At 71.1% G+C, this 115343-nt stretch carries 103 protein-coding genes (2 of these 103 cut by a window edge); 44 read left to right on the top strand and 59 right to left on the bottom strand.

Annotated elements, in window-relative coordinates; all coding sequences use genetic code 11:
* From BLW85_RS25110 to BLW85_RS25095, 4 genes are all read right to left on the bottom strand, one after another.
* On the bottom strand, window positions 1-312 hold the beginning of the coding sequence (locus BLW85_RS25110) for a hypothetical protein (protein WP_074993178.1). The gene continues 1914 nt to the left of window position 1, outside the view; only the first 312 of its 2226 coding nucleotides appear in the window; its start codon is at window positions 310-312; its stop codon lies off the left edge, out of view.
* Window positions 313-509: 197 nt separating this feature from the next.
* A complete protein-coding gene (locus tag BLW85_RS25105) occupies window positions 510-902 on the bottom strand; it encodes a DUF6113 family protein (RefSeq protein WP_070027010.1) in 393 nt (130 codons plus the stop codon).
* A gap of 32 nt (window positions 903-934) precedes the next feature.
* Window positions 935-1813 (bottom strand): N-acetyl-1-D-myo-inositol-2-amino-2-deoxy-alpha-D-glucopyranoside deacetylase, encoded by an 879-nt coding sequence (gene mshB / locus BLW85_RS25100; protein WP_070026929.1) that lies wholly within the window; start codon window positions 1811-1813, stop codon window positions 935-937.
* 131 nt (window positions 1814-1944) lie between these two features.
* Window positions 1945-2139, bottom strand: a complete 195-nt coding sequence (locus BLW85_RS25095) for a hypothetical protein (protein WP_070026930.1) — start codon at window positions 2137-2139, stop codon at window positions 1945-1947.
* A gap of 177 nt (window positions 2140-2316) precedes the next feature.
* Here BLW85_RS25095 and BLW85_RS25090 point away from each other — a divergent pair, with 177 nt between their 5' ends.
* Window positions 2317-4431, top strand: a complete 2115-nt coding sequence (locus BLW85_RS25090; protein WP_074993177.1) for a S9 family peptidase — start codon at window positions 2317-2319, stop codon at window positions 4429-4431.
* A gap of 113 nt (window positions 4432-4544) precedes the next feature.
* On the opposite strand, the gene BLW85_RS25085 is transcribed toward BLW85_RS25090, so the two are convergent.
* Genes BLW85_RS25085 through BLW85_RS25065 form a run of 5 tightly spaced genes read right to left on the bottom strand, consistent with a single transcriptional unit; the run spans window position 4545 to window position 10133 of the window.
* Complete coding sequence (locus tag BLW85_RS25085) at window positions 4545-5636, bottom strand: ABC transporter ATP-binding protein (RefSeq protein WP_074993176.1); 1092 nt, start codon at window positions 5634-5636, stop codon at window positions 4545-4547.
* Window positions 5620-6603, bottom strand: coding sequence for an ABC transporter ATP-binding protein (locus tag BLW85_RS25080; RefSeq protein ID WP_070026933.1), 984 nt, complete (start codon window positions 6601-6603; stop codon window positions 5620-5622). Before BLW85_RS25080 ends, BLW85_RS25085 begins: the two co-directional genes overlap by 17 nt.
* A gap of 8 nt (window positions 6604-6611) precedes the next feature.
* On the bottom strand, window positions 6612-7592 hold the full coding sequence (locus tag BLW85_RS25075; RefSeq protein WP_074993175.1) for an ABC transporter permease: 981 nt from the start codon (window positions 7590-7592) through the stop codon (window positions 6612-6614).
* Window positions 7585-8508 carry an ABC transporter permease gene (locus tag BLW85_RS25070; RefSeq protein WP_074993174.1) on the bottom strand — a complete coding sequence of 308 codons (924 nt, stop codon included), beginning with the start codon at window positions 8506-8508 and terminating at the stop codon, window positions 7585-7587. Before BLW85_RS25070 ends, BLW85_RS25075 begins: the two co-directional genes overlap by 8 nt.
* Before the next feature lie 5 nt (window positions 8509-8513).
* Window positions 8514-10133: a peptide ABC transporter substrate-binding protein gene (locus BLW85_RS25065; RefSeq protein ID WP_074993173.1), complete on the bottom strand. Its 1620-nt coding sequence runs from the start codon at window positions 10131-10133 to the stop codon at window positions 8514-8516.
* Between the two features lie 473 nt (window positions 10134-10606).
* On the opposite strand from BLW85_RS25065, the gene BLW85_RS25060 reads away from it, so the two are divergent.
* The 5 genes from BLW85_RS25060 (at window position 10607) to BLW85_RS25040 (ending at window position 16704) form a co-directional block, all read left to right on the top strand.
* The gene (locus BLW85_RS25060; protein WP_180329570.1) at window positions 10607-11635 is read left to right on the top strand and encodes an ABC transporter permease; all 1029 of its coding nucleotides are present in this window, start codon (window positions 10607-10609) and stop codon (window positions 11633-11635) included.
* Window positions 11636-11715: 80 nt separating this feature from the next.
* Window positions 11716-13473: an ABC transporter substrate-binding protein gene (locus BLW85_RS25055; protein ID WP_070026938.1), complete on the top strand. Its 1758-nt coding sequence runs from the start codon at window positions 11716-11718 to the stop codon at window positions 13471-13473.
* Window positions 13474-13568: 95 nt separating this feature from the next.
* Window positions 13569-14549, top strand: coding sequence for an ABC transporter permease (locus tag BLW85_RS25050; RefSeq protein ID WP_070026939.1), 981 nt, complete (start codon window positions 13569-13571; stop codon window positions 14547-14549).
* Window positions 14550-14596: 47 nt separating this feature from the next.
* Window positions 14597-15634: an ABC transporter ATP-binding protein gene (locus BLW85_RS25045; protein ID WP_070026940.1), complete on the top strand. Its 1038-nt coding sequence runs from the start codon at window positions 14597-14599 to the stop codon at window positions 15632-15634.
* Between the two features lie 26 nt (window positions 15635-15660).
* Window positions 15661-16704, top strand: coding sequence for an ABC transporter ATP-binding protein (locus BLW85_RS25040; protein ID WP_074993171.1), 1044 nt, complete (start codon window positions 15661-15663; stop codon window positions 16702-16704).
* Window positions 16705-16840: 136 nt separating this feature from the next.
* Here BLW85_RS25040 and BLW85_RS25035 read toward each other — a convergent pair whose 3' ends face one another.
* Window positions 16841-17224 (bottom strand): VOC family protein, encoded by a 384-nt coding sequence (locus BLW85_RS25035; protein ID WP_074993170.1) that lies wholly within the window; start codon window positions 17222-17224, stop codon window positions 16841-16843.
* 56 nt (window positions 17225-17280) lie between these two features.
* Between BLW85_RS25035 and BLW85_RS25030 the strand changes: the two genes are divergently transcribed.
* Entirely contained in the window at window positions 17281-18024 is a 744-nt protein-coding gene (locus BLW85_RS25030; RefSeq protein WP_074993169.1) for a class I SAM-dependent methyltransferase, read from the top strand.
* 13 nt (window positions 18025-18037) lie between these two features.
* On the opposite strand, the gene BLW85_RS25025 is transcribed toward BLW85_RS25030, so the two are convergent.
* The 7 genes from BLW85_RS25025 to BLW85_RS24995 all read right to left on the bottom strand — a co-directional run bounded on the left by BLW85_RS25025 (window position 18038) and on the right by BLW85_RS24995 (window position 28999).
* Window positions 18038-19174, bottom strand: coding sequence for an ABC transporter ATP-binding protein (locus tag BLW85_RS25025; RefSeq protein WP_074993168.1), 1137 nt, complete (start codon window positions 19172-19174; stop codon window positions 18038-18040).
* Window positions 19175-19186: 12 nt separating this feature from the next.
* Window positions 19187-20209, bottom strand: a complete 1023-nt coding sequence (locus BLW85_RS25020; protein ID WP_074993167.1) for an ABC transporter ATP-binding protein — start codon at window positions 20207-20209, stop codon at window positions 19187-19189.
* Window positions 20210-20221: 12 nt separating this feature from the next.
* The gene (locus BLW85_RS25015; protein WP_070026946.1) at window positions 20222-21202 is read right to left on the bottom strand and encodes an ABC transporter permease; all 981 of its coding nucleotides are present in this window, start codon (window positions 21200-21202) and stop codon (window positions 20222-20224) included.
* Between the two features lie 87 nt (window positions 21203-21289).
* Complete coding sequence (locus BLW85_RS25010) at window positions 21290-23098, bottom strand: ABC transporter substrate-binding protein (protein ID WP_074993166.1); 1809 nt, start codon at window positions 23096-23098, stop codon at window positions 21290-21292.
* Window positions 23099-23250: 152 nt separating this feature from the next.
* Window positions 23251-24285, bottom strand: a complete 1035-nt coding sequence (locus BLW85_RS25005) for an ABC transporter permease (RefSeq protein ID WP_070026948.1) — start codon at window positions 24283-24285, stop codon at window positions 23251-23253.
* Window positions 24286-24831: 546 nt separating this feature from the next.
* Window positions 24832-26739, bottom strand: a complete 1908-nt coding sequence (gene typA, locus BLW85_RS25000) for a translational GTPase TypA (RefSeq protein ID WP_074993165.1) — start codon at window positions 26737-26739, stop codon at window positions 24832-24834.
* Window positions 26740-26881: 142 nt separating this feature from the next.
* Entirely contained in the window at window positions 26882-28999 is a 2118-nt protein-coding gene (locus tag BLW85_RS24995) for an ABC transporter family substrate-binding protein (RefSeq protein ID WP_074993164.1), read from the bottom strand.
* Between the two features lie 287 nt (window positions 29000-29286).
* Here BLW85_RS24995 and BLW85_RS24990 point away from each other — a divergent pair, with 287 nt between their 5' ends.
* Genes BLW85_RS24990 through BLW85_RS24975 form a run of 4 tightly spaced genes read left to right on the top strand, consistent with a single transcriptional unit; the run spans window position 29287 to window position 33151 of the window.
* Window positions 29287-29577 (top strand): hypothetical protein, encoded by a 291-nt coding sequence (locus tag BLW85_RS24990; RefSeq protein ID WP_070026951.1) that lies wholly within the window; start codon window positions 29287-29289, stop codon window positions 29575-29577.
* Window positions 29578-29634: 57 nt separating this feature from the next.
* Window positions 29635-30456 (top strand): hypothetical protein, encoded by an 822-nt coding sequence (locus tag BLW85_RS24985; protein WP_070026952.1) that lies wholly within the window; start codon window positions 29635-29637, stop codon window positions 30454-30456.
* Window positions 30456-32384: a fumarate reductase/succinate dehydrogenase flavoprotein subunit gene (locus BLW85_RS24980; protein ID WP_074993163.1), complete on the top strand. Its 1929-nt coding sequence runs from the start codon at window positions 30456-30458 to the stop codon at window positions 32382-32384. The genes BLW85_RS24985 and BLW85_RS24980 overlap by 1 nt, the downstream gene beginning before the upstream one ends.
* Window positions 32381-33151, top strand: coding sequence for a succinate dehydrogenase/fumarate reductase iron-sulfur subunit (locus tag BLW85_RS24975; RefSeq protein WP_074993162.1), 771 nt, complete (start codon window positions 32381-32383; stop codon window positions 33149-33151). Before BLW85_RS24980 ends, BLW85_RS24975 begins: the two co-directional genes overlap by 4 nt.
* 13 nt (window positions 33152-33164) lie before the next feature.
* Here BLW85_RS24975 and BLW85_RS24970 read toward each other — a convergent pair whose 3' ends face one another.
* Window positions 33165-34259 (bottom strand): glycoside hydrolase family 18 protein, encoded by a 1095-nt coding sequence (locus BLW85_RS24970; protein WP_239697909.1) that lies wholly within the window; start codon window positions 34257-34259, stop codon window positions 33165-33167.
* 80 nt (window positions 34260-34339) lie between these two features.
* Here BLW85_RS24970 and BLW85_RS24965 point away from each other — a divergent pair, with 80 nt between their 5' ends.
* Window positions 34340-35926 carry a hypothetical protein gene (locus tag BLW85_RS24965; RefSeq protein ID WP_074993161.1) on the top strand — a complete coding sequence of 529 codons (1587 nt, stop codon included), beginning with the start codon at window positions 34340-34342 and terminating at the stop codon, window positions 35924-35926.
* A 10-nt stretch (window positions 35927-35936) separates the two neighbouring features.
* Here the strand turns inward: BLW85_RS24965 and BLW85_RS24960 are convergent, their stop codons facing one another.
* From BLW85_RS24960 to BLW85_RS24935, 5 genes are all read right to left on the bottom strand, one after another.
* Complete coding sequence (locus BLW85_RS24960) at window positions 35937-38525, bottom strand: SpoIIE family protein phosphatase (protein WP_070026957.1); 2589 nt, start codon at window positions 38523-38525, stop codon at window positions 35937-35939.
* 343 nt (window positions 38526-38868) lie between these two features.
* A complete protein-coding gene (locus BLW85_RS24950) occupies window positions 38869-39276 on the bottom strand; it encodes an ATP-binding protein (protein WP_374028571.1) in 408 nt (135 codons plus the stop codon).
* Between the two features lie 263 nt (window positions 39277-39539).
* The gene (locus BLW85_RS24945; protein WP_070026960.1) at window positions 39540-39959 is read right to left on the bottom strand and encodes a (deoxy)nucleoside triphosphate pyrophosphohydrolase; all 420 of its coding nucleotides are present in this window, start codon (window positions 39957-39959) and stop codon (window positions 39540-39542) included.
* 43 nt (window positions 39960-40002) lie between these two features.
* Window positions 40003-40194 carry an SPOR domain-containing protein gene (locus BLW85_RS24940; RefSeq protein ID WP_070027011.1) on the bottom strand — a complete coding sequence of 64 codons (192 nt, stop codon included), beginning with the start codon at window positions 40192-40194 and terminating at the stop codon, window positions 40003-40005.
* 426 nt (window positions 40195-40620) lie between these two features.
* A complete protein-coding gene (locus tag BLW85_RS24935) occupies window positions 40621-41373 on the bottom strand; it encodes a GntR family transcriptional regulator (protein WP_070026961.1) in 753 nt (250 codons plus the stop codon).
* 259 nt (window positions 41374-41632) lie between these two features.
* Between BLW85_RS24935 and BLW85_RS24930 the strand changes: the two genes are divergently transcribed.
* A complete protein-coding gene (locus BLW85_RS24930) occupies window positions 41633-42835 on the top strand; it encodes a serpin family protein (protein WP_074993159.1) in 1203 nt (400 codons plus the stop codon).
* 29 nt (window positions 42836-42864) lie between these two features.
* Here the strand turns inward: BLW85_RS24930 and BLW85_RS24925 are convergent, their stop codons facing one another.
* Window positions 42865-44205 carry a DUF1266 domain-containing protein gene (locus BLW85_RS24925; RefSeq protein WP_074993158.1) on the bottom strand — a complete coding sequence of 447 codons (1341 nt, stop codon included), beginning with the start codon at window positions 44203-44205 and terminating at the stop codon, window positions 42865-42867.
* 220 nt (window positions 44206-44425) lie between these two features.
* A complete protein-coding gene (locus BLW85_RS24920; RefSeq protein ID WP_167381433.1) occupies window positions 44426-45079 on the bottom strand; it encodes a GOLPH3/VPS74 family protein in 654 nt (217 codons plus the stop codon).
* 318 nt (window positions 45080-45397) lie between these two features.
* Here BLW85_RS24920 and BLW85_RS24915 point away from each other — a divergent pair, with 318 nt between their 5' ends.
* Complete coding sequence (locus BLW85_RS24915) at window positions 45398-46357, top strand: TrmB family transcriptional regulator sugar-binding domain-containing protein (RefSeq protein ID WP_079172415.1); 960 nt, start codon at window positions 45398-45400, stop codon at window positions 46355-46357.
* Here the strand turns inward: BLW85_RS24915 and BLW85_RS24910 are convergent.
* From BLW85_RS24910 to rfbA, 15 genes are all read right to left on the bottom strand, one after another.
* Window positions 46328-47413 carry a glycosyltransferase family 2 protein gene (locus tag BLW85_RS24910; protein WP_074993155.1) on the bottom strand — a complete coding sequence of 362 codons (1086 nt, stop codon included), beginning with the start codon at window positions 47411-47413 and terminating at the stop codon, window positions 46328-46330. The genes BLW85_RS24915 and BLW85_RS24910 overlap by 30 nt on opposite strands.
* Before the next feature lie 29 nt (window positions 47414-47442).
* Window positions 47443-49980: a class III lanthionine synthetase LanKC gene (gene lanKC, locus BLW85_RS24905; RefSeq protein ID WP_074993154.1), complete on the bottom strand. Its 2538-nt coding sequence runs from the start codon at window positions 49978-49980 to the stop codon at window positions 47443-47445.
* A gap of 110 nt (window positions 49981-50090) precedes the next feature.
* Complete coding sequence (gene mpaP / locus BLW85_RS24900) at window positions 50091-51755, bottom strand: daptide biosynthesis intramembrane metalloprotease (RefSeq protein ID WP_079172414.1); 1665 nt, start codon at window positions 51753-51755, stop codon at window positions 50091-50093.
* Window positions 51752-52495: an ABC transporter permease gene (locus tag BLW85_RS24895; protein WP_070026968.1), complete on the bottom strand. Its 744-nt coding sequence runs from the start codon at window positions 52493-52495 to the stop codon at window positions 51752-51754. Before BLW85_RS24895 ends, mpaP begins: the two co-directional genes overlap by 4 nt.
* Window positions 52488-53216 (bottom strand): ABC transporter ATP-binding protein, encoded by a 729-nt coding sequence (locus BLW85_RS24890; protein ID WP_070026969.1) that lies wholly within the window; start codon window positions 53214-53216, stop codon window positions 52488-52490. Before BLW85_RS24890 ends, BLW85_RS24895 begins: the two co-directional genes overlap by 8 nt.
* A 2-nt stretch (window positions 53217-53218) precedes the next feature.
* Window positions 53219-53416 carry a hypothetical protein gene (locus tag BLW85_RS24885; protein WP_070026970.1) on the bottom strand — a complete coding sequence of 66 codons (198 nt, stop codon included), beginning with the start codon at window positions 53414-53416 and terminating at the stop codon, window positions 53219-53221.
* Between the two features lie 111 nt (window positions 53417-53527).
* Complete coding sequence (locus tag BLW85_RS39495) at window positions 53528-53704, bottom strand: daptide-type RiPP (protein WP_167381432.1); 177 nt, start codon at window positions 53702-53704, stop codon at window positions 53528-53530.
* An 80-nt stretch (window positions 53705-53784) separates the two neighbouring features.
* Window positions 53785-53982, bottom strand: coding sequence for a daptide-type RiPP (locus BLW85_RS24880; RefSeq protein WP_070026971.1), 198 nt, complete (start codon window positions 53980-53982; stop codon window positions 53785-53787).
* Window positions 53983-54069: 87 nt separating this feature from the next.
* Window positions 54070-55284, bottom strand: a complete 1215-nt coding sequence (gene mpaC / locus BLW85_RS24875) for a daptide-type RiPP biosynthesis dehydogenase (RefSeq protein WP_074993153.1) — start codon at window positions 55282-55284, stop codon at window positions 54070-54072.
* A complete protein-coding gene (mpaD, locus tag BLW85_RS24870; protein ID WP_107409174.1) occupies window positions 55284-56564 on the bottom strand; it encodes a daptide-type RiPP biosynthesis aminotransferase in 1281 nt (426 codons plus the stop codon). Before mpaD ends, mpaC begins: the two co-directional genes overlap by 1 nt.
* Window positions 56561-57376 (bottom strand): daptide-type RiPP biosynthesis methyltransferase, encoded by an 816-nt coding sequence (gene mpaM, locus BLW85_RS24865; protein WP_070026974.1) that lies wholly within the window; start codon window positions 57374-57376, stop codon window positions 56561-56563. The genes mpaD and mpaM overlap by 4 nt, the downstream gene beginning before the upstream one ends.
* Window positions 57373-58452: a daptide biosynthesis RiPP recognition protein gene (gene mpaB / locus BLW85_RS24860; RefSeq protein WP_070026975.1), complete on the bottom strand. Its 1080-nt coding sequence runs from the start codon at window positions 58450-58452 to the stop codon at window positions 57373-57375. The genes mpaM and mpaB overlap by 4 nt, the downstream gene beginning before the upstream one ends.
* Window positions 58445-59425, bottom strand: coding sequence for an LLM class flavin-dependent oxidoreductase (locus BLW85_RS24855; protein ID WP_070026976.1), 981 nt, complete (start codon window positions 59423-59425; stop codon window positions 58445-58447). The genes mpaB and BLW85_RS24855 overlap by 8 nt, the downstream gene beginning before the upstream one ends.
* Before the next feature lie 110 nt (window positions 59426-59535).
* Window positions 59536-60165 carry a dTDP-4-dehydrorhamnose 3,5-epimerase family protein gene (locus BLW85_RS24850; protein WP_070026977.1) on the bottom strand — a complete coding sequence of 210 codons (630 nt, stop codon included), beginning with the start codon at window positions 60163-60165 and terminating at the stop codon, window positions 59536-59538.
* Window positions 60165-61046, bottom strand: a complete 882-nt coding sequence (gene rfbA / locus BLW85_RS24845) for a glucose-1-phosphate thymidylyltransferase RfbA (RefSeq protein ID WP_070026978.1) — start codon at window positions 61044-61046, stop codon at window positions 60165-60167. The genes BLW85_RS24850 and rfbA overlap by 1 nt, the downstream gene beginning before the upstream one ends.
* Window positions 61047-61210: 164 nt before the next feature.
* Between rfbA and rfbB the strand changes: the two genes are divergently transcribed.
* Both rfbB and rfbD read left to right on the top strand, forming a co-directional pair.
* On the top strand, window positions 61211-62200 hold the full coding sequence (rfbB, locus tag BLW85_RS24840; RefSeq protein WP_070026979.1) for a dTDP-glucose 4,6-dehydratase: 990 nt from the start codon (window positions 61211-61213) through the stop codon (window positions 62198-62200).
* A complete protein-coding gene (rfbD, locus tag BLW85_RS24835) occupies window positions 62197-63156 on the top strand; it encodes a dTDP-4-dehydrorhamnose reductase (protein WP_074993151.1) in 960 nt (319 codons plus the stop codon). Before rfbB ends, rfbD begins: the two co-directional genes overlap by 4 nt.
* A gap of 31 nt (window positions 63157-63187) precedes the next feature.
* Here rfbD and BLW85_RS24830 read toward each other — a convergent pair whose 3' ends face one another.
* On the bottom strand, window positions 63188-64072 hold the full coding sequence (locus tag BLW85_RS24830; RefSeq protein WP_074993150.1) for a DUF3152 domain-containing protein: 885 nt from the start codon (window positions 64070-64072) through the stop codon (window positions 63188-63190).
* Between the two features lie 207 nt (window positions 64073-64279).
* Here BLW85_RS24830 and BLW85_RS24825 point away from each other — a divergent pair, with 207 nt between their 5' ends.
* The 6 genes from BLW85_RS24825 (at window position 64280) to BLW85_RS39490 (ending at window position 69400) form a co-directional block, all read left to right on the top strand.
* Window positions 64280-64969 carry a response regulator transcription factor gene (locus BLW85_RS24825; protein ID WP_074993149.1) on the top strand — a complete coding sequence of 230 codons (690 nt, stop codon included), beginning with the start codon at window positions 64280-64282 and terminating at the stop codon, window positions 64967-64969.
* Between the two features lie 8 nt (window positions 64970-64977).
* On the top strand, window positions 64978-66579 hold the full coding sequence (locus BLW85_RS24820; protein ID WP_425275347.1) for a sensor histidine kinase: 1602 nt from the start codon (window positions 64978-64980) through the stop codon (window positions 66577-66579).
* Entirely contained in the window at window positions 66576-67154 is a 579-nt protein-coding gene (locus BLW85_RS24815) for a GerMN domain-containing protein (RefSeq protein ID WP_074993148.1), read from the top strand. The genes BLW85_RS24820 and BLW85_RS24815 overlap by 4 nt, the downstream gene beginning before the upstream one ends.
* A 66-nt stretch (window positions 67155-67220) precedes the next feature.
* A complete protein-coding gene (locus tag BLW85_RS24810) occupies window positions 67221-67694 on the top strand; it encodes a DUF7919 family protein (RefSeq protein WP_074996198.1) in 474 nt (157 codons plus the stop codon).
* Between the two features lie 341 nt (window positions 67695-68035).
* Window positions 68036-68767 carry a HEAT repeat domain-containing protein gene (locus BLW85_RS24805; protein WP_074993147.1) on the top strand — a complete coding sequence of 244 codons (732 nt, stop codon included), beginning with the start codon at window positions 68036-68038 and terminating at the stop codon, window positions 68765-68767.
* 3 nt (window positions 68768-68770) lie between these two features.
* Window positions 68771-69400 carry a DUF6000 family protein gene (locus BLW85_RS39490; protein ID WP_079172413.1) on the top strand — a complete coding sequence of 210 codons (630 nt, stop codon included), beginning with the start codon at window positions 68771-68773 and terminating at the stop codon, window positions 69398-69400.
* A gap of 32 nt (window positions 69401-69432) precedes the next feature.
* Here the strand turns inward: BLW85_RS39490 and BLW85_RS24795 are convergent, their stop codons facing one another.
* Window positions 69433-69786, bottom strand: coding sequence for a hypothetical protein (locus BLW85_RS24795; protein ID WP_074993146.1), 354 nt, complete (start codon window positions 69784-69786; stop codon window positions 69433-69435).
* Window positions 69787-70430: 644 nt separating this feature from the next.
* Between BLW85_RS24795 and BLW85_RS24790 the strand changes: the two genes are divergently transcribed.
* From BLW85_RS24790 to BLW85_RS24760, 7 genes are all read left to right on the top strand, one after another.
* On the top strand, window positions 70431-70697 hold the full coding sequence (locus BLW85_RS24790; protein ID WP_074993145.1) for a hypothetical protein: 267 nt from the start codon (window positions 70431-70433) through the stop codon (window positions 70695-70697).
* Window positions 70694-71086, top strand: a complete 393-nt coding sequence (locus BLW85_RS24785; RefSeq protein WP_074993144.1) for a PIN domain-containing protein — start codon at window positions 70694-70696, stop codon at window positions 71084-71086. Before BLW85_RS24790 ends, BLW85_RS24785 begins: the two co-directional genes overlap by 4 nt.
* Before the next feature lie 548 nt (window positions 71087-71634).
* Window positions 71635-73062, top strand: coding sequence for a hypothetical protein (locus tag BLW85_RS24780; protein WP_244174911.1), 1428 nt, complete (start codon window positions 71635-71637; stop codon window positions 73060-73062).
* Window positions 73040-73843: a hypothetical protein gene (locus BLW85_RS24775; RefSeq protein ID WP_074993142.1), complete on the top strand. Its 804-nt coding sequence runs from the start codon at window positions 73040-73042 to the stop codon at window positions 73841-73843. Before BLW85_RS24780 ends, BLW85_RS24775 begins: the two co-directional genes overlap by 23 nt.
* 10 nt (window positions 73844-73853) lie before the next feature.
* The gene (locus tag BLW85_RS24770) at window positions 73854-78335 is read left to right on the top strand and encodes a coiled-coil domain-containing protein (RefSeq protein WP_074993141.1); all 4482 of its coding nucleotides are present in this window, start codon (window positions 73854-73856) and stop codon (window positions 78333-78335) included.
* On the top strand, window positions 78307-79449 hold the full coding sequence (locus tag BLW85_RS24765) for a hypothetical protein (protein ID WP_079172412.1): 1143 nt from the start codon (window positions 78307-78309) through the stop codon (window positions 79447-79449). Before BLW85_RS24770 ends, BLW85_RS24765 begins: the two co-directional genes overlap by 29 nt.
* The gene (locus BLW85_RS24760; protein ID WP_167381431.1) at window positions 79446-81335 is read left to right on the top strand and encodes a tetratricopeptide repeat protein; all 1890 of its coding nucleotides are present in this window, start codon (window positions 79446-79448) and stop codon (window positions 81333-81335) included. Before BLW85_RS24765 ends, BLW85_RS24760 begins: the two co-directional genes overlap by 4 nt.
* Window positions 81336-81665: 330 nt before the next feature.
* Here BLW85_RS24760 and ychF read toward each other — a convergent pair whose 3' ends face one another.
* Window positions 81666-82754 (bottom strand): redox-regulated ATPase YchF, encoded by a 1089-nt coding sequence (gene ychF / locus BLW85_RS24755; RefSeq protein ID WP_074993138.1) that lies wholly within the window; start codon window positions 82752-82754, stop codon window positions 81666-81668.
* Between the two features lie 189 nt (window positions 82755-82943).
* On the opposite strand from ychF, the gene BLW85_RS24750 reads away from it, so the two are divergent.
* Window positions 82944-83483 carry a DUF6542 domain-containing protein gene (locus BLW85_RS24750; protein WP_177330117.1) on the top strand — a complete coding sequence of 180 codons (540 nt, stop codon included), beginning with the start codon at window positions 82944-82946 and terminating at the stop codon, window positions 83481-83483.
* Between the two features lie 14 nt (window positions 83484-83497).
* Here the strand turns inward: BLW85_RS24750 and ppgK are convergent, their stop codons facing one another.
* Window positions 83498-84247, bottom strand: coding sequence for a polyphosphate--glucose phosphotransferase (gene ppgK, locus BLW85_RS24745; protein ID WP_070029070.1), 750 nt, complete (start codon window positions 84245-84247; stop codon window positions 83498-83500).
* A gap of 49 nt (window positions 84248-84296) precedes the next feature.
* Window positions 84297-85304, bottom strand: coding sequence for a 4-hydroxy-3-methylbut-2-enyl diphosphate reductase (locus BLW85_RS24740; protein WP_074993137.1), 1008 nt, complete (start codon window positions 85302-85304; stop codon window positions 84297-84299).
* Window positions 85305-85404: 100 nt separating this feature from the next.
* Here BLW85_RS24740 and xseA point away from each other — a divergent pair, with 100 nt between their 5' ends.
* The 3 genes from xseA to BLW85_RS24725 all read left to right on the top strand — a co-directional run bounded on the left by xseA (window position 85405) and on the right by BLW85_RS24725 (window position 87559).
* The gene (gene xseA, locus BLW85_RS24735) at window positions 85405-86613 is read left to right on the top strand and encodes an exodeoxyribonuclease VII large subunit (RefSeq protein ID WP_070029074.1); all 1209 of its coding nucleotides are present in this window, start codon (window positions 85405-85407) and stop codon (window positions 86611-86613) included.
* Window positions 86610-86834: an exodeoxyribonuclease VII small subunit gene (locus BLW85_RS24730; RefSeq protein ID WP_070029076.1), complete on the top strand. Its 225-nt coding sequence runs from the start codon at window positions 86610-86612 to the stop codon at window positions 86832-86834. The genes xseA and BLW85_RS24730 overlap by 4 nt, the downstream gene beginning before the upstream one ends.
* 134 nt (window positions 86835-86968) lie before the next feature.
* Entirely contained in the window at window positions 86969-87559 is a 591-nt protein-coding gene (locus BLW85_RS24725; protein WP_070029079.1) for a malonic semialdehyde reductase, read from the top strand.
* Between the two features lie 103 nt (window positions 87560-87662).
* Here the strand turns inward: BLW85_RS24725 and BLW85_RS24720 are convergent, their stop codons facing one another.
* A complete protein-coding gene (locus tag BLW85_RS24720) occupies window positions 87663-88220 on the bottom strand; it encodes a DUF4245 domain-containing protein (protein ID WP_074993136.1) in 558 nt (185 codons plus the stop codon).
* A gap of 127 nt (window positions 88221-88347) precedes the next feature.
* Between BLW85_RS24720 and glpX the strand changes: the two genes are divergently transcribed.
* On the top strand, window positions 88348-89382 hold the full coding sequence (gene glpX / locus BLW85_RS24715) for a class II fructose-bisphosphatase (RefSeq protein ID WP_070029082.1): 1035 nt from the start codon (window positions 88348-88350) through the stop codon (window positions 89380-89382).
* A 183-nt stretch (window positions 89383-89565) separates the two neighbouring features.
* Here glpX and BLW85_RS24710 read toward each other — a convergent pair whose 3' ends face one another.
* The gene (locus tag BLW85_RS24710; protein ID WP_070029086.1) at window positions 89566-89943 is read right to left on the bottom strand and encodes a WhiB family transcriptional regulator; all 378 of its coding nucleotides are present in this window, start codon (window positions 89941-89943) and stop codon (window positions 89566-89568) included.
* Between the two features lie 175 nt (window positions 89944-90118).
* The gene (locus BLW85_RS24705; protein WP_074993135.1) at window positions 90119-90808 is read right to left on the bottom strand and encodes a DUF1707 SHOCT-like domain-containing protein; all 690 of its coding nucleotides are present in this window, start codon (window positions 90806-90808) and stop codon (window positions 90119-90121) included.
* Between the two features lie 156 nt (window positions 90809-90964).
* Here BLW85_RS24705 and BLW85_RS24700 point away from each other — a divergent pair, with 156 nt between their 5' ends.
* From BLW85_RS24700 to BLW85_RS24685, 4 genes are all read left to right on the top strand, one after another.
* On the top strand, window positions 90965-92635 hold the full coding sequence (locus BLW85_RS24700) for a fumarate hydratase (RefSeq protein ID WP_070029090.1): 1671 nt from the start codon (window positions 90965-90967) through the stop codon (window positions 92633-92635).
* A gap of 85 nt (window positions 92636-92720) precedes the next feature.
* Window positions 92721-94106: a class II fumarate hydratase gene (locus BLW85_RS24695; protein WP_070029092.1), complete on the top strand. Its 1386-nt coding sequence runs from the start codon at window positions 92721-92723 to the stop codon at window positions 94104-94106.
* Between the two features lie 83 nt (window positions 94107-94189).
* A complete protein-coding gene (gene fomD / locus BLW85_RS24690) occupies window positions 94190-94879 on the top strand; it encodes a cytidylyl-2-hydroxypropylphosphonate hydrolase (RefSeq protein WP_079172410.1) in 690 nt (229 codons plus the stop codon).
* Window positions 94880-95172: 293 nt separating this feature from the next.
* Complete coding sequence (locus BLW85_RS24685) at window positions 95173-97269, top strand: ATP-binding SpoIIE family protein phosphatase (protein WP_074993134.1); 2097 nt, start codon at window positions 95173-95175, stop codon at window positions 97267-97269.
* Window positions 97270-97326: 57 nt separating this feature from the next.
* Here the strand turns inward: BLW85_RS24685 and BLW85_RS24680 are convergent, their stop codons facing one another.
* Window positions 97327-99720, bottom strand: a complete 2394-nt coding sequence (locus BLW85_RS24680; RefSeq protein WP_074993133.1) for a transglycosylase domain-containing protein — start codon at window positions 99718-99720, stop codon at window positions 97327-97329.
* A 303-nt stretch (window positions 99721-100023) separates the two neighbouring features.
* Between BLW85_RS24680 and BLW85_RS24675 the strand changes: the two genes are divergently transcribed.
* The 3 genes from BLW85_RS24675 to BLW85_RS24665 are packed head-to-tail and all read left to right on the top strand — an operon-like array spanning window position 100024 to window position 103573.
* Window positions 100024-100548 (top strand): PadR family transcriptional regulator, encoded by a 525-nt coding sequence (locus tag BLW85_RS24675; RefSeq protein ID WP_070029103.1) that lies wholly within the window; start codon window positions 100024-100026, stop codon window positions 100546-100548.
* Window positions 100545-101234: an ABC transporter ATP-binding protein gene (locus tag BLW85_RS24670; RefSeq protein ID WP_070029104.1), complete on the top strand. Its 690-nt coding sequence runs from the start codon at window positions 100545-100547 to the stop codon at window positions 101232-101234. The genes BLW85_RS24675 and BLW85_RS24670 overlap by 4 nt, the downstream gene beginning before the upstream one ends.
* A complete protein-coding gene (locus BLW85_RS24665) occupies window positions 101231-103573 on the top strand; it encodes an FtsX-like permease family protein (protein WP_074993132.1) in 2343 nt (780 codons plus the stop codon). Before BLW85_RS24670 ends, BLW85_RS24665 begins: the two co-directional genes overlap by 4 nt.
* 43 nt (window positions 103574-103616) lie before the next feature.
* Here the strand turns inward: BLW85_RS24665 and BLW85_RS24660 are convergent, their stop codons facing one another.
* Complete coding sequence (locus BLW85_RS24660; protein WP_070029112.1) at window positions 103617-104561, bottom strand: LysR substrate-binding domain-containing protein; 945 nt, start codon at window positions 104559-104561, stop codon at window positions 103617-103619.
* 139 nt (window positions 104562-104700) lie between these two features.
* Between BLW85_RS24660 and BLW85_RS24655 the strand changes: the two genes are divergently transcribed.
* Together BLW85_RS24655 and BLW85_RS24650 are read left to right on the top strand one after the other, a co-directional pair.
* On the top strand, window positions 104701-105255 hold the full coding sequence (locus tag BLW85_RS24655) for a peroxiredoxin (protein WP_070029114.1): 555 nt from the start codon (window positions 104701-104703) through the stop codon (window positions 105253-105255).
* Window positions 105256-105258: 3 nt separating this feature from the next.
* Window positions 105259-105792: an alkyl hydroperoxide reductase gene (locus BLW85_RS24650; protein WP_070029116.1), complete on the top strand. Its 534-nt coding sequence runs from the start codon at window positions 105259-105261 to the stop codon at window positions 105790-105792.
* 25 nt (window positions 105793-105817) lie between these two features.
* On the opposite strand, the gene BLW85_RS24645 is transcribed toward BLW85_RS24650, so the two are convergent.
* The 6 genes from BLW85_RS24645 to BLW85_RS24620 form a co-directional block, all read right to left on the bottom strand.
* Window positions 105818-107233 carry an AI-2E family transporter gene (locus tag BLW85_RS24645; protein WP_074993131.1) on the bottom strand — a complete coding sequence of 472 codons (1416 nt, stop codon included), beginning with the start codon at window positions 107231-107233 and terminating at the stop codon, window positions 105818-105820.
* Between the two features lie 132 nt (window positions 107234-107365).
* Window positions 107366-108061, bottom strand: a complete 696-nt coding sequence (locus BLW85_RS24640; RefSeq protein WP_450584728.1) for an aggregation-promoting factor C-terminal-like domain-containing protein — start codon at window positions 108059-108061, stop codon at window positions 107366-107368.
* 394 nt (window positions 108062-108455) lie between these two features.
* The gene (gene phoH2 / locus BLW85_RS24635) at window positions 108456-109781 is read right to left on the bottom strand and encodes an RNA 5'-3' helicase PhoH2 (protein ID WP_070029122.1); all 1326 of its coding nucleotides are present in this window, start codon (window positions 109779-109781) and stop codon (window positions 108456-108458) included.
* A gap of 371 nt (window positions 109782-110152) precedes the next feature.
* Window positions 110153-110926: an isoprenyl transferase gene (locus tag BLW85_RS24630; RefSeq protein WP_070029124.1), complete on the bottom strand. Its 774-nt coding sequence runs from the start codon at window positions 110924-110926 to the stop codon at window positions 110153-110155.
* 659 nt (window positions 110927-111585) lie between these two features.
* Window positions 111586-112368, bottom strand: coding sequence for a class I SAM-dependent methyltransferase (locus BLW85_RS24625; RefSeq protein ID WP_070029170.1), 783 nt, complete (start codon window positions 112366-112368; stop codon window positions 111586-111588).
* Between the two features lie 48 nt (window positions 112369-112416).
* Window positions 112417-113286, bottom strand: coding sequence for an LLM class flavin-dependent oxidoreductase (locus BLW85_RS24620; protein ID WP_074993129.1), 870 nt, complete (start codon window positions 113284-113286; stop codon window positions 112417-112419).
* Between the two features lie 74 nt (window positions 113287-113360).
* Here BLW85_RS24620 and BLW85_RS24615 point away from each other — a divergent pair, with 74 nt between their 5' ends.
* The gene (locus tag BLW85_RS24615) at window positions 113361-113738 is read left to right on the top strand and encodes a DUF192 domain-containing protein (RefSeq protein ID WP_070029128.1); all 378 of its coding nucleotides are present in this window, start codon (window positions 113361-113363) and stop codon (window positions 113736-113738) included.
* A gap of 5 nt (window positions 113739-113743) precedes the next feature.
* Here BLW85_RS24615 and BLW85_RS24610 read toward each other — a convergent pair whose 3' ends face one another.
* The 3 genes in view from BLW85_RS24610 to BLW85_RS24600 are tightly spaced (at most 33 nt apart) and all read right to left on the bottom strand, a layout consistent with a single transcriptional unit that may run on beyond the window.
* Window positions 113744-114367: an OmpA family protein gene (locus BLW85_RS24610; RefSeq protein ID WP_079172409.1), complete on the bottom strand. Its 624-nt coding sequence runs from the start codon at window positions 114365-114367 to the stop codon at window positions 113744-113746.
* A 9-nt stretch (window positions 114368-114376) separates the two neighbouring features.
* Entirely contained in the window at window positions 114377-114952 is a 576-nt protein-coding gene (locus BLW85_RS24605) for a hypothetical protein (protein WP_074996195.1), read from the bottom strand.
* 33 nt (window positions 114953-114985) lie between these two features.
* A protein-coding gene (locus tag BLW85_RS24600) for a pilus assembly protein TadG-related protein (RefSeq protein WP_071828806.1) crosses the window boundary here: on the bottom strand, window positions 114986-115343 show its 3' portion. It continues 236 nt past the right edge of the window; only the last 358 of its 594 coding nucleotides appear in the window; its start codon lies beyond the right edge, outside the window; its stop codon occupies window positions 114986-114988.

The raw sequence follows: 115343 nt of genomic DNA, 5'->3' as shown, positions 1-115343 counted from the left end.
GGCGGGCGCCGCGGCGGCCGGGGTGCGCGCCTCGGCGGCCGGCCTCTCCTCGCGGGCGCCCTCGGCGGACTCACCGTCCCCGACGGGCTTGCGCACGACGACCGGCGGGATCGGCCGGGACCCGGGGATGTTGATCCGGATCCGGGTCGTCAGCGTGGTCTCGGTCTTGCGTTCCTCCGGCGCGCCCGAACGGGCCGCGTCCGTACCGTCGTCGGAAGCCATGGGGGTCCCGTACGGCGGGGTGCCGGAGGGGTACGCGGCTCCGCCGCGCCCGTTGGGCCCGGAGGACGGAGTGTCAGTTTCACGACTCAAGGCAGGTTCTCCCAGTTGGCTCCGCCGCCCGACACGACCTCACTGCTCTGGCGGTCCCCCCGGCTCGAACGAGGTCGGCAGCGTGGGGGAGGTTCGGCGGCGCGCACCACCATACTGGCCGCTTCCGGCGGGCATCCCCTGACCGCCGGGGAAACCCACACCCGACTCGCACGCGGGCGGCACCGGAAAGCGGTACGTCACTTCCCAAGTCGGGCGGAGCCGTCACGAGGTTGCCGCATCGCGCCAAGCGTGGCGCAGATCACAGCGAGCGCCATGCCACCGAAGAGGAAGAGGTAGGAACCGCCGCCCGCGCCGAAGAGGAAGTCGCCCTCGGGGCGCGAGGAGGTGAGCAGTATGACGGTGACGATCCAGCCCGCCGCCGGGGCCATCGCGCCGCCCCGGGACCGGGTGGCGTACGAGCCGCCGAGGAAGGTGCCGACCGCGGCGGCCAGGGCGAGCAGCAGCCCGCCGGGGAACCAGGCGGCCTGCACCAGCGCGCCGGCGACCGCGACGAGGGCGCCGAGCAGGAAGAGGCCGACGTACGCCGCGGCCCGCCCCGCGGACGGCGGCCGCAGCGGCTGGGCGAGCATCGAGCCCGGGGCGCCGTTGCCCGCTCCGCCGCTCACGAGGTCTCCTCGACGCCGAGGCCGGCGAACAGGTCGGTCTCGCCGGGGACGGCCGTGCCGCGCACCAACTCGTAGTACTCGGTGGTGAACAGGGGCTGGGCCAGCTCGTTGGAGAGTGCGAAGCAGGACCCGGCCACCTCGATCTGGGTGGCGTGGGCGCGCATCGCGGCGGCCTTGGCGGCGGCGTGTGCGGTGCCGTCGACGGCGGTGGTGATCCGCTCGTCGTCCACCACTCCGGGTACGTCGTCCAGGTCGGCGCTCTTGGTGAAGGGCAGCGTCGGCAGCTCGTCCTGGAGCCGGGCGAAGGCGGCCTCGGCCACGGAGCGCGGGGTGCGGTTCCAGTAGACCTTGTCGACGCGGTGGCCGCGCTCGGCCGCGAGGTCCACGGCGCGCATGGCGACGCGGTGGGCCTGGATGTGGTCCGGGTGGCCGTAGCCGCCGTTGTCGTCGTAGGTGACGAGGACCTGGGGCCGGGTCTCCAGGATCACCTCGACGAGGTGGCCGGCGGCCTCGTCCACGTCGGCCCGCCAGAAGCAGCCGGGGTCCTCGTTGTCCGCGGTGCCCATCATCCCGGAGTCGCCGTAGCGGCCCGCGCCGCCGAGCAGCCGGGCGTCGGTGACCCCCAGCGCGGCGAGGGCGGCGGCCAGCTCGCCGCGCCGGTGCGCGCCCAGGGCGGCCCCGGTCAGATGCCGCAGTCCGGGCGGGATGCACTCCCCCCGCTCCCCCAGGGTGCAGGTGACCAGCGTCACGTGCGCACCCTCGGCCACGTACTTGGCCATGGTGGCGCCGTTGTTGATCGACTCGTCGTCCGGGTGCGCATGCACCAGGAGCAGCCGCCGAGCGCCCCGCGACCCAAAGGAGGACAGTTCCGTCATGCCACCACCCTACGCAGGCCGACGGTGTACCCCGTGCCCCCGGGCCTCCCCGTCCCCCGGCTCCGGCGGTTTGCGGGCCGCGAGGGAGGGAACCCGCACGGCCGGACGGGACGGGCCGGCCGGGAGGCCGTTCAGAACTTGATGCTGCCGATCATGCTCGCCACGTTCGAGGTCAGCTGACTGATCGTGGGCGCGATGGTGGAGGAGGCGAGGTAGAAGCCGAGCAGGATGCAGACCACCGCGTGGCCGCCCTTGAGCCCGGACTTCTTCATCAGCAGGAAGACGATGATCGCCAGCAGCACCACCGCCGAAATCGAGAGTGCCACGGCGGCTCACCTCCAAAGTTCCCAGGGACGCGGCTGTTCGGAAAGATCGGTAGAGCAAGTCCATGCAGGCACCGGCAGGTTCATACCCACACAGCGGTAGTGATCATAACTATCCGTGCTCGCGCATCGCTCGGCGCACAGCCGCACAAGGGGGCGCATGGCCAATATGGTCGGGGTATGACGACCGAGTCCGACTCCTTCCCCCGTAGGCACGCCAGGACCCAGCGGTTCACCCTCGGCGCGCCGCGTGGATTCACCGTGGCGCCCGACGGCGCACGTGTCGCGTTCCTCCGATCGAGCTCCGGCACCGACCGGGCCAACTCCCTGTGGGTGCTGGACCTTCCGGACGGCACCGAGCGCCTCGTCGCCGACCCGGGTACCCTCCTGCGGGGCGCCTCCGAACAGCTGTCGCCCGAGGAGCGGGCGCGCCGCGAGCGCAGCCGCGAGGGCGGGGCCGGCATCGTCGGCCACGCCACCGACGCCGCCGTGGAGTTGGCGGCTTTCACCTTGTCAGGGCGGCTTTTCACGGCGCGTCTGACGACCGGCGAGACCCGTGAACTCGCCGTCCCGGCACCGGTGATCGACCCCCGTCCGGCCCCCGACGGCCGGCACGTCGCGTACGTCGCGCAGGGCGCCCTGCGCGTCGTGGGCGCCGACGGCGAGGGCGACCGCGCGCTCGCCGAGCCGGAGACGGAGAACGTCACCTACGGGCTCGCGGAGTTCATCGCGGCCGAGGAGATGGCACGCCACCGGGGCTTCTGGTGGGCGCCGGGGTCGGACCGGCTGCTGGTGGCCCGCGCGGACGACACGCCGGTGGCCCGCTGGTGGATCGCGGATCCGGCCCACCCCGAGAGTGAGCCACGTAACGTCGCCTACCCCGCCGCGGGCACCCCGAACGCGGACGTACGGCTGTTCGTGCTCGGCCTCGACGGTGCGCGCACCGAGGTGCTGTGGGACCGCGCCCGCTACCCGTATCTGGCCCGAGTGCACTGGTCAGAGGCGGGTGCGCCGCTGATCCTGGTGCAGGCCAGGGACCAGCGCAGCCAGCTGTTCCTGGCGGTGGACCCGGACACCGGGACGACCCGGATGGTGCACGCGGACGAGGACCCAGATTGGCTGGAACTGTTTGCCGGGGTGCCCTGCTGGAGCCCCTCCGGCCAGTTGGTCCGGATCGCGGACGAGGGCGGCGCACGCGTCCTGACCGTGGGCGAACGTCCGCTGACCAGCGGCCAGTTGCACATCCGCGCGGTGCTGGACGTGGGCGCGGACGACGTGCTCGTCTCGGCCTCCGCGGGTGCCGAGGCGGAGGCGCCGGAGACCGGTGAGATCCATGTCTACCGCGTGAACGAGCTGGGTGTGGAGCGCGTCTCCCAGGAGCCCGGCGTGCACTCGGCGGTACGCGCCGGGGGCGTGACCGTGCTGGTCTCCGCCACGCTCGACAGGCCGGGCGCCCGTGTCCAGGTGCTGCGTGACGGGAAACCGGCGGCCACTGTCCGGTCGTACGCCGAAGACCCCGGTTTGTCCCCCCGGGTCACCCTCACCGAGGGGGGCGCACGCCGAATTCCGTGCGCCGTGCTTATGCCACGGGACTACCCCGGTGACACTCCCCTGCCGGTTCTGCTGGACCCCTACGGCGGTCCGCACGGCCAGCGGGTGGTCGCCGCGCACAACGCGCATCTCACCTCCCAGTGGTTCGCCGACCAGGGCTTCGCCGTGATCGTGGCCGACGGCCGGGGCACCCCCGGGCGCTCGCCGGCCTGGGAGAAGGAGATCCGCGACGACGTGGCGGAACTCGTGCTCCAGGACCAGGTGGACGCGCTCCGGTCGCTCGCCGAGCGGTTCCCGCTGGACCTGGACCGGGTGGCGATCCGGGGCTGGTCCTTCGGCGGCTACCTCTCGGCGCTCGCGGTGCTGCGCCGCCCGGACGTCTTCCACGCGGCGGTGGTCGGCGCCCCCGTCACCGACCTGCGCCTCTACGACACCCACTACCAGGAGCGCTACCTGGGCGACCCGAACGAGCAGCCCGAGGTCTACCGCCGCAACTCGCTGATCGACGACGCCGGCCTGGTCGACCCGGCCGAGCCGCACCGCCCGATGATGATCATCCACGGTCTCGCGGACGACAACGTGGTGGTCGCCCACTCCCTGCGGCTGTCCTCCGCCCTGCTGGCCGCCGGCCGCCCGCACGAGGTGCTGCCGCTGTCCGGGGTCACCCACATGACCCCCCAGGAGACGGTCGCGGAGAACCTGCTCAGGCTCCAGCTGGACTTCCTGCGGCGCTCCCTGGGCTGAGCCCCGGCCGCGTTAACACGCGGGCAACGCGCCGGTAGCGGTACCGATATGCGGACACGGCAGGCTGCCGCGCATACGGCCGTGCGGGTGCCGTGAGCGGGCCGGGGTGCGTGTCACCCCGGCCCGTTGCCGTTCACCGTGGCCTGCGGCGCCTCGGGCCCTCCGGGGTCCTCCGGCGGCACCACCCGCCGCTCCTCGGCGAAGTGGCACGCCGAGTCGTGCGCGGCCGGTCCCCCGCCCCGCTCGAACACCGCGGGCACCGCGAGGGCCGGCACCTCCCGGGCGCACCGCTCCCGCGCCTTCCAGCACCGGGTGCGGAAGCGGCACCCGGAGGGGATGTCCGTGGGCGAGGGCACGTCGCCGCCGAGGATGATCCGCTCGCGGCGCTCGCGGGCCCCGGGGTCCGGGACCGGCACCGCCGACAGCAGCGCCTGGGTGTACGGGTGCGTCGGGTGGTCGTAGATCTCCGCGTCCCGTCCCGTCTCCACGATCCGGCCCAGGTACATCACCGCGACCCGGTCGGAGATGTGCCGCACGATCGACAGGTCGTGCGCGATGAACACGTAGGAGAGGTCGAACTCCGTCTGGAGCCGGGCCATCAGGTTGATCACCTGTGCCTGCACGGAGACGTCCAGGGCGGACACCGGTTCGTCGGCGACGATGACCTCCGGGCGCAGCGCGAGCCCCCGCGCGATGCCGATGCGCTGGCGCTGGCCGCCGGAGAACTGGTGCGGGTAGCGGTTGACGTAGTCCGGGTCGAGCCCCACCACGTCCAGCAGTTCCCGCACCCGCCGGCGCCGGTCCCCCTTGGGGGCGGCCTCGGGGTGGATCTCGTACGGCTCCCCCACGATGTCGCCCACCGTCATACGGGGGTTGAGCGAGGTGTAGGGGTCCTGGAAGACCATCTGGATGTTGCGGCGCACGGCCTTCAGGGCGCGGCCCGACAGCCGGGTGATGTCCTCGCCCTTGAACCGGATGGACCCGGCGGTGGGCCGCTCCAGGCTGCACAGCAGCCGGGCGACGGTCGACTTGCCGCAGCCCGACTCGCCGACGATGCCGAGGGTCTCGCCCCGGCCGAGGGCGAAGTCGACGCCGTCGACGGCGCGTACCGCCCCGATCTCCTTCTTGAACAGGATGCCCCGGGTCAGCGGGTAGTGCTTGACGAGTCCCTCCACCTCCAAGATCGGTTCACCGCTCGCCGTCATCGAGGCACTCCCTCCAGAAGTGGCAGGCGCTGCCCCGGGCCTCGGACACCTCGTACAGCGGGGGCACCTCGGTGCGGCAGACGTCCCGGGCCATCGGGCAGCGCGGGTGGAAGGCGCAGCCCGGGGGCACCCGGGTCAGGTTGGGCGGCAGGCCCTTGATGGCGTACAGCTCCCGCCCCTTGAGGTCCAGGCGGGGGATGGAGTCCAGCAGGCCCCGGGTGTACGGGTGGGCGGGCGCCCGGTAGATGTCGTGCACGGGCGCCGACTCCACGATCCGCCCGGCGTACATCACCGCGATCCGGTCGGCCACGTCCGCCACCACCCCGAGGTCGTGGGTGATGAGGACGAGCCCCATCCGGTACTCGCGCCGCAACTCCGCGAGCAGGTCCATGACCTGGGCCTGCACGGTGACGTCCAGGGCGGTGGTGGGCTCGTCGGCGATGACGAGGGCCGGCTCCAGGGCCAGCGCCATCGCGATCATGATGCGCTGGCGCATCCCGCCGGAGAACTGGTGCGGGTAGTCGCGCACCCGCTGGGCGGCGCCCGGGATGCGCACCCGGTCCATCAGTTCCACCGCCCGGGCCCGTGCCTCCCGCTTCGACGCCCCCCGGTGCACCACGAAGAGTTCGCCGAGCTGGTCGCCCACCGGGAGCACCGGGTTGAGGGCGGACAGCGCGTCCTGGAAGATCATCGCCATCTTCGCGCCGCGCAGCCCGCGCCGCTCCTCCTCCCCGAGCCCGAGCAGGTCCCGGCCCTGGAAGAGGATCTCGCCGCCGGTGATCCGGCCGGGCGGCGTGTCGAGGATGCCCATCACGGCCTGCGCGGTCACCGACTTGCCCGACCCGGACTCGCCGAGCACCGCCAGCGTCCGACCCGCGTCCACCGCGTACGACACCCCGTTGACCGCCCTGGCGACCCCGTCCCGGGTCCGGAACTCCACGTGCAGGTCGCGGACTTCGAGCAGCATGCGCGCGGTCACCTCAGCCGGGGGTCGAGGGCGTCGCGGACCGCGTCGCCGAGCATGATGAAGGCAAGGACGGTCACGGCGAGGGCGCCGGAGGGCCACAGCAGGGCGTGCGGGGCGTTGCGGACGTAGGGCGAGGCGGCGGAGATGTCGATGCCCCAGGAGACGCTGGGCGGTCTGAGGCCGACGCCGAGGTAGGACAGGGTGGCCTCCAGGGAGATGTAGGTGCCCAGCGCGATGGTCGCGACCACGATGACCGGGGCGACGGCGTTCGGGGCGATGTGGCGCAGCAGGATGCGGGAGTCGGAGGCGCCGAGCGCGCGGGCCGCCTGGACGTAGTCGTGCTGCCGGGCGGTGATGACCGAGCCGCGCGCGATGCGGGAGATCTGCGGCCAGCCGAGCAGCACCATGAAGCCGATCACCGGCCAGACCGTGTTGCTGGTGACCACGGACAGCAGCACCAGGCCGCCGAGGACGACGGGGATGGCGAAGAAGATGTCGGTGGTGCGGGACAGCAGCGCGTCCCACCAGCCGCCGTAATAGCCCGCCAGGCCGCCGAGCACGGACCCGAGGAGGGCGACCCCCAGGGTGGCGCAGACGCCGACCGTGACGGACGTACGGGCGCCGTAGACGGTGCGTGTGTAGACGTTGCAGCCCTGTCCGTCGTAGCCGAAGGGGGCGCCCGGGCCCGGGCCGTCCTGGGACTTGGCCAGGTCGCAGGCGAGCGGGCTGCCGGAGGCGATCGCCGAGGGCCACAGCGAGACGAACACCAGGAAGACGATGACCAGGGCGGAGAGCAGGAAGACGGGGTTGCGGCGCAGGTCCCGCCAGGCGTCGGACCACAGCGAGCGGGGCTTGCCCGCGGGGCCCGCGCCCGCCGGGCCGCCGGGTCCCTCCTCCAGCGTGGCGGCCTCGCTCGCGCCCAGGTCCATGGGGCCGCCCATGCCGGTCCCGGCGATGGCCCCCTCGGGCTCGTAGGGCTGTTCAGGCATAGCGGATCCTCGGGTCGAGTACGGCGTACAGGAGGTCGACGAGGAGGTTGGCGAGCAGGAAGACCAGCACCAGGACGGTCACGAAGCCGACGACGGTCTGCGTGTTCTGCCGCAGGATGCCCTGGTAGAGCTGATAGCCGACGCCGTGGATGTTGAAGATCCGCTCGGTGACGATCGCGCCGCCCATCAGCGCGCCGATGTCGGTGCCGATGAAGGTGACCACCGGGATCAGCGAGTTGCGCAGCAGGTGGCGGCTGATGACGCGGCGCCGGGGCAGGCCCTTGGCGATCGCGGTGCGCACGTAGTCGGAGCGCTTGTTCTCCGCGATCGAGGTGCGGGTGAGCCGGGTGACGTAGGCCAGCGAGACGGAGGCGAGCACCAGCCCGGGCACGATCAGCTCGCCGAAGGCGGCGGCCGGCGAGACGGACGGTTTGATCCAGCCCCACTCCACGCCGAGCAGCAGTTGCAGCAGCAGTCCGGTGACGAAGGTGGGCAGGGAGATGACGACCAGGGTGGCCAGCAGCACGCCGGTGTCCACGGGCCGGCCGCGCCTGAGGCCCGTGACGACGCCGAGCGCGATGCCGATGACGATCTCGAAGAGGACGGCCACGACGGTGAGCCGGACGGTGACCGGGAACGCCGCCGCCATCAGCTCGGTGACCGGCTGTCCGTTGAACGCCGTGCCGAAGTCGCCCGCGAAGACGTTCCCCATGTAGGTGGCGTACTGGCGCCACAGCGGCTGGTCGAGCCCGAACTCCCGTTTGAGCTGGGCGGCGGTGGCCGGGTCGCAGGCCCGCTCGCCGCACAGGCCCGCGACGGGATCGCCCATCACGTTCACCATGAGGAAGATCAGCAGGGTGGCCCCGATGAACACCGGGATCATCTGGAGCAGTCGCCTGGCGACGTAGCGGCCCACGCGGCTCAGCCGACCTTGATCTCGTTGTAGACCGGCACGCTGAACGGGTTGAGCGCCACCCGGGAGAGCCGGGAGGAGTATCCGGCGCTGCCGTTCTGGTACCAGAGCGGGATGGCCGCCATGTTGTCGCGGACGACCTTCTCGGCCTCCTGGAAGAGCCGGATGGAGGCGGCCCGGTCGGTCTCGGCGTTGGCCCGGTCCACGAGCCGGTCGAACCGCGGGTCGGACCACTTGCCGTCGTTGGAGGAGGCGCCGGTGTAGTACAGCGGCTGGAGGAAGTTCTGGATCAACGGGTAGTCCATCTGCCAGCCGGCCCGGAAGGGGCCGGTCATCTTGTGCTGCCCGATCTGGTTGCGGAAGTCGGCGAAGGTGCCGACCGGGTTGCCGACGCACGCCTTGTCGTCGCGCAGGGCGTTGTTGATGGAGTTGCAGACGGCGTCCACCCACTGCTTGTGCGAGCCGGTGTCCGCGTTGTACGTGATCCTCAGCCGGCCGCCGGGGATGCCGCCGCCCTCCCGGACGAGCCTGCGGGCCCCGGCGGGGTCGTAGGCGCACGCGTGGCCGCACAGCCCGGCCTGGTAGCCGCCGGCCTTGCCGAGGACCGGGGAGGTCCAGTCGGTGGCCGGAGTGCGGGTGCGGCGGAAGATGGTCTCGGTGATCTGCGCGCGGTCGATGGCCATGGACAGCCCGGTGCGGACCTTGCGCGCCCCCTCGGTGTTCCACCTGGGGTCGTAGTACGGGAAGGCCAGGGTCTGCAGGATGCCGGCCGGGGTGTTGATGTAGCGGCCGTCCAGGTCCGTGCGGACGTTCTTCAGCTGGGTGGCGGGCACGTCGTCGACGAGGTCGAGGTTGCCGGCCAGCACATCGGTGTACGCGGTGTTGTTGTCGGTGTAGACGAGGAGGGTGACGCCCTCGTTGCGGGCCGGGTCGGGTCCGGGGTAGCCGTTCCACTTCTTCAGGGTCATCGCGGAGCCCTTGGTGTACGACGCGATCCGGTAGGGCCCGTTGCCGACCGGCTTGCGCAGCCAGGCGGCGTGGTCGGTGAAGAAGGCGCGCGGCAGGGGCGCGTAGGCCGCGTAGCCGAGGGTGTCGGGGAAGCCGGCGAACTTCTGCGCCAGGCGGACGGTGAAGGTCCGGGGGCCGGTGACCCTGAGCCCTGACAGGGTGTCGGCGCGCTGCCGGCCGCTGTCGGGGTGGACCTTGTCGTAGCCGTCGATGTACCCGAAGAAGTAGGCGTCCTTCTGGTTGTTCCGCAGGCTCGCGCCGTAGTTCCAGGCGTCCACGAAGGAGCGGGCGGTGACCGGCTCGCCGTCGCTGAAGCGCCAGCCGTCCTTGACGGTGATGGTGAAGGTGCGCGAATCGGGGGTGGTGATGCGCTCGGCGAGCATGTTCACGGCCCGGCCGGTGCGCGGGTCGTACTTCTTCAGGCCCCGGAAGATCATGTCGAGGACCTTGCCGCCCTGCACCTCGTTGGTGTTGGCGGGCTCCAGCGGGTTCTGCGGGTCGCCCCAGGACGAGGTCAGCACCCCGGCCCCGCCGAACGACCCGGAACCACCACATCCGGCCAACATCAGCCCGGCGACGATCGCACAGGCGCCCCCTCGGACGCGCCGGACACCACGCATGGAGCGCCTCCTCGACGATCACCGAATGCATCACCGGTCAATATCGGCTCATACGACACATACCGCATACGCATGGCGGGATTGAGGGACCTTTAGAGGGACACGTCATCCGAATGCAGGCACCCCGGCGGAACCCTCGCAATGATCTTGAAAGGGGAGCGCAACAGATCACCGCGTAACGTTGCCGAAACGTTGGATTGGGACACGTCGATGTACGTATTTCGACACTCCACCATCCGCATATCGAACTTCTTGCCCGATTAGTCCATTTGGTCCGATGTGAAGCACGGATTGGTCACAGCGCGCTACCCGCGTAGCTACAGATCGACCAAGCTGAGGCAAAGAAGGTAAAGACAAAACCAAGCCGACCGAGAATTTATTGACCTTGAATGAATTGCGTTGAAAAAGTCCGGCGTAGCCCGTAGGGGAGCGCCCTGCGGAGTCATCAGACCCTCCCTTGGGCCAGGAGCACCATGACCTCCCCAACTCCATCCGCGGCCGCCCCGCTTGAGGTGACCGACGAGACCGTCACGAAGTCGACCACTTCGAGCGGTCCGAAGGGCAGTGAGAGCCGTTCACCGGGCCGGCTCGCCTGGAAGCGCTTCAAGCGCGACAAGACGGGCGTCGTCTCGGCCTACATCGTGCTCTTCTTCTTCGTGATCGCGATCGCCGCGCCCCTGATAGCCAAGCTGTACGGCAAGAACCCGTACACGACGTACGCCAGCCAGGACCCCAGCCTGCTGGACATGTTCTCGTACCCGGCCGGCCCCAACGGCGGCATGAGCTCGCAGTTCTGGTTCGGCGTCGAGCCGCAGCTGGGCCGGGACGTGTTCACCTTCCTGCTCTACGGCATCCGGACCTCGCTGGGCATCGCGGTGGCCGCCACGATCCTCACGGTGGTCGTCGGCGTCGTGGTCGGCATCACGGCCGGCTACCTGGGCGGCAAGACGGACTACCTGGTCAGCCGGGTCATCGACATCCTGCTGTCGTTCCCGTCCACCCTGTTCTTCATCGCGTTCATGCCGGTCGTCTACGGCATCTTCGTCGCCCCCGACGACAACATCCCGACGTGGCTGCGCGCCACCGCCCTGATCGTGGTGCTGACCACGTTCGGCTGGGCCACCATCGCGCGTCTGCTGCGCGGTCAGGTCCTCGCGCTGCGTGAGCGCGAGTTCGTGGAGGCGGCCAAGGTCACGGGCGCGTCTCCGATGCGCATCGTGTTCAAGGAACTGCTGCCCAACCTGTGGACACCGATCATCATCCAGGGCACGCTTCTGCTCCCTACGCTCGTGACCACGGAGGCGGGCCTGTCCTTCCTCGGCGTCGGCATCATCGACCCGACCCCGGACTGGGGCGTGATGATCGCGCGTGGCGCCGGGTTCTACTCCCAGGACATCACCTTCATGCTGTTCCCGGGCATCTCGATGGTGATCTTCGTGGTCGCCTTCAACCTGCTCGGTGACTCCGTGCGCGACGCGCTCGACCCCAAGTCCAAGCGATAGCACGTCCTTCCACCCGGTCCGGCTCGATGGCGTCCGGCTGGTCACGACCGTCCGAATCGACCCCAATAGGCAGGCTCAGCATGTCTTTTTCACGTAGAAACTTCCTGATCGCCACCGGTGTGGCCGCGGCCTCCACGACTGTGCTGAGCGCCTGCAGCAGCGACGACAACAAGGCCACCGACAAGAACGTGCCGTCGGTGAGCAAGGCCAAGACCACGAACATCCCGGTGGGCACCAAGGCGGACTCCACGGGTCCGGCCCCCGAGGTCGCCGGCGCGGTCAAGGGCGGGACGATCTACTCGCTCGACCAGTTCGACATGGACCACATGGACCCGGCGCAGATCTACGTCGCGACCGAGGGCGCCATCACCCGTCCGATCATGCGTGGTCTGACCGGCTACAAGGTCGACGACAAGGGCGGCTGCACGCTCGTCGGTGACGTCGCCACCGACGCCGGCACCATGAAGAACGGCGGCAAGACCTGGTCGTTCACCATCAAGGACGGCATCAAGTGGGAGGACGGCTCCGACCTCTCCATGGACGACGTCCGCCACACGTTCGAGCGCCTCTTCGCCTCGTTCGTCACCGAGGGCCCGCGCTACGTCCAGCAGTGGCTCGTCGGCGGCGACAAGTACAAGGGCCCGTACGACGGCAAGCACATCGACTCGCTCGAGGTGTCCGGCAACACGATCACCTTCAACCTGACCGAGCCGCGCGCGGACTTCAACTACACGCTCGCCATGCCCGGTTACAGCCTGGTGAACAAGAAGCACGACACCAAGGAGAAGTACGACAAGCGCCCGTTCGCGCTCGGCCCGTACCGGATCGGCAGCCGTGACATCGGCAAGTCGCTGACCTACGTGCGCAACGACCACTGGGACCCGAAGACGGACCCGATCCGCAACGCGTACCCGGACAAGTACGTCTTCCAGTTCGGCTTCGAGCTGGTCGCCTCCACCGACCGCTACATCGCGGACAAGGGCAACGACCAGTACGCGATGTCGATCTTCAACGAGGTCGCGCCCGAGCGCATCGCCCAGGTCATGACCAACGCCACGCTGAAGAAGCGTGTGCTGACCCAGGTCGACACGGTCTGCTACTACTGGCCGATCAACATGACCCGGATCAAGGACGTCAAGATCCGCCAGGCCATCAACTACGCGTGGCCGCACCAGCAGATCCAGACGATCAACGGTGGCCCGGCCACCAACGAGATCGCCACCACCCTGCTGAGCCCGGTCACCCCCGGCTACGAGAAGTTCGACCTGTACGGCGTCGACAAGAAGCCCGGCGGCAACCCGGCCAAGGCGAAGGCACTCCTCAAGGAGGCCAACGCGATCGGCCAGAAGCTGGTCATCGCCTACCAGCAGTCGGACACCCAGGTGAAGGTGGCCGTCGCGATCAAGAACGCGCTGGAGGCCGCCGGCTTCCAGGTCGTCAACAAGCAGGTCGACAAGTCGACCTTCTACAGCCAGATCGGCAAGCTGGACAACGGCTTCGACCTGATGGCCGCCGGCTGGAGCCCGGACTGGCCGAACGGTTACTCCGTGTTCTACCCCTGCTGGGACGGCAAGAACATCGGCGACGGCCGCAGCAACTACGCCCAGCTGAACGACCCGAGCATCAACAAGGCGATCGAGGCCGCCTCGAAGATCGCCGACGTCGAGCAGGCCAACAAGGCCTGGGGCGCGGTCGACCGCCAGATCATGGAGCTGGCGCCGGTGGTGCCGGACTACAACAAGATCCGCAACTGGATGTACGGCTCCAAGGTCGGCAACGTCGTCTACGACCCGGGCAACACCTGCGTCGCCCTGTGCAAGCTGTACGCGAAGAAGTAAGCGCGTAGTACCCACGGGGGCGGCCACGACCTGGCCGCCCCCTCGGCCCTCCCCCCTATCCCGGCGACGGCGCCCCGTCCGGAAAGTCACGCCCCATGCTCCGCTTCCTTGTCCGCCGAATCCTCGGCGCGCTGGTCATCCTGCTGGTCATCAGCGCCGTCACCTTCTGGCTCTTCTACGCCATTCCGCGTGACCCCGCCATGATGTCGTGCGGCAAGAACTGCTCGCCCGACATGCTCAAGCAGGTCCGGCACAACCTGGGCATCGACCACCCGGTCCCCGTCCAGTACTGGTACTGGCTGAAGGGCATCTTCGTCGGCCGCAGCTACGGCGACTTCGGCGACTGCGCCGCACCCTGCCTCGGCTACTCGTTCGCCAACCGCGAGCCCGTCCTCGGCACCATCATGAACCGGCTGCCGCTGACCCTCTCGCTCGCCTTCGGCTCCGCCGTCATCTTCATCATCTTCGGTGTCGGCGCGGGCATGATCGCCGCCGTCAAGCAGGGCAAGTGGCAGGACAAGGTGGCCAGCTCCGGCTCGCTGATCGCCTCCTCGCTGCAGATCTACTTCGTCGGTTACATCGCGATGTACTTCCTCGTCGCGAAGCTCGGCATCCTCGACAACCCGTCGTACACGCCGCTCACCGACAACCCCGCCGAGTGGGCCTCCGGACTGCTGCTGCCCTGGCTGGTGCTGGCGCTGATCTGGACCGCCAACTACACCCGTATGTCGCGCTCCCAGCTGGTCGAGACGCTCAGCGAGGACTACGTGCGCACGGCCCGCGCCAAGGGCCTGTCCCGTCGCACCGTCTTCTTCCGCTTCGCCTGGCGCGGCGCGATGGGCCCGATCGTCACCATCTTCGGCATCGACCTCGCCACCCTCATCGGCGGCGCGATCATCACCGAGACCGTCTTCAGCCTCCAGGGTGTGGGCCGGCTCGCGCTGAAGGCCGTGGACCAGAGCGACCTGCCCATGGTGCTCGGCGTGACCCTGCTGTCCGCCGGCGCGATCGTCATCTTCAACATCGTCGTGGACGCCGTCTACGCCCTCATCGACCCGCGGATCCGGCTCGCCTGACCTCCGCCCCGTTCCCGACCCCCCGCATCACCCCCAGGAGCGTCCCCGTGACGAGCACCGATCAGCAGCCGTTCCTCTCGATCAAGGATCTAAAGGTCCACTTCTCCACCGAGGACGGCGTCGTCAAGGCCGTCGACGGTCTCAGCTTCGACCTGGCCAAGGGCCAGACGCTCGGCATCGTGGGCGAGTCGGGCTCCGGCAAGTCGGTCACCAACCTGACGATCCTGGGCCTGCACGACCCGGCGCGCACCTCGATCGAGGGCGAGATCCTCCTCGACGGCCAGGAGCTGCTCACCGCCTCCGAGCGGGAGATGGAGCGGCTGCGCGGCAACAAGATGTCCATGATCTTCCAGGACGCGCTGGCCTCGCTGTCGCCGTACCACACCGTCGGTGCCCAGATCTCCGAGACCTACCGCAAGCACACGGGCGCCTCGAAGGCCGAGGCCCGCACGCGTGCCATCGAGATGCTGCGCCGGGTCGGCATCCCGCAGCCGGACATGCGGGTGGACGACTACCCGCACCAGTTCTCCGGCGGTATGCGCCAGCGCGCGATGATCGCCATGGCGCTGGTCTGCGACCCCGAGCTGCTGATCGCCGACGAGCCGACCACGGCCCTCGACGTGACCGTGCAGGCCCAGATCATGGACCTGCTCAAGGACCTCCAGCAGGAGTTCGGCACCGCGATCATCTTCATCACCCACGACCTGGGCGTGATCGCCGACATCGCCGACGACGTGCTGGTGATGTACGGCGGCCGGTGCGTGGAGCGCGGCACCAAGGAGGAGGTGCTCCGGGACCCGCAGCACCCCTACACGCTGGGCCTGCTCAACTCCATGCCGAGCCTGAACGGCCCGGTGGACGTGCCGCTGACGCCGATCCCCGGCTCGCCGCCCTCGCTGCTCAACCCGCCGACCGGCTGCCGCTTCCACCCGCGGTGCGCCTTCGCCGAGAAGGTCGCGGGCGGCAAGTGCTCCAGCGAGCGTCCGGCCCTGGAGATCGTGGACGGCCGTGGTTCGGCCTGCCACCTCACCGCCGAGCAGAAGCAGGAACTCTTCGCCGACTTCGCCGCGACCCGGCACAACTGACGGACAGCAGACGGGACTTCACGATCATGAGCAACACGAACCCCCTCCTGGACGTCTCCGGGCTGACGAAGCACTTCCCGATCAAGGGCGGCTTCCCGATCCGGCGGACCGTCGGCGCGGTCCAGGCCGTGGACGGGCTGGACTTCCAGGTCGCCGAGGGCGAGAGCCTCGGCCTCGTCGGTGAGTCGGGCTGCGGCAAGTCGACCACCGGCCGGCTGATCACCCGCCTGATGGAGCCGACCAGCGGCAAGATCACCTACCGCGGGCAGGACATCACGCACGCGGGCCGCAAGGACCTCGCGCCGATCCGGTCCGAGATCCAGATGATCTTCCAGGACCCGTACGCCTCGCTGAACCCGCGGCAGACGGTCGGCAAGATCATCTCGGGTCCGATGGAGATCAACGACATCAACCCGGAGGGCGGCCGCGAGAAGCGGGTGCGCGAACTCCTGGAGATCGTGGGTCTCAACCCCGAGCACTTCAACCGGTTCCCGCACGAGTTCTCCGGCGGTCAGCGCCAGCGCATCGGCGTGGCCCGGGCGCTCGCCCTGGAACCGAAGCTGATCGTCGCGGACGAGCCGGTCTCGGCGCTGGACGTCTCCATCCAGGCGCAGGTCGTCAACCTGCTCCAGAAGGTGCAGCGGGAGCTGGGCATCGCCTTCGTCTTCATCGCCCACGACCTCGCGGTGGTGCGGCACTTCTCGCAGCGCGTCGCGGTGATGTACCTCGGCAAGATCGTGGAGATCGGCGACCGCGAGGACCTGTACGAGAACCCGCGTCACCCCTACACCCGGGCGCTGCTGTCCGCGGTGCCCGAGGCGACGGTGGACGAGGAGCCGCGCGAGCGCATCCGCCTGGTCGGCGACGTGCCCTCGCCCATCAACCCGCCGTCCGGCTGCCGCTTCCGCACCCGCTGCTGGAAGGCGACGGAGAAGTGCGCGTCCGAGGCCCCGCCGCTGGTCCAGGCGGAGGGCAACAAGCCCGGCCACCTCACGGCGTGCCACTACCCCGAGACGCGGGACGCGGTGCCGGCCCCGCGTCTGGCCAAGGACCCCGAGGCGGCGGCCTGACACACCCCTTTTCCGTCGGTCGCTCCCTTGCCGGAACGGACTTCACCGGCCCATTGACCCGAGCCACCAGAACGTCCGCTCCACGGGAAGGAAGGCCCGCGTCTCCCCAAGACGCGGGCCTTCGCCGTACCCCGGACTACTGCGCGACGACCTCCACCTCGAACCCGTCGACGTCCTCCAGGTACACGGCGTAGTGCTCCGCGCCTCCGGCGTGCGGGTGCCGCTCGGGGAAGAGCACCGCCCAGCCGTGCGCCGCCGCGCCCTCGGCGAGGGCGTCGACGGTCCCCCGGTCGGGGGCGTGGAAGGCCAGATGATTCATCCCCGGCCGCATCCGGTCGTGCCCTGCACCGGGACGGAGGGCGGGCGACTCCTCGATGACGACGTACGTCTCCCCCGCCCGCCAACTGCGCCCGGCTCCCCACTCCTGGTACGGCTCCCAGCCCAGGGCAGCCAGCAGCCACCCCCACCGGGCTCCCGCCCGCTCCAGATCCCGTACCCACAGCTCCACGTGATGCAGCACACCATCCCCTCCCCAAAAGCCCCGCGGCCAGGCGGAGGGTATGACAAACTGCCGCGGTGGTGGATCACTCGTTCGTCGATCTCTCGCTCGCCGCGCTCTACGACGGCCTCAACTCCTGGGGTCCGGGCGACGAGTTCTATCTGAAGCTGGTGCGGCGGGCGGACGCCGTGCTCGATGTCGGCTGCGGCACCGGGCAGTTGCTGTGCAGGGCGCGGGCCGAGGGGCACCGGGGCCGGCTCGTGGGGCTCGACCCGGCCGCCGCCATGCTCGTCCAGGCCCGGCAGGCGCGCACGGACGTCGAGTGGGTGCTCGGGGACACCCGGGCGCGGGGCTGGGACGGGGAGTTCGACCTCGCGGTGATGACCGGGCACGCCTTCCAGGTGCTGCTCGGCGACGAGGACGTCCTCCAGTGCCTGCGGGCCGTGCGCAGGGCGCTGGGGCCCGGCGGGCGGTTCGCGTTCGAGACGCGGAACCCGGCCGCCCGCCCCTGGGAGCGGTGGACCCCCGACCGCGTGCGCGAGGTCACCGCCCCCGACGGAGCCGTCGTACGCGTCCGGCACGAGGTCCAGGACGGCGGCCTGCGCGACGGCCGGGTCCGGTTCAGCGAGACCTACGAAAGCGACCGGTGGCCCGCCCCCCACGTCAGCCACACCGTCCTGCGCTTCCTGGACGCCGGGGAACTCGGCGCCTTCCTCACGGCCGCCGGCCTGACGGTCGTGGAGCAGTACGGCGACTGGGACGGCGGCCCGCTGACGCCCGCCGCCCCCGAGATCATCACCGTGGCGACGCCCGCCGCCTGACTCCGCCCGGTGCCTACCCCTGCGCCCCCGCGTCCGGTCCCGGCTCCTCCAGGGCCGCCAGCGCCGGGTCCAGCACGATGTCCTCCTCGCGCGCCTCGGTCGTCGGCTCCTCCGGGAAGTGGCACGCCGTCAGATGACCCTCGTGGTTGCCGGCGATCCGGACCAGCGGGGGCTCCTCGGTGGCGCACTTGTCCTGGGCCTTCCAGCAGCGGGTGCGGAAGCGGCAGCCGGAGGGCGGGGAGATCGGGGACGGCACGTCGCCGGCGAGGCGGATGCGCTCGCGGCCGCCCGTCTCCCCGTCCGTGAGGCTGACCTCGGGGACCGCGGACAGCAGGGCGTGGGTGTAGGGGTGGCGCGGGCGGGTGTAGATGGAGTCGCGGTCGCCCACCTCGATGATCTTGCCGAGGTACATCACGGCGACGCGCTGCGAGAAGTGCCGCACCACCGCGAGGTCGTGGGCGATGAAGAGGAACGCGATGCCGAGTTCGTTCTGCACCTTCTGGAGCAGGTTGACGACCTGTGCCTGGATGGAGACGTCCAGCGCCGAGACCGGCTCGTCCGCGACGATCAGCTTCGGCTCCAGGGCGAGCGCGCGGGCCACGCCGATGCGCTGGCGCTGACCGCCGGAGAACTCGTGCGGGAACCGGTTGAAGTGCTCGGGGTTGAGACCCACGATCTCCAGGAGTTCGCGCACCCGCTTCTCGCGGCCGCCCTCCGGGTTGATGTCGTTGATCTCCATCGGACCCGAGATGATCTTGCCGACCGTCTGCCGCGGGTTCAGCGACGAGTAGGGGTCCTGGAAGATCATCTGGATCTCGGACCGGATCGGCGCCAGTTGCTTGCGCGAGGCGTGGCTGATGTCCTGCCCGCGGTAGGTGATCGTGCCGCTGGTCGGCTCCATGAGCCGGGTGATCAGCCGGCCGGTGGTGGACTTTCCGCAGCCCGACTCGCCGACCAGGCCGAAACTCTCGCCGGTGTGCACGGCCAGGTCGATGCCGTCGACGGCCTGCACCTGCCCGACGGTGCGGCGGATCGGGAAGCCGCCCTTGACGGGGAAGTGCTTGGTCAGCCCGGAGACCTGGAGCAGCGGCTCGCCCTCCGTGTCACCGTCGCGCTCGCGCTGGGCCGGGAGGACCAGGTCCTCTTTCATGACAGTGTCCTCCTAGCCCAGACGGGGCTTGATCTCCTCGATGAAGATGGTCCGCTTCTGGTCGGCGCCCAGATGGCACGCCGACGCGCGGCCGGGGCCGATCGGCGGCCGTTCGGTCGTACAGCGGCCGGTGCCCGCCACCCGGTCCTGGAAGGTGCAGCGTGGATGGAAGCGGCAGCCGCTCGGCGGGTTGAGCAGTGAGGGCGGGGTGCCCGGGATCGGGGACAGCTTCGCGGCCGGGTCGGAGTCCAGGCGCGGCATGGAGTTCAGCAGGCCCCAGGTGTAAGGGTGCTGGGGCGAGCGCAGCACCTCTTCGGTGGTGCCCCGTTCGACCGCGCCGCCCGCGTACATCACCATGATGTCGTCGGCCATGTCGGCGATCACCCCCAAGTCGTGGGTGATGAAGATGATGCCCGATCCGAACTCCTGTTGCAGGTCCTTCAGCAGATCGAGGATCTGCGCCTGCACGGTCACGTCGAGCGCCGTGGTCGGCTCGTCGGCGATGAGCAGGTCGGGGTCGCAGACCAGGGCCATGGCGATCATCGCGCGCTGGCGCATGCCGCCGGAGAACTGGTGCGGGTAGTCCTTCGCCCGCTGCCGGGGGTTGGGGATGCCGACCTTGCCCAGCATCTCCACGGCGCGTTCCCAGGCGTCCTTCTTGGAGGCGCCGTTGTGCTTCATGTACGGCTCGGCGATCTGCCGGCCGACGGTGTAGTAGGGGGACAGCGCGGTGAGCGGGTCCTGGAAGATCATGGCGACCTTGTTGCCGCGCAGCTTCTCCAGCTCCGACTCGCGCGCGGTGGTCAACTCGCGCCCGTCCAGCAGGATCTCGCCCTCGACGGTGGTGAACATCGGGTTGTGCAGGCCGAGGATGGTCAGGTTCGTCACCGACTTGCCGGAGCCGGACTCGCCCACGATGCCGAGGGTCCTGCCCCGTTCCAGGTCGAAGGAGAGTCCGTCCACGGCCCGTACGACGCCGTCCTCGGTCTTGAAGCTGACGTGCAGGTCCCGCACGGAGAGGAGAGGTGTGCTCATGGTTGTCTCCCCCTAGGACAGCCGCACGCGCGGGTCGATGAAGGCGTACGCGGCGTCGACGACGATGTTGAAGAGCAGGATCATGGTGGCGGCGAACAGCATCACGCCGAGCAGCAGCGGCAGGTCGCTGAAGAACACGGACTGCACGGCGAGCTGGCCGAGGCCCGGCAGGCCGAAGGTGTACTCGGTGATGATGGCGCCGCCGAGCAGGGAGCCGAGGTCGATGCCGAAGATGGTGACGATCGGGATCAGTGAGCCGCGCCAGGCGTAGCGGAAGAAGACGTACCGCCGGGACATGCCCTTGGCCCGGGCCGTGCGGACGTGTTCCTCCTGGAGCTGTTCGATCATCGCGGACCTCGCCATACGGGTGTACTGCGCGGCGAAGATCGTGGACAGCACGACCCAGGGGATGATCAGCCCGGTGAACCAGGTCAGCGGATCGCCGGTGAAGTTGTTGTAGGCGGGTTTGTCGAACCAGTGGGTCTGGTAGACGAGGATCGCGAGGGCCAGCGGGCCGAGGAAGTAGATCTGCAGCGAGCTGACGACCATGGCGCCCGCGGTGGCCGTCTTGTCGACCATGGTGCCGCGTCGCCAGGCGGCCAGCAGACCGGTGCCGAGGCCGACGATCAGGAAGCACACGGCCGCGCCCAGGGTGAGCGAGACGGTGGTGGGCAGCCGGTCCATCAGCGTGTTCCAGACCGGGTCGTTGGTGTGGTACGAGTAGCCGAAACAGGGCGCGGGGCAAGGGCCTTGGGCGAACTGGCTGCTGCCCGCGACGAGGTTGTGCAGGAAGATCCAGTACTGCTCGGTGATGGGCTTGTCGAGCCCGAGCACATGGTGGATGTTCGCGATGCTGTCCGGGTTGCAGGTCTTGCCGCACATCAGCAGCGCCGGGTCCCGGGGCACCCCGAAGAACAGCACGAACGTGACGATGCTCAGCAGGAACAGAATGACGACGGCACCGATGATCCGGCGCACGAGGAAGCGCAGCATGACAGGGCAGCTCTCAGACGTCGGCGGTCCGGGCGGTACCCGGCGCTCCCCCGCGGCGGGGTCGCGCCGGGTACCGGCGGAAGACGGTTACTTGATGTAGAGGCGACGCGGGTCGACGCCGCCGATCACGTCGTCGAAGACGAGGCCGCCGACCTTGGAGCCGGCGATCTGGGTCTGCTTGTAGTACGCGGTCGGAACCTCGTTGACCACCTTGGTGAGGAGGTACTTGTCGAGCTTCTCCCACTCGGCGGCGGACTTGACCGGGTCGGTGATCGTGTTGATGCGGTCGATCTCGCTGTTCACGTGCGCGTCGTTGATCTGCGAGTAGACCGAGGCGCCGTCGGCGATCTGCCGGCCGTCGTACAGCGGCGGAATGACCGTGGAGGCGGACGGCCAGTCGGCGCCCCAGGCGGTGTGGAAGATGTCGTAGGGGTTGTTCAGCTTGGAGACCTGGTCGTAGAAGGTCTCGGCCGGGATCTCCTGGCGCTGCACGTTGAAGCCGGCCTTCTTCAGGCCCGCCGCCATGGCGGTGGAGTACTGCTGGCCCTCGGGGGTGTTGATGTAGCCGAAGGTGAGCTTCATGTTGAGCTTGCCGGCCTCCTTGAGGAGGGCGTGCGCCTTGGCCGGGTCACCCGCGGGCTTCTTCTTCTTGCCGAAGGGGTCGAAGGAGGCGTCGTAGCCGCTGACGGTCGGGCTGATCAGGCCGCCGGCGACCTCCATGGCGTCGGTGCCGCCGTAGGCGCGGACGAAGGGGGTGACCGGCAGGGCGTAGGCGATGGCCTGGCGGACCCGGATGTCCTTCATCTCGGGCTTGCTCATGTTGATGTTCATCTGGCCCACGTACGACTGGTAGCCGGAGACCGTGCGGGACTTCAGCTTCGGGTTCCCGAGCACCTGGGAGAGGTTGCCCGCGTCGACCTGGTTGTTGAAGCTGATGCCGGTCTGGTCGGGGCCGCTGTCGGCGAGCAGCGCCTTGGTGGAGGCCTCGAACTGCTGGTTGAAGGTGATGTTGAACCGGTCCACGTACTGGTGGCGGATCGGGTCGGTCTTCGGGTCCCAGTTCGGGTTCTTGACCAGCACCATCGACTTGCCGGACTGGAACGACTGGACCTTGTACGGACCGGTGGTGACCGGGGTCTTGTCGTACTTCTCCTTGGTGTCGCCCTTGGCGGAGACGACGGAGTAGCCCGCCATGGCCAGCGCGTACGGCAGGTCCGGGTGGGGCACCTTGAAGTGGAAGACGACGGTCTTGTCGTCCGGCGTGGACAGGACGCTGTCCGGCAGGTGCTTGCCCTTGTAGGGGCCGTCGGGCAGCAGCTTGCGGTAGCCGGTGCCGCTGGTGTCGGCGAGCCACTGCTGGATGTAGGTCGGGCCCTGGTTGATGAAGGGGGCGAACAGCCGCTCGAAGGTCTGGCGGACGTCCTTCGAGGTGATCGGCGTGCCGTCCTCGAACTTGATGCCGTCCTTGAGCGTGTACTTCCAGGTCTTGCCGCCGTCGGTGGTGGTGCCGGAGTCGGTGGCGAGGTCGCCGACCACCTCGTGCTGCTTGCCGTCGTCGCTGGTCGCCTTGTAGCCGGTGAGGCCGCGGTGGATCAGCTGGGAGACGGTCATCTCGTCGTTGACGTAGATCTGCCCCGGGTCGAGGTGCGCGTAGCTGTCGCGCTGGAGCACCTCCATGCTGCCGCCGGGCTTGGCGCCGGGCACGGGGGCCGCCGGACCGGTGGAGTCTGCCGCGTCGCCGAACTTGATGGCGGCCTGCTGGCGTTTGGCGTTCTGCTGGTCCTGCTTGGAGTTGTCGCCGGCGTCGCTGCCGCCCTTGCTGCAACCGGTGAGCACAAGAGCTCCGGCCGCGAGCACGGAGAGTGCGCCGTATGCGTGGCGTCCGCCCCTACTCATCACGAGGATTCCCACCCATCTGTGTGTCACCAGTGCGTTGTGTGTGTCACCGGTACGAAAAGGACTGTGGCGTGGTGCGAGAAGTACTGAAGTGACGTGCGGTGAAGAGGAATTGCCGAAGACGCGGCCGGCGGCCGCTCATCTCGAGGGGGTCAGCGCGCGGTCTTGGGGTCGAACGCGTCCCGGACCGAGTCGCCGAGCAGGTTGAACGCGACGACGAAGATGATCATCGATACGCCCGGGAAGAACATGTAGGTGATGTCGTTCTGCATCACCAGTTCGGTGGACGCCTTGGAGAACATCTGCCCCCAGTCCGGCGTCGGTTCGACGATGCCCACGCCCAGGTAGGACAGACCCGCCTCGGCGGTCACGAAGTTGGGCAGCAGGTACGTCGACTGCACCAGCAGCGGGGTGACGATGTTCGGCAGGATCTCCTTGCGGATGATCCGCCAGGGCGAGGCCCCGCTGACCTTGGCCGCCTCGATGAACTCCCGTTCCCGCAGGGCGAGTGCGGTGCCGCGCAGGATGCGGCCGAGGCCCATCCAGCCGAGGAACCACTGGACGATGATCAGTGCCAGCACCCGGACGTAGGTCGGCGTCTCGTCGCGCGGGCTGACGAACAGGGAGACCACGACCGGCATGCTCGCGATGAAGAACAGCTGCGCGGGGAAGGCGAGCAGGAAGTCGATGACCCGGCCGATGAAATAGTCGGTCTTGCCGCCGAGATAACCGGCCGCGACGCCGAGCAGGATGCCGGTGACGACCACCGCGAGGGTCACCACGACCGAGATCATCAGCGAGGTGCGGATGCCGTAGATCAGCTTGGTGAAGACGTCGTAGCCGTTGCCGGGTTCGAGGCCGAACCAGAACTGGCCGCTGATGCCGCCGTTGGGGTGCACCGGCACACCGGCGCTGTCGAAGAGGTCCGGGCGTTCGTCCGCGTACACCGTGTACGGGTTCTTGCCGTACAGCTTGGAGATCAGCGGGGCGAGCAGGCCGATCAGGAAGAAGAACCCCACCACGTAGGCGGAGATCACCCCCGTGCGGTCACGCTTGAAACGCATCCACATCAGCCGGCCGGGAGACCGGCCCGCCAGCTCGACGGCTTCGCCCTTCGCCTTCGGCCCTGGTTCGCCGGAGACGACGACCGAGGTCCCGCCGTCCCCAATGTCGATAGGACTTGTCACGGTTCGTCCGTTTCACAGATATGAGTGTGAGTGGTGCCCGGGTACTCCGAGGACGCGCGAAGCCGCAGCCGGACGCGCGTAGTTCCAAGACCTGGTCACTCAACGGGAAGCGAAGAACCGATCCGCCTGTTGCTCATGACACCGCACATGGGTGTTCCTCCTCACGACTGCACGCGTTCACCTACAGGAGAGGGTTCTGGCCGTGCCTCCGACACCCCTGACGGAGGCTCAGGATCCCCCTGGTGCTCGTGAGTCGACGCAACTGTCCCCACAGCGCGTGACCCATTGACCCGAGCGCTACGCGGCTAACTATCTGCCATGGGTGGAACCAGCGACCACTGCCCGTAGATCTCGATTCAGTCACGGCTGACGCCCAGACCTTTCAAAATCTGGACAAACTGTTCGCCCGAAGAAGGCGCGAAACGGACTTGTTACATGGCTATCGGGCAGCGATCTCCGTAAGTCGGACATGCGCCGGTGAAAAACGGGTTGCAAAAAACCCGGGCTCCCCCACCATGGGGGAACCCGGGTTCAACAGGCCCTGGATCAGCCGTGCTTGGCGCGGCTCGCGGCGCGCGCCCGCTCACGCTGGTCGAGGTTCACCTTGCGGATGCGAACGGCCTCCGGGGTCACCTCGACGCACTCGTCGTCACGGCAGAACTCCAGCGACTGCTCCAGCGACAGCTTGCGCGGCGGCACGATCGACTCCGCCACGTCGGCCGTCGAGGACCGCATGTTGGTGAGCTTCTTCTCCTTGGTGATGTTGACGTCCATGTCGTCGGAGCGCGAGTTCTCACCGACGATCATGCCCTCGTACACCTCGGTGCCCGGCTCCACGAAGAGCACGCCGCGCTCCTGGAGGTTCGTCATCGCGAACGCGGTGACGACACCGGCGCGGTCGGCCACCAGCGAGCCGTTGTTACGGGTCGTCAGGGTGCCGAACCAGGGCTCGTGGCCCTCGTGGATGGAGTGGCCGATGCCCGTGCCGCGGGTCTGCGTCAGGAACTCGGTGCGGAAGCCGATCAGGCCGCGGGAGGGGACCACGAACTCCATGCGCACCCAGCCCGAGCCGTGGTTCGACATGTTGTCCATCCGGCCCTTGCGGACGCCCATCAGCTGGGTGACGGCGCCCATGTGCTCCTCGGGCACGTCGATCGTCATGCGCTCGACCGGCTCGTAGACCTTGCCGTCGACCTCCTTGGTGACCACCTGGGGCTTGCCGACGGTCAGCTCGTAGCCCTCGCGGCGCATCTGCTCGACCAGGATGGCGAGCGCCAGCTCACCACGGCCCTGCACCTCCCAGGCGTCCGGACGCTCCGTGTCCAGGACGCGCAGCGAGACGTTGCCGATCAGCTCGCGGTCGAGACGGTCCTTCACCTGGCGGGCGGTGACCTTGCGGTCCTTGACGGCCGACTTGGCGTCCGCGCCCTTGCCGGTGCCGCCCCGGCCGACCAGCGGCGAGGTGTTGGTGCCGATGACCATGGAGATCGCGGGCTCGTCCACCGTGATCAGCGGCAGCGCGACCGGGTTCTCCGGGTCGGCCAGGGTCTCGCCGATCATGATGTCCGGGATGCCGGCGACGGCGCAGATGTCACCGGGGCCGGCCACCTCGGCGGGCTTGCGGGTGAGCGCCTCGGTCATCATCAGCTCGGAGATGCGCACGTTCTGGATCGAGCCGTCGCGCTTGATCCAGGCCACCGTCTGGCCCTTGCGCAGCTCGCCCTGCTCGACGCGGAGCAGCGCGATGCGGCCGAGGAAGTTGTCGGCGTCGAGGTTGGTGACGTGCGCCTGGAGCGGCGCCTCCTCGTCGTACGTCGGGGCCGGGATGTGCTCCAGGATCGTGGAGAAGAACGGCTCCAGGCTGTCGCTGTCGGCCGGGACGGTGCCGTCCTGCGGCTTGGTCAGCGAGGCGACGCCGTCACGGCCGCAGGCGTAGACGATCGGGAACTCGATCTGCTCCTCGTCCGCGTCCAGGTCGAGGAAGAGGTCGTACGTCTCGTTGACGACCTCGTCGATGCGGGCGTCCGGGCGGTCCGTCTTGTTGATGCACAGGATGACGGGCAGACGCTGCTGGAGCGCCTTGCGCAGCACGAAGCGGGTCTGGGGCAGCGGGCCCTCGGAGGCGTCCACCAGCAGCACCACGCCGTCGACCATCGACAGACCGCGCTCGACCTCGCCACCGAAGTCGGCGTGGCCGGGGGTGTCGATGATGTTGATGGTGATGGGCTCCCCGCCGTCCTTGGGGTGGTACTTCACCGCCGTGTTCTTGGCGAGGATCGTGATGCCCTTCTCACGCTCCAGGTCGTTCGAGTCCATGACCCGGTCGTCGACCTGGTCGAGCTGGTGGGCGGCGAACGCGCCGGCCTGCTTGAGCATGCCGTCGACGATGGTGGTCTTGCCATGGTCGACGTGAGCGACGATGGCGACGTTGCGGATGTCGTGGCGCGTGGCCATAGTGCGGCGAACTCCCGGAATGTGCGGAAGGCCCTCGGTGTGCGTCCGGTGTGACGCGGGCCCTGCCGGGCTTGACATGCCACGGCCTCACCCCATGTTACGTGGCCCCGAGCGGGTCGGCTTCCGCAGGGCCTGACCGCCCTCAGCCGCGGGAGGGGCTCGCCGGCGCCTTCGCGCCCTTCCTCAGGAAGCCCATGTCCTCGTACACCGGTGTCTGGAAACCGAACGCCCCGGCGTTGACCAGGTCCTTCCGGGCGCCCACCAGCTGGGGCCGCTGGTAGAGCGGGATCGATCCCGCGGCCGCCCAGATGCGGGAGTCGGCCTGCTTGATCAGGCCCGCCGCCTCGTCCTCGTCCAGCGTGGTCGCCGCCTGCTCGAAAAGCTGGTCGACCTGGTCGGTGCCGACCCGCGTGTAGTTCTGCTCGACGTTCACCGAGCCGTCGGCGGCCGGCAGCGGCTTGGCGTAGATCGGCCGGGCGTCCGTGGCGGGGAAGGCGGAGGACGGCCAGGAGTACAGCGCGAGGTCGAAGTCGCCGGCGGCGATGTGGTCCTTGAAGTAGCTCTCGTCGGAGACCTTGGTGATCGTCGTGCTGATCCCCAGCCGGTCCAGCATCGCGGAGATCCGCGTCGCGACGGTGTTCAGGGTGTCCGAGCCGGGCCCGGAGGGCAGCACGAAGCGGAGCGCGAGGGGCTTGCCGTCCTTGGCGAGCGGCGCGGCCTTGGCACCGGCCGGCGCGGCCGTGCCCTTGGGGGCGTACGCGCCGGCCGCGCCCCCGTGCCGGCCCTCCTCGGCGAGGTGCCGGCCGCCCCCGTCGCCCTTGTCGTCCTCGCCGACGACGTACTCGCCGTCCCTGCCGCCGTCGGACTTCTCCTCCTGCTCGCTCTCCGGCCCGGCCGCCTTCTGCCCCTTCCTCTCGTCCTTGACCGGCCCGCCGGGCACCCAGCCGGCGTCCGCGAGCAGCGCCTGCGCCGCCTTGGTGTCCTGCGCGCCGAGCGCGCCGCTGTCGTCGGCGTAGGCGGGCTGCCCGGACAGCGCGAGGTGGCTGCCGACCGGGACGGCGGGCAGGCCCAGCGGGGTGAGCACCAGGCGGGCGATCTCCTTGCGGTCCAGAGCGCGGGCGACGGCCCGGCGGACCCGTTCGTCGGCGAGCGGTCCCGCGGCGCCGTTCAGCGCGAGCTGGGTGTAGGCGGGCTCCAGGGACTTGCGGACCTCCAGGGCCTCCAGGGCCCGCTGCTGGTCCAGGTAGCGGGAGATCGACTTGGCCAGGTCCTCCTTGCCGGCCTCGGCCGCGCCGGCGCCGAGGCCGTGGGCGCGTGCCCAGGCGCGCAGGTTCGACAGGGAGGTCTTCCCGCCCTGGAGCGGGCCGGAGTCGCCCTTGTCGCGGGCGGCGAGCCCGATCCGCTGGGCGTCGGCCGGGTCGAGGTCGGCGAGGTCGGCGCTGCCGTCGGCGAGCGCGCTCACCCGCTTGTCGCGGTCCACGGCGTGCAGCACGATCCGGTCCAGCTTGGCGGGCCTGCCCCACCAGCGGGGGTTGCGGCCGAGGACGACGTCCTTGGCGACGGTGTCGACCTTCTCCACCTTGAAGGGGCCCGCGCTGACGGCCAGCCTGCGGCGGGCGCCGTCGTTGAAGGCGTCGGGGGTGCCCATGACGTCCTTCGGGTACAGCGGGGAGAACAGCGACTTCCAGTCGGCGTAGGGGCGGGAGAAGGTGACCCGGACCTGGAGGTCGTTCGCGCCGCGCTCGATCTTCTCGATGCGGTCGTAGCCGGCGTTGCGGGCGGTCCAGTAGGCGGTGTCCTTGCCGGACAGGGCCCGCCACTGGGCGACGAAGTCGGCGGCGCCGATCTCCCGGCCGTCGCTCCAGACGGCCTGCTGGTTCAGCTTGTACAGCACCACCTGGCGCGGCTCGGTCTCGATGACCTTGGCCGACTCCAGGTAGGCCGGGTTGACGACCGGGCGGCCCGTGGCGTCCATCCGGAACATCGAGGGCAGCGTGGCCTGGGCGACCCGGGTGGTGCCGGTGTCGGCGTCGGCCTGGTAGGTGTTCAGCGTCTCCGGGAGGGCGTCCACGGCCCACTTCAGGGTGCCGCCGTCGGCCACCTGGCCGCGCGCCACGAGGTCGATGTCCTGGGCGGCGAGGGGCTTGGCCACGTCGTCGTCCGAGCCGCAGCCGGCCAGCAGCGGCACCGCGAGCACGCCCGCGGTGAGGAAGGCGGCCGGGCGCAGGACCGCGCGCAGGCCGACGCCGTGGTGGGACATCTGTGCTACCTCCGGGAAGCCGCGGGGCGTTATGATCACGTTTGGCGGTATTTGGAGCTGATCAGATCTATGCGGCTACTGAAGAGGAAAGGATCCGGCAACAACGAGCGACACGGCGGCCACGGACGGTAAGCCACCCGTGCGGCGCAAACACACCGGGACAAGCACCCGCACGCCTGTCCAATCGGTGCAGGCGCCTTCACAGCGCCCGGTGTGAAGCGCGACACTCTCTGGCGCATGAGCTATGCCGCCCGGGACCGCAGCATCCGCGGAAGTGAGGGCACATCATGTCCGTGTACGACGACCTGACCACGGTCCAGCGCAACCTCGACGACCTCCAGCGGTCACTGGGCCGGCTGGAGCAGCAACTCGGCGGAAGCGGCCTGGAGATACGCAGGGTCCGGCTGGACGCCGACCATCTGCGCGAGAGCGTGGAGCTGCTGCGCGAGGCGGCCGCGGCCCGGGGCACCGCCCGTCGGCCCGACCTCGTCACCATCTCCGACACGCCCTACGACGTCAGCCTGTGGACGGACTCGGACGACGAGGGCCTGGGCGCCCGCGACCGGCACGCCCCCTGACCCGTCCGTCCCCGGGCCGTTCCCCCAGTCGTTCCCCGAGCCGACCGGAGTGCTGTCTTGGCCACTGGTACGGAACACCGACGCAGCGGCGGCGGCGTGCGCGCCCCCGGGCGCGCCGCGATCGCCGCCGCCCATCTGCGGACCGACCGCTGGTGGCTGGCGCCCGCCTGCACGGCGGCCGGTCTGCTGGCCTTCGTCGCCTACTCGACCTGGCGGGCCTTCGCCAACGCCCACTACTACGCGGCGCCGTACGTCTCGCCCTTCTACTCGCCGTGCCTGGCGCAGAACTGCCGCCCCATGCACGGCGGTCCGAACGCGGACGTCTTCGGCGCCTGGTGGGGGATCTCGCCGGCGATCATCATCCTGATCTTCCCGCTCGGCTTCCGGCTGACCTGCTACTACTACCGGAAGGCGTACTACCGGGGTTTCTGGGCGTCCCCGCCCGCCTGCGCGGTGGCCGAGCCGCACCGCTCGTACAGCGGCGAGACCCGGTTCCCGCTGATCCTCCAGAACGTCCACCGCTACTTCTTCTACGCGGCCCTGCTGGTCGCCGGGGTGCTGACCTACGACACCGCGCTGTCCTTCCGGGACGACCGGCACCACTGGGGCCACATGGGGCTCGGCACCCTGGTCTTCCTGCTCAACATCGTGCTGATCTGGTCGTACACCCTCTCCTGCCACTCCTGCCGGCACATCGTCGGCGGCCAGCTCAAGCACTTCTCCCGGCACCCGGTGCGCTACCGGGCCTGGCGGCTGGTGAGCCGGCTCAACGCCCGGCACATGCAGCTCGCGTGGGCCTCGCTGATCAGCGTGGCGCTCGCCGACTTCTACGTGTACCTGCTCGCGTCCGGTGCCTTCGACGATCCGAGGTTCTTCTGATGCCCGTGGTGGACCGCCAGGAGTGGGACGTCGTCGTGGTCGGGGCCGGCGGCGCCGGGCTGCGGGCCGCGATCGAGGCGCGCGAGCGGGGCGCCCGTACGGCGGTGATCTGCAAGTCCCTGTTCGGCAAGGCGCACACGGTGATGGCCGAGGGCGGCATCGCGGCGGCGATGGCCAACGCCAACGAGCACGACACCTGGCAGACGCACTTCCGCGACACGATGCGCGGCGGCAAGTTCCTCAACCAGTGGCGCATGGCCGAGCTGCACGCCCGGGAGGCCCCGCAGCGGGTGTGGGAGCTGGAGACCTGGGGCGCGCTGTTCGACCGTACGAAGGACGGCCGGATCTCGCAGCGCAACTTCGGCGGCCACGAGTACCCGCGCCTCGCGCACGTCGGCGACCGCACCGGCCTGGAGCTGATCCGCACCCTCCAGCAGCGCGTCGTCGCGCTCCAGCAGCAGGACTTCGCCGCCACCGGGGACTACGAGTCCGGGCTCAAGGTCTTCCAGGAGTGCACCGTGACCCGGGTGCTGAAGGACGGCGAGCCGGGCGGGGGCAGGGTCTCGGGGGTCTTCGCCTACGACCGGGAGAGCGGCCGGTTCTTCGTCCTGGAAGCCCCGGCGGTGGTCCTCGCCACCGGCGGCATCGGCAAGTCCTTCAAGGTCACGTCGAACTCGTGGGAGTACACCGGCGACGGCCACGCGCTGGCCCTGCTCGCGGGCGCGCCGCTGCTGAACATGGAGTTCGTGCAGTTCCACCCGACCGGCATGGTCTGGCCGCCGTCGGTCAAGGGCATCCTGGTCACCGAGTCGGTGCGCGGCGACGGCGGCGTGCTCAGGAACTCGGCGGGCGAGCGGTTCATGTTCGACTACGTCCCGGACGTGTTCAAGGACAAGTACGCCGAGTCGGAGCAGGAGGCCGACGGGTGGTACGACGATCCGGAACACCACCGCCGCCCGCCCGAGCTGCTCCCCCGCGACGAGGTGGCCAGGGCCATCAACGCCGAGGTGAAGGCGGGCCGGGGCTCCCCGCACGGCGGGGTCTTCCTGGACGTCTCCACCCGGATGCCGGCGGAGGTGATCCGGCGGCGGCTGCCGTCCATGTACCACCAGTTCAAGGAGCTGGCGGACGTCGACATCACGGCGGAGCCGATGGAGGTCGGGCCGACCTGCCACTACGTGATGGGCGGCGTCGCCGTCGACTCGGACACGGCGGCGGCGCGCTCGGTGCCGGGGCTGTACGCGGCCGGCGAGGTGGCGGGCGGCATGCACGGCTCCAACCGGCTCGGCGGCAACTCGCTGTCGGACCTGCTGGTGTTCGGACGGCGCGCGGGCCGGTACGCGGCCGAGTACGCGCGGGCACTGGCCCGGGAGCGGCCGCGGGTGAACGGCGCGCAGGTCGAGCTGGCCTCGGCGGAGGCGCTGCGCCCCTTCTCCGTCGGGGCCGAGGGCGAGGCGGGGCCGCCGGAGAATCCGTACACCCTGCACCAGGAACTCCAGCAGACCATGAACGACCTGGTGGGCATCATCCGCCGGGAGGGCGAGATGGAGCAGGCGCTGCACAAGCTCGCCGAGCTGCGGTTGCGCGCCGGCCGGATCGGCATCGAGGGCCACCGCCAGTTCAACCCCGGCTGGCACCTGGCCCTGGACCTGCGGAACATGCTGCTGGTCAGCGAGTGTGTGGCGCGGGCGGCGCTGGAGCGGACGGAGTCGCGCGGCGGCCACACCCGGGAGGACTACCCGGGGATGGACCGCGGCTGGCGCAACGTCAACCTGCTGTGCACGCTGGCCGACCACGCCCAGGGCCGCATCCGTCTCACCCGGGAGACCACCGCCCCGGTCCGCCCGGATCTGCTCGCCCTGTTCGAGAAGGAGGAGCTGGCCAAGTACCTCACCGACGAGGAGCTGGAAGGAGGGCTGTCCGGATGAGCGGCTACGAGGCCCGCTTCAGGGTGTGGCGCGGGGACGGACAGGGCGGCGGCCTGCGGGACTTCACGGTCGAGGTCAACGAGGGCGAGGTGGTCCTGGACATCGTCCACCGCATCCAGGCGACCCGGGCGCCGGACCTGGCCGTGCGCTGGAACTGCAAGGCGGGCAAGTGCGGTTCGTGCTCCGCGGAGATCAACGGCCGTCCCCGGCTGATGTGCATGACCCGCATGTCGGTCTTCGACCGCGCGGAGACGGTCACGATCACCCCGCTGCGCGCCTTCCCGGTGATCCGCGACCTGGTGACGGACGTGTCCTTCAACTACGAGAAGGCCCGGGAGATCCCGTCGTTCGTGCCGCCCGCGGGGCTCAGCCCCGGCGAGTACCGCATGTTCCAGGAGGACGTGGACCGCTCGCAGGAGTTCCGCAAGTGCATCGAGTGCTACCTGTGCCAGAACACCTGCCACGTGGTGCGCGACCACGAGGAGAACAAGCAGGCGTTCGCCGGTCCGCGCTACCTGATGCGCGTGGCCGAACTGGACATGCACCCGCTGGACTCCGCCGCCGAGTCCGGCCTGGACCGCAGGCGCACGGCCCAGGACGAACACGGCCTCGGCTACTGCAACATCACCAAGTGCTGCACCGAGGTCTGCCCCGAGGGCATCCGGATCACGGACAACGCGCTGATCCCGCTGAAGGAACGGGCGGTGGACCGCAAGTACGACCCGCTGGTGTGGCTGGGCTCGAAGATCGGACGCCGCCCGTCCTAGTCCGCCGGGCGGCTCAATCCACCCAGTCCTTCCGGTACGCGCGCCAGTCCGCCTCCGTGGCGGCGAAGTCGACGTACAGGGCGACGCCGAAGCGGGCACGGTGGGCGTCGGTGCGGGACAGGCCCAGGCGTACGCCCCGTACGGCGGCCGGGACGGTCTCCGCGTCCCCCACGTGCCCGAACCGGTTCTCGTAGTAGAACGGCAGACCCATGAGGAGGTGGGTGGTATCGGGGGTGATCTCCAGGGCGAGGCTGGTCTGCTGGGCCACGTAGCCGCCGTACAGACTCGGCAGCGGCTGCATGGTGTCGTACGACATCACCGCGATCTGGTCCACCCGGCGGGCCACCTGCCCGAAGTACGCCTGCGACCACCACTTGGGGTGATGGGTGGTCGCGCCCCAGAAGGAGTGGAAACGCGGGAGGGGGTCGATCTGATGGGCGGCGACGGACAGCAGCGCGTGCCGGGCGTGGGTGAGCCGGCGCAGGTCGTCGAGGAGGGCGAGGTAGTGACGGTCGCCCGAGTGCAGGGGCTCCAGGTCGAAGTGGGCGCCCTGGTACCCGGCGGCGAGGATCCGCCGGGTCGAGGCGAGGACCGCGGCCCGGGTCGCGGGACGCTCCAGGCGCATCCCGGTGGGCCCCTCCGTGGCGAGCACGTCCCCGAGCCAGGCCTGCACCCGTACTCCGGGCAGTTCCCGGTGCACCGCCTCGATGAACCAACCCGCCTTCGGGTACGCGGAGTCGGGCAGGGTGCCGTCGTCCTCCAGCGGTCCGGAGTGCACGTACAGGTCCCGCACCCCGGTCTGCCGCAGCCGCCGCGCCAGCGCCCGCACGTCGGCCTCCGACTTGCGCCCGTCCACCCAGGCGTGGCCGAGCCAGAGCGCGTCCTGGTCGCGGGTGCGGGTGCCGGGGGCGGGATCACCCGCGTAGTTGACGCGCAGCGCGGTCTCGCCGGCGAGGAGGGCGAGGAGCAGCAGCAGGAGGACCAGACCGAGGGCGGTGAGGGTGCGGCGCAGGACGCGGCGGGCGCGGGGCCTGCCGTCGGTTGCGGGGGGCCCGGTGCCGGCCGCACCCTCGTCCGCCGCCGGTGTCGGTGCCGTCTGTGCGTCCATTCCGTCCCTCTGTCCGTCCGGTCCCCCACCCGTGTCGGCCCCGCTCGCGGAGCGCCCCACCGGCCCATACGCTCCGAAATGTGACGTCCTCCCTGATCCGGGGCCGGCCCCGGCGTGCCAAGGCGCACATACGGGCGCGGGTGACGCATGCCGTGCTGGGCGCCCTGGCGGGGGGCGGGTGGCTGATATTGCCGTTGATGACGGTCACGGTCCGTACTCCGGTTCCCGCCACCTCCACCGGCCCGGTCGCGAGCGCGGCGCCGGGCCCGGGCGGCACGTCCGCGGCGGACTACGTGCTCCCGCTGATCGCGGTGGTCGTGACGGCGGTGCTGGCGGGCTACGGCTGCCTGCGCCGCGTCCGCCGCAGCCGCACCCGTACGACCCCGGGCTCCTTCTCCGGACCCCCGCCCGAGCCGACCGCCACCGACTCCGAACGCCAGGCACGCCGCGCCCTGGTCCTGGCCGACGACTGCGTGCGGACGAGCCGCGAGGAGCTGACGTTCGTCGCGGCGGGGTGCGGGGCGGCGCGGGCCGAGCCGTTCGGGCGGGCGTTGCGGGCGGCCGAGGAGGAGTCGGCCGCGGCGTTCGCCGTGTGGCGGCGGTACGAGCGGGGGCTGCCGGAGGCGTCGGCGGCGCGGCGGCAGGCGCTGGCCGGGGTGGTCGAGCGGTGTGCGCGGGCGGGGCGGCGGCTGGACGCGGAGGCGGCGGCACTGGACCAGATACGCGGGCTGGAGGGCCCGGGCGCCGGCGACGCGCTGGAGGTGGCACGGGCGCGGGCGCGGGGGCTCGCGGCACGCGCGGTCGCCGCGCACGGCATCCTGAGCGCCCTCCGCGAGCGGTACGCCCCCTCGGCCACCGACCCCGTCACCGGTTCGGTGGAACAGGCCCGGGACCGCCTGCTGTTCGCCACCGCCCGCCTCGGCGAGGCCCACCGGGCCGTCGTCGCGGGCGACGGCGACCGGGCCGCCCGGCAGCTGCGCGCCGGCGAGGGCGCCGTCGCCCAGGGGGAGACCCTGGTGCGCGCGGTGGAACGGCTGGCGGCACGGCTGCGGGAGGCCGCCGCGCTGGTCCCGGCCGCGCTGACCGGCGCGGAGGCGGAGCTGGCGACCGCCCGGCACGGCGGTTCCCGGACCCCCCTGGCCGCGGGCGAGCTGCACGCCCGGCTGGCCCACGCGGACGGCGTACTCGGGTCGGTGCGCGAGGAGTTGACCGGTGCGCTGCCGTACGACCCGCTGGACGCCCTGCGCCGGATCACCCGCGCCGCCGACCGGCTGGACGTGGGCCGCTCCGGGGTGCTGGACACGGCCGCGCTGCTCGTCGCCCGGGCCGCGGTCCGCGCGGCCGACGACTTCGTCGCGGTGCACCGGGGCGCCGTGGGCCCCGAGGCCCGCGCCCGGCTGGCGGAGGCGGTGCGGCACCTGCGCGCGGGCGACGGCACCGGCGCCGTCTTCCGGGCCGACACGGCCGCCCGGGAGGCCCGCGGCCTGGCGGAACGGGACGTCCGCGCGCACGGCAATCCCCACGCCGGCACCGACGACCACACGGCCGGCCTCTCCGGCGCCGTGCTCGGCGGCATCCTGCTGGCCGAGGACCCCGACGGCGGCCCCCCGGCCTGCTTCGGCGGCCCGGGGACGCGGGCCCGGAGACGACTGGCGCCGCCTTCCTGACACCGCCGGTTCAGAACAGGCTGAGCAGCGCCTCCGCCGGGTCCGTGAGCGCGGCGTCGGCGCCCGGCAACGGCAGCTCGAACCACACCGTCTTGCCCCGGGGCGTCCGCCTCGACCCCCACGCCGCGCTGAGCAGCTGCACCAGTTGCAGCCCCCGGCCCCCTTCGTCGGTGTCCCGCGCCCGCCGGCGCCGGGGCTGCACCAGTCCGCCGTCCCACACCTCGCACACCAGCGTGCGGTCCAGCAGCAGCCGTAGCCGGATCTCCCCCTCGCCGTACCGCAGCGCGTTGGTCACCAGCTCGCTCACCAGCAGCTCCGTGGTGTCGACGAGCGCGTCGAGCCCCCAGCCGAGCAGCTGCGCCCGCGCGTGCTCCCGCGCCCGGCCCACACTGCGCGGTTCCCGCGGCAGCGTCCAGTCGCCGACGGACTCGGCGGGCAGCCCCTGCACCCGGGCCATCAGCAGCGCGATGTCGTCCTCGCCGTGGTGGGTGTCGAGGGTGTTGAGGACGTGGTCGCAGACGTCCTCCAGCGGTCGTGTGGGATCGGTGAGCGCGCCGACGAACGCGTGCAGCCCCTCGTCCAGCGGGTGGTCCCGGGACTCGACCAGGCCGTCCGTGTACAGCGCGAGCAGCGCCCCCTCCGGAAGCTCGACCTCCACCTCCTCGAAGGGCTCGCCGCCCACCCCGAGCGGCATGCCGGGCGGCACGTCCAGCATCAGCGCGGGCTCGCCGGGCTCCACCAGCACCGGCGGCAGATGACCGGCGTTGGCGAACGTGCACCGCCGGGTCACCGAGTCGTACACGGCGTACACGCACGTCGCCAGGTACACCTCGGAGAGGTCCGCGTCCCGGGGCTGGCGTGCCGTGCGGGTGGCCTGCTGGATGCCGCCGGGCGTGCCGAGGCCCCGCGCGATCTCGTCGAGCGCGGACAGGACTTCGGCAGGCTCCAGGTCGAGCAGCGCCAACGTGCGTACCGCCGTGCGGAGTTCACCCATCGCCACCGCGGCGCGCAGCCCGCGGCCCATCACGTCACCGACCACCAACGCCGTGCGGTGGCCGGGGAGTTCGATGACGTCGAACCAGTCGCCGCCGACCTCGGTCGCCGCGTTGCCGGGCAGATAGCGGCAGGCGATGTCCAGGCCGGACGCCTCCGGGTCGCCGGGCGGCAGCAGGGAGCGCTGGAGGATCAACGCCCGTTCGTGCTCCCGGCGGTACAGGCGCGCGTTGTCGATGCAGACCGCGGCGCGCGCGGCCAGTTCCACCGCCAGGTCCCGGTCCCGGTCCCCGAACGGCTCGCTGCCCTTGGTCCGCGCGAACCGGACGAGCCCGACGACCGTGTCGTGGGCGACCATCGGCACGGCCAGCGTGGACTGCACCAGGCTGCCCTCCTCGGGCGGCACGTACCGGGGCCGGGCGGTGCGCAGGGCGTTGGCGCAGGGCGAGTGGAAGGGGAAGTGGTGGACGGCGCCGACCGAGACGGCCTCGGTGGAGCCGAACCGCGGCGCGTCGGCGACGGCGCTGGCGATGGCGACGCGCCGCAGTTCGGCGCTGCCGTCGGCCATGCCGGGCGGTGTCTCGTCGCCGGTCAGCAGCCCCTGGTAGAGGTCGACGGTGGCCAGGTCGCAGAAGCCGGGGACGACGACGTCGAGGAGTTCGCGCGCGGTGGTCTCCAGGTCGAGGGAGTTGCCGATCCGGGCCCCGGCCTCGTTGAGCAGGGCCAGGTTGCGGCGGGCGGCGGCGGCCTCCCGGGCGGCGGCGCGGCGGGCGGTGACGTCGGTGGCGAGCCAGGCGACGCCGATCGTCCGGCCGCTGCCGCTGTGCACGCGGTAGAGGTTGACGGACCAGTGGCGGCGCTCCTCGGAGCCGGGGATGTTCCCGGTGATGTGCATGTCGGTGATGGGCTCGCCGGTCTCCAGCACCCGGCGCAGCGTCGCCGAGACCCGTTCGGCCTCGCCGCGCGGCAGGTAGTCGTGGACCTCCCTGCCCCGGTGTTCGTCCGGGCTGCCGCCGAAGACGGAGGCGAACCGCTGGTTGGCGCGCCGCACCCGCAGGTCGGTGTCGATGAGCAGGAAGCCGAAGGGGGATTGTCCGAATATCGCCTGGGACGCGGCGAGGTCGGTCTCGATCCGGCGCAGGGTGCGCACGTCCACGACGATGCAGACGGCCGCCCTCTCGCCCTCGACGGTCCGGGTGGGCATCACATAGACCTCGGCCAGGCCGTCCTTGCCGCGCGCGCCGTCCGGCCGGTCCGGCATCCGGAAGGGCACCACGCCGGTCCACTCGCGCCCGTCCAGGATCTCCGCCATCTTGCGCTGGCCCCGTTCGCGCAGGTCGGGGTCGATGAACGCCTCTATGGGGTCCATGCCGACGGCGCGGGCGGCGGGGACGCCGAAGAGCTGTTCGGCGCGCAGGCTCCACTGGTCCACCAGGCCGCCGGGGCCGATGGAGAAGGAAGCCACCTTTATGTAGTCGTACATGGAGCCGGGCGGGCTGCTCTGCCACATGGCGTCACCGGGTGCCGCCGCACCCTTCGCGGTCTGGTCCCTCGCGCCGTCCGACGGGTCCTCGGACTCCGTGGCCTTCGCTGGTATCTCGCTCACGCGAACCGTCCCCTCCAGCTCACCGCACCCGGCACCGGTCACCGGAGGCGGCTGCCCGCAGTATCCAGCACTACGGCGCCGCGCGACACGGTGTTCACGATCACAGCTCGGTCCAGACGTTTTTCGGACCGCTCCGCGACAACACTGCCACTCTTCTAACCAGGGAACACGCCCTCGAACCACACGCTCCGCACCGGCCGGCGAGCCGGAGTCACGCGAGGGGCCACGCGGCGGGCCCCGTACACCCCCTCCGCGCCCTCGGGCGCCCCTGCCTCATCCCGCACCGCCTCGTGCCACCCCATGCGCCCCCGCCCCACCGTCCCGGGGCGGTGCTCCGCGGACCTCACCTCGGCACGGCCAGCTCGAACCAGACGGTCTTTCCGCTCGCGCCGGGCCGGGTGCCCCAGCGGCGCGAGGAGCCGGCGAGCAGCTGGAGGCCGCGTCCGCTCTCGTCCTCGGGCCGGGCCACGCGTTCGCGCGGCGGGTCGGGGAGCGGGTCGGAGACCTCCACGAGCAGCGAGTCGTCGCCGCCGACGGGCCGCACCAGCCGGACGCCGATGGGGCCGGTGGCGTAGCGCAGCGAGTTGGTGACCAGCTCGCTGACGAGCAGCGCCGCGAGGTCGGCGACACAGTCGAGGTCCCAGCCGTGCAACTGGCCGCGCACCACGGCCCGGGCGCTGCGCACGGCACCCGGCTCCGCGGGAAAGGTCCACTCGGCGCAGTCGCCATCGGTGTCGATCACGCCGATCACTTCCCAGGCCGCGAGCCCACCCAAGTCCGGTTTAGTGGGGTTAATGGGCCCATACCCGATATGTGATGGCCAGTACCGCCCCTGTCGTCCGTGTGTGGGTCGAACGGACTAGGCGGAGACGGCCGACGGGACGCGGCGGCGAGGCGGGCGGCAGTCGGCGGGGTGCGCGATGGCCGGCGGGTCCCGGTCATGAGGCGCCGCCGCCAGCGGGTCCCGGTCGTGAGGCGTCCGGTGACCGGCGGCCCTGCCCCGAGGCGTCGCCGTCAGCGGGTCCCGGCGGCGAGGCGCGCGGCGACCTCGCGCACCGCCGGCACGTCCTGGTCCAGCCAGGGCACGTCCCACAGCTCGGCCGGGGTCAGCCAGCGCAGTTCGTCGTGGTCCTCAAGGGGCCGGGGCGCGGGCGAGCCGGGGCGCGGGCGGGCGGTCCACACCCACAGGACGTACGGCTCCCGCAGAGGCCACTCGCCGGGTACGCGCTCCACCGTCTCGGCGTCGACGCCGAGTTCCTCGCGCAGTTCGCGCACCAGCGCGTCCTCGGGCCGTTCGCCCGGCTCCACCTTGCCGCCGGGCAGCTCCCAGCGTCCGGCCAGTTCGGGGGGCGCACTGCGGCGCGCGGCGAGCAGGCGGCCGCCGTCGAGCAGGGCGGCCCCCACCACCACGATCCGTCGCGTCTTGGGCGTCATGGAGCGGAGCCTACGGGAGGCTCCCGGACGCGGGCGCCGCCGGTCAGTTGCGGCCGCCGTCCCCGTTCTGCGCGACGCGCTCGACCGAGTAGAGCTGCTTGTGCTCCCGGTCCTCGAAGCTGTCGGCCACCTTCTGGGCCTCGGCCCGGGTCGCGTAGCGGCCGACGCGGTAGCGATTGCCGTTGTCGTCCTGCCGTATCACGATCCAGGGCAGGGAAACCGTGCCCTCACTCATGCCCCGCACCGCCCCCATCGATCTCTTCACCCTTTCCGGCATCACGGGACCCCCATCCCGTCCGGGGCCCCCACCGGGCCTCGCCTAAGGAAACCGCAATCCGCATATGCCCGAGCGTACGCCCTACCTTCACGCACCGAATACGTCTTTTCACAAAGAGGTACGCAACCAGCCAGAACGCCGGGGGCGCACGCGAACGAATGCGCCCTCCGGGGAGGCACCGGCCCGGGCCGGGCGCCCCTCGCTCCACCCCGGCCCCACCTGCGGGAACGATCCCACGGCGGCTCCGGTCCTGCGCCGGGTCCCGCCGCACGCCCGGCGCATCCATGGACGGGACGAGCCCCGGGTGTGCGCTACGTCACTCCGACAGTGTGTACGACGCCATGGGCAGCGGTCGTGGTTTCCGGTGAACCGGTGCCCTCCCGTTCACTTCACGGGCAGGTGGTACGCCACCCGGTAGCGGTCCGCCGGGATCACCACGTCCGCCGTCTCCACCGGGCGGCCGGACGCGTAGTAGGTGCGCTGGACGACCAGCACGACATGACCGGGGACGCCGCCGAGGAGATGGAGTTCCTCGGCGAGACCGGGGCGGGCGCCGACCTCCTCGGTCACGTTGTCCACGATGATGTCGATGGCGCGCATCCGCTCGACCACGCCCATGCCGCCGAGCGGCCCCTCCTCGGGCAGCATCACCGGGGTGCGGCCGGTGAGGGCGAGCGGCTCCCAGGAGGTGGAGAGCATCATCGGCTCCCCGGCCTCGCGGAACAGGTACTTGGTGCGCATGACCCGATCGCCCGCCTTGATCCCGAGCCGCTCGGCGATGACGCTCCCGGCCTCCGCCTGTTCGCTGCTGGACTCCCAGGTGCCGCGCACCGAGGCGTCGGCCTGCTCCTGCCGGAACGGTGTGGCGCCGCCGCCGGGGCGGTAGCCGGAGCGGGAGACCCGGCGCGGCACCGGCCGCTCCCGCACGTACGTCCCCGAGCCGGAGCGGCCCTCGACCAGCCCCTCGGCCATCAGCACCTTGCGGGCCTCCAGGGCGACCGTGTCCGAGACGCCGTACTCCTCGCGGATGCGGGCCTGCGAGGGGAGGCGGGTGTGGGGCGGCAGTGAACCGTCGACGATCTTCTTGCGGAGATCACCCGCGACGCGCAGGTACGCCGGCTGCTCACCGAAAGTCACTGGCCGCTCCCATCAGCTTGTACAGACAGCAACAGCGTGGCAACCCTGGGTTGAGCCGTGCAAGCAAAGGCCAGAGAATCACTCGAAGTGATGACATCCGGCCGGGGAGGGCCGCACCCAGCACTTTCTCCCCCGCCCGGGCACCCCTTCACACCTGTCGCACCTCCCGGACAACTCCGGGCGCCCGCGGGCGAGTCCATCGGCCCCGGTACCGTGCCTCTTACGACTTGTCGCAGGTAAGCGGGACACAGGGGGCGGAATGAAGGTGGGCAGCAGGGCCGAGGGCACCGCGCACACGGTGAACGGGCTCACGGCGCGCTGGGCGGCCACCGCGCAGGGCGGTACGGCGTTCTCCGCTGCCGGGGTCTGGCCCCTGCTGGCCCTGCTCGCGGACGGCGCGGCGGGCCCCGCCCGGCAGGAGCTGGCGGGCGCGCTGGGCGTGCCCGCGGAGCAAGCGGCGCCGCTCGCGCGGGAGTTGCTGGCGGCCCTGGGCTCGACGCCCGGCCTGGACGCGGCGCTCGGCCTGTGGACGCACCACACGCTGCCGCTGCGCGACGAGTGGCGGGCCGGGCTGCCGGCCGGGGCGCACGGCGTGTTCGGGGACGACCTCGTCACCGCGCAGGAACGGCTGGACGCCTGGGCGGCCGAGCGGACCGGCGGCCTGGTCGAGCGGATGCCGGTGACGCTGACCCGGGAGTCGCGGATGGTGCTGGCGGGCGCGCTCGCCCTGCACACCGGCTGGCGCCAGCCCTTCGACGAGCGGTCCCTCGTCCCGGAGGCGGGCCCCTGGCGCGGCCGCACCCTGCGCGGCCTGCACCGGCGCAGCGTGCGACCCGACCGGGTGGGTGTCGCCGGCACCGCGGACGGCTTCGTCACCGCGCTGACGGTCCCCGGCGACAACGGGATCGACGTCCATCTGGTCCTCGGCGAGGAGCGCATGACGCCGGGACAGGTCCTGGCGGCCGGGGTGGCCGTGGTGGAGCGCGCGCTGGCCCTCACGCCGGGCGGCGCCCTGCCGTACGGCCACGTCGGGCCCGGCCTGCACGTGGAGCGGCAGCAGGCCGCCGCGCCCGAGCCGACGACGCTGGACGTGACGACGGTGGCCTACGAGGTGCGGGCGGACCACGATCTGCTGGCCCTGGCCGACCTGTTCGGGCTCAGGACGGCGGCGGACCCGCGGTTCGGCCACTTCCCCGGGGTGAGCGAGCAGCCGCTGGCCGTGGAACAGGCCCGGCAGTCGGCCGTGGCCCGGTTCGGCCCGCTGGGCTTTCGCGCGGGGGCGGTGACGGCCGTACAGGCCATGTACGGCGCCGGGGCACCCCAGCTGCGCTACGAGACCACGGTGGTCCGCGTCGCCTTCGACCGCCCCTTCGCCTTCCTCGCCACCGACCGCGACTCGCGCCTGGTCCTGCTGGCCGGCTGGGTGAACGACCCCGCACCGGGGTACGGGGGCACGGTCTAGCGTCTTTTGTTCGGATCGGGCCGGGTCGGTTACCCGGCCCGCCCCGCCTCGCCCGGCAGCCGGAAGGGCACGGTGCTCCAGGGGCTGTCCGGCAGCGTGCCCAGGGCGTGGTGGGCCGCGCGCATCTCCTGGTACCAGCCGCCGAACTCCTCCTCGTCGAAGTGCAGGCAGCGGCCCAGCGCGTAGCCGGCCGAGAAGTCCGGCCAGGAGGTGTGGGCGGCCCGGGCGGCGTCGCTCGCCGCGGTGACGGCCTCGCGCAGCTCGGCGCGGGTGGCGTACCGGGCGCCGTACCCCCAGCGGGCCATCATCGAGGCGCGGCCGATGTCCCAGGCGGCGACGGAGCGCACGGTGCCGTCCGCCGGGAGCAGCCCGTCGGCGCGGAACCGGGCCTCGTAGCGCAGCACCTTGCCGACCAGGCCGACGACGTGTCCGACGAAGTCCTCCCAGTCCGCGCCGCGTTCCTTGGCCGGCAGCCCGGCCGCGCGCTCGCGCAGCGTCAGCTCCACGCACTCGCGCCAGGCGGTGGCGTCGACGGCCCCCGGCCGCCCGCCCGGCCGCCGCTCGGCGAGGGTCTCGCGGGCGTCGAGGACGAACTCCCAGTACCAGGGGGTGATGTCGCCATCGAGCAGCCGCCGCTGGGTCTCCTGCCACTCCTCCCGGCCGGTCACGCCCCACCACTTGGCGAGCCGTTCGCGCTCCGTGGAGAGGCCGAGCCCGTGGTAGTGGGGGTTGTTCCAGGCCTCGCCGTTGACGAAGCACATGTGGGCGCCGAGGGCCAGGCCGTGCAGGAGGCGGCCGACGGGCGGGGCGCCGGTGCGCCGGGTGACCAGCCGGTCGGTGCGGCCGTCCTCGTCCCAGTGCTCCTCGTGCAGCGCCCGCCACACCTCGCGTTCCTCCTCGTCGGCCGCCATGAGCATGGGGACCGGCGTGCGGTTGTTGACGGCTATGCCGGCGACGTGGCCGGGCAGGTCGTCGGCCAGGTCGCGCAGCGTGTACGCCTCGAAGACCACGTGCGGGTGGGGGCGGGGCAGCAGGCCGCGGGTGTAGACGGCGACGAGCCCCCCGACGGGGGTGTCGTGGACGTGGAAGGTGCGCCGGGCGGGGTCCGGCGAGGTCTCCTCGTACCGGAACGGCACGTACACCAGGTCCTCGGCGAGCGCCCGCAGATACGCGACCTGGAGATCGCCCCGGGCCTCCTCCGCCGACTCCTCGTCGGGCCACTCGCTCGCCGCGTGGCGGGTCAGCATGTCGTACAGGCGCTGTTCGAGTTCGGCGGGCGCCTGCCACGAGCCGGGCTCGGCGGGCGCCGGGATGTCCGGCCACGCCTCGTCGTGATCGTCCAGTTCACCGACGACGTAGCGCTCCGCCACTTGCCCCTCCGCTGCTCCCGTTCACTCCGGCACCTCGTCCGGCGCCGGGCCGGCGGCCATCTTCGCCCGACGGGCGGCTGAAGATCCACTCGGGCGGGGTGCGGGGGCGGGGCGGACGAGGTGCCGGGTGAGGGTTCGGGCGAGTGCGGGGCGGGGCGGACGACGGCCACGCGGCGGGCGGGCCCGGGTCCGTCCCGGTGCGGCAGGCGGCTGCCCGGGGTCAGCCCGTCAGGCCCGGGATCGAGGCGAGGAGGACCGTCACCGCGGCGAGGGCCGCCGACACCGCGTCGCCCACCGTGCCGTCCGGCTCCAGGGCGGCGGACACCTCGGCCATACGGGGGGCGACGCGTGCCGGGTCCGTGTCCGGCAGGGCGAGGGCGTCGAGGCCCGCCCGGTGCAGCAGGGTGAGGAGTTCGGCGGTCTCCGGGGCCGGCTCGGCGTTCGCGAGGAGCACGGCGGACAGTTCGGCGCGCAGGGCCGACAGCACCGAGGGGTCGGCCGGGGGATAGCGGTGGGAGCCGAAGACGCCGAGCCGCTTGCGGCCCTCCTGGCGGACCACGCCCTTGGCCAGCAGGCCCTCGTAGGCGGCGGTGACCGCCTCGTCGCGCACGGCCAGCAGCCACGCCTGGGGCTTGGCCTCCGGGGCGCGGCGCATCTGCGCGGCCACGGCCGCCGCCAACGGCTCGTCGCCCGGGGGGTCTTCCGTGAGGGCGAGTCCACCGTCACGCGCCACCACCCGGCCGGAGCGCACGAGGTCCAGCAGCGGCGCCGCCGCCACCGCGCAGCCCACCCGCAGCTGTTCACGCGGGGTGCCGTCCGCCTCGTCCAGTCCGAGCAGCACGATCCGCTCACCCACGGTAAGCCCAGCGTCCACAAGACCTCCCCAGTCTCTGGTCATGACGCGTCGCACGCGTCACCGGTTGCGGCCGTCAACGGCCTTGAGGATCAACGGTATTGATCCCTTCCTCCCCAACCGAAACAGGAGTACTCCACCTTCACACGGGGCACACATGTCCAGGGGAAGCACGGCGGCGCGCCGGGCGAACGGACCAATCCGGCAAGGCCGCCAGGAGACTTTACTCCAACTTTGACATGTTTCGGCCACCTATGGAAGGATCCGGTCAACTTCCAGCACCGGTGGCGACTGTTCGCGGGGGAACACATGGGCGTATGGGAATTGACCGCTTTGGGAGTGGAACCGCTTGACGAGTCCGTGTACCGGACGCTGCTGCAGAACCCCGACCTGACCAGAACGGGTCTGCTCGCGGCACTCGGCCTGGAGGCGGCGGAACTCTGCCTCAGCCTCAAGCGGCTGGAACAGCAGGGGATGATCCACCTCGACACCGACGGGGAGCCCTCCCCCGTCGACCCGGGCATCGGCATAGAGCAGCTCGCCGAGCGACGGTTGCGAGCCCTTCAGGAACAGCAGCTCGAAGTCCTGTCGACCACTCAGTCCTTCGTGCTGCGCGTCACCCGGGGCCGCGGCCGCACGGGCGACCCCGGCCAGGTGGAACCGCTGGACGGCGCGGACGCGGTGCACGAACGCATCGACGAACTCGCCTTCTTCGCCCGGCGCGAGATCCTCGTCACCCAGCCGTCGTGGCTGCCGGCGCACGAGCACCTCACCGGCACCCGCGAGGCCGATCTGCGCTGTCTGCGCCGGGGCGTCGCCCTGCGGGTGCTCGCGCACCGCACCGCGCTCCGTGACCGCGAGCCCACCGGGCACCTGCGGGAACTGGCGGACCACGGCGCCGAGTTCCGGCTGCTGGACGGCAGCTTCGACCGGATCGCGGTGTTCGACCGGGAGACCGCCCTCGTCCAGACCACCGCCGACGCGACCGCGCGACAGGCCCTGATGGTGCGTCAGAACGTGCTGGTGCACGCGCTGCACAGCTTCTTCGAGCGGTGCTGGTCCCAGGCGTCCGACGCGCTGTCCTGCCTGCGGCCCGACGAGGCGCGCGAAGGGCTGGACGAGCTGCACCTCAAGGTCCTCCAGGTGATGGCGTGCACCGACAAGGACGAGGCCGGGGCGCGGGAGCTGGGCATCTCGGTGCGCACCTACCGGGCCCGCATCGCCCGGCTGCTCCAGCACCTCAACGCGAGCACCCGTTTCCAGGCCGCGCTACTGGCCCGGGACAAGGGCTGGATCTGAGGAGCCGGCGGGCGCGCACGCCGCCGGGCCCGCCAGCTCGCGCAGCAGCCGCAACTGCCGGGGCTGGATGGCGGGCAGCAGCTCGGTGGCCCGGCGGGCGTGTTCCGGACGGGCGCACAGCAGGTTCTTGGCGAGCGCGAACCGGCCCCGTTCGGGCACCAGGACGAGTTCCTCGAAGAGCCTTCCGGCACCGGTCACCACCCGTTCGACCTCCGTCTCCAGATCGCCGTGCCAGTCCGCGGGGCGCGCGAACGTCCGGTCGGCCGCCATCCGCGTGTACCACTCCCGCATGTCCGCCAGGCACGCGGCGCGGAAGGCCGCGTCGTGCCGCCCGGCGCGCAGCTCCAGCAGGAGGGCGTGCGCGGCCCTGGCGTCCGTCATGGTGATCAGCGGCATCCGGTGCGGGCGGGGCATGCGGTGTCTGCGGGTCCCGCCGTCGGTGAGCAGGACGGCGGTGGGCTCCAGCACCGTGCGGAACACGTGCCCGGCGTCCGCCAGCCGCAGCCACAGGTCCCAGTCCTCCAGTCCGGCGCCCGCCCGCCAGCCGCCCACCGCCTCCACCAGCCCGCGCCGGTGCGCCACCCGCGACGGCTCGAACATGGGCCCCATCAGCTGGAGCTGGGGATGCCAGCAGCAGGACAGCGGGGGCAGCGGCGCCACTTCCCGCCCGGCCGCGTCGCGGTACTCGCAGCCCGTGGCGACCATCTCGGCGCCCCCCTCCAGCATCCCGAGGACGACCCGGAGGTGGTGCGGGTGCCAGGTGTCGTCGTGGTCGAGGTAGGCGACGTACGCGCCGCGGGCCGCGGCGAGCCCCGCGTTGCGCGGACCGCTCGGGTGACCGGACCTGGCCACCCGCAGCAGCCGCACCCGCGGGTCCTCGGCCGCCGCCCGCGCCACCCAGTCCTCGGTGTCGTCGTCGCAGCCGTCGGAGACCACCAGGAGTTCCCAGTCCCCGACGGTCTGCGCCCGCACGGAGTCGATGGTCCTGGTGATCGCCCGCGACCGGTTGTACGTCGGGCAGACGACGGACACCCGGGGGGTGCCGGTGGCTGTCATGTCCGTGGGACCGTCCTTCGTCTCGGGGCTCAGCACAGCGGCAGGGCGACGGGCCGGTCGCCCAGGGCGTGCAGTGCGAGCAGCACCCCCGCCCCGCCGGTGGCCAGGTCGGTGGAGAGCCGCAGGTTCTCGTGGCCCAGGAAGGCGGGCCGTCCCTCGTGCTCCACCCGGAACAGGCCGAGGACGTCCAGCAGCCGCTCCCGCTGCCGCGCGGTGGGCTCGCCGCCCAGGCGCCGCAGGGTCAGGGCCACCCCCGCCCAGCCGTGGAAGAGCCCGGCGGTGCGGGGCATCGCGTCCCGCGCCGCGTCCAGGACGCTGTCGCGGACCCGCGCGAGATCCGGGTCGGGCCGGTGGTCCAGGTAGTCCGCGAGCACCAGCGCGGCGCCCGCGCCGCCGGCCGCCAACTGCGGTCGGGACCCGGGCGAGTCGGGTGCCCAGCCGGCCGGCCCCGCGGTGTCCTCGCCGGGTTCCTCGCGCCAGCCGAGCGCCCGTACGTCGCTGTCGAGCAGCGCGCGGGCGGCGTCCAGCCAGGCGGGGTCGCCGGTGTGCCGGTACAGGGCCAGCGGGAGCAGGGCGCCGCCCGAACGGCCGCGCAGCAGACCCACGTGACCGCGGCGCGGCGGACCGGCGGCGGCCCGGGCGGCGAGCTGCTCGCCGGCCGCGAGGGCGTACTTGAGCGCGTCGTCGTCCCCGCTGGTCCGGGCGAAGTACAGCTGGGCCAGTCCGGTCCCGGCCAGCCCGTCGAAGAGGCTGTCGTCCGGGGCGTCCGACTCCCGGATCCTGGCGAAGAGTTCACCGGCCGTCCCGGTACGGCCGAGCCGCGCGAGCACCCCGGCGATGCCGGACAGGCCGGTCCACAGGCCGGGGGCGGGGTCGGTGAGCGCACCGGCCGCGCGCTCCAGCCAGTCCGTGTGCTCCTCGGACACCTCCTGCCCCGTCTCGGCGAGCGCCCAGAGCACGCCCGCGGCGCCGTACGCGAGGCAGGCGCCGCCCTCCGGGACGAAGAACTGCGCGGCGTCGCCGGGGAAGAGCCGGTCCGCGCGGTGCGGGGTGGCCGCCGCCACGATGCCCGCGGCGAGCGCGGGCCGCCCGTCGTCGTCCCCCGCGCGGGCCGGGGCCCCGGCCGGGGGGCCGCCCGCCGCGCCCGGCCGGTCGGCGGAGGCGGCCGGTGTGAGGTCGGCGCGCACCCGGTCGCCCCAGTCGCCGGGCAGCGGATACCGCGACACCACGTAGTCGATCAGCTGGTCCACCTTGCCCGGGCCCCAGCCCATCAGCGTGGTGAGCGGCGCGAACAGGGCCAGCCGCAGACAGCCGAGGGCGTACCGGTCGATGTCCGGGCCCCGGTGGCCGGCGGGCGCGGCGAAGCCCGGGGCGGCGTGGATCTGGGTGGCGTCCGGGTCGGTCGACGCCGTCTCCAGGTCGATGAAGACGACCGTTCCGTCGGGGCGCACGAGGACGTTGCCGGGGTGCAGGTCGCCGAAGCAGACGCCCCGCTCGTGCATGGCGGCGACGCCCCGCGCCACCTCGTCGAGCACGCCGAGGGCCCAGTCGGTGTAGGCGCGGGCGCCCCGCGGGTCCGTCTCGGGGGCCTTGGGCAGGCGCCGGGTGATGGCGGTGGCGAGGGTCTCGCCCTCGACGAACTCCCGTACCAGGAAGTGGTGTTCGTGTCCCACCCGGGCGTCGAGCAGCCGCGGGAACCACGGCAGGCCGTCGAGCCGGCGCAGGCAGTCGTGTTCGCGCCGCAGCCGCGCCACGGCGTCCTCGCCCTGGGTGTCGAGCCCGGCGTACGGCCGGGCCTCGCGCAGCAGCACCGGCTCCCCGGTGCGCAGGTCGCTGCCCCGGTAGACGCCGCCGCCGTTGGAGAAGTGCAGGGCCTTCTCGGCCCGGTAGGGGAAGTCCTCCAGGGTGCCCGCCTCGCGCGCCCGCAGCGCCTCGTCGAGACAGGCGGGCGGCGTCACCCACTCCGGGGGGCGGAAGGAGGGCCCGCGCCGATCGGGCACCAGCCGTCCCTCGGGGTCCTCGATGCAGTGGACGCTCTCGCCGGTGGGCGTCTTCATGGTGCGGGCCACGAACCCGCCGTAGCGCACGTACAGCGGGCCGGAGCGCCAGCGCAGATCGCTGAGGATGTACGGTCCCGGCTCCCCGTCGAGGAGATCGCCCAGCTCCGCCAGGACGAGCGCGAACCGCTCCTCGTCCTCGGGGTAGATGGTCACGAACTTGCCGCTGGCGCTGCGGTCGCCGTACTTGCCGTTGCGGCGCAGCAGGACCTTGCGGCTGCGGATGAACTTGAACGCGACGCCCCGCGGCACCAGGTAGTCCCAGCAGCGCTCCAGGACGTCCTCGGCGTTGCCCGGGGTGGCCGAGACATGGATCTTCCAGCCCTGCGCGGGCAGCCGGTGGCCGGGCGGGGTCAGCATCGCCCAGTCCGGTCCGGTGCCGCGCGTCCAGCCCTCGGGCCCGGGGGCAGCGACGGCCGGGAAGTCGTCCGGTGCCGCCGAGTCCGCGTCGTCCCGGTCGAAGTACGGGGTGCCCGGCGGGCAGTACATCAGATGCCGAAGTATGTCCATGATCAACCGCCTTGGGAGCTGGAGAAGAGGCGAGGGCCGGTACGCCGAGAAGGCGCGGCCGTCCGGGCGTGCCGCCCCGGCCGGCCACGCGGTGCCCGTGGCGGCCGGGGTCAGCGCCAGAAAGGTGCCAGGTAGCGGAGGTAGAGCCAGTCGCCGAGGCTGCGCCGGCCGGCGTCCACCTCGGCCAGGCCCGTGGCCGCGGCGGGCGGCCGGGGCACGCGCAGCGGCACGCCGGTGGCGGGCAGCTTCATCGAGTCGAGCCCGGCGACCGGCGCGAACACCGAGAACGGGGCCTCGACCTGCACGGTCCGGGAGCCGGCCACCCGGGCCTCGCCCAGGTCCTCGTGCAGCACGATGCCGCTGCCCTTCAGCCGCACCGCCGCGCCCGGGGTGACGGCGTCCAGGTCGGCGGCGCCCGTCGCCACGAACAGCACCCGCCCGTCCCTTTGCACGAAGCCGCCGGAGACCGTGTAGGGGAGGGTCACCTCCCGCGCGATGCCGAGCAGGCCGGCGAGCACGACCAGCGAGACGGCCCAGATCCGCCACCGGCGCGCACCCGCGGCACGCGCCTCGGCGCCCAGCCGCATGGCGCCCGAGTACAGGCGCAGCCCGAGGTAGGCCAGGCCGAGCGAGACGACGGTGGCGCCGACCAGGCCCATGGCCTCCAGCATGCTCTGCCACACCGTGAAGGCCATGGCGAGGACGTAGACCGGGAAGACCATGCAGGCCAGCCCGAACAGCGGTGCCCAGGGCACGCCGGGCAGGGCCCGCTCGTAGCGCCCGCCGAACAGCACCCGGGCCACCAGCCGCCGCGCGTCGGTCATCGACCGGTCCCGCAGGTGGGAGATGTCGAGGTGGCTCATGAGCGCGAGGTAGCCGTCCAGCTTCACGAACGGCAGCGCGTTGAAGACCCCCGAGACGAAGGTGGTCAGCGTGAGCAGCAGCAGCGTGTCGCGGACCCCGGGAGCGCCCCCGGCCAGCGCGACGACGGCCGCGGCGATGCCCGACACCCCGCCGATGGCGGCCTGGGTGGTGATGCCGGCGAGCGCGATCCGCACCCGCTGCCCGCTGCCCGGCAGCCGCCAGCCGTCCGTGACGTCGCAGAAGAACGCCGGGGTCAGGTAGAAGAGCATGACGCCCATGCGGCTGGGCTTGCCGCCGTAGTGGCTGAGCACGATGCCGTGCGCCATCTCGTGCAGGACCGTGCCGACGTAGGTGACGACCACCAGGGTGACCAGCGTGGACACCGACACGGGGTGGCTCAGCGCGTGGGCGAGCGCGGGCAGTTGGAAGGCCAGGCAGAGGATGCCGACGACCACCAGCGCCACCAGCGCCACCGCCCAGGAGCGGTGTGCCAGCCGGGCGGCCAGCGGCCGGAACCGGGCCAGGAACCGCTCCGGGCGCACCACGGTGAACTGGAAGGTCAGCGGGGGCACGAAGGCGAACCTGCGGCGCCCGGCGGGCTTGCGGGCCGTGCCGCTCAGCAGTTCCATCCGCTGCGCCCGGGTCAGCCCCTCCCCCACCAGCTCGGGCGTCCACGGGGCGCCGAGCACGGCGGCGATGTCGTCGGCCGTGCGGGTGCCGTCGGCCGAGCGCAGCAGCCGCGCCATCCCGGCGCCCACCCGCAGATAGCGGCCGGCGTCGAACTGCACGATCCAGGGGGCGCCCGCCTCGGCCGGCTCGTGCACCACCACGTCCTCGGCCAGGCACGGGTACGTCGGCAGCGGCGGCGGCGCGGCAGCCTGTGGGCGCGGGCGGTTCAGCGTCAGTTTCACGGCAGGTCCCGGCGCAGGAACAGGGTCCGGCCCGCGACACCGGCGACGACGATCCAGGCGGCGAGCACCACCAGGGCCCACGGGATGGGCAGCACGCCGTCGTTGCCGCTGCGGTACACCGCGGCCATGGCCTCGTCGATGGTGAACCGGCCGATCTTCGGGGCGAGTCGCAGCAGGCCCTCGCTGACCAGCCAGGTGCTCAGCAGCAGCACGACGATGGCGACGACCTGCTGCCGGATGACGATGCCGAGCAGGCTGCCCCACAGGGCGCCCACCACGATCACCAGCATCACGCCGAGCAGCGTCCAGGTGGTGGTCGTCGTCCACTGCGGGTGCCATGCGCGGCCGGCCAGGAACAGCCAGGGGCTGACCGTCGCCGCGGCGCCCGCGGCCAGCGCGTACACGGCCCCGGTGCCGGCCGCGGCCACGAGCTTCGCGGTGAGCACCCGGCCGCGGCCGCCGCCGAGCAGCGCCGTCCGGCAGATCGCGCCGTTGGAGAACTCGCGGGTCACGGCGAGCATGGTGGCGAGGGCGGCGACCAGTTCGACCATGAACCAGCCCTGCACCAGGGTGGAGGTCAGGTCGGCCTCGGTGGTCGTGCCCTTGGGCAGCTGGTCCAGCGCCTGGGTGAGGTAGCCGGCGTCGGCCAGCACGCACAGCAGCGCCGCGGACAGGCCGAGGGCCCACCAGGCGCGCCCGGTCCAGATCTTGCGCCATTCGGCGGCGATGAGGTTACGCATGGCTGGGCTCCTTCGCCGCCGGGCCGACGAGGTCGAAGAAGCTGCTCTCCAGGCTCACCGTGCCGTTGCGGGTGAGGTCGGCGACCGTGCCGCTGTAGCGCAGGGTGCGTTGCAGGATCACGATGTCGTCGGCGGTCTGCTCCACCTCGGCGAGCAGATGGCTGGAGAGCAGGACGGTGCGGCCCTCGTCGGCGAGGGAGCGCAGGAACTGCCGCAGCCAGCGGATGCCGTCCGGGTCCAGGCCGTTGGCCGGCTCGTCCAGGATCAGCAGTTCGGGGTCGGCCAGCAGCGCCGTCGCCAGGGCGTGCCGCTGGCGCATCCCGGTGGAGAAGCCGCGCAGCTTGCGGTGGGCGTCGTCGGCCAGCCCGACCCGTTCGAGGACCTCCTCCACGCGGGAGCGGCCCAGGCCCAGGGTCTTGGCCCAGATGTTCAGGTCGCCCCGGCCGGTGGCGGCGTTGGAGGGCCCGATGCCGTCCATGCCGACACCGACGCGGTGGGCGGCGCGCGGGAGCTGCGCGTACGGGTGGCCGAACACCGTGGCCCGACCGGCGGTGGGCCGGGCCAGCCCGAGCAGCATGCGCAGGGTCGTCGTCTTGCCGGCGCCGTTGCGGCCCAGCAGTCCGACGACGCGGCCGGGTCTCACCTGGAAGGAGACGTCCTCGACCGCTGTCACCTCGCCGTAGCGCTTGGTCAGACCCTCGATGTCGACTACGTCCGTCATGCTCAGGTCCTCCCCCGGGCCCGGAGGAAGAGGCCGACACCGGCGATGATCAGCAGCTCCACGCCGATGCAGACGAGGAGGGAAGTGGTTCGCGTCCGGCCTGAGGTGAGGGCCGAAATGATGCCGGGCGCGGCCATGACGGCGACGATCCAGAAGCCCGCGAGGGCCCACGGAAAGCCGCGGGAAGCGGCCTGGGACATTGCGCATCTCTCCTTGGAGTGCTGGGCGGCACGTATATTTCCCGGGGAGGCCCTGGCCCGGATGCAACGCGACTGCATCCGGGGCAGGGCACTCTCAGGGGCCGGCCCGCGTCAGGTCGCGACGACCGACGTGATGACGAGCGAGCTGTAGGTGGCGCTCACACCGGCGGACACACCGAAGCTCACGAGGAAGCTGTTCCACCAGTCGGGGGCCTCCATGCCCTCCAGCTCCTCCATGTCCAGCTCCTGCATGGACAGTTCGAGGGCGGAGTTCTTGTTCTCCTGCATCGTTCTTCACCTCCTTCCGGGGTCTTCGGGTTGGTCGGGCTCGAGAAGCCGCGAGTCCTGGGACCCGGGCTTCAGGAGACTCAGGTCGCCAGCGTCACGAGGGACACGTACGAGACGACCCCTCCTGCGCTCAGCCCGCTGACGAGGCTCACCACGTCAGTCCAGCCGAAGGGCGCGTCGAGCGCCTCCAGCTCCTGCATCTCCAGCTCGTGCGGCTCCAGCTCCTGCAGCGCCAGCTCGAGCGGCGCGGAGGGACCCTGGTTCTTGGCGGTCTGCATCTTCTTTCCTCCTCTCCCGGTGCGATGCCTGGTGGTGCGTCCGTCAGCGGGGGCTGACGGAAGTCTGTGCGGTGCGGGGCCGGGCGTTCAGCGGCCGGCCAGGGCGGGCGCGCCGACCGCTTCCGCCATGACCTCGTGCACGTCGGCGAGGGTGAGGGCGCCGAGCGTCGGCAGCCCCTGCCCCCAGGCCCGGACGGTGGCGCGGGCCACCTCGGCGACGCGCTCGGGCGGTGCGTCGAGGGACCGCCGGATGCCCCAGTCGTCCAGCAGGGCGTCGATCCCGGACGCGGGATCGTCCACGGGACCCGGTGCGGTCCGTGCGGCCGACACCGCCCGCCACAGCCGCTCCAGCCGGGCCGCCGAGCCCCAGCGGGGGTCCGGCCGGGTGATCCGCCGCCACAGCGGGGGCAGCAGGGCGGCGGCGGCCGTCATCTTGCGCACCCCGAGGGCGGTGGACAGCTCGTTGGCGAGGTACCAGCCCTTGCAGGCGCACGGGTCCCGGCCGAGGTTGAGCCACGGCTGGTGGCTGAGCCCGCTCAGCTTGGCGATCTCCAGCCGCGTCGCGTCGCCGGGCGCCGTGCCCGCGGCGCGGGCCGCCGCCACCTCGTCGCCCAGCCGCACCAGCCGCCGGAGCAGGGTCTCGGCGAAGGCGTCCTCGGTCGGCAGTTCCCGGTGGTCGCCCGCGTACATCCCGGCCAGCCGGAACAGCACCTCCAGGACGCCCTCGGCGAGCAGGTCCCCGGGCAGGGTCCGGGTCGCCACGGCGTCGTAGACCGCGACCTCGGGCTGCAGCCCGTTGCCCAGCACCAGCCGCTTGCCCTCGGGCGTCGACAGGCAGACGGCGCCGCTCAGTTCGCTGCCGGTGCCCACCGTCGTCGGCACGGCGACCAGCGGCACACGGGGCGCCGAGTCGGCCGACAGCAGCACCAGTCCACTGCGCTGACGCACCGTCAGGCGGTCGCCCACGGCCGGGTCCGAGCCCAGCAGCACGGCGAGTTTGGCCTGGTCCAGCAGGGACCCGCCGCCGATGGCGACCACGAACTCGCGGTCCGCGAGGTCCGCCGCGAGCCGGGTGACGCTCGCCAGGTCACCGGGGCCCGACAGGACGATCCGCTCGGTGTCCCGGTCCGCCCAGGCGGCGCGCTCGCGCACCCGGGCCTCGGCCTCGCCGTCCGCCACGGCCGCGTCGACGAGGATCGTCAGCCGCCGGCCCGCGTGCCGGGTCAGCCACTGCGAGAGGCCGTCGAGGCCGTACGCCACCCGGGTCAGCGGATGCCTGCTCAGGCTCCAGACCGGTTCCATCACACCGCCTCCGTACCGGCCGCCGTGGTGGAGGCCGTCCCGGCGTGCGCGTCCACCCCGGCCCGCACCCGGTCGAGCAGTTCGTCCAGCTCGGCGTCGGTGTAGGTGAGCGCCGGCAGGATCTGCACGCCGGACACGCTGGGGTGCACGATGGCACCGGCCCGCCGGATCGCGGCGACCACGTCGGTGACCTGGTCCTGCGGCAGCGGTGAGCCGTCCGCCAGGCACAGCCGGATCGAGCGGAAGCAGCCCGCCCCGGTGGTGCCGCTCACCCGGGGGTGGGTGGCGACCAGTTCGCCGAGCGCCGCGTCGAGCCGCGCGGACAGCCGGCGGGCCGCGGCTACGGCGTCCAGCCGGCGCATCTCGGCGAGCGTCGCCAGCACCGCCGCGCAGGTCACCGGTGTCCCGGCCTGGGTCTCCCCGTGCACGAAGACGTCCCCGGAGGCGTGGAAGGCGTCCGCCACCGCGCGGGACACCAGGACCGCCGCCGCCGCGCAGGTGCCGTTGGTCAGGCCCTTGGAGGTGATGAGCAGGTCCGGGGGCGCGGGCCACTGCTGGGAGGCGAAGAGGCTGCCGACCCGGCCGAAGCCGGTGGCCACCTCGTCGGCGACCAGCAGGAAGCCGTACCGCTCGCGCAGTTCCAGCAGGGTCCGCACGTACTCGGGGGTCAGCGGCACCGCGCCGGTGCCGAGGACCGGTTCCACGACGACGGCGGCGATCTGCCGGCCCTGCCGTTCGGCCAGCGCCCGTATCTCGTCGGGCTCGTTGGGGGTCACGTGCCGGACCAGCCGCTGGTCCACCCCGTAGACCGGCTGGCCGAGGTTCTCGCCGGTGAGGGCGAAGCCGCCGAAGGTCAGACCGTGGTAGCTGTCCCGCAGTCCCACCACCAGTTTGCGGGAGCCCTCGCCGCGCAGCGCGTGGTGGTGCCGGGCCAGCTTCATCACCACGTCGTTGGCCGCGCCGCCGGAGGTGGAGAACAGCACCCGCCCCCAGTGGTCCGCGCCGGCCGCCTCGACGAGTGCCCGCGCGGCCTGCCGGGCCGGCAGGTTCTCGTAGCGGAACACCGAGAGGTACGAGGCCTCCCGCAGCGCCCGCGCACAGGCGTCGGCGATCGCCTCGTTGCCGTACCCGAGGTTGGCGTTCCACAAGCCGCTGGTGCCGCAGAGGAGTTCACGTCCGTCGAGGAAGCGCACCCGCACGCCCCGCGCGGAGACGGCGCACAGTTCGTCGTCGCCGTGCAGCGCGGTGTCCAGCAGCGACGGCCACAGTTCGGTCATCATGCCGCCTCCGCCTCGATCAGGACGTCGACGTGCCGGGGGCCGCTGGCGGGCAGCGTGTGCCGGGCGACGACGGGCAGCCCGGCGGCCGCGAGTTCCCGCTCCAGCCGCTGGGCGGCGAGCACCCGGATGGAGGTGGTCAGCACCTCGATCCGGTCGGCCGCGGCGGCCTCGTGTTCGGGCGGCAGGATCGTGACGCCGCGCGCCGGGGCGCCGGGCGGCCAGTGCTCGATCATCCGGTAGTGACGGCCGCTCGCGCCCCGCACCTCGAAGTCCAGGTCGGCCTCGGCCCCGGCGTCCGCGGCGCGGTCGACGGTGGACAGCAGGAAGGTGCCGCCGGGCCGCAGATGGGCCCGTACCGAGGCGAGCAGTCCGGCCCGGCCGGCGTCGTCGAGCAGCGAGACGGAGGTGGTGCCGAGCACCACGAGGCCGTAGGTGCGCCCCAGGTCGAAGGCGGACATGTCCCCCCGCACCGGCGCGCAGCGTGCCCGCGCCCCGGCCGGGAGCGTCGCGAGCCGCTCCCGCAGCAGGTCCAGCATGCCTTCCTTGAGCTCCAGCGCGGTGACCTCGCGGCCGAGCGCGAGCAGCGGCAGCGTCAACCGGCCCGAGCCCGCCGCGAGTTCGAGGACCGGTCCGGTGCCGCCGCGGGCCACCCGCAGCAGTTCCCTGATCTCGCTGGTGTCGGTCGCGGCCAGGTCGTGGTAGACGGGCACGCCGGCCTCGTCGTACAGATCGTGCAGGACCACCCGGTCCCCGTATCCGGCCAGCACCCGCCCGGCCAGGCCGGGCGGTGACAGCGGCGTCGCGGTGGTCATACGCCCACCTCCGCCGGGGCGTCGGCCGTGGCGGGCAGCAGGGGCGCGCCGCGCTCGGCGAAGAAGTCGAGGACCTGGCGCACCGCGGCCCCGTCCGCCCCGTCGGCGGCCGTCGCCGGGTCGCCGTGCACGAGCAGCCGCTCCGCCGTCCGCGCGGCCCGGCCGCCGAGCCGGAAGGTGCGGTCGTGCCCGGGCACCCGGACGTACGCCGCCTGCGGGGTCCAGGCCAGGAAGGGCACGGCGGGGTCCTGGGCGTCGTGGGCGCCGGTCACGTCGGCCAGTTCGGCCGCGAGGCGTCCGCCGAAGCCGGAGATCCGCACGTCGGAGACGCCGTGTACCTGGAGGTCGCGCAGCATGTCCAGGGCGGCGAGGTACCGGCCCAGCCAGGGGCGTTCGGCCACGGCGGGCCCGCGGACCGCCTCGGGCACGGCGCGGCCGAGGGCCACGGCGGGAGCGGCGGCCGTAGCCGCGCTCCAGGCGGCGGACAGGTCGGCGGCGCTGTCGCCCGCCGTGCCCAGCCGGGTGCCCTGCGGGGAGACGGACACGGCGCCGTCGGCCGCGATCCAGAGCCGGGTGCCGGGGCCGTCGTCCGGCGCGGCCTCGCCCAGGGCGCCGAGGTCGGCGATCTGCACGGCCGGGCTGACCGCGAACGCCTCGAACTCGCCCGTCTCACGGGCCCGGTCGGCGTCGGCCAGGAACGCCTCGAAGTCGGGTTCGCCGGCCACCCGGACCAGGGTGGTCCCGAGCAGCGACATGTAGGGGCTCGTGCCGTAGTCCTGCACCTGGAGGAAGATGGCGCCGCCGATCGACGCGTCGCCGCCCGGCTCGCTGAGCGAGCCCTCGAAGCCCACTACGGTGGCGCCCGACGGCGCGTGTTCCTCCCCGTCCTGGTCGCCCGGGACGAGCACGAGCGTGCGGGGGCCCACCACGTCCGAGGCGAGCACGGCGGGCAGCCGGTCGGCGTCCTCCAGCACGACGGTCGCGCTCCCGCCCCCGGCCGTGCCGCCGGCGAGCGGCCGGCCCGTCGCCCAGGACCGCAGGTGCCTGCCCGTACGACTGATCAGAGCCTCATTCACCGGAGTTCCTCCGCTCGGCGCCGACCGCCGCGAGGATCTTCTTCAGATCCTCCATGGCGGCTTTCGGGCCATAGAGATTGCACACACCCGTCAGATTGAGCACGACTTCCTGAACGCCGGCCATTCTGAATTCGTCAAGCTGTTTGGCGACCTGTTCCTCGTCGCCGAAGACAAATGCGCCGGCGTCCGCCATGAGCCGTCCCGCGGATTTCGGATCGAGATTGGAGAAATCGATTCCGGCCCGCCCCAGCATGTCGATGTAATGCGGGGCCTGCATATGTCCCGAATTACTCGCGAGGACGAACTCGGCCACGTCCCGGCCCGGCCGCTCCAGCGCGACGGGCACCATCGCGGTCACCCGCGGCACGGTCCGCCCGGCCTTCTCGGCACCCTCGCGCAGCGCGGGGCGCACGACCTCGTCCAGGTAGGCGGCGGGGGTCAGCCAGGTGACGGCCACGTCGGCCACCTCGCCGGCCAGCCGCGCCATGCCGGGCCGCAGCACCCCGAGCCCCAGCTCCACCGGCGGGGCCATGACCGGCCCCATCTGGGCGTGGCACGAGTAGTACTCGCCCCGCACGTCGACCACGTCGCCGTCGAGCAGCCCCCGCACGATGGTCAGGTACTCCCGCACCGCGGTGAGCTGGCTGCGGTACGGCGCGCCGAGCAAGCTCTGCTGGAAGGTCTTGGCGCCCGGCCCGAACCCGGCGACGACGCTCTCGCCGGTCGCCATGGCCAGGGTCTTGACGAGGTGGGCCGCCTCGAAGGGGTGGCGCAGCGGCATCAGCGTGACCCCGAGGCCGGTCGGCACCCGGAATCCGGCGCCCGCGACGGCGGAGAGGGTCTGGAAAGGCTCCATCAGCATGCTCTGTCCCTGCCAGAGCCGCCGCGCTCCCGTCCATTCGACCAGGGCCGCATAAGGCAGTACCTGCTCGGGCCGTCGCTGCAGGAAAGGAACCAGTACGGAGTAATCCACTTGCTCTCGCCCCCCTTCACGGTGTGCTCAGACACTTTCACATCGGGGAGCTTTTATGGAGACGTCGTGCTTGCAGCTTCGTGCAAGGTGGTCTTGCACGAAGCTGCACATCACAACGATCTGTCTTTTCGCCCCGGTGCGGCCGGGCGGGAACCGCGCCGCGCCGCGCGCCGGCAGGCGGCGTGGTCGGGGAGGAACCCGGCGGCGCGGGCCTCGGCGAGCGAGGGGGCCGCGGCGTCGCGCTCGGACAGCACGGGATCGTCCACCGGCCAGTCGATGCCCAGTTCGGGGTCGAGCGGGTGGACGGCGTGCTCCGCCGCGGGGTTGTACGTCGCGGAGCAGAGGTAGTTCAGCGTCATGTCGTCGGTGAGCGCGCAGACCGCGTGGCCGAGGCCCTCCTCCAGGTAGACGGCCCGGTGCCGTACGTCGTCCAGCCGGACGGCCTCCCAGCGCCCGTACGTCGGCGAGCCGACGCGCAGGTCCACCACCACGTCGAGTGCCGCGCCCCGGACGCAGGTGACGTACTTGGCCTGGCCCGGCGGCACGTCCGCGAAGTGCACTCCGCGCACCACGCCGCGCGCGGAGACGGAGATGTTGCCCTGGGCGAGGTCCAGCGGGCGGCCCACGGCCTCGGCGAGCCGGTCGAACCGGTACCACTCCAGGAAGACGCCCCGGGGATCGGTCCAGGTCCGCGGCAGGATCTCCCACGCCCCGGCGATGCCCAGCTCACGGATCTCCATCACGCCACCCCGTCCCGCTCCTCGTCGAGCAGCCCGAGGAGGTAGCGGCCGTACCCGCTGGCCATCAACGGGCGGCTCAGTTCCCTCAGTTGCGCGTCGTCGATCAGTCCGCTGCGCCAGACGGCCTCCTCCACGCAGCCGACCTTCATGCCCTGGCGTTCCTCGATCACCCGCACGTACTCCGAGGCCCCCACCAGGGAGTCGAACGTGCCGGTGTCCAGCCACGCGGTGCCGCGGTCCAGGACGGTCACGTTCAGCTCGCCCCGCTCCAGATAGGCCCGGTGGACGTCGGTGATCTCCAGCTCGCCGCGGGCGCTGGGGGTGAGGCCGCGGGCTATCCCCACCACCCGGTTGTCGAAGAAGTACAGGCCGGGGACGGCGTACCGGGAGCGCGGCCGGGCCGGCTTCTCCTCGATGGAGACGGCGCGGCCCTGCTCGTCGAACTCCACGACGCCGTAGGCCGACGGGTCGGCCACCGGGTAGGCGAAGATGCGCCCGCCGACCGGATCGGTGTACCGCCGCAGGCGGGTGTCCAGTCCCGCGCCGTGGAAGATGTTGTCGCCGAGGGCGAGCGCCACCGGCTGGTCGGCGATGAAGTCGGCGCCGAGCACGAACGCCTGGGCGATGCCCTCGGGCCGCTCCTGCACCCGGTACTCCAGCCGCAGCCCGAACTGCGAGCCGTCGCCCAGCAGCCGCCGGAACTGCCGCTGGTCCTCGGGGCCGGTCAGGACGAGGATCTCCCGGATGCCGGCCAGCACCAGGGTGGTGAGCGGGTAGTAGATCATCGGCTTGTCGAACACCGGCATGAGCTGCTTCGACACGGCCCTGGTGACCGGCCACAACCGGGACCCGGTGCCGCCGGCGAGAAGTAGTCCGCGCATGGTCGCCGGAAGCCGGGCGCCGCACGGCCCCCGAACTTCCTGACCTCCTTTCGTACTTGCGTACGATCCCGTCACCCTCGCCGGAGACGCAGGGTGACCCACGGTCGCTGTCCCGTGATCATCTCGGTGACACACACGCTCGCGTCAAGCTACAGTTCGAATCCATGCGGCTCCTCGTGACCGGCGGCGCCGGTTTCATCGGCTCGGAATTCGTCAGATCGCTGCTCTCGTCACCGGATCCCGTACACCGCGGCCTGCGGATCACCGTCCTGGACGACCTGACCTACGCCGGGGTCATGGCGAACCTCGCCCCGGTCGCCGGGCACCCGGGGTTCACCTTCGTCCGCGGCGACATCTGCGACGCGGACCTGGTCGATCAGGTCCTGCCCGGCCATGACGCCGTGGTGCACTTCGCGGCCGAGTCGCACGTCGACCGGTCCATCGCGGGGGCGCGTCCGTTCGCCGTGACCAATGTGCTCGGCACCCAGACGCTGCTGGACGCGGCCCACCGCCACGGCACCGGCCGCTTCGTCCATGTCTCCACCGACGAGGTCTACGGCTCGATCGACTCCGGCGCGTGGACCGAGGAGAGCCCGCTCGCGCCCAACTCGCCGTACGCCGCCTCGAAGGCGGGCTCCGATCTGCTGGTCCTCGCCGCCCACCGCACCCACGGCCTGGACGTGGTGGTCACCCGCTGCTCCAACAACTACGGCCCGTACCAGTTCCCGGAGAAGCTGATCCCGCTCTTCGTGACCAACCTGCTCGACGGCCGGCACGTGCCGCTGTACGGCGCCGGCCGCAACGTCCGCGAGTGGCTGCACGTCGTCGACCACTGCCGGGGCATCGACCTGGCGCTGCGCAAGGGACGCGCCGGGCAGGTCTACCACCTGGGCGGCGGCCGGGAACTGACCAACAGCGAGCTGACCGGCCTGCTGCTGGCGGCGACCGGCTCCGGGTGGGAGATGGTGCGGCGGGTGCCCGACCGCAAGGGGCACGACCTGCGCTACGCCCTCGACTGCGGCAAGGCCGAGGCCGAACTCGGCTACACGGCCGAGGTGGAGTTCGAGGACGGGCTGGCGGACACCGTGGCCTGGTACCGCGAGCACCGCGACTGGTGGGAGCCGCTGAAGTCCGCGGGGCCGGAGGCGCGTTGACCGGGATCCACGGCACCGGCCGGCCGGTCAGATGGCTCGTCACGGGCGCGGGCGGCAAGCTGGGCCGGGACCTGACGGCCGTCCTCGGGGCCGACCCGCGCGCCGAGGTGACCGCCCTGCGCCGGGCGGACCTCGACATCACCGACCGGGCCGCCGTGCGCGCCGTCGTCCCCGGCCACGACGTCGTGGTCAACACGGCGGCGTGGACCGACGTGGACGCGGCCGAACGCGCCGAGGACGCCGCCACCGAGGTCAACGGCACGGCGGTACGGCACCTGTCCGAGGCCTGCGCCGCCTCGAACGCCCGCCTGCTGCACGTCTCGACCGACTACGTCTTCGCCGGCGACGCCGTCACGCCCTACCCGGAGGACGCGCCCACCGCGCCGGTCAACGCGTACGGCCGCAGCAAACTGGCCGGCGAACAGGCGGTGACCTCGACGCTCCCGGACACGGGCTATGTCGTGCGCACCGCCTGGCTGTACGGCGAACACGGCCGCGACTTCGTGAAGACGGTGCTGTCGCGGACCGCGGCCGGAGCGCCCATGTCCATCGTCACGGACCAGCACGGCCAGCCGACCTGGTCCCGCGACCTGGCCGTCCTGCTGGCCCGCCTCGGCCGCGCGGCCCTGGCCGGCGACGCCCCGCCCGGCACCTACCACGGCACCGCGTCCGGCCGCACCACCTGGTTCGGGCTGGCCCGCGAGATCCTCGCCCTCGCCCGCCGCGACCCCGGTCTGATCCACCCCACCACCTCCGCCGCCTTCCCCCGCCCGGCCCCGCGCCCGGCGTACAGCGTCCTCGCCCACCACCGCTGGAGCGCGTGCGGCATCGCCGCGCCGCCTCCGTGGCAGGAGTCCCTCGCGCGGGCCCTGCGCAACCGACCGCACCCGTGGGAAGGGGAGTCCCCGAAGGACCCCGGCACCGGCTCGCCGCGGGCGGCACACGGGGACGGTTAGGACCGGGCGGGAGGCCGGCGCGCGGCGACGGCTACCGCACCGTCGGCCCGGAGACGAAGGCACCGCCGCGGTCGTACGGCCAGGCGTTGGCGACGCATCCGTGCAGGCCCTTGATCTGCTGCATCATCACGGGCGCCAGGCGACCGGGCCCCGGGCAGGTGGTGTGCGTGTAGCCGAGGAAGTGCCCCATCTCGTGGTTGATGATCAGTGCCCGGTAGTCGTGGATCGGGCCGTCGAACGTGGGCGAGCCCTCGACCCAGCGCTTGAGGTTCACCACGACCCCGCCGGGGACCTCGCAGTTGTACTCGCCGCCGGTGTCCTGGTGGATGCCCGCCCAGCACAGGGCGTCCGCCGTCCCCGGCGTCGCGATGCTCACCGTGAGGTCGTGCGGCTGTCCCGCGCTCACCAACTGGAACGCGAAGGCCGGGTTGCGGGTCCAGCCCCGGGGGGCGGCGAGTATGTCCGCGATCTCGTCGGCCGCCTGGGCCGGTGAGATGCCGAGTCCGGTCTCGATCTTCACGACGTAGCGGAGCGGACGCGACCCCTGCCCGACCTTGGCGCCGCCGGCCCGCGCGGTGACGAACGCGCCGGTACCCTTCGCCGGGACCCCGGAGCCGGTGGCGGACTGCGCGGGGGTGGGCGGCGGAGCGGCCGTGGACTTCGACTTCGAATGCGACTTCGACTTCGACTTCGACGTGGTCGCGGACGTGGTCGTGGACGTGGGGGAGGCGCTCACCGCGCTCCGCGGCTGCGGCGCGCCGCTCGACGCGTCGCTGCGGCCGTCCAGGAGGACGGCGGCGGTGACCAGCAGTCCGGCGACCGTCGGCAGGACGACCAGCCAGCCCCTGCCCCGCCGCCGTGGACGCCGCCGACGACGCGAGGACCGGCGGCGTTCGGCCCGGTGAGAAGAGTGCATGGCAGCTCAAGCTGGCCATCGCAGATGATCACCATGAGCGCGAATCATCACGGAACGGTAACGAGTGGTGTCCCGGCGGCTCGTGCCGCCGCGGGCCGGACCACCGGCCGGCTCCCCCTCGGCCCGGTGTGATCATTTGGTAACAGCTCCCGCCCCGGGGCCCTTCCCCCGGACGGTCGCCGTCCGCGATCTGCCTACACTCCCGAGGTGCCACGAGTTCTGCTTGTCGAGGACGACCCGGACGTGCGCGAGGCCGTCCGGCTGGGCCTGCGGCATCAGGGACATGAGGTCCTCGCCGCCGAAACGGGTGAGGAGGGCTGCGAACACCTCGGCTCCTTCCGTCCCGACGTCGTCGTGCTGGACCTCATGCTGCCCGGCATGTCCGGCCTCGACGTGTGCCGGCGCATCCGGGACCGCGACCAGGTGCCGATCATCATCGTGACCGCCAAGGGGGACGACGTCGACGTGGTCGTGGGGCTGGAGGCCGGCGCGGACGACTACGTGGTCAAGCCCGTCCGGGCCCGGGTGCTCGACGCCCGCATACGGGCCGTGCTGCGCAGGCAGGACGCGTCCGTCCCCAGCACCGTCCGGCCCAGGCCGCAGTCGCACGGCGAGCTGGTCATCGACCGGGCCGGGCTCGTGGTGACCCACCGCGGCGAACGCGTGGCGCTCGCCCCCTCTGAACTGCGGCTGCTGCTGACCCTGTCGGCCTCGCCCGGCCAGGTGTTCAGCCGCCAGCAACTGCTGGAGATGGTCTGGGAGCACAGCTACTACGGCGACATACGGCTCGTGGACGCCTGTGTGAAGCGGTTGCGCGGCAAGCTCGGTGAGCCCGCCGGCCGGCCCCGGTACATCCAGACGGTGCGCGGCTTCGGCTACCGCTTCGGCGCCTCGTGAGCGGGCCCGTGCACCTGCGAAAGCCCGACCGCGAGACCGCCTCGGCCGGAGCCGGGACCGGGCGCGAAGGCGAAACCGCCGGCCCCGGTTCCGGACGGGTGCCGTTCCTCCGGGCTGCCCTGGCACGCGTCCCGCTTCCGCTGCGCGGTCTGCGTCCCCGGCTGATCGCGGCCTTCGTCCTGGTGGCCACGGTCAGCGCGCTGAGCACCGGGGCACTGGCCTTCCGGGGAGCGCGCACGGGGGTGCTCCAGCAGAGCCAGGACGCCGTGATCAAGCAGTTCCGGACCAGTGTCAACGCCGTGGCCGTCTACACGCCCCCGGAGCCGGACGCCACGGAGCTCCAGCGGGCGGTGGACCAGGTGCTGCACGCCAACCCGGAACAGGGCTGGCGGGTCATGGCGACGTACGGCGACCGCCGCGCCTGGGCGCCGAGCGCCGACTTCGGCAAGCTGAGCCCGGAACTGCTGCGGTCCGTGCGGACCAGACGCGCCGCGGTGTTCCAGCGGGTGAACGCCGGCGGGCACTCCTACCTCGTCGTCGGGATGCCGGTCACGTACGCCACCGGCGCGGGCACGGAGCCCGGGCTGTCGGGAATGGCGATGTTCCTGGTGGTGCCGCAGAACACCGAAGAGGCGTACGACAAGGTGATGGTCGGCAACATCGAGCGCGCCACCCTGGTGGCCCTGTGCCTCGCCGTCGCCCTGGCGCTGCTGGCCGCGAGCGGCGTGCTGCGTCCCGTGCGGGCGCTGCGCGGTGCGACGCGCCGGATGGCGGAAGGGCACCTCGATGTCCGGCTGGCCGTCAGCGGCTCCGACGAACTGGCCGATCTCTCGCAGTCGTTCAACGACACCGCGGCCGCGCTGGAGCAGTCGGTGGCGGAGCTGCGCCGTCTGGAGGCCCAGGCGCGCCGCTTCGTCGCCGACGTCTCGCACGAACTGCGCACACCGCTGGCCGCCATGTCGGCGGTCACCGATGTGCTGGACGAGACCGCGCTCCACCTGGACCAGGAGTCGGGCCACGCGCTGCGGCTCGTGCGCGAGGGGACCAGCCGGCTGAGCACACTGGTGGAGGACCTGATGGAGATCTCCCGCTTCGACGCGGGCGCGATCGAACTCAACCTGGACGAGCTGGACCTGGCCGAGTCCCTGGCGAACACCCTCGCCGCACGCGGCTGGCAGGACCGGGTGGAGACGCGGGTGCCCGGACCGGGCGTGCTGCGCACGCGCGTGGATCCGCGGCGGCTCGACGTGGTGCTGGCCAATCTGGTCGGCAACGCGCTGCGGCACGGCGCGCCGCCGGTGCGGCTGACCATGGAGCGGGAGGAGCGAGCGGACGGGGCGTGGGCCGTCATCAGGGTGAGCGACAACGGGCCGGGGATCGCCGAGGAGGCGATGCCGCACGTCTTCGAACGCTTCTACAAGGCGAGCACCTCACGGACCAGGAGCCGGAACAGCGGACTGGGACTGGCCATCACCGCGGAGAACGTGCGGGTGCACCAGGGCCGCGTCAGCGCGGCGAACCTGCCCGGCGGCGGCGCGCAGTTCACGGTCGAACTCCCGCTGCGGCGCGACTCGGCCGACGGCGACGACACCGGCGGGAGTTCCCGGTGAAGGGCTCACGCACACCCGCACTGCTGGCCGGACTCGCCGCGGCGCTCCTGACGGCGTCCTGCGGGGTGCCCAGGTCCGGCGTCATCGAGGCCGGCGAACCGGCGAGCGGCATGGCCGCCCCCGACCACCAGTCCCCGCCGCCCACCATGACCCCGGTCTACTTCCTGCACGACGGCGAACCGAGGCCGTACCCGCGCGAGATCGACGGCCCCGGGGACTACGCGGGCGCCGTGCGCGTGCTGTTCGACGGGCCGTCCACGAGCGAGACCCCGACGGCCACCACGGAACTGCCCCGGCTGCCGGCCGCACCAAAGGTGACGACCGTCAACGACGACACCCTCTCCGTCCGGCTGCCCGGCGGTGTCCCTCCCCTCGGCCGCACCGCCCTGACGCAGCTGGTCTGCACGGTGGCCGGCGTACCCCGGCCACCCGCGCCCCAGCCCACGGCCCCCTCCGACGCCGCCTCCTTCGCGGCCACCGCCGCCCCCACGACTCCCCCGACCGTCCTCGTCCACGGAACCGGCTGGACGACGACCCGCTCCACCGCCTCGTGCCCCGATCAGGCCGTGCGCTAGGCCGTGTCCGACGGGTCGTGGAACCGCGTGGGCGTCAGCGCGGCGTGCGGCGGCGATGATGTGCGGGTGTTCTACGAAGATCTCAGCGAGTACACCTACCAGGACGTGGACACGTTCGGGGACAGGGAGTCGTTCCGCGAACTCTGGTACCGCCCCGAGTACATCCGTCTGAACGTCGGGTGGCTGCAAGCGGGCAAGCCGTACCCGACAGGGCCCGTGCCCGCGGGCTGCGTGGAGAAGCTGGAGGCCATCCAGCAGGTCCAGTGGATGAACGTCTGCCTCGGCGTCCACGAGTGCGACCTGTGTCCCGAGGCGGACGCCCCGGAAGGGAACGGGGAGATACGGATCCCAGGCGAGGCCGGCGTCGCCTACGCCGCCCCCTTCCTGATCACCCACTACATCACCGTTCACGGCTACCGGCCGCCTCAGGTCTTCGTCGACGCCGTCCTCGCCGTCGAACTCGGCGCGTGGGCTGCCGCACGGTGGCCCGACGTGCCCTTCCCATGGGTCCCGGAGAACGCCGAACACCTGCTGGAGTAGGGGCAGGCGAACCTCACCGGCGCGGCCGGAGCCGGGCCCGGCAGGAGCGGTCCGCGCTGGCCACCGACCATGCCCCAGTCGATCCGGCCCTCGGCGCCGGCCCGGACGCCCCGCGGGATCCTCTCCCCCGTGCCGTCCGCCGACCATCCGCGGTGACATTGCCACCACCCGCCCCACCCCATGGCGCTGTCGCGGCGAAACCCCTGGCGCACCGGCCGGACTTGCAAGGAGACTGCCCAGGTGAACGACCCCTGCCCCTGTCCCTGCCGCGGGCACCGCGTGCTGGACGCGCCGCCCCCCTCCCACGAGATCCGTCCAGGCCGCTTCCGGACCTCCGCGTCATGACCTCCCCCATCGACGCGCTCGTCCGGCAGCTCGACGGCAAGGCCGACGAGTCCTACGACGCCCGCGCGGAGCTGATCCGGATCGGCGCCGACGCCATACCCGCCGTCATCGACGGCCTGCCCTCGCTCGGCGCCTTCGGCCGGCTGACCGCCATCGAGGTCTTCGAGGAGGTGGGCGATCCCCGTTGCGGCCCCGCTCTCATCGGCCTACTGGACAGCGATCACCCGACCGTCCGCGAATGGGCGGCCATGGCCCTGGCGAGCCTGGAGATCGAGGGCGCCGTCGAGCCCCTGCTCCGCGCTCACCGCGCCTGCCTGGAACGGGCGACGCCACCGGACTGGAGCGAACCCGTCGGCATCCGCTGGGCCCTGACCGAACTCGGCGCACGCACCCCCGTCGTCCCGCCGCTGACCGCGCGCCTGCGAGTCACCACCGCGGCCGGCACCCCGGGCTGGCCCTCGGCCCGCTTCGCCGGGATCGTCGACGACCTGGCCGACCACGCCCAGGTGATCCTCTACTCCCAGTTCCGGCAGGTGGACGCCGGCCGTGCGTACGGCGTCTCCGGCCCCGGGCTGAACTGGGAACTCGACTGGACCGCCCCCTGGGAGCACCTGGTCGAGGAGTCCCGCACCTGGTCCCTCCTGGAAGCCTCCGAAGCCCCCGTCGGCGACGACATCCTCGTCGCCCCCACCTGGATCGACCGCACCGACCTGCACCCGGAGAGGTGACCGATGCCGTCCCGGCACCCCGAGGAGATCGGCTGCGGCCATGTGGTCGAGCGCTACGTGACGAGGATGTACGCGGGCCTCCCGCGCTACCTCGTACTGAACAGCGGGCGCTTCCTGAGCCCCCGGTGGCGGCACACCAACCGCTTCACCCGGCACCTGCTCGCTGACGCCGCCACGATCACCGACGAGGAACTGGAAGCCCTCCTCGAGTACGAATGGCGCTCGCGCCTCACCGCCGCCTGGCTGGTCGGCGTCGACCGCCGCGAACGGTTCCGGGCGCGCATCGGCGACCTGCTCCTGGCCAGCGAGGTCTGCTACGCCGGCAGCGCCTACTGCTTCGCCCTGGCGCGCTTCGGCACCCACGCCGACGCCGATATCCTCACCGCTTATCTCGACCACTACCTCCCCCGCACCGACCTCCACTACGACCAACCCGCCGCCCTGGGCGCCCTCCTCCGCCTGGACGCCCGCCTCGGCACCCACCACGCCGACCGTTTCACGGAGCCCAACGGCCTCTGGGACGAGTGGGTCAGGGGCGCGGAACACCAGGGCTACCCCAGCTATACCCCCGCTGAACAGCGCCGCTGGACGGACCTGCTCTGCGAGTTCGCCAACGGTTGGGCCCGCAGGTAGTCGGGACGCAGCCCGCTCGCCGGCCCCCCACCTCAGCGGAACTCGTGGATCACCTGGATCTCGCCGACGATGTGGGCGTTGAAGTCGTCCAGCTTCTCGGCCGGAACCCAGAGCTCGAAAATCGTCTGTCCGCCGGCCTGCTGGACGGGATACCGCCTCAAGTACTCCGACTCGACCTCGAAACGAGTGACGAAACCGGCGCCGTCGTGCTTCACGTTCCAGTCCCGCGCGATCCTGACCGCGTAGTCCTCGTTGAGGACCGGGTAGAAGATCGGCTGCTCCGGCAGCCGGGGCGGCCAGGCACGCCAGTTCAGCTCCCGAACGAGATCCAGCTCCTTGGGACCGGTGGGGCGCCACAGGGTCGTCGTCGCTTGCCGGCTGGTCATCCGTATCGTTCTCTGAACATGGGCCACCGATCGGTCCGGCCGGCCAGGAGACCGGACGATACCGGCACCGCGCACTCGACAGCTACGCGATTCACACACCGGCCCCCGGGCTGAAGCGAGCCCGCGGCTCGTGTCGTAGGCCGGCTGTCAGGGGAGACCACCGAACCGTTACTGCCTGGCGTCGCCGCTCCCCCGCGCGGACCGAAGTCGGCACGCTGCGGCACCCACGCGGACCGCGAAAGGCCGCCCAGCCCGCGCCACGGCGGGTCGGACGGCCTTTCGCCGGACGTGTCAGACGTTGAAGCGGAACCTGTAGTGCAAAGCTCCCACCTGTGGAAACGCTGGTTTCCTAGGGATCATCCCAGCACCATCCCATCACGGGCGTTCCATTCCAGAACCGTGCAGGCCAGCCAGCCCCCGTACGCCTACACAGCCGAATGCTGGGATTCCTGTCGTTCTCGACCTTGTCGGCGAAAGCGTCTGCACCCGCCAAATCCACCCGACGAGGAAACGACCTCTCCCGCTGCCGCCCGCACCTGCCGCCTGGCTCCCGGTAGCGCACCGTCCACCCATGCCGACACCGCGGGCGATCACAGGGAAAGTTTCGGGCAGCATCGACGACCATACCGCGCTATGGTTGATGTATGGCTACCAAGAAGGTGACTATCACTCTCGACGAATCTCTGGTCGAAGCCCTGGCCGGAGCTGCCGAGGAAGAAGGCATCCCGCTCTCCCGCCTCGTTGCCGGAGCAGCCGAACGCGAGCTGCGCCTGCGGGCCGGCCGGGCTGTCATCCAGGAGTGGCAGGCAGAACACGGCGCCTTCACCCCGGAAGAGCTCGCCGCCGCCCGCGCGGACCTTGCCGCCGCCGACGCCGAATACCTCAGCGGCCCGGGAGTCTCGGCCGCGTGAACATCCCCTACCTGTACGACGCCGGGGCGCTCATCGCCATCGACAACGACGACCGACGCATGTGGGCCCGCCACAGCCTGGCCCTCGAAGACGGCCGGGACATCCACATCCCCTCCATCGTCGTCAGCCAGGCATGGCGGGACTCCCGCCGCCAGGTCAGACTCGGCAAGTTCCTCGCCGGGTGCCACGTCGTACCCGTCGGCATCGAAACCGCCAAAGCTGCAGGCATCCTCTGCGGCAAGGCCGGCACCTCCGACATCGTCGACGCCACCGTCGTGACCATGGCAGCCAGCCTCGGCGCCATCATCTGGACCTCGGACCCAGACGACATCCGCAGCCTGATCGACGCCCAGGACATCAAACCGGCCACTGTAATCCGCACCGTCTGAGCACCGATCGTCTCCGACGACCAGCCCGTACAGGCTCAGAGATCGCCGAGGCGGAGACAGGTGCGGCCACCTGCTCGCGTAGCGTTCTTAGTGCCCGCCGACACGACGTTCTCCCCATCGTGACCTGCACTCTCCCCGAAAGGGTGAAAGGCTCGCCCTACATGCACCGCCACTATTGGCATCGACGCTGAAATCGTCACCGCCCTCTCGATCAAAGCCCGTTACAGCCAGGCCCCGCAATGATTCATCTGGCGCGGCTTGTAGCGGAATGAGGGAATCCAAATACTGAATCCACCCGACACCCCGAGGCACCTAGATCGCCACCAAACAGGGGAACATCAGTTCGTGAACGATGAATTTCGGCCTGTGGCTCAATCATGAGCGAAGGAAGTCGTCGAGCCGGGTATCCGAGGATTCCCCTTACGGCGGTGTAGGGGGTGCTAGTGTGACTGATTGTGTATCACGATCTGCCCCACCCGCCTCACTTGCCTGATGAAGGACTGGTTCGCCGCGTCAAGGCACTGGCTTGTACAGCACCGTTGCAGGCATTGGATCAGCGCAAGGCATCGCTGGATTGGGCAGATGCCAAGGTCTATCACATGGCCGAAATCGCGTTGCACACGATCGACCAGGTCACCATCGCGATGGACTTCGACGCCGGAGCCGAACATGCCAAGGTACTTGAACAGGTAAAACACTTCGTCGCGGCTCAGGCGCCCGACAGAGACGACGCCGAGCACGCCGCTGTGGCCGACTGGGTACTCCAGCGGCTGATCAATGTCGGCACCATCGAACGTGGATTCTCCTGGCACTACGGGCTTGTCGGAGACGAGGGAACCTACGACCGCTTCGAGTTCGACTTTAAATTGCTGGTGGAACAGTCGACATCCGACGGGTTTTCACTGCGGGCCACCGACGAGGCCATCAACGTACTCGTCGGCGCATTGGACACAGACGTGGAATCCGCGCAGATCGCCGCCGAGGTCAAACTCGACAATCTCATCAGGCGCGGTCGGCTCGCCGACGCCAAACTCGCCGCCGAACAGGCCAGGTACCGCACGGTCCAATATGGAGAGACACTACGTCGCTACCTCGATGCCACCCGTCGCGACGTTCGCACGGTGGACTGGGAACGGGTGGTACCAGACCTGCTCTTGGACGCGCTTGAACACATCGAGGGCCGCTACACGGCGGAACACGCCATCCTGACCAATATCACCGCCGCGCGGGACGACTCTGACGATCCGCGCCACAAGCAGCGGGCAGCGGAGCTCGTGGAGATCGTCCGCGACTGCATCCGCCGTCATATGCAGCTCCAGAAAGCCGTACAGGAAGCGGGCGATCAGTTCCGTTCCGAACAGGACCGTCAGCTGTTCTCCGGCGAACCGCAGCGCGCCGCACTCCACTTGCACGGACAACTACTGGTACCGCTACTTGGACTTCCTGTGGGCAAAGCACTCGGGCCGGTGTACGACTTCTTTCGTGGGGCGGTCGCCCCGGCACCCCCCGAAGTTCCCACGCTGCCGTCACTCGTGGAGCGTCTCCTGCAACGGCCCTCGGAGCCCGAGAGATTCGCCGGCGAGGTCCGAGATCCTCAGTTCGACCCCGTACCGGAACGGGAATTGTTCACTCCCGAACATTTCAGGCTAGCGAGCGAGATCCTCTCCCTGCCCGGTGGCTCCGCGTTTCTGAGCGAGTTGCTCGCACGTGCGCGCCGCCATGAGCCCCAGGTCGCCCGGCTGGTGATGCATCGGGCAGCACACGCTTTCAACCCGTCCGTCGGTGACGCGGTACGTGAGCACGTACCTGAGGTGTTGATCGCCGTACCCACCGGGGATCCCCTGCACAGCCCGCAGTTCGGCGGCGATGAACTGTGGCTCACGAAAGCAGGCGTAAGGCCAGTCGTTCCAGGATCGGAGGAACCGGGTACGGCTCAGCACGAGGAGTTCGGTGATGAGATCTCGCTTCACGGATGACGACGCCGAGCAGGCCGCGCAGCTACTCGCTTTCGCGATGCGCCCTCGGCTGCTGCCGAGTCGCGACAACGCCTATCGAGAGCTTCTGCGCCGCTACCGGCACGACGGCGCGTTCCGAACGTTGACCGGACGGATCGCCGCCGGTCTGGGGCTCAGGGTACTGGGGGAACACGAGGACATCGGCCTCGCGATCGCGGCCGACGGCGGTTCTCCCTTCGAGACCAGGATGGAGACCTACGCCCGCCGCACCCAGAAGGAAGGCGGCTACGCCGAGCGCTTTCTGCACGGCATCATCCACCTTGCTGTCGCCGCGGTGTCCTTTCCCCGGCCGGACGACCTCGCTGAAGACGAGTACGTCGGCAGGGTCAGTGTCGACGTGGTCGACGCCGTCGTTCGCGAAGCCTGCGACCGGTTGCGTGAAAAAGCGGCGTCCCGTGAGGAGTCGGCCGACGTACCCAGTGACGCACCGGAGCTGGAATTGGCGTGGCACGCGTATGCCAACCGTCCGGAGGCATTCCCCACCAAGGACAAGCGTCGAGCGATGAACACCACCAAGGGCATGGTTTCCCGAGCTCTAAACTTCCTCGCGGAGCAGGGCTTCCTGACGCCGATGAAGAACGCCGGTGAGGACGTCTTTCAGACCACACGGCGTTACCAGCTTCAGGTGCGTGAACTTGCGGCCACCAGCGCTTTCGAGGAGTTGGTGGCGCTGGGCGTAGTCCTTCCCATGGCTGTGACGACCGGACCGGGAACCGTGGCGGAGGCTCCAGAGGATGTATGAACTGTCCCGAGTGCTCCTGCAGTCCGTCGGGCCCAAGGCGGCACGCTACGAGAACGTCCTCCTGGACTTTAGCGGCGTCGGAGACCCTATCGCCGACCGCCCCGCCACCTTGTTCAGTGTCAGGGACGAGCAACCTGTCCGGCGCCCCTCCCCGGCCACGGTGCTCTTCCTTGAGAACGGCGGCGGCAAGTCTGTACTGATCAAGCTGATCTTCTCAGTCCTGCTGCCCGGACGCCGTCAAGTGGTGGGTACCCGTGATCCTCGCGCGCTGAGCGGATTCGTACTCGACAACGATGTGGCCCACATCGCGCTGGAATGGACACACACCCGCAGCGGGCGTCGACTGGTGACCGGCAAAGTCGCCGAGTGGCGCCGCCTCAAGGCGACTCAGGACCCGTCCGACTTGATGGAACGCTGGTACCACTTCCGCCCTACACGGGAGACCACACTCGACACTCTCCCTGTGGCCGAGGACGGACGATATCTGCGGCTGGCCGACTTCATCGGCGAACTCGATGAGGCCCAACGGGCTGATCCTGAACTTGAGTTCAATCATTTCCGCGTTCAATCCGAGTGGACAGAACGACTCACAGACCTCGGCTTGGATCCCGAACTCTTCCGCTACCAACGGGCAATGAACGCCGGGGAAGGTGAGGCGGCCGACGTCTTCTCCTTCGCCAGCGACGCTGCTTTCGTAGAGTTCCTGTTGTCAGCCGTGGTGCCCACCGGACCGGCACAGGATCTCGCCAACCTGCTGAGCTCCTACGGCGACAAGCTCGGCAGGCGTGGTGCGCTGACCTTGGAACGGGACTTCGTGGCCGGCGCGCTGGAGTTCCTCGAACCGCTGGCCGGCATCCACATCACCGCTCTCACTGCCCAGGAGGAACAGCGGGCCGCGAGGAAGACGCTGGACGCCTTTGTCCGTTCGGTGAAGGTACGCGCGTTCCGTGAGGTCGAGGCCGCCAAGGCGAGCGAAGAGGTTGCCAAACGCCTTGGCGGCGACCTGCGCCGGGCCGTGCTCCACCACGAGAAGCTCGCGGCCGCTGCCCGTGAACTGGGACGCCTCACAGCTTTGTTGAAGCTGACCGAAGCCGAGGAGGAACAGCAGAAGGCCCGCGTCGCGTGGAACCGAGCGCAGGAGACCGAACGAGCCTGGAAGGTCGTACCCCGCCTGGCCAAGAGCCTGGAAGCGACCGCCAACGCGAACCGGTTGCGTGAGCTGGTCCGGCGTACTGAGGAAGCCGCCCTTCCGGCACTTCAGGCCCGGGACGCCGCGCTGGAGGTTCTCGTCGGGGCATTGCGCACCATGTCACGGCGCCTCACTGAGCAGGCGGAGACGGCGCGGCATCAGGCAGAGAGCGAACGCACGCTGTCCGAGCAGGCTCAGACCGAGCACAACGCGGCCGTCGGCCTGGCTGCCGAGCACCGGGCGCAGGCCAAGGCGCTCGACACCCGTATCCAGGAAGTGCGGGACGCCCTCGCGGACGCTGTACGCCACGGTCTTCTGAGCGACGGCGTGACGGCTCGTGACGCCGCGCGGCAAGCCGAGGAGGAGGCCTGTAAGAACGCCGAGGAGATATCCCGTCTGGAATCCGCCGCCGAGGACGCGGCGGGGCTTCACGATGCTTCCCACCGAGCTTGCCGAGCCGCTGAGCAGACTTTGGCCGAGGCCCGGCACTCTCTTGATCTGGCCCGCCGCGACTGGACGAGAGCCGACGAGCGCACGCGTGCCCTGGAAGCGGAGATCCAGCCGCTCGCACTCCTGGACATCGAACGTCTCGACCTTGAGGTAGATGCTCCCAGGCTGGTGGGCAAGCTCGCTCAGCGACGTGACGCCGCGGATGTGGCAAGGACCGAGATCCGTATCGCCATGGTCCGTGACGAACGTGCCAGGCTCGCGTTGGAGACGAACGAACTGCTGCCGCCCTCCCCGGAGGCCGCGGAAGCGTGCGAGACTTTGCGAGAAGCCGGTGTCGACGCCTATACCGGCTGGGACTACCTCGCCGGTCTGCCCCGGGTCGAGCAGCGCCGTGCACTCATCGAGCGCGTGCCGCATCTGGTCACGGGCGTACTCCTGAACGATCCCGAGCAGACGGCGCGGGCAACGGAGATCCTGGTCGCCCGGAAGCTGTGGCCCAGCACGCTGGTGGCGCTGGGCACCACCACGGACATGCACGAACCCATCGCATCACTCTCCGGGCTGGATTTCGTGGTGCCTCCGCATCCGGCGCTGTACGACGAGAGAGCAGCCGCGGAGGAGCGGCTCGCTTTCGGTCGTCGTCATGACGAACACCGCGCGCGGATCGCCGAGTGGGACGCTCGGCAACGTATGTTTCTCTCGCTGCTCAACCGTCTAGAGGAGTGGCGGGTGGACTTCCCTGAAGGAAGGCTCGCCGAACTGCGTGAGATCGTCACCGTCCGGGTGCAGGCTCACGACGAGGCCCAGGAGGCGCTGACCGAGCAGACCGAGAAGCGTGAGGTTGCAGCCGCCCGTCTCAAGACCATCCGCGAAGCCATTCCGCCGCTTCGTACGGCACAGTCGGCGCTGGAAACCCGTAAGTCCACGTTGAGTGCGCTGGCCAGCCAGGAGGAGCGGATCCCCGACTGGCAGACCGCTGTGGACCAGGCTCGGACGGCGGAGGTTCGAGCACGAGAGGCCGCTCAGCAGGCGGAAACAGCTGCCGAAAGTCACCGGGCCGCCAGCGCCGAGCACGTGCGCACGATGGACCGTCTGACCGGCTCCGCACACCGTATGACCGCCGAACTGAATGAGCTTCCGGGCGCCGACGCCGTTACGGAAAACAGGACAGAGGTTCCGGCGGAACCGCTCCCCGTGCTTCGCCGTGCCTACGGGGCTGCGGCCATCGAGTATGAACGCGCATCTGTCGGTGCCGACCTGCTCCTCGACATGCGTCAGGCCGAGCAACGCGAGAAGCAAGCGGCGCAGGAGCTGGGTGATGATTCACCCGAAACACAAGCAGCCGCCCAGGCGTTGCTGACCGGTCCTGACGGAGTGGACGGCGCGAGCCGGGCCGCCGCTCAACGCCGTGCCGAACAGGCGGTCTCCGACTGCCAGACCTCACTGTCCGAGGCGGACGCGAGTGTCGCGGAACATCGAGCGGTCCTCAAAGACTTTCCGGAACCACTCACCGACGTGGACCTCACTCCCTACGGCCCACCTCTGCACGTCTTACACGGTATGCGTCTGATTGAGGCGGCAGAGCACGATCGGGACGAGGCAGAACGTACCCGGCGCGAACTCGCCTACCACAGCGAGCGTGCCGAGCGCACCGCCGCCGCCCTGCGCTCCTCCGCGAAGAACTTCACGGACCTGATCACCGTCTTGTCCCGGTCGGGCGAGCCCCGCGAAGACGACATACCGTACGAGGGCGGTGTCTCGGCCGCCCGGGACCGGCACACCGTACTGAAGACCGAGTACGACCGGATCGGGACAAAGGTCGAGACGGCACTCGCCGAAGAACGAACGCTGACCGACCAGCTGGTCGGGTTCGCCGCGGACGCGCAGTTCGGGGGGCTGCCCTCCCCCAGCCGCACCGTCATCCAGTCTTGTCCTCGTGCCGAACTGCCGGCGCGGGCGGCCGAATGGAGCGATAGCCTTCGCCCCAGACTGCGTAGCCTCACCGTGGACCTGGACTCCATCGAACGGCACCGCCGGCAGATCGTGCTCCAGCTGTGCCAGCAGGTGCAGGAGGCACTGCGGACCTTGAAGCGGGCGCAGTCCCTTTCCCGGCTGCCCAGGGGGCTGCAGGAGTGGTCCGAGCAGGAATTCCTGCGGATCCGCTTCACCGAGGTCTCCGAACAGGCGCTGGAGGACCGGCTCGGCACCGTCGTGGACGAGACCGCCGAAGCCGTGATCCACAGAAAAGAGATCAAAGGGGACGGCCTGGCCTTGCTGTTACGCGGCGTGACCGAAGCAGTGGCCCCTAAGGGGTTCCGGGTGCGGATCCTCAAACCGGACGCCGTTCTACGGACGGAGCGGGTGCCCGTCTCGGCCATGAAAGACCTCTTCTCGGGCGGCCAGGTGCTGACCGCGGCCATCGTCCTCTACTGCACCATGGCAGCGCTGCGCGCGAACGAGAAGGGCAGGGTGCAGCACCGCCGGAACTCGGGCGTGCTGTTCCTGGATAACCCGATCGGTCGCGCCTCGGCCGGTTATCTGTTGAGGCTTCAGCAGTCGGTCGCCCGCGCGCTGGGTGTCCAACTCGTCTACACCACAGGGCTGAACGACCTGGCGGTCCTGGACTCGTTCCCGCTCGTCATCCGTCTGCGCAATGACGCCGACCTACGCGCACACCGCATGTACCTCACCGTCGTGGGTGACAGGAGGAAACATCTCCTCGAGCCTCTTGAGGAGGGCGAGAACCCGGTGATCACGTCCATCAGGTACCACGCCCGTGCCGACGCAGAGCACAACCACCACCAGGATCCCGGGGAAGAGAGCGTTGACCGATCTGAGTCGTCCCGCGCGTGAGCTGCTGAGCGCGCTTCACGAACACGCCCATTCGCAGAAGAAGTGGGACGGCACGCGTAAGACGAGCGTCTCTCTGCCGGAGTTGCGCCGTGTCTTCCGTACGGTGCCCCATCCGAAGGTGGAGGACGAGCTGGAGTCGGTGGTTCTGAGGCGTCATCTGGACGAGCTGTACGAGTGCGGGGCCATCACGGCGATGAAGGGCGACGACGGGGAGAGAATTCCGTTACCGAAGGGCGTGTGGGTGCTGCCCACCCACCAGGCGGCGAAGAAGGTGCGGGAGCCGCTTCCACCCTTGCATCCGAACATGCGCAAGGTGGCCGGGTACTGGGACAACGCCGCGCCCAGGACCCGGATCGGCTACCGCGCGGTCAACAACTGGTTCCTCTCCGAGCCTGATATGACACCTGCACCGAAGCGTGAGCGTGCCCTTGACATCTTCGGTAGTCGCACCTATTCGGGATGGTTCGATGCCGAAGAAAAGGCGTTCGACGAGTTGGGCGGTCCGTTCTTCTCAGACCGGGAAGCTCTGTACAAACTCTTGCAAATGTATTCGGCACCGCCTCAAATCCTCACCGAGAGACTCATCGCAGAGAGCGACGGTTACTACGGGCGCATCGGCGACGGTGACGTTCTCCTGGTCGTAGAGAACGTCACCACATGCTGGTCGTTGATAGAGGCGTTGGACGGGATGAAGGACCACACAGTCGGCTACGTGGCCTGCGGGATGGGAAGTTCGTTCTTGGCCTCACTCGCCGGCGTCAAGATGCTTCGACGCGGCAAGATCGCGGAGATCCGCTACTTCGGCGACCTCGACCCGACCGGATTGTCAATCCCGGCGGCGGCTGCCGAGGAGGCCGCTAAGGACAACGACCTCCCCGCAGTTCTGCCTGCGGTCGGGCTCTATGACGCGCTGCTTGGCACTGGCACCCCGTTGCCGCGCAAGGAGAGACGCCTTACGGCGCAACAGGCAACCGGCCGAGTCCGATGGCTTGATCCTTCGCACCAGGCCATGGCGACTGCGCTGTTGTGCGGCGAAGATCGCCTCGCCCAGGAATGGGTCAACCTGCGGTATCTGAAGTCGAACAGCGAGTGGCTCAGGGGCATGCACAGATGAACGAGAGTTTTGCGCTCCCGCACCGTGATCCGAGTTTCCTCGGACGGTCCGAACTGGTGGACGATGCGCTTCCCGGCTATCTGGACCGGGCAGACGACGGCGTACCGGTCGTACTCAACGGGCGAGTGGGCATCGGGAAAACAATGGTGAGCAGTGAACTGGCTCATCGGCTGCACTCTCGGTACGCAGACGTGAGCTGGATCGACGTGACAACTGCCGGTTCTGGTCAACCGGCGGAGCGGATCGCCGCCTGCCTGACCACCGTCCACGGGAGAACGGGACCTCATCTTCTGGTGTTGGACGGGGTCTCGGACCCGGACGACGTCGTCCGGTGTCTACCTCGGGACGAAACCAGAGTACTAATCACATCGCGGGCCGACACGGGGGTCTGGCATCGGATCGCTCATGTCGTCCAGGTTCCGGTACTGCCCCGCGAGGAGTCGGTACGCCTGCTGAGGAAACGGGTCCATGGGCTCACAGAGGCCGATGCCATGCACCTGGCCGGCGCGTTGGACGACCTGCCGCTTGCCATGGACAACGCAGCGAGTTGGTTGACGAGCGGCATGACGCCGGGACAAGTGCTGGAACAGTTGAAGTCGAGTGCTTCGAGAATCCTCAGCGGGTATCGGTCATCCGATTTCCCAAGGTCGCTCGCAGGCCGGCTGTCGAAGGCAACGAGTGTGCTTGCTGCCGGAGCAGAGGAAGACCGGCGGATGCTTCATCTCCTTCACGCACTAGCCGTTCTCGGACCCGCTCCTTTTCCTACCCGTGCATTGAGGGGGGACCGATGGGAAGTATCGGATTCGGATGCGCAATACCTCCTGACTATTTGCGACCTGCATCGCAGACTGGGAGGTCTACGTGATCGAGGGCTGGTGATTTTACAGACTGGCGTGGCGAGACTCGATGAAATCAGTGGTGCAGTCATCCGTGACCTTCTCGTCGCCCGACCTGAAGACGAGGCCGCCGCCTTCGCAATGGCGGAACAGTTGTTGGTGGCAGCGGTGCCAGAGCGCGCCGCAGTGGAGGGAGCGTGGGGCGACTGGGCGCTGGTGACTCCATCCGTCCTCGCTCTCGATCCTGCGCGTGTCCACACGAAGCCTGGTCGCAAAGCGATTCTTGACACATACGATTACTTGGTGGACAGCGGCAGATACAAGGAGGTAATTGACAGTCTAGGAAATCTTCGCACTGCATGGGAGGAGCACTTCGCGCAATGTCGTGCCGATGAGCTGGTGGTGATGTCAGCGCTGGCTCGCGCCCACTTCGGACGTGGGCACTACGAAGACGCCGAGCGACTCAACTTGCAGGTCTACTGGGAAAGGGAGAGAAACCTGGGGCCGAGCGATCCCAGCACCCTGGTTGCGTCAGCGTATTGCGCGCTCGACCTCGGCGCCAAGGGCCACCACTCTGACGCGTGCCAGCTTGCCAAAGATTCCTGGCTGGAGCAGTGCAAGATTTTCGGCGAGGAAAGCCGACCAGCGATGCGTGCGGGAAGCTACCTGGCACGGCTTCAGACACCACAGGACCCCAACCTCGCTTACCGACTGGGCCTGCGTATTCATCGCTTCCAAATTACCCACCTCGGTGTCCGCCACCAGCACACCCTGGACACAGCCCACCACCTGGCGCTCTGTCTCGTCGCTCTGAACGACTTCCGGAAAGCTCTCCCCCTACTGGAAGAAACCCTGAAGTATCGGCAGGAGACCTTGCCATCCGGCCATCCAGACACTCTCTGGACCGCCGCACACTCCTACCTGCTATCGGCGGACCTGGGTCGTCCAGTGCACCAACCGGCCCTACGGTGGGCCTGCGACGGCCTTCGCAGGATTTTCGACAGGGATCACCAAGTCGTACGCCGCTTGATGGCAATGGTCAAGTATTGACCAGACAGCTGGCATCTCGGTAAGCAATGGGAGCGGGAGAATCCCTGCGGGGAGCTCACCGTACCCGCTTCATTCGTCAACTACACCGCGGCGTCAAGCAGAAGACACGGCATCGGGATTCGAGGTGGTAAGACCACCTCGACAGCACGGAGTATCAGCACGTCAGAGCGCCACGACAGCCTCCAGTCCACCGGGTCGGTGGCCTGTCGACATCGCCGCCGGTACGCGACGGGTCGAAGAGGATCGCTCGCCCGGCATGGAAGGGGCCGAGCTCCCGAGAGGGCTCGACCCCGGACGCACGCATTGCATTAACGTGCAGTGATTCACCGATCACACGTTGAACCTGAACTCCACCACATCCCCGTCCCGCATCACATAGTCCTTGCCCTCCATGCGCGCCTTGCCCTTCGCGCGGGCCTCCGCGACCGAGCCGGCGGAGACCAGGTCGTCGAAGGAGATGACCTCGGCCTTGATGAAGCCCTTCTGGAAGTCGGTGTGGATCACACCGGCGGCCTCGGGGGCGGTGGCGCCCCTCTTGATGGTCCAGGCGCGGGATTCCTTGGGGCCGGCCGTGAGGTAGGTCTGGAGGCCGAGGGTGTTGAAGCCGACGCGGGCCAGGGTGGCGAGGCCCGGCTCCTCCTGGCCGACGGACTGGAGGAGTTCGAGCGCCTCGTCCTCGTCCAGCTCGGCGAGGTCCGCCTCCAGCTTGGCGTTGAGGAAGATCGCCTCGGCCGGGGCGACCAGGGCGCGCTGCTCGTTCTTGAAGTCCTCGTCCGTCAGCTCGTCCTCGTCCACGTTGAACACGTAGAGGAACGGCTTGGTGGTGAGCAGGTGCAGGTCGTGCAGCAGCTCGGCCCGCTCGGTGCCCTGGACGATGCCGTGCGCGAAGAGCGTGTCGCCCTTCTCCAGGATCTCCTTGGCCTCCTCGACCGCCTTGACCTTCGGCGCGACGTCCTTCTTGATCCGGGACTCCTTCTGGAGCCGGGGCAGGACCTTCTCGATGGTCTGGAGGTCGGCGAGGATCAGCTCGGTGTTGATCGTCTCGATGTCGTCCTTGGGCGAGACCTTGCCGTCGACGTGGACGACGTTCTCGTCCTTGAAGGCGCGGATCACCTGGCAGATGGCGTCCGACTCGCGGATGTTCGCGAGGAACTTGTTGCCCAGGCCCTCGCCCTCGGAGGCGCCGCGCACGATGCCGGCGATGTCCACGAAGTCGACCGTGGCCGGAAGAATGCGCTCCGAGCCGAAGATCGAGGCGAGCTGGGCGAGGCGGCCGTCGGGGACGCCGACGACGCCGACGTTGGGCTCGATCGTGGCGAACGGGTAGTTGGCCGCCAGCACGTCGTTCTTGGTCAGGGCGTTGAACAGGGTCGACTTGCCGACATTGGGCAGGCCGACGATTCCGATCGTGAGCGACACGTTGCGACTTCCCGTGGATGAGAGGGCCAGGAGCTGGGGGCTGCCAGGCCCTAGGAGGACACTGGCCGATCCACCAGTCTACGGCGTTCCGCGCGGCGGCCTCCCCGGAGCGTCGCCGGTCCGGTCAAGGTACGCCGCTCGGCGTGTCTGGGGAGCGACTGGGCACATAAACAGACCTAAGTTGGTCCAATGGAGCAGCACAGAACGCGACCCCCGAACGACGGACGGCGGCGCCCCGCGCCCCGCGCCCAGCTGCCGCCGCAGGCCCGGCGCCGCCCGGGCGGACCGGAGGCGGGGCGCGGCGCGGGCCGGCCACGCCCGGCCCGGCCGGTGACGCCGGGCCGGCGGCTGCCGAACCCCCGGCTCACCGGGCTCGGCGGGGGGCTGTTCTGCGTGGCGGTGATGTTCCTGCTGGGCTGCCTCGACCAGCTGCTCCTCGACGGCTCGCTGCCGGTGTACGGCGTGCTGTTCCTGCCGGTGTGCGTGCTGACCGCGCTGTGGGTGCGGGCCGGGGACGTGCTGACCGCGCCGGTGGCCGTGCCCATCGCGTTCGCCGCCGGGCTGCTGGTGGTCGCCGACGGGCGCGAGGGGCTGCTCGGCCGGCTGATGGGTCTGGCGACCGGGCTGGCCACCCAGGCCGGCTGGCTGTACGGGGGGACGCTGATCGCCGGGGTGATCGTGCTGGTCCGCCGGGTGCAGTGGGTGCGGCGGCGCAGGAAGCGCTGCTGAGCCGCCGCGTCCGGCTAAGGCCGCTGCTGCGCCGCTCTCATCGCGGCGCCCACGATCCCCGCGTTGTTCTGGAGCTGCGCGGGGACGATCTCCGCCTTGACGCCCTTGATGTGCGGCAGGAACTTGTCCGCCTTGCGGCTGACGCCGCCGCCGATGATGAACAGCTCCGGCGAGAACAGCATCTCCACGTGCGCGAGGTACTTCTGTACGCGGCGCGCCCACTGCTCCCAGCTCAGCCCGTGGTCCTCCTTGGCCTTGCTGGACGCCTTCTTCTCGGCGTCGTGACCGCCCAGCTCCAGGTGGCCCAGCTCGGTGTTGGGGACCAGGACGCCGTCCACGAAGACGGCGCTGCCGATGCCGGTGCCGAAGGTGAGCAGGACCACGGTGCCCGCGCGGCCGCGACCGGCGCCGAACTGCATCTCGGCGACGCCCGCCGCGTCCGCGTCGTTGACCACGGTCACCGGGAGGCCGCCGAGTCTGCCGCCGAACAGGGCGCGCGCGTCGGTGTCGATCCAGCTCTTGTCGACGTTGGCCGCCGTACGGACCACGGCGCCGCCGGTGACCACGCCGGGGAAGGTCAGCCCGACCGGGCCGGTCCAGCCGAAGTGGTCGATCACCTGCTTCACCCCGTCGGCCACGCCGTCGGGCGTCGCCGGGTGCGGGGTGAGCACCTTGCAGCGCTCCTGGGCGAGATCGCCCCTGTCCAGGTCGACAGGGGCGCCCTTGATGCCCGAACCGCCGATGTCCACGCCGAAGATCTGCATGGCACCACGTTACGACGGGCCACCGACGGTCACGCCCGGGAGGCCGCGATCACTCCTCGGCGGCGCCCGAACCGCCGCGCTCGGCGACCAGGGCGGCCGCCTCGTCGCGCAGGTCGCGGCGGAGTTCCTTGGGCAGCGAGAAGGTGATGGACTCCTCGGCGGCCTTGACGATCTCCACGTCCGCGTAGCCGCGCTCGGCGAGCCATTCCAGGACCTGCTCGACCAGCACGTCCGGGACGGAGGCGCCGGAGGTGACGCCGACCGTGGTCACGCCCTCCAGCCAGGCCTCGTCGATCTCGTCGGCGAAGTCCACCAGGTGGGCGTCGCGGGCGCCGGCGAGCTTGGCGACCTCGACCAGCCGCTTGGAGTTGGAGGAGTTGCGCGAGCCGACCACGATGACCAGCTCGGCCTCGGCGCCCATCTGCTTCACGGCCAGCTGGCGGTTCTGCGTGGCGTAGCAGATGTCGTCGCTGGGCGGGGAGACGAGGCCGGGGAACTTGGTCTTCAGGGCGTCGACGGTCTCCATGGTCTCGTCCACGGAGAGGGTGGTCTGGGACAGCCAGACGACCCGCTCGGGGTCGCGGACCTCCACCTTGGCGACGTCCTCGGGGCCGTCGACCAGCTGGATGTGGTCGGGGGCCTCGCCGGAGGTGCCGATGACCTCCTCGTGGCCCTCGTGCCCGATCAGGAGGATGTCGTAGTCCTCGTTGGCGTACCGGACGGCTTCCTTGTGGACCTTGGTGACCAGGGGGCAGGTGGCGTCGATGGTGGCGAGGCGGCCCTGCTTGGCCTCCTCGTGCACGACGGGGGCGACGCCGTGGGCGGAGAACATGACGATGTTGCCGGGGGGCACCTCCTCCGTCCGCTCGACGAAGACGGCACCCTTCTTCTCCAGGGTCTGTACGACGTACTTGTTGTGGACGATCTCGTGTCGCACGTAGATCGGGGCACCGTACTGTTCCAGGGCCTTCTCGACGGCGATCACGGCGCGGTCCACGCCGGCGCAGTAGCCCCGGGGGGCGGCGAGCAGGACACGGCGGCCAGGCGAAGCGGTCATGGTCCCATCGTAGGGGTCGTACGGCGGCGCCGGGATCGGTACGGCCCCGCACGGCTGCGGCCCGGCGGCTCTGTCGGTGCCGGCCGCTACTCTCGGGCGCATGGCTTTGAAGACGACCCCCGAGGCGCCGTTGCCGGTCGGCGAGGTCTCCCGGCTGATCGGGGGATGGATCGACCGGCTCGGCGCGGTGTGGGTCGAGGGGCAGATCACGCAGTTGTCGCGGCGGCCCGGCGCCGGCGTCGTGTTCCTGACGCTGCGCGACCCGTCGTACGACATCTCGGTCAGCGTGACCTGCTACCGGCAGGTGTTCGACGCGGTGGCCGACGTGGTCGGCGAGGGCGCCCGGGTCCTGGTGCTCGCCAAGCCCGAGTGGTACGCGCCGCGGGGCCAGCTGTCGCTGCGCGCGGCGGAGATACGGCCCGTGGGCGTCGGCGAGCTGCTGGCCCGCCTGGAGCAGCTGAAGAAGGCGCTCGCGGCCGAGGGGCTGTTCGCGCCGGAGCGCAAGAAGCGGCTGCCGTTCCTGCCCCAGCTGATCGGCCTGGTCTGCGGCCGGGCCTCCGCCGCGGAGCGGGACGTGCTGGAGAACGCCCGGCACCGCTGGCCCGCCGTCCGCTTCGAGGTGCGCAACGTCCCCGTCCAGGGGGTGCACGCGGTGCCGCAGGTGGTGCAGGCGGTGCGGGAGCTGGACGCGATCGAGGACGTGGACGTGATCATCGTCGCCCGCGGCGGCGGCAGCGTGGAGGACCTGCTGCCGTTCTCCGACGAGCAGCTGGTGCGGGCGGTGGCGGGGTGCCGTACGCCCGTGGTGTCCGCGATCGGGCACGAACCGGACACCCCGCTTCTCGACCTGGTCGCCGATCTGCGCGCCTCCACCCCGACCGACGCGGCCAAGAAGGTCGTACCGGACGTGGGCGAGGAGCTGGCGCGGGTGCGGATGCTGCGGGACCGCGCCCGGCGTTGCGCGCACGCGCTGCTGGACCGCGAGGAGCGCGGCCTGGCGCACGCGCTGGCCCGGCCCGCGATGGAGGATCCGCACCGGATGGTCGACGAGCGCGCCGACCACGTGGCCTCGCTGGCCGAGCGCGGCCGGCGCACCCTGGGCCATCTGCTGGACCGCGCGGACTCGGAGCTGGCGCACACGCACGCGCGCGTGGTGGCCCTCTCCCCCGCGGCCACGCTGAAACGCGGCTACGCGGTGCTCCAGCGGGCCGACGGGCACGTGGTGCGCGATCCGCGGGAGGTGTCTTCGGGCGAGGCGCTGCGCGCGCGTGTCGCCGACGGTGAATTCAAGGTGAGGGTGGGCGAATGACGGACCGGACCGAAGAAGCGCTCTCGTACGAGCAGGCGCGGGACGAACTGATCGAGGTCGTACGGCGGTTGGAGGCGGGCGGCAGCTCGCTGGAGGAGTCCCTGGCGCTGTGGGAGCGGGGGGAGGAGCTGGCCAAGGTGTGCCGGCGCTGGCTGGAGGGGGCGCGGGCCCGCCTGGACGCGGCGCTCGCGGAGGAGGAGGCCGAGGAGGAGGGCGAGTAGCCTCGCGAGCGGGGTGGCTGTGAGGACTATCACCTCACCACGGCGTTTGTTGAATGTTAAACCTCGCGTGGCGTAGGGTCGTGCCGTCAGCCGCGGTCCGGGAGCGGACCGTACGCACCCCGAGGAAGGCACGCATGTCTCTCGTCCTTGACCCCGCCGCCCAGGATCTGCTGTTCCGCGAGGCCCGCACCGCGAACACCTTCACCGACGAGCCGGTGAGCGAGGAGCAGGTCCAGGCGATCTACGACCTGGTCAAGTACGGCCCCACCGCCTTCAACCAGACCCCGCTGCGCATCGTCCTGGTCCGCTCCCCCGAGGCCCGCGAGCGTCTGCTGCCGCACATGGCCGAGGGCAACCGGGCCAAGACCGCGACCGCCCCGCTGGTCGCGATCCTCGCCGCGGACAACGAGTTCCACGAGGAGCTGCCGGCCCTGTTCCCGGCGTTCCCCGCGGCCAAGGACGCCTTCTTCGCCGAGCGCACGGTCCGTGAGCGCTCCGCCGCGATGAACTCCGCCCTCCAGGCCGCCTACTTCATCGTGGGCGTGCGCGCCGCGGGCCTCGCCGCCGGCCCGATGACCGGGTTCGACTTCGAGGGCGTGCGCAAGGAGTTCCTGGACGACGACCACACCCCGCTGATGATCGTCAACATCGGCAAGCCGGGTCCGGACGCCTCCTACCCGCGCTCCCCGCGCCTGGCGTACGAGGACGTCGTCACGACCGTCTGAGCCGCCCCCGGCGACAGGAAGAGGCCCCCGGTGACGCCGGGGGCCTTCCTTTTTTGCGCGGGGGTTCTCGGTGCGGGGGCGGTCGACCGGCGCGCGCCGGGCGCTACGAGGCGGACGGCGTCGGCACCGGCGTCTTCGCCAGCTTCAGCGCCGACACCATCTTCGCGAGGTCACCGAAGGACCCGGTGCCCGCGACCACCGTGGTGGAGCCGGGCGTGTCCTCCAGGACGAGGGCCTCGTAGCGGCCGCCGGAGTAGCGGGTCCAGGTGCGGCCGTCGATGTGCTCGGCCCGCTGGGTGGCCTTCGCGCCCTGGCTGGCCTGGTCGATGAAGGCGTCCCGCTTCTGCGTGGACTGCTCGATCTGGACATACTGGGCGTCAGGGGTCTGGAAGCCCAGGTGCCAGTAGTCGCCGTTCGCGCCGTCGTAGCTGACGGAGGTGGCCTTCCAGGAGTCGGGCAGGCCCTCGGGCGCCGCCACCGGATAGCTCGCCGCCCTGCGGGCCGTGAGCAGCTCGACCCGGTAGTCGACCCGCTTGAGGTCCGGAGCGTGATTGTCGTGCGGGATGGCGAGGAAGTAGACGACCGCCGCCGCGATGCCGATCAGGGCCAGGGAGAGGATCATGTCCCGGGCCGTCTTCTGCTTGCCTTTCGAACCTGCCACGCCCCCTATCGTCGCAGGTGCCCCAAGCGCTCAAACGTGGGGTCCCCTGCTCATTTTGTCTGCCTAACGATAGAGTCATGGCCAAGACCCTCATCCGGCCGTCGCCGTATCAGAAAGGTGCGCCCCGATGACCGAAAATCATCACCTGCCCTCCGAACTCGATGTTCCTGCCGAGGCTCCCGACCGCAACCTCGCCCTGGAACTCGTCCGGGTGACCGAAGCCGCGGCGATGGCCGCCGGCCGCTGGGTGGGGCGCGGCGACAAGAACGGCGCCGACGGCGCCGCGGTGCGTGCCATGCGGTCCCTCGTCTCCACCGTCTCGATGAACGGCGTCGTCGTCATCGGCGAGGGCGAGAAGGACGAGGCCCCGATGCTCTTCAACGGGGAGCACATCGGTGACGGCACCGGCCCGGAGGTGGACATCGCCGTCGACCCGATCGACGGCACCACGCTGACCGCCAAGGGCATGCCGAACGCGATCGCCGTGCTGGCCGCCGCCGAGCGCGGCGCCATGTTCGACCCGTCCGCCGTGTTCTACATGGACAAGCTGGTCACCGGCCCCGAGGCCGCGGACTTCGTGGACATCGACGCGCCGGTGGCCGTGAACATCCGGCGGATCGCCAAGGCGAAGAAGGCCACGCCGGAGGACGTCACCGTCGTCATCCTGGACCGGCCCCGGCACGAGGGCCTGATCAAGGAGGTCCGGGAGGCCGGCGCGCGCATCAAGCTGATCTCCGACGGCGATGTCGCCGGCTCCGTCTACGCGCTGCGCGAGGGCACGGGCGTCGACCTGCTGCTCGGCATCGGCGGCACGCCGGAGGGCATCATCTCGGCCTGCGCCGTGAAGTGCCTGGGCGGCACCATCCAGGGCAAGCTGTGGCCCAAGGACGACGCGGAGCGCCAGCGGGCGATCGACGCGGGGCACGACCTGGACCGGGTGCTCACCACCGACGACCTGGTCTCCGGGGAGAACGTCTTCTTCGTCGCGACCGGCATCACCGACGGCGAGCTGCTGCGGGGCGTGCGGTACCGCTCGGAGACCGCGCTGACCGAGTCGATCGTGATGCGCTCGAAGTCCGGGACGGTGCGCAGGATCGACTCCGAGCACCGGCTGAGCAAGCTGCGCGCGTACAGCGCGATCGACTTCGACCGGGCGAAGTAACCGGCGCCGGGCCTGTCCGGCCATCCGCGTCGCCGCCCGCGGGGCGGCCGCGCGGTGTCGAACAGGCCCGCCAGGGGGCGCGGGGCCCTCCCGCGACCGCGGCTCCGGGTGGCTCGCCGCGCGGTGCCCCGCGTCTTGGGAGCAGGACACCGCACCCCGCGCCGGCACGGTGCCCGGCGCGGCTCAGCCGGCTATGCGGTCCTGCGCCGCCACGCGCGCCGCCTTCTTCAGGTCCAGGTCGCGGCGGCGGCGCCGTGCCAGGACCACCCTGCGCTCCGCCGCCGTCAGACCGCCCCAGACGCCGTAGGGCTCGGGCTGGAGGAGGGCGTGTTCGCGGCACTCGACCATGACCGGACAGCGGGCGCAGACCCGCTTGGCCGCCTCCTCGCGGGACAGCCGGGCGGCGGTCGGTTCCTTCGACGGGGCGAAGAACAGGCCCGCCTCGTCACGTCGGCACACCGCCTCGGTGTGCCAGGGCGCGTCCTGGTCCCGCTCCCGCGCCGGCACCCGCTGGGCCGGTACGGCAGCTACCTGCACGGACGAATGCGGCGGTTGCAGCACGGTCTGCTCCTGACGACGGCTTCGCGAGCGAGAGACGATGCAGCAAGGCCTACCCGCTGTACGCGGGCCTATGCACTGCGTCCCCAACGGCCGGTGCGCGGCGGCTCGTTCACGCCCCCGGCCCCTCGCCGGGAACCGGCCCGGAGCCTTCCGGTCACCGGCGCGTTCGCGACCGTCAACGGTCCAGGTGTTTGCGCAACTTGCGGTCGATCTTGTCGTGAACCCGCTCCATGATGTCCTCGACGAGCTTGCCGCGCCGGGGGCGGGCCTCCACGCTGCCGAGTACGGCCCAGCCGTCGACGTAGACGACCGGCGCGTCGGCCTGCGGGGAATCGAGCGCGGACACCTCGAAGCTGCCGAGGACACCGCCGCCGCCGCCGCGCAGCGTCACGTTCTCCGGGACGCGGACCTGGACGTCGCCGAAGACGGAGACGGCCTTGATCACGACCTGCTGGTACTCGAAGATCGCCTCGCTGAGGTCGATCTCCACGCTGCCGAAGACCGCGTACGCGTGCAGCCGGCGGCCCGGGCGCCAGCGGCCCCGGCGGACCGTGCTGCTGAGCACGGCCACCACGTTGTCGGACTCCGCGGGCATCGAGTCCGCGGGACGGGGCGGCACCGGGGCGGGGCCCGGGGCACTGCGCTGCGCGGTGGGCAGGTCCTGGACGAAGACCTCCAGTTCGCCGACCGTCTTGGCGTTCAGCACGCCGTCCACGCGCTCGGCGTGCTCGTCGGCGGTGAGCCGGCCCTCGGCGAGGGCCTCGCGGAGGATGTCGGCGACCCGGTCGCGGTCGGCGTCGGAGGCGCGCAGGGCGGAGACGCCCGGTGCGGCGTCCTGGGTTCGGGCGGGCTTCTGAAGGTCCACGGCAGCAGCCTACCGAAACGCGATAGATCGCGACTAGGGTTCGGGGCGACCCGACTGAGCCTTACCTCACAGGTTCGTGTTTCCCGGCAGGTTCTAGGCTGGTGGGGCCCGCCAGCGTCGGCGGGCGCCGTCCGTCACAGTGAGGAATGGGCTGAGATGCCTGAGTTCGCGTACACCGACCTGCTCCCCCAGGGAGAGGACACCACCCCCTACCGGCTGGTCACGTCCGAGGGCGTCTCCACCGTCGAGGGCCCGGACGGGCGGACGTTCCTCAAGGTGGAGCCGGAGGCGCTGCGCAAGCTGGCCGCGGAGGCCATCCACGACATCCAGCACTACCTGCGCCCGGCCCACCTCGCCCAGCTGCGCCGCATCATCGACGACCCCGAGGCGTCCGCCAACGACAAGTTCGTCGCGCTGGACCTGCTGAAGAACGCGAACATCGCGGCGGCGGGCGTGCTGCCGATGTGCCAGGACACCGGCACCGCGATCGTCATGGGCAAGCGCGGGCAGAACGTGCTCACCGAGGGCGCGGACGAGAAGCACCTCTCGCACGGCATCTACGACGCCTACACCAAGCTGAACCTGCGCTACTCGCAGATGGCTCCGCTCACCATGTGGGAGGAGAAGAACACCGGCTCCAACCTGCCCGCGCAGATCGAGCTGTACGCGACGGACGGCGGCGCCTACAAGTTCCTGTTCATGGCGAAGGGCGGCGGCTCGGCCAACAAGTCCTTCCTGTACCAGGAGACCAAGGCCGTCCTGAACGAGGCCTCCATGATGAAGTTCCTGGAGGAGAAGATCCGTTCGCTGGGCACGGCCGCGTGCCCGCCGTACCACCTGGCGATCGTGGTCGGCGGCACCAGCGCCGAGTTCGCGCTGAAGACCGCGAAGTACGCCTCCGCGCACTACCTGGACGACATGCCGTCCGAGGGCTCCCCGCTCGGCCACGGCTTCCGGGACAAGGAGCTGGAGGAGAAGGTCTTCGAGCTGACCCAGAAGATCGGCATCGGCGCCCAGTTCGGCGGCAAGTACTTCTGCCACGACGTGCGCGTGGTCCGGCTGCCCCGGCACGGCGCGTCCTGCCCGGTGGCCATCGCCGTCTCCTGCTCGGCCGACCGCCAGGCCGTCGCCAAGATCACCGCCGAGGGCGTCTTCCTGGAGCAGCTGGAGACGGACCCGGCGCGGTTCCTGCCGGAGACGACCGACGAGCACCTCGACGAGTCCTCCGACGTGGTGAAGATCGACCTCAACCAGCCGATGGACACCATCCTCGCCGAGCTGACCAAGTACCCGGTCAAGACCCGGCTGTCGCTGACCGGTCCGCTGGTCGTGGCCCGTGACATCGCGCACGCCAAGATCAAGGAGCGGCTGGACGCGGGCGAGGAGATGCCCCAGTACCTGAAGGACCACCCGGTGTACTACGCCGGCCCGGCCAAGACCCCCGAGGGTTACGCCTCCGGTTCCTTCGGCCCGACCACGGCCGGCCGGATGGACTCCTACGTGGCGCAGTTCCAGGCCGCCGGCGGTTCCAAGGTGATGCTCGCCAAGGGCAACCGCAGCAAGCAGGTCACCGACGCCTGCGAGGCCCACGGCGGCTTCTACCTCGGCTCCATCGGCGGCCCGGCCGCCCGTCTCGCCCAGGACTGCATCAAGAAGGTGGAGGTCCTGGAGTACGAGGAGCTGGGCATGGAGGCCGTCTGGAAGATCGAGGTCGAGGACTTCCCGGCGTTCATCGTCGTGGACGACAAGGGCAACGACTTCTTCCAGGACCCGGCCCCGCAGCCGACGTTCACGTCGATCCCGGTGCGCGGTCCGGGCCTCGCCTGACCCACCGGGCGGGTCGGGCCGTCCGTACTGCTCCGGACGGCCCAACCCGCGGAACAACGCCGCGTCCCGGACCGCTGTACCCGGTATGAGCGAATACCGCATCGAGCACGACTCCATGGGTGAGGTCCGGGTTCCGGCGCACGCCAAGTGGCGGGCGCAGACGCAGCGCGCCGTCGAGAACTTCCCGGTGTCCGGGCAGCACATCGAGCGTGCGCACATCGAGGCGCTGGCGCGGATCAAGGGCGCCGCGGCGAAGGTGAACGCCGAACTCGGCGTGCTGGACGAGGACGTGGCCCGGGCGATCCAGGAGGCGGCCGAGGAGGTCGCGCGGGGGGACTGGGACGAGCACTTCCCCGTCGACGTCTTCCAGACCGGTTCGGGCACCTCGTCCAACATGAACACCAACGAGGTGATCGCCACCCTCGCCGGCGAGCGGCTCGGCCGGGACGTGCACCCGAACGACCACGTCAACGCCTCGCAGTCGTCCAACGACGTCTTCCCCTCCTCCATCCACATCGCGGCCACCGCCGCCGTCACCCGCGACCTGGTCCCGGCGCTGGAGCACCTCGCCGCCGCCTTCGAACGCAAGAGCGCGGAGTTCGCCGACGTGGTGAAGTCGGGGCGCACGCATCTGATGGACGCCACGCCCGTGACGCTGGGCCAGGAGTTCGGCGGGTACGCGGCCCAGGTGCGGTACGGCGTCGAGCGGCTGCGCGCCTCGCTGCCGCGGCTGGCCGAACTGCCGCTGGGCGGTACCGCGGTGGGTACCGGCATCAACACCCCGCCCGGTTTCTCCGCCGCCGTCATCGAGGAGGTCGCCCGCGTCACCGGGCTGCCGCTGACCGAGGCCCGCGACCACTTCGAGGCGCAGGGCGCCCGGGACGGCATCGTGGAGACCAGCGGGCAGCTGCGGACCATCGCGGTCGGACTGACGAAGATCGCCAACGATCTGCGCTGGATGGCGTCCGGGCCGCGCACCGGGCTCGCCGAGATCCGGCTCCCCGACCTCCAGCCGGGCTCCTCGATCATGCCGGGCAAGGTCAACCCGGTGGTGCCGGAGGCCGTGCTGATGGTCGCCGCGCAGGTGGTCGGGAACGACGCCACCATCACCACCGCCGGTGCCGCCGGGAACTTCGAGCTGAACGTGATGCTCCCGGTCATCGCCAAGAACGTCCTGGAATCGATCCGGCTGCTCGCCAACGTCTCGCGGCTGCTGGCCGACCGGACCGTCGACGGCATCACCGCCGACCGCGAACGCGCCCGCGAGTACGCCGAGTCGTCGCCGTCCGTGGTGACCCCGCTGAACCGGTACATCGGGTACGAGGAGGCCGCCAAGGTGGCCAAGAAGGCCCTCGCGGAACGCAGGACGATCCGTCAGGTCGTCCTGGAGGAAGGCTACGTGGAGCGCGGCGAGCTGACCGAGGCGCAGCTGGACGAGGCGCTGGACGTGCTGCGGATGACGCGTCCGTAACCGCGAGCGAAGCTTTCCGGCCACCCGCGGCGACCGTGACCCGCGCCGCAGCGCCGCGTCCGCGCGGCACCTAATATCTGTCCATGACGGACGACGCGACGATGCGACGAGCGGCGGCGGGTCCCGCGGCGTACTGGGCGCCGGGGACCCCGATCCTGTGGCGTTACCGGGAGAACGGCGGCGAGCGGTTCCACATCGCCCGGCCCGTCACCGTCGTACGCGACGACGCCGAACTCCTCGCGGTCTGGCTGGCCCCCGGCACCGAGTGCGTGAAGCCGGCCCTGGCCGACGGCACCCCGGTGCACCGCGAGCCGCTGGAGTCCCGCTACACCAAGCCGCGCACGGTGCGCCGCGGCCGCTGGCTGGGCACCGGGGTGCTGAAGCTGGCCCAGCCCGGTGTGCCCTGGTCGGTGTGGCTGTTCTGGGAGCCGGGCTGGCGGTTCAAGAACTGGTACGTCAATCTGGAGGAACCGCTGGTCCGCTGGGCGGGCGGGGTGGACTCCGAGGATCACTTCCTGGACATCGACGTACGCCCGGACCGCAGTTGGCACTGGCGCGACGAGGACGAGTTCGCGCAGGCCCAGCGGGACGGCCTGATGTCCGCGCGGACCGCCGAGCGGGTCCGGGCGGCCGGGCGGGCGGCGGTCGCGGCGATCGAGGAATGGGGGCCGCCGTTCTCGGACGGCTGGCCGGGGTGGCGACCTGACGACTCCTGGGCGGTACCGTCACTTCCCGAGGACTGGGACCGCACGCCCGCGCACGTGTCCTCATGAGACTCTTGATGCGCCCCCGGGCAAGAAACGTAGGATCGTCCTCCGCAAGGGCGCTTCGGAGCGACAACTTCCGGGGTGTGCGCCGGGCTTGACCGATCGTCACCGAGGGGCGGCAAGGACGTGAACGAGGGGTATCAGGGCAGCACCGGCCGCGCAGGGCTCGCCGGTGGCACGGGAACATCCTCCGGGCACGCGGAAAATCCGTTCCCGGGACACGTATTGCGGGTATCGGGACTTCTGCGGGACCAACTGCGCGCCCGGCGCGCAGCCCCGGACGGATGGATGCGACACGCGTGACGGAGCAGCCCACCTCCTTCGAGCGCCCTCAGCCGGGCGCCGACCCCGCGGAGGGCCGCGGGGCGCTTGTGCGTGCCCCGGAACCGGTCGGCACCCCCGCCTTACCCGTGCAGGCACGGGCCGACGGGACGCCCTCGGGACCGGGGACGGCCACCCCCTGTGGCCAGGCAAAGGACGGCAAGGGGAAGGAGCCCCCAGTCAACGGCCCGGAGCACTCCCAGCCCGCCACCGCGGACGCCGGCGCGGCCCATCGGCCGCGCCCCGCACCGGAGGCCATTCCGCCGCAGCCCGGCGCCGACCAGGAGCGGGCGCCGGGCGGCCCGGAGCGCCGTACCGGGCGGGGCCTGCCGCCGGGGCGGCCCATGCCGATGCGGCGTGACGGGGACCGGCTCAGGTTCGTGGGCGCGGCCACCCGGCGGATCGCCCGCGGTCTGGACCTGGACGAGATCGTGATGGGTCTGTGCCGGGCCACGGTGCCGACCTTCTCGGACGCGATCCTGGTCTATCTGCGCGACCCGCTGCCGGTCGGCGACGAACGGCCCACCGGACCGGTGGTGCTGCGGCTGCGCCGTACCGACCGCATCCCGGAGGAGCGGGACACCGACGGGGTCCTGCTGCCCCAGGCGTTCGAGCCGGAGCCGGAGCCGATCGCGCTGGCGGAGCTGTCGTCGCTGACGCTGGAGCTGTGCGAGGTGCGGCCCGGCGACGCGCTCAACGAGGTGCTGCGCGGGGTGCGCCCGGTGTTCGCGGACGCGCCGGCCGCCCGGGCCGCGCTGCCCGAGCTGCTGGGCGAGGGCGCGGAGGCGCTCGTACCGTCCGGGCAGCACGCGATCCTCGCGCCGCTGCGCGGCCGGCGCCGGGTGATCGGCGCGGCCCTGTTCCTGCGCCGCCCCGAGCGGCCGGCGTTCGAGACGGACGACCTGCTGGTGGCGGCCCAGCTGGCCACGCACAGCGCGCTCGGCATCGACAAGGCGGTGCTGTACGGCCGTGAGGCCTACATCGCCGACGAGTTGCAGCGCACCATGCTGCCCGAGACCCTGCCCCGCCCGACGGGCGTGCGGCTCGCCTCGCGGTACCTGCCCGCGGCGGAGACCGCGCGGGTGGGCGGCGACTGGTACGACGCGATCCCGCTGCCCGGCAGCCGGGTCGCGCTGGTGGTCGGCGACGTCATGGGCCACTCCATGACCTCGGCCGCCATCATGGGCCAGCTGCGCACCACCGCGCAGACCCTGGCCGGTCTCGATCTGCCGCCGCAGGAGGTCCTGCACCACCTGGACGAGCAGGCGCAGCGGCTCGGCACCGACCGCATGGCGACGTGTCTGTACGCGGTCTACGACCCGGTCACGCACCGCATCACCATCGCCAACGCCGGCCATCCGCCGCCCGTGCTGCTGCACCTGGGCGGGCGGGCCGAGGTGCTGCGGGTGCCGCCGGGCGCGCCGATCGGCGTCGGCGGGGTGGACTTCGAGGCGGTCGAGCTGGACGCGCCCGCCGGGGCCACGCTGCTGCTGTACACCGACGGCCTGGTGGAGTCCCGGCTGCGGGACGTGTGGACGGGCATAGAGCAGCTGCGCGAACGGCTCGCCGCCACCGCGCAGCTGACCGGCCCGGACCATCCGCCGCCGCTGGAGGCCCTGTGCGACGAGGTCCTCGACATGCTCGGCCCGGGCGACCGGGACGACGACATCGCGCTGCTCGCCGCCCGTTTCGACGGGATCGCGCCGAGCGATGTGGCGTACTGGACGCTGGAGCCGGAGGAGACGGCCCCCGGCCAGGCCCGCCGGCTGGCCCGGCGCGCGCTCGCCCGCTGGGACATGGAGGACCTCACCGACTCGGTGGAGCTGCTGGTCAGCGAGGTCGTGACGAACGCCGTGCGGTACGCGTCCCGGCCGGTGACGCTGCGGCTGCTGCGCACCCATGTGCTGCGCTGCGAGGTCGGTGACGACGTGCCGCAGCTGCCCCGGCTGCGGCAGGCCCGCGCCACGGACGAGGGCGGCCGGGGCCTGTACCTGGTCAACAAGATGGCCCGGCGCTGGGGCGCGACCCGGCTGAGCACCGGCAAGGTGGTCTGGTTCGAGCTGCACCGCGGCTGAGCCGGAAAGAGGGAGGGGCGCCCGGTGTGTACCGGGCGCCCCTCCCTCTTGTTCCGTCTACTGCTGTCGCTGGTGCCGTTGCTGCTGCTGTTGCAGCTGCTCCCGGTCTCCACCGAGCTGTCCCAGCGGGTTCTCGTCCGTGGGGTCGGTCGTCGGCGCGCCGGTGGTCGGCGACTCGGACGGCGACTGCGACGGCGACTGCGACGGCGACTGGCTCGGCGACTGCGACGGCGACTGGGACGGCGAGCCGGACGACGTCGGGGTGCCGGACGGCGACTGCGACGGCGACTGGGACGGGCTCTGGCTGCTCATCGAGGGGGTCGGCGTCTCGACGGCCGCGCCCTGCGAGGTGTCCAGGTCGAACTTGGCCGCGTGCGTCACCCCGAAGGTGTAGGCCGCCCAGATCTCGGCCGGGGGGCCACCGCCGTTGACGCGGCCGCCGCCCAGGGCGCCCGTCAGGGGCACGTGGTCCTGCTTCTTGACCGGCGCGCCGTTGCAGCCGGTGCCGCCCGCCTTGCCGGCCTCGCCGAACAGGCCGACGGAGGTGACCAGGTCCGGGGTGTAGCCGGTGAACCAGGCCGAGAGGTCGCAGTCGGAGGTACCGGTCTTGCCCGCCACCTGCTGGCCGGCCCGCAGCGGGTTGTTCGCCACACTGCGGCTGGCGGTGCCGTCGTCGACCACGCCGGTCAGCACCGAGGTCACGCTGTCGGCGGCGGTACGGCTGATCACCGGGCCGCCGATCGGGTTCGGCATGGTGACCTTGCGGTCCTTCTGCTCGGCGTCCTTGACGATGGTCGGCGTGACCTTGTTGCCGTGGTTGTCGAGGGTGGCGTAGATCCCGGCCATCTCCAGCGGGCTCGCACCCATCGAGCCGAGCGTCTGGGCGGGGACGGGCTGCATGCCCTCGGTGTCCATGCCGAGCTGCTTGGCCGTGCTCATCACCTTGCTCATGCCCACGTCGACGCCCATCTGCGCGAAGACGGAGTTGACCGAGTCGTTCATGGCCTTCTGGACGGTGATCGGACCGTAGTTCACGTCGTCCTCGTTGGGCGGGCCGAAGCCGACCCTGGCGCCGTGGTCCACGACCTGGCGGCCGCTGGTGCCGTCGTACACCGTGTCGGCGTTGATCGGCTTGCCGTCCTGGGTGACGGAGCCCTGCTGGAGCGCCGCGGCGAGGATCACCGGCTTGAAGGTGGAGGCGGGCTGGTAGTCCTTGCGGGTGGCGTTGTTGGTCCAGTGCTTGAAGTGGTCCGTGCCGCCGTACATGGCGACGATCTTCCCCGTCTTGGGGTCCACCGAGACCGCGCCGGCCTGCACGTCGCCGTCGACCTTGCGCTGCTTGGGGTCGAGCCTGCCGGTCAGCTGCTCCTTGACGGCCCGTTCCAGCGCGGCCTGCTTCTTCTTGTCGACGTTGAGGGTGATGGTCCAGCCGCGGTTGACCACCTGCTGCACGGCGTCCTGGTGGCTGATGCCCTCCTCGGACATCAGCTGGTCCTCCAGCTGCTGGTTGGCCAGCTCGACCAGGTAGCCCTTCTCGCCCTCCTCGCCGGGGGTGCCCTTGGGCTCCTTCGGCACGGGGAAGTTCATGGCCTGCCGCTTGGCCGGGTCCAGCCAGTGCTGCTTGACCATGTTGTCCAGGACGTAGTTCCAGCGCGCCTTCACCAGCTTCTTGCCGGCGGGGGTCGCCACCGCCCAGTCGTACTGGCTCGGCGCCTGGAGCAGGGCGGCGAGGTACGCGCCCTGTTCGACCGTGAGGTTCTGGGCGTCGGTGCGGTAGTAGGCCTGGGCGGCGGCCTGGATGCCGTAGGCGCCGCGGCCGTAGTAGCTGGTGTTGATGTAGCCCGCGAGGATGTCGTCCTTGGATTTCTTCTGGTCGACCTTCAAGGAGATGACCATCTCCTTGAGCTTGCGGGTGACCGTCTGGTCCTGGCTCAGGTAGTAGTTCTTGACGTACTGCTGGGTGATGGTGGAGCCGCCCTGGGTGCCCCGGCCCATCGCCGTGTTGTACAGACCGCGGGCCAGACCCCTGAGGTCGATGCCGGAGTCCGTGTAGAAGGTCTTGTTCTCCGCGGCGACGAAGGTGTGCTGCACGTCCTTCGGGACCTTGTCCAGGTCCACGCTCTCGCGGTTGGTCTCGCCGACGCGGGCGAGCAGCGTGCCGTCGCTGTACTTGTAGACGTTGCTCTCCTGGGTGGCGAGCGCGTTGCCCTCGGGCACGTCCACCACCATGTACAGCACGGCGAAGCCGGCTATGCCCAGCAGGCATATCCCGAAGAACGTGCCGAGGATCTTCTTCCAGGAGAAGATCCGGCGCAGGAGGCTCTTGCGGGGCGCTCCCCCGGCGGCCGGCCCTGCCGAGCGATTGCCGGTCTCGGGTGCCGAGCGGCGACGCTGGGGCGCCGCGCGGTGGCCGCCGCGCTGTCGCGCTCGTCTCTCTTCCGCTCGTCCCATGGGTCTACCGCTCCGCTTCCGTCTCGTTGGTCAGCTCCGAAAGCTAACACCCGCCTATATGACAAAGGGCAACCGATCCGCTCTTTTACGGACGTGAGAATCAGCACCCACCCCAAAGGAACCGACGGTTACAAGGGGCCCAGGGTTGCCCCTCCACCCGAAGTCTTCGGGCCGCGGCCCCGGCGCGACGGCCTGTCGTGAAACCGTGACAAAGGGCTCTCACCTGCGAGGTCGCACCCTCCGCGGTGCTCTGCACATGCGGTGTATACCTACCGCGTATACACGGTGTGTAGAGTGCTCCCCATGTCCATCGGTCACACCCTCCTAGGGCTCCTGGAGTCCGGCCCGCGCCACGGCTACGACCTCAAACGGGCCTTCGACGAGAAGTTCGGTCAGGACCGGCCCCTGCACTACGGCCAGGTCTACTCCACGATGTCCCGGCTGCTGAAGCACGGCCTCGTCGAAGTCGACGGCATCGAGGCGGGCGGCGGTCCCGAACGCAAGCGGTACGCCATCACCGAGGCCGGCGTCACCGACGTCCAGCGCTGGCTCGCCACCCCGGAGAAGCCGGAGGAGTACCTCCAGTCGACCCTCTACACCAAGGTCGTCCTCGCGCTGCTCACCCACCGCGACGCCTCCGTCATCCTGGACGTCCAGCGCGCCGAGCACCTGCGCAGCATGCGCATCCTGACCGACCGCAAGCGCAAGGGCGACCTCGCCGACCAGCTGATCTGCGACCACGCCCTGTTCCACCTGGAGGCCGACCTGCGCTGGCTGGAACTGACCGCCGCGCGTCTGGACAAGCTGCGGGCGGAGGTCGCCTCGTGACCCCTCCCCCCGGTTCCCTGCTGGCCGCGCACGACCTGCGCAAGGCGTACGGCCCCACGGTCGCCCTCGACGGCGCCGAGTTCTCCATCCACCCCGGCGAGGTCGTCGCCGTCATGGGCCCCTCCGGCTCCGGCAAGTCGACGCTGCTGCACTGCCTCGCCGGCATCGTGCCGCCCGACTCGGGCTCCATCACCTACGCCGGGCGCGAACTGGCCGGCATGAACGACGCCGAGCGCAGCGCGCTGCGCCGCAGCGAGTTCGGCTTCGTCTTCCAGTTCGGCCAGCTGGTGCCCGAACTGACCTGCGTGGAGAACGTGGCCCTGCCGCTGCGGCTGAACGGCACCTCCCGCAAGGAGGCCGAGCGGGCCGCCCTCGACTGGATGCGGCGGCTGGAGGTGGACGGCCTCAAGGACAAGCGGCCCGGCGAGGTCTCCGGCGGCCAGGGGCAGCGCGTCGCGGTGGCGCGGGCGCTGGTCACCGGTCCCCGGGTGGTCTTCGCGGACGAGCCGACCGGCGCCCTCGACTCGCTCAACGGCGAACGCGTGATGGAGCTGCTGACCGACGCGGCCCGCTCCACCAACGCGGCCGTCGTCCTGGTCACCCACGAGCCCAGGGTCGCCGCCTACTCCGACCGGGAGATCGTCGTACGCGACGGCAGGTCCCGGGACATGGAGCGCGCCATATGAGCGCACGCCAGTGGGGCAGGGACCTCGGTCTCGGCTTCCGGTTCGCCTTCACCGGGGGCCGCGAGGGCTGGACCCGGGTGCTGCTGACGGCCGTCGGGGTCGGCCTGGGCGTGGCCCTGCTGCTGCTGACGACCGCGATCCCGAACGCGCTGGCGGTACGGCACGAACGGGACCAGGCCCGCGCGGACTACACGTACGGCCCGGTCCGGCCGAAGGCCGCGAACACCCTGGTGATCGCCGACACCGACACCGAGTTCCGCGGTCGCGAAGTGCGCGGCCGGCTGGTCGAGCCGGAGGGACCGAAGGCGCCCGTCGCGCCGGGCCTGTCGGCGTACCCGGCGCCGGGCGAGATGGTGGTCTCCCCCGCGCTGAAGGAGCTGCTCGGCTCGGGCGAGGGCAAGCTGCTGCGCGAGCGGCTGCCGTACCGGATCACCGGCACCATCGGCGAGAGCGGGCTGGTGGGCTCGCAGGAACTCGCCTACTACGCGGGGGCGAAGAACCTGGCCCCGAAGATCAACGGCTTCCAGACCGCCCGGATCAGCACCTACGGCTCGCCGAACAAGCCCCCGGCGAACCGGACGGACCCGGTGCTGCTCCTGCTGGTGCTGCTCGTGTTCCTGGTGCTGCTGATGCCGGTCGGCGTGTTCATCGCGACCGCCGTGCGGTTCGGCGGCGAGCGGCGCGACCGCAGACTGGCCGCGCTGCGCCTGGTGGGCTCCGACAGCCGGATGACCCGCCGGATCGCGGCGGGCGAGGCGCTGGCCGGATCGCTGGTCGGGCTGGCCTTCGGCACCGTCTTCTTCCTGCTGGGCCGCCGGTTCGCGGGCTCGGTGGAGGTCGTGGGCATCAGCGTGTTCCCCGACTACCTCAATCCTTCGCCCGCGCTGGCCGCGCTGGTCGCCCTCGCCGTCCCCGCGGCGGCGGTGCTGGTCACCCTGTTCGCACTGCGCGGTGTCGTCATCGAGCCGCTGGGCGTGATGCGGACGGCCAGGCCCGCGCGCCGCCGGCTGTGGTGGCGGCTGCTGCTGCCGCTGGGCGGCCTCGCCCTGCTCTCCCCGATGATCGGCAAGGGCCGCGCGGACGGGGAGTTCAACCAGTACATGGTGACCGGCGGCGTACTGCTGCTGCTCGTCGGCGTCACCACGCTGCTGCCGTGGGCCGTGGAGGCGGTGGTGGCCCGGCTGCACCGCGGCACGGTGGCCTGGCAACTGGCGGTGCGGCGGCTCCAGTTGAGCAGCGGCTCGGCGGCCCGCATGGTGAACGGCATCGCCGTCGCGGTGGCCGGGGCGGTGGCGCTCCAGATGCTGTTCGCGGGCGTCGAGGGCGACTACACCAAGGACACCGGGAAGGACCTCGGCCGGGCCCAGATGCAGGTCAACCTGTCCCACGGCACCCCCTTCCACACGGCCGCCGACCGGTTCGCCACGACCAAGGGCGTACGCAAGGCGGTCTCGCTGGGCAGCACTTCGCTCGGGGACAAGGACTGGCACACCGGGCCCGACAGCACGGTGCTGATGGTCGCCGGCACCTGCGCCTCCCTGCGCGAGGTGGCCCGGCTGCCCTCCTGCCACGACGGGGACGCCTTCCTCTCGACGGGCGGGGAGCAGGACGACGACGCCGCCATCGCGAAGCTCACCCGGCCGGGCCGGGTCTTGCACATCGACACGGCCAACGGCACCGGCCGCGGCCCCGACGTGCGCTGGACCGTACCGGCGGGCCTGAAGCCGGCCCGCGCGATCACCAGCCCCAACGGCACCACGGACAGCGCCGTCCTGGTGACCCGGTCCGCGCTGCCCGACCGGGTGGACCGGGTGCTGAACGGGGCGGTGTACGTCATGCTCGACCCGCGGGTGCCCGAGGTGTCCGAGTACATCCGCAACACGGCGGCGAAGGTGGACCCGTTCGCCGAGGCGATCGAGTGGTCGGCGACGGAGGAGTCCAAGAAGTTCACCTCCATCCGCACCGGCCTGTACGCGGGCGCGATCTGTGTGCTGGCCCTGATCGGCGCGAGCCTGCTGGTCACCCAGCTGGAACAGCTGCGCGAGCGCAGGAAGCTGCTGTCGTCGCTGATGGCCTTCGGCACCCGGCGGCGCACCCTGGGCCTGTCGGTGCTGTGGCAGACCGCGATCCCGGTCGCGCTCGGTCTGCTGCTCGCGGCGGCCGTCGGACTGACGCTGGGCGGGGTGCTGCTGAAGATGGTGGGCTCGCCGCTGGGCGTGGACTGGCCGAGCGTGCTGACGATGACCGGCGCGGGCGCGGGGGTGGTCCTCGTGGTCACCCTGCTGAGCCTGCCGCCGCTGCTGCGGCTGATGCGGCCGGAGGGGCTGCGGACCGAGTGACCCCCGTGCGCCACAGGGCCTCTCCCCCGTCGGGGAGGGGCCCTCAGCCGTCGCCGAGGACGCGTACCGGCAGTGCCCGCATCGCCTCGCGCAGGGCCGCCGCCAGTTCCTCGTACTCGGCACCGCGTGCCGCTCCCGCGCGCATCGCCAGGGCGATCCGGCGGCTCGGGGCGGGATCGGCGAAGTAGCCGGTGAGCAACTGGCTGCTGCGGGTGGTCTCCAGCTTGAGCGCGGTGCGCGGCAGCAGGGTGCAGCCGAGACCGCCGGCGACCAGCTGGACCAGCGTGGACAGCCCGGCGGCGGTGGTGGTGACCGGGGCGTCGGCGCGGCCCGCCTCGCGGCAGATGTCCAGGGCCTGGTCGCGCAGGCAGTGCCCCTCGTCCAGGAGCAGCAGATTGAGTTCCTTCAGCGCCTCGCGCCCGATGCCCTCGCGGCCGCCGAGCCAGTGGTCGAGCGGGGTGACGAGCACGAAGTCCTCGTCGAACAGGGGCAGTTCGGCTATGCCGGGCACCCCGAGCGGGACCGCGAGCAGCAGCAGGTCGAGCCGGCCGGTGCTCAGTCCGTCGACGAGGCTCGCGGTCTGCTCCTCGTGCACCTGGAGGTCCAGGTCCGGATAGCGTTCGTGCACGAGCCGCAGCACGGTCGGCAGCAGATACGGTGCCACGGTCGGGATCACGCCGAGCCGGAGCGCCCCGGTGAACGGCGCCCGGACCGCCTCCGCCTCCTCCAGGAGGGTGCCGACGGCGTCCAGCACGGCCCTGGCCCGCACGGCGAGGCGCTCCCCCGCGGGCGAGAGCAGTACCTTGCGCGTCGTACGCTCGAGGAGGGTCACGCCGAGTGTCTCCTCCAGCGCCGAGACCGCGCCGGACAGGGCGGGCTGGCTCATCCCGATGGCCGCCGCCGCGTCCCTGAAGTGCAGGTGCTCCGCCACGGCGGCGAAGGCCCGTAGCTGTGCGAGGCTGGGCTGCCTCCGCTTGCCGTTACCCATAGTCACTGATAGATACCTCCGATCAACACGACCGAGTGTAGCTATTTCCCTAATCAATGCACCCTGTGCCAACATCGTCAGAGTCCAACCCATGGGAATCACCCTCAAAAGGGGTGTTTCTTCGCTGCAAGGAGAGCGTGTGCTCACTGTCGGTGACAAGTTCCCCGAGTTCGATCTGACCGCCTGCGTCTCGCTGGAGAAGGGCAAGGAGTTCGAGCAGATCAACCACAAGTCCTACGAGGGCAAGTGGCTGGTCGTGTTCGCCTGGCCGAAGGACTTCACCTTCGTCTGCCCGACCGAGATCGCCGCGTTCGGCAAGCTGAACGACGAGTTCGCCGACCGCGACGCCCAGATCCTCGGCTTCTCCGGTGACTCCGAGTTCGTGCACCACGCCTGGCGCAAGGACCACCCGGACCTGACCGAGCTGCCCTTCCCGATGATGGCCGACTCCAAGCACGAGCTCATGCGTGACCTGGGCATCGAGGGCGAGGACGGCTTCGCGCAGCGCGCCGTGTTCATCGTGGACCCGAACCACGAGATCCAGTTCACGATGGTCACCGCCGGTTCCGTGGGCCGTAACCCCAAGGAGGTCCTGCGGGTCCTGGACGCGCTCCAGACCGACGAGCTGTGCCCCTGCAACTGGAGCAAGGGCGACGAGACCCTCGACCCGGTCGCGCTGCTGGCTGGTGAGTGACCCATGTCGCTCGACTCGCTGAAGTCCCGGATCCCGGACTACGCCAAGGACCTCAAGCTCAACCTGGGCTCGGTCATCGGCAACTCCGACCTGCCGGCGCAGCAGCTGTGGGGCACGGTGCTGGCCACGGCCATCGCCTCGCGCTCCCCGATCGTGCTGCGCGAGCTGGAGCCGGAGGCGAAGGCGAACCTCTCGCCGGAGGCGTACACCGCGGCCAAGTCCGCGGCCGCCATCATGGCGATGAACAACGTCTTCTACCGCACCCGGCACCTGCTGTCGGACCATGAGTACGGCACCCTGCGCGCGGGCCTGCGGATGAACGTCATCGGCAACCCGGGCGTGGAGAAGGTCGACTTCGAGCTGTGGTCGTTCGCGGTCTCCGCGATCAACGGCTGCGGCATGTGCCTGGACTCGCACGAGCAGGTGCTGCGCAAGGCCGGCATGGAGCGGGACACCATCCAGGAGGCCTTCAAGATCGCCGCCGTCGTGCAGGCGGTCGGCGCCACCCTGGAGGCCGAGGCCGTCCTGGCCGAGTAGGTCACCGTTGTTCCCCGGACCCCGTTCACCCCTGGTGAGCGGGGTCCTCGGCGTTCGGCTGCTCCCGCGCCGCGGGCTCGGCGGGGGCCGCGACCGGTTCCGGCTCGGGTCCGCGTTCCGGCTCGGGCCCGTGTTCCGGCTCGGGCCCGTGTTCCGGCTCGGGCCCGTGGAGTTCCGCCGAGTACTGGCGCAGATAGCCCACCACCGTGTTGGTCACCGCCACCAGCGGTACGGCCACCACCGCGCCGCCGATACCGGCCACCATGCCGCCGGCCGCCACGGTCAGCACGACCGCGAGGGGGTGCACCCGCACCGCGCGGCCCAGGATGAAGGGCTGCAGCACATGGCCCTCGATCTGCTGCACGGCGAGGACCACGACCAGGGTCATGACGGCGGTGAAGACACCCTGGGTCACCAGGGCCACGATCACCGCGAGCGCCCCGGAGGCGACCGCGCCGACCAGCGGGATGAACGAGAACAGGAAGATGAAGACGGCCAGCGGGACCGCCATCGGCACATCGAGGAAGTAGATGCCGATGCCGATGAAGATCGCGTCGATCAGGGCGACCAGGACCGTGCCGCGCACATACGCGGTCAGGGTGCGCCAGGCGCGCGGACCGGCGCCGGCCACGCCCTCCCGGGCGGCGGAGGGCACCAGCTTCAGGAACCACTGCCAGATGCGCTTGCCGTCGTAGAGCAGGAAGAGCGTGGAGAAGAACACCAGCAGGATGCCGGTGAGGGCCTCCACGATGACCTGAACGCCTTCCAGACCCGCGGACGTTATCTGGTCGGCGTTGGCGCCGATCGCCTCGCGCAGGTTCTTGGCGATCTGGTTGATCTGCTTGTCGGTGACGTGGAAGGGGCTCTTCAGCAGCCAGTTGCGCAGATCGTCGATGCCGGACTGGATCTGGGTGGAGAGCGTGTCGATGTTCTCCATGACCTGCCAGGTCACGAACCAGCCCATCAGGCCGATGACGACGAAGCCGCTGATCGCGGTGAGCGCGGTGGCCGGGCCGCGCGGCACCCCGCGGCGGGTGAGCCGGGCGACGGTCGGTTGCAGCAACGCGGTGACCAGCAGCGCGATGACGAAGGCGAACACCACCAGCTGGATGGCGCTGATGACCCGCATCAGCACCCAGACGGTGCCCGCCAGCACCAGCAGCCGCCAGCCGGCCTCGGCCGCGACCCGCACCCCCCAGGGCACGGCCTGCGCGGGATCGGGGCGGGCGACGGGCACCGACGGCACGGGGCGGCGGGCGTGCGGCACCGCGTCGGCCGCCCCATCGGTCACCGCCTGCTGCGCACGGGCCGGTGCGGGCGCGGACGGCGGCCCGGGGACCGCGTCCTCCTGCTCAGCCTCCACGCGGCGGGCGTCCAGCCGTTCGCTCATCTCGGTGAGACCGGCGCCCAGCTTGCCGAGCCACCCTGGTACTCGCGACATGATCCGTCCTCTTCCCCCGCTTCTCGCCACCACTCCCCCCATGGAGTCGTGCGGTTACGACCGTACAGGGCGAAAGCCCCTTCCCAGAGGACGGGAAGGGGCTGCGCGAGGTTGAGCGTGGCGGGACGGAACTCAGTAGTTCCCGTTGGCCTGCCAGTAGGTCCAGGCGTCACAGGGGCTGCCGTAACGCTGGTTCATGTAGTTCAGGCCCCACTTGATCTGCGTGGCCGGGTTGGTCTGCCAGTCGGCACCCGCGGAGGCCATCTTGCCGCCGGGCAGGGCCTGGACGAGGCCGTAGGCACCCGACGAGGGGTTGACCGCGCGGTAGTTCCAGCTGGACTCGTGGTTCACGATGTTGCTGAAGCACTGGAACTGGCCGGACGGCACGATCTGACGGGCCATGGCCTGGATCTGGGCGATGGTGTAGGAGCCCTGCACCGGGAAGCTGGCGTTGATGTCGCCACGGCTGGCGGCGGCCTTGGTCTCCGCGCGCTGCTTGGCTTCCTCGGCCGCCTTCTCGGCGGCGGCCTTCTTCGCGATCGCGGTCTCGGCGGCGGCCTTGCGGGCCGCCTCCTCGGCGTCCTTCTTGGCGCTCGCGTCCGCGGCGATGGCCTGCGAGTCGGCCTGCTGCGACAGGGTCGCGGACTGGACCTGGGCCTGCTGACCCGTCGGTATGTCCGCGAGGAGCGTGGTGTCGGCTGCTGCCGTCGGCTCCGCGGCGTCGTTGTTCTGCGCGACGCTGCCCGAGGCAACTCCGACGACGCTTCCGACGGCGGTGACCGCGGTGGCCGAGGCCACTGCGAATCCCCGGACCGAAATCCGGCTCACACGGTTTCCTTCCAGCATCGCCCGCTTCGGTGACCCTGGCGGACGCAATCGTGCCCCTGGCACTGGCCTCCCAACTGCGGGGTCACGGGAGGCGCGGGCCCGGTGGGCAACTCCCCCTGCGGGGAGCGCCGCGTGGTGCTCGGGCGGCATACGACGAACTCTATGGAGTTGGTGCGTTTGTGGTGCCGGACCGCTGGGGGTACGGCTGTGTCGTATGCGGGGCCTGACAGGACTGAGACTCTGCCGTAACCGGACGCCGAGTGGCAATTCCGAGTTGAGTGTGAAAGCTCACATCCCGTTTGGCCCAAGGGAATTCCGGAAAGCTCCACGCACGAAGACGCCGCCCGCTAGGCTCTGATGCCTTTGCCGGGCGGCGTCAACGGGTGCTATCGGCTCAGATATGGCCGTCTTCGAGCATTTCGGTCACCAGGGCGGCGATCTGCGACCTCTCCGAGCGGGTCAGCGTGACGTGCGCGAAGAGCGGATGCCCCTTCAGCTTCTCCACCACGGCGACGACGCCGTCGTAGCGGCCGACCCGCAGGTTGTCCCGCTGCGCCACGTCATGGGTGAGGACCACCCGGGAGTTGGCGCCGATCCGGGACAGCACCGTCAGCAGCACGTTCCGCTCCAGCGACTGCGCCTCGTCCACGATGACGAACGCGTCGTGCAGCGAGCGGCCGCGGATGTGGGTGAGCGGCAGCACCTCCAGCATGCCGCGCGCGGTGACCTCCTCGATGACCTCCCGGCTGGTGACCGCCGACAGCGTGTCGAAGACGGCCTGCGCCCAGGGGCTCATCTTCTCCGCCTCGGTGCCCGGCAGATAGCCCAACTCCTGCCCGCCGACCGCGTACAGCGGCCGGAACACCATGACCTTCTGGTGCTGCCGGCGCTCCAGCACCGCCTCCAGACCCGCGCACAGCGCCAGCGCCGACTTGCCGGTGCCGGCCCGGCCGCCCATGGAGACGATCCCGACGTCCGGGTCGAGCAGCAGATCCAGGGCGATGCGCTGCTCGGCGCTGCGGCCCTTGATGCCGAACGCCTCCCGGTCGCCGCGCACCAGCCGGACGTTGCCCTCCGCGGTGACGCGTCCGAGCGCCTTGCCGCGCTCCGATTGGATGGTCAGGCCGGTGTGCACGGGAAGGCCGGAGGCCTCCGGAACATAGAGGTGTCCCTCCTCGAAGAGGATGTCCACCTGCTCGCCGGGGAGCGACAGTTCGCTCATCCCGGTCCAGCCGGAGTTCTCCGTGATGGCCAGCTCGGCCCGGTACTCCTCGGCGAGCAGGCCCACGGACGACGCCTTGATGCGCAGCGGCAGGTCCTTCGAGACGACGGTGACGTCGAACCCCTCGGCCTGCAGATTGCGGGCCACCGCGAGGATGCGCGAGTCGTTGTCCCCCAGGCGGTAGCCGGTGGGCAGCACGCTGGGGTCCGAGTGGTTGAGCTCGACACGCATGGTCCCGCCGAGTTCCCCGATCGGGATGGGGGCGTCCAGGCGGCCGTGCCGCACCCGGTACTCGTCCAGCAGGCGCAGCGCCTGGCGGGCGAAGTACCCGAGTTCGGGATGGTGCCGCTTGGCCTCCAGCTCCGTGACCACCACGACGGGGAGCACCACCTCGTGCTCCTCGAAGCGGATCAGGGCGTTCGGGTCGGCCAGCAGGACGCTGGTGTCGAGAACATAGGTGCGCCGGTCTGGCTTGTGGCGCTTTGTGCTGGTCACCACGGAAGGACGTACCCCCTCGGATGAGGTCGGGGAGCGACGAAGTGGAAGCCGGGCCGGGAGGGCGGGAAAGACCGGGCCGGTCGGCGGCCCGTGCGCGCGGCGGGCCGGGAGCCGGACCTCCGCGGCTGCTTCCGTGCCGGTATCGCACGGTCGGGCTGGTGCAAGGGGCCTCCCGGGCGGACGACCCCGTGCCGCCCGCTGAGATCCGACGCCCGGGTCGGGCATCGACCTGCTTGCTCTATGCCCTCGAACAGGCGCCGCCATGCAAAAGCGGCCACCGGCACGACGGTGAACTCCTCGTTACGTCCGCCCGAAGCCGGGTACACATGGGCCCCGCCGGTCGGGTGACCGGCGGGGCCCAGGTCCGAGGCTCAGCCGCCGTACCGGCGGTGACGTGCGGCGTAGTCGCGCAGCGCGCGCAGGAAGTCGACCTTGCGGAAGGCCGGCCAGTAGACGTCACAGAAGTGGTACTCGGAGTGGGCGGTCTGCCAGAGCATGAATCCGGACAACCGCTGCTCGCCGCTGGTGCGGATGACGAGGTCGGGGTCGGGCTGGTCGCTGGTGTAGAGGTGACGGCCGATCATGTCGATGTCGACGGACTCGGCGAGGTCCTCCATCGCGACGCCCTTGTCGTGGGCGTCGAAGAGCATGGAGCGCACGGCGTCGGCGATCTCCTGCCGGCCGCCGTAGCCGATGGCCACGTTGACCACTATCCCCTTGATGTGGGCGGTGGCCTCCTCGGCCTCCTTCAGGGTGGCCTGCATGCCCGCGGGGAGCAGGTCCATGGCGCCCACGTGGTGCACCCGCCAGCGGCCGTCGGCGGCGAGGGTGCGCACGACGTCCTCGATGATGCCGAGCAGGGGGACGAGTTCCTCCTGCGGACGGTCGAAGTTGTCCGTGGACAGCAGCCACAGGGTGACGACCTCGACATCGGTCTCGGTGCACCAGCCGAGGAACTCCTCGATCTTGTCGGCACCGGCCCGGTGGCCGTGGACGGTGGTGGAGCCGGAGGCCTTCGCCCAGCGGCGGTTGCCGTCCATGATGACGCCGATGTGCTTGGGCACCTGAGCGTGGTCGAGGTGGCCCTCCACCCGGCGTGCGTAGAGCCTGACCAGCAGGCCGCGCAGTTTGTCGCGCAGGTTCACGTGGCCCTCCGGAGGGTTTGGCGCGGGGTACGGTGCCGGGCCCGTCGAGCCTACCGCTGCCAGGGGCCTGGTCCGGCCAGGGGCCTGGGGGGTGGGCGGGTATCGGGACGCCGGGCCTCGACCTTGGGACGCGCGTCGGGCGCCTGGCGGTTCCCGTACGCGGACAAGAAAAAACGGGCCGGTCCGTGGGGGGGAGACGGACCGGCCCGAGGGGGGGTTTCCACCATAACCCTTCGTGAGGGCGAATGGGGGCATCGGCGGGCCAGAACTACTCTCCGCAGTCACCCGGGGACGCCCTGATGGTCACGGAACGACGGATTCCGAGGGCCCTCACGGCCATCTGACGACAGAATCCCAGGGGAAACCGGCCGGATGCGAATGAATCCGAAGAGATTGCACCATCTTGTGGCCACATCGGCGTGTTGCCCGAGGTTCCCTCCGATGGGCTACCCGGTCAGCGAACGACGCCTTGACGACTCCCCCGCGCACCGGGAAGGCGATCACCGGGCGCCACGGCACCGCGCAGCCCCCTCCACTGCGCGGTACCCCTCGCGCTGCTTTGCGGGCGCGAATTGCGTTGGTCTGAACCTACGTGACGGGTGGGGCTGATGTGAACAGTGTCCGATAACGATGTGGACACCGCACCCCTGACGGAGGGCCTAACGGGGCTTGCGGGCGTCCACGAGATGCCGCGCGCTGTGCGCGACGAACGGGCCCTCCCGCTCGATCCGCTCGTGCAGCGACCGCAGTTGGGGCTCGTACGCCTCGACGGTGAACCCGGGCACCATCCAGACGACCTTGCGCAGGAAGTGGACAACGGCGGCGATGTCATGGAATTCCATCCGCAGCCGCTCCGCCCGCAGCCCCACGATCTCCAGGCCCGCCGCCTCGGCCGCGGCCCGCTCCCGCTCCGGGTCACGGGCGCCGCGCGCGGACTCCGGCTGCGGCCCGAGGAAGTACTCGACCAGTTCGAAGACGCTGGCGGGCCCGACGTGCTGGGCGAAGTACGTGCCGCCGGGCCGCAGCACCCGTGCGATCTCGGCCCAGTGGGGCGTCACCGGGTGCCGGCTGAGCACCAGGTCGAAGGCCTCGTCGGCGAACGGCAGCGGCGCGTCGTCCGGGGCGGTGACGACCACCACACCGCGCGGCCGCAGCAGGGCGGTGGCCTTGGCCGCGTTCGGCGCCCAGCCCTCCGTGGCGGCGATCAGCGCCGGCCGGGCCGGGGCGGCCGAGTCGAGGGCGAAGGCCAGCACCTCGCCGCCGCCGGTCTGGACGTCCAGCGCGGCCTCGGCGCGGCCCAGCCGCTCCCCCGCCGACCGGGCGTACCCCCATGAGGGCCGGGCCTCGGTGGCCCGCCCCTCGAACCAGGAGAAGTCCCACCCCTCGGTGGGCACGGCGGCCCCCTCGGCCACGAGCTCGGCGAACGACGGCTTTTCTGTCATGGGCACCGATGATGGCAGAGCACGAGCGGCCGGGGCTTCCGGTTTTTCCTAGGGGAGCAACGGCCTGACCCGGTCCGCGGCGAAGCGAACGAAGCCCTCCGGGTCGGGCTCGTTGGACGTCGGTTGCAGGACGACGGTGTCGGCGCCGGCCTCGGTCAGCCGCCGCACGGCGTCGGCCACGGCGGCCGCGTCCCCGGCGACGCCCGCGCCGGGCTGCGCCCCCTCGGCGGCCAGGTCGGCGCGGACCCGCTCGGCGGCGCCGGCCCCGGTGGCGGCGAGCAGATAGACGACCACCCGGTGCGGCCCCGCGTCGCGCCCGGCCTGCGCCCGCCCCTCCTCGATGAGCCGGCGGGCCCGCCGTACGCCGTCCGGGGAGGTGGCGCAGGTGAGCAGGGTGCCGTCGGCCTTGGCACCGGACAGACGCAGGGTGCGGGGGCCGGTGGCGCCGGTGAGCACGGGCACCGGCTGCGACGGCGGCCAGTCGAGGGCGACGCCGTCGAGGGTGACGTACCGCCCTCGGACGGTCAGCTTCTCCCCGCGCAGCAGGCCGCGCAGGGCGTCGAGATGCTCCCCGAGGAGGGTGAGCGGCGAGGCGGCGCGGGCGCCGACCTGGCCCATCCAGTCCTGCACGCCGTGACCCACGACGACGCTCGCGCGGCCGGGGAACATCCGGTGCAGGGCGGCGGTCTCCATCGCGGTCACGGCCACGTTCCGCAGCGGCACCGGGAGCAGTCCGACGCCGACGCGCAGCCGCTCCGTCCAGGCCAGCGCGGCGGCGGCCGTGGAGACGCCGCCCTCCAGGAAGCAGTCCTCCCACAGCCACAGTTCGTCGAGCCCCGACCCTTCCACCGTCCGGGCGAAGGCCCGCAGCCGCTCGGGCGGCAGCTGGGGCCGGAACACAACTCCGAGTCCAGTCATGAAGGTCTTCCTAGCGGGGAGAACGTGTGGGGACAAACGCTTTACGGGGCACGCTCGTTGACCGCGGAGGAAACATGGCACGACGACGCTGGCGGGACGGCCGGGGCACGCTGGGCGTGCCCGGCGGGACCGGTGCCCGGGGTACGACCGTCCCGCTGGAGATCGCCGCCTCCTACCGCGCCCGCACCCGGGGCCTGCTGGGCCGCACCTCCCTCGACGGCGCCATGCTGCTGTCCCCGGCGAACTCGGTGCACACCTTCGGCATGCGCATCCCCATCGACGTCGCCTACCTCGACCGCCGCCTGACCGTCCTGTCGGTCCGCACCATGCGCCCCGGTCGCCTGGGCCTGCCCCGCCCGCGCGCCCGGCACGTGCTGGAGGCGGAGGCGGGCGCGATGGCGGGGTGGGGTGTGCGGGCCGGGGTGCGGGTGGAGCTGACGGCGAACGGGTGACGCGCTCACCGCGCGGTGCGCGGGAAGGACACCTCCACCCGGCGGTTCTTGCGGCGGCCCTCCTCCGTGGAGTTGTCGGCGATCGGGTACTGCTCGCCGTAGCCGCGGACCTCGAAGGTGATGTCGGGGCTGCCGAGGTCCTGGGCGAGGACCGACTGGACGGTGTTGGCGCGCTGCCGGGAGAGCAGGATGCCGTGGGCCGAGGAGCCGAGGTCGTCGGTGAAGCCGAAGACGCGGACCTGGGTGGCGTGCTCTCTGCGGATCTCGTCGGCGATCGCGGCGATGCGGGCCTTGGCGTCGGCGCCGAGCGACGAGCTGTCCTTGCCGAAGAGGACTTCGGCCTGGAGGGCGAAGGTGACGTCCGCGTTGGTGTCCTCACGGCGTTCGTCCCCGCTCTGGTCCTCCACCACCGACTTGATGTCCAGCACCTTGGGCGTGGCCAGCGTGGCGCCCTCCGGGAGCTTCAGGTCCGGGTCGTGGGGGTCGATCCTCACCGGGGCGGCGGCCGACGGCGCGGTGTCGGGGGGCTCGGTGGGGTCCGTGCCGGTGGCCTGCGCGGAAGGGGGCACCGCGCCGAGCAGGAGGGCCGCGGCCGCGAGGACGAGCGCGAGACGGGGTCGGGTGGTCACGGCGGCCCCTCAACCGGAGATGTGGAGGGTGGCGGAGGAGAAGGTGGGCAGCTGGAACTCCACCTCGTCCACGGGTGGCGCCGGGAACTGCATGAAGACGGCGAGGGTGTCACCGGCCCGCAGGGTCGAGAAGCCGGTGGTGGTCAGCGGCCGGCCCTCGGTGTCCCGCAGCACGTAGTACCGCTTCTTGCCCTTCGGGTCGACCAGGGTGGCCCCGCCCAGTGACCGGCCGTTCTTGACGATCTCGGTCTCGTTGCCGCTCAGCGCGGAGGGGATGACGACGCTCTGGGAGCCGTCGTTCTTCAGGGTGCCGTCGACGGTGACGAATCCGCCGGAGTCCCGCTGCGCGGAAGTGATCTGGAGGCCGAGCCCGTCGGAGCCCCGCAGTTCGGCCAGCGGCTGGTCCGACCGGCCCTCCTGGGTGCCGGGGTCCGACCCGGTCGTCGTGGAGGCGGATGCCGAGTGGTCCGGCCGCTTGCCGTCGTCGCCACCGCCGCCGCAGCCGGCCGCGCCGACGGCCAGAGCGGCCACGACGGCCAGTACGGCCGTCCCTCTGCGGGCTCTCGCGGTGAACCGCATGCTCATCATCCGCTTCCTTCGTCGCTCGTCGTTCGCTTGTCAGTCGGCCAGATGGACGTCGAAGAGGTCGTCGGGCCCGGGGAGTCCCGACGGATCGTCCGGTTCGAGGTCCCACACCCTGTCCTTGCAGGTGAGCCGGGGCAGCGGAGCCTTGGCGGCGCCCTCGGCCGGGAGCTCGAAGGTGCACAGCGGTTCGATCTCGGCGGTGGCGGAGGCGGTCGACCTGAACTTCTCGGTCCCGGGCACGACCGAGCGGCCGACGGACTTGTCCGTGCGCACCTCGGTCCGGTACTCCAGCGGGCCCGGCGGGGAGCACGCGGTCAGCCGGGCGTCGTTGCGGGCCGCGAGTTCCCCGGCCCGGGCGCAGGGGTCGCCGAGGACCGGCGTCCGGCCGTCG

The organism is Streptomyces misionensis, assembly GCF_900104815.1.
In the GTDB taxonomy this organism is placed as follows: Bacteria; Actinomycetota; Actinomycetes; order Streptomycetales; family Streptomycetaceae; genus Streptomyces; species Streptomyces misionensis.
The sequence above is the reverse complement of the archived record's forward strand: the minus strand, read 5'-3'. Positions and strand labels throughout refer to the sequence as shown.

Excerpts from the sequence above, each read along its gene's own strand:
- BLW85_RS25105 (WP_070027010.1), bottom strand. The coding sequence starts at position 902 with ATGCTCGCCCAGCCGCTGCGGCCGCCGTCCGCGGGGCGGGCCGCGGCG.
- mshB (WP_070026929.1), bottom strand. The coding sequence starts at position 1,813 with ATGACGGAACTGTCCTCCTTTGGGTCGCGGGGCGCTCGGCGGCTGCTC.
- BLW85_RS25090 (WP_074993177.1), top strand. The coding sequence starts at position 2,317 with ATGACGACCGAGTCCGACTCCTTCCCCCGTAGGCACGCCAGGACCCAG.
- BLW85_RS25085 (WP_074993176.1), bottom strand. The coding sequence starts at position 5,636 with ATGACGGCGAGCGGTGAACCGATCTTGGAGGTGGAGGGACTCGTCAAG.
- BLW85_RS25080 (WP_070026933.1), bottom strand. The coding sequence starts at position 6,603 with ATGCTGCTCGAAGTCCGCGACCTGCACGTGGAGTTCCGGACCCGGGAC.
- BLW85_RS25075 (WP_074993175.1), bottom strand. The coding sequence starts at position 7,592 with ATGCCTGAACAGCCCTACGAGCCCGAGGGGGCCATCGCCGGGACCGGC.
- BLW85_RS25065 (WP_074993173.1), bottom strand. The coding sequence starts at position 10,133 with ATGCGTGGTGTCCGGCGCGTCCGAGGGGGCGCCTGTGCGATCGTCGCC.
- BLW85_RS25060 (WP_180329570.1), top strand. The coding sequence starts at position 10,607 with ATGACCTCCCCAACTCCATCCGCGGCCGCCCCGCTTGAGGTGACCGAC.
- BLW85_RS25055 (WP_070026938.1), top strand. The coding sequence starts at position 11,716 with ATGTCTTTTTCACGTAGAAACTTCCTGATCGCCACCGGTGTGGCCGCG.
- BLW85_RS25050 (WP_070026939.1), top strand. The coding sequence starts at position 13,569 with ATGCTCCGCTTCCTTGTCCGCCGAATCCTCGGCGCGCTGGTCATCCTG.
- BLW85_RS25040 (WP_074993171.1), top strand. The coding sequence starts at position 15,661 with ATGAGCAACACGAACCCCCTCCTGGACGTCTCCGGGCTGACGAAGCAC.
- BLW85_RS25025 (WP_074993168.1), bottom strand. The coding sequence starts at position 19,174 with ATGAAAGAGGACCTGGTCCTCCCGGCCCAGCGCGAGCGCGACGGTGAC.
- BLW85_RS25020 (WP_074993167.1), bottom strand. The coding sequence starts at position 20,209 with ATGAGCACACCTCTCCTCTCCGTGCGGGACCTGCACGTCAGCTTCAAG.
- BLW85_RS25015 (WP_070026946.1), bottom strand. The coding sequence starts at position 21,202 with ATGCTGCGCTTCCTCGTGCGCCGGATCATCGGTGCCGTCGTCATTCTG.
- BLW85_RS25010 (WP_074993166.1), bottom strand. The coding sequence starts at position 23,098 with ATGAGTAGGGGCGGACGCCACGCATACGGCGCACTCTCCGTGCTCGCG.
- typA (WP_074993165.1), bottom strand. The coding sequence starts at position 26,739 with ATGGCCACGCGCCACGACATCCGCAACGTCGCCATCGTCGCTCACGTC.
- BLW85_RS24995 (WP_074993164.1), bottom strand. The coding sequence starts at position 28,999 with ATGTCCCACCACGGCGTCGGCCTGCGCGCGGTCCTGCGCCCGGCCGCC.
- BLW85_RS24990 (WP_070026951.1), top strand. The coding sequence starts at position 29,287 with ATGTCCGTGTACGACGACCTGACCACGGTCCAGCGCAACCTCGACGAC.
- BLW85_RS24980 (WP_074993163.1), top strand. The coding sequence starts at position 30,456 with ATGCCCGTGGTGGACCGCCAGGAGTGGGACGTCGTCGTGGTCGGGGCC.
- BLW85_RS24975 (WP_074993162.1), top strand. The coding sequence starts at position 32,381 with ATGAGCGGCTACGAGGCCCGCTTCAGGGTGTGGCGCGGGGACGGACAG.
- BLW85_RS24970 (WP_239697909.1), bottom strand. The coding sequence starts at position 34,259 with ATGGACGCACAGACGGCACCGACACCGGCGGCGGACGAGGGTGCGGCC.
- BLW85_RS24945 (WP_070026960.1), bottom strand. The coding sequence starts at position 39,959 with ATGACGCCCAAGACGCGACGGATCGTGGTGGTGGGGGCCGCCCTGCTC.
- BLW85_RS24940 (WP_070027011.1), bottom strand. The coding sequence starts at position 40,194 with ATGAGTGAGGGCACGGTTTCCCTGCCCTGGATCGTGATACGGCAGGAC.
- BLW85_RS24930 (WP_074993159.1), top strand. The coding sequence starts at position 41,633 with ATGAAGGTGGGCAGCAGGGCCGAGGGCACCGCGCACACGGTGAACGGG.
- BLW85_RS24910 (WP_074993155.1), bottom strand. The coding sequence starts at position 47,413 with ATGACAGCCACCGGCACCCCCCGGGTGTCCGTCGTCTGCCCGACGTAC.
- lanKC (WP_074993154.1), bottom strand. The coding sequence starts at position 49,980 with ATGGACATACTTCGGCATCTGATGTACTGCCCGCCGGGCACCCCGTAC.
- BLW85_RS24895 (WP_070026968.1), bottom strand. The coding sequence starts at position 52,495 with ATGCGTAACCTCATCGCCGCCGAATGGCGCAAGATCTGGACCGGGCGC.
- BLW85_RS24890 (WP_070026969.1), bottom strand. The coding sequence starts at position 53,216 with ATGACGGACGTAGTCGACATCGAGGGTCTGACCAAGCGCTACGGCGAG.
- BLW85_RS24885 (WP_070026970.1), bottom strand. The coding sequence starts at position 53,416 with ATGTCCCAGGCCGCTTCCCGCGGCTTTCCGTGGGCCCTCGCGGGCTTC.
- BLW85_RS39495 (WP_167381432.1), bottom strand. The coding sequence starts at position 53,704 with ATGCAGGAGAACAAGAACTCCGCCCTCGAACTGTCCATGCAGGAGCTG.
- BLW85_RS24880 (WP_070026971.1), bottom strand. The coding sequence starts at position 53,982 with ATGCAGACCGCCAAGAACCAGGGTCCCTCCGCGCCGCTCGAGCTGGCG.
- mpaC (WP_074993153.1), bottom strand. The coding sequence starts at position 55,284 with ATGGAACCGGTCTGGAGCCTGAGCAGGCATCCGCTGACCCGGGTGGCG.
- mpaD (WP_107409174.1), bottom strand. The coding sequence starts at position 56,564 with ATGATGACCGAACTGTGGCCGTCGCTGCTGGACACCGCGCTGCACGGC.
- mpaM (WP_070026974.1), bottom strand. The coding sequence starts at position 57,376 with ATGACCACCGCGACGCCGCTGTCACCGCCCGGCCTGGCCGGGCGGGTG.
- BLW85_RS24850 (WP_070026977.1), bottom strand. The coding sequence starts at position 60,165 with ATGGAGATCCGTGAGCTGGGCATCGCCGGGGCGTGGGAGATCCTGCCG.
- rfbA (WP_070026978.1), bottom strand. The coding sequence starts at position 61,046 with ATGCGCGGACTACTTCTCGCCGGCGGCACCGGGTCCCGGTTGTGGCCG.
- rfbB (WP_070026979.1), top strand. The coding sequence starts at position 61,211 with ATGCGGCTCCTCGTGACCGGCGGCGCCGGTTTCATCGGCTCGGAATTC.
- BLW85_RS24830 (WP_074993150.1), bottom strand. The coding sequence starts at position 64,072 with ATGCACTCTTCTCACCGGGCCGAACGCCGCCGGTCCTCGCGTCGTCGG.
- BLW85_RS24805 (WP_074993147.1), top strand. The coding sequence starts at position 68,036 with ATGACCTCCCCCATCGACGCGCTCGTCCGGCAGCTCGACGGCAAGGCC.
- BLW85_RS39490 (WP_079172413.1), top strand. The coding sequence starts at position 68,771 with ATGCCGTCCCGGCACCCCGAGGAGATCGGCTGCGGCCATGTGGTCGAG.
- BLW85_RS24795 (WP_074993146.1), bottom strand. The coding sequence starts at position 69,786 with ATGACCAGCCGGCAAGCGACGACGACCCTGTGGCGCCCCACCGGTCCC.
- BLW85_RS24790 (WP_074993145.1), top strand. The coding sequence starts at position 70,431 with ATGGCTACCAAGAAGGTGACTATCACTCTCGACGAATCTCTGGTCGAA.
- BLW85_RS24775 (WP_074993142.1), top strand. The coding sequence starts at position 73,040 with ATGAGATCTCGCTTCACGGATGACGACGCCGAGCAGGCCGCGCAGCTA.
- BLW85_RS24760 (WP_167381431.1), top strand. The coding sequence starts at position 79,446 with ATGAACGAGAGTTTTGCGCTCCCGCACCGTGATCCGAGTTTCCTCGGA.
- BLW85_RS24750 (WP_177330117.1), top strand. The coding sequence starts at position 82,944 with ATGGAGCAGCACAGAACGCGACCCCCGAACGACGGACGGCGGCGCCCC.
- ppgK (WP_070029070.1), bottom strand. The coding sequence starts at position 84,247 with ATGCAGATCTTCGGCGTGGACATCGGCGGTTCGGGCATCAAGGGCGCC.
- BLW85_RS24740 (WP_074993137.1), bottom strand. The coding sequence starts at position 85,304 with ATGACCGCTTCGCCTGGCCGCCGTGTCCTGCTCGCCGCCCCCCGGGGC.
- xseA (WP_070029074.1), top strand. The coding sequence starts at position 85,405 with ATGGCTTTGAAGACGACCCCCGAGGCGCCGTTGCCGGTCGGCGAGGTC.
- BLW85_RS24730 (WP_070029076.1), top strand. The coding sequence starts at position 86,610 with ATGACGGACCGGACCGAAGAAGCGCTCTCGTACGAGCAGGCGCGGGAC.
- BLW85_RS24725 (WP_070029079.1), top strand. The coding sequence starts at position 86,969 with ATGTCTCTCGTCCTTGACCCCGCCGCCCAGGATCTGCTGTTCCGCGAG.
- glpX (WP_070029082.1), top strand. The coding sequence starts at position 88,348 with ATGACCGAAAATCATCACCTGCCCTCCGAACTCGATGTTCCTGCCGAG.
- BLW85_RS24700 (WP_070029090.1), top strand. The coding sequence starts at position 90,965 with ATGCCTGAGTTCGCGTACACCGACCTGCTCCCCCAGGGAGAGGACACC.
- BLW85_RS24695 (WP_070029092.1), top strand. The coding sequence starts at position 92,721 with ATGAGCGAATACCGCATCGAGCACGACTCCATGGGTGAGGTCCGGGTT.
- fomD (WP_079172410.1), top strand. The coding sequence starts at position 94,190 with ATGACGGACGACGCGACGATGCGACGAGCGGCGGCGGGTCCCGCGGCG.
- BLW85_RS24680 (WP_074993133.1), bottom strand. The coding sequence starts at position 99,720 with ATGGGACGAGCGGAAGAGAGACGAGCGCGACAGCGCGGCGGCCACCGC.
- BLW85_RS24675 (WP_070029103.1), top strand. The coding sequence starts at position 100,024 with ATGTCCATCGGTCACACCCTCCTAGGGCTCCTGGAGTCCGGCCCGCGC.
- BLW85_RS24665 (WP_074993132.1), top strand. The coding sequence starts at position 101,231 with ATGAGCGCACGCCAGTGGGGCAGGGACCTCGGTCTCGGCTTCCGGTTC.
- BLW85_RS24660 (WP_070029112.1), bottom strand. The coding sequence starts at position 104,561 with ATGGGTAACGGCAAGCGGAGGCAGCCCAGCCTCGCACAGCTACGGGCC.
- BLW85_RS24650 (WP_070029116.1), top strand. The coding sequence starts at position 105,259 with ATGTCGCTCGACTCGCTGAAGTCCCGGATCCCGGACTACGCCAAGGAC.
- BLW85_RS24645 (WP_074993131.1), bottom strand. The coding sequence starts at position 107,233 with ATGTCGCGAGTACCAGGGTGGCTCGGCAAGCTGGGCGCCGGTCTCACC.
- BLW85_RS24625 (WP_070029170.1), bottom strand. The coding sequence starts at position 112,368 with ATGACAGAAAAGCCGTCGTTCGCCGAGCTCGTGGCCGAGGGGGCCGCC.
- BLW85_RS24620 (WP_074993129.1), bottom strand. The coding sequence starts at position 113,286 with ATGACTGGACTCGGAGTTGTGTTCCGGCCCCAGCTGCCGCCCGAGCGG.
- BLW85_RS24615 (WP_070029128.1), top strand. The coding sequence starts at position 113,361 with ATGGCACGACGACGCTGGCGGGACGGCCGGGGCACGCTGGGCGTGCCC.
- BLW85_RS24605 (WP_074996195.1), bottom strand. The coding sequence starts at position 114,952 with ATGAGCATGCGGTTCACCGCGAGAGCCCGCAGAGGGACGGCCGTACTG.